Genomic DNA, 108,756 nt, shown 5'->3' with positions numbered 1-108,756 from the left:
GCCTGGAGATACGCACAGCGAAAAGGGACACGGCAAGCGCAATCGTGTCGGTCAGCATATGCGCAGCGTCGGAAATCAACGCAAGACTGTTGGTTAAAAAGCCACCTAGTACTTCGGCAACAAGAAATAGCGATGTGAGTCCGAGCGCCCACCATAGCGGCTTCTCGAAGCGGACTTCGGAGCCTGCGTGGTCGTGATTGCCACTCATGAATATTCTCCTGAACGCCTATGTGGCGTTTGCTTTGGGTATGGCAGAGCACCCATCGCGGGAATCGCGATGGGTTAGGACACCGCTGATTAGACTTCCGCTGCCTTTTCTCTTGTGGCGCGGCTGTGTACCCACCGATACAGAATAGGCAGGACGACCAGCGTTAGCAGCGTCGAAGATACGATTCCGCCGATCACCACAGTGGCAAGTGGTCGCTGAACTTCCGAACCGGCGCCGACGTTGAGTGCCATTGGCACAAATCCAAGTGATGCCACCAGCGCTGTCATCAATACGGGTCTTAGCCGACTCAGCGCCCCCTCGCGGACCGCAACGGGCAACGGATCGCCTTTTTCCCGCAGTCCTCGAATAAAACTGATGAGTACCAAGCCATTGAGAACCGCTACACCCGACAGTGCAATGAACCCGATGCCTGCGGAGATGGACAACGGAATTCCACGCAAACTGAGCGCAATGATTCCACCCGTAAGCGCTAGCGGAACACCGCTAAAGACGATTGCCGAGTCTTTGACCGAGCGAAATGCCCAGAAAAGCAAGGCAAAGATGATGACCAGTGTGACTGGGACAACGATCGCCAATCGCTTACTTGCCGAACTCAACTGCTCGAAACTACCTCCGTATTCGATCCAATAGCCCGTCGGCGTCTTGACTTGGGCATCAACCACATCTTGAAGCTCGGTGACAAACCCACCTAGATCACGGTCGCGGACATTGGCAGTGACCGCAATTCGCCGCTTACCGTTATACCGATTGATCTGGTTTGCGCCTTCGCTCCGAGTGACCTTGGCAACTGCCGCAAGTGGAATGGTCTGGGGTCCGCTAGATTCCGAACCTGACAGGACGTCCTTGGAGGCCTTGAGTGGAATGGGCAACGACTCGATGGCACTGGGGTCTTGCCGCAACGCTTCCGGCAAACGGACAACAATGTCGAATCGGCGATCGCCTTCGAAGAGTTGTCCGGCGACTTGGCCGCCTACTGCTGTCGCAACGGTTTTTTGAATATCGTCGGCACTGAGTCCATAGCTTGCCAGTGCCATGCGGTTAGGAACAATCGATAGCAGCGGCAGTCCGCTGGCTTGCTCCACACGAACATCTGCAGCACCTGGAACATTTTTTGCGACCGCTTCAACTTGTTGCCCGATCTTGAGCAGCGTGTCTAGGTCATCTCCATAGATGTTGATGGCCACGTCCGACCTGACTCCCGAAATGAGTTCATTCGTGCGCATCTGGATCGGTTGCGAGAACTCGTAATTATTGCCGGGGATGCTATCCACCAGTTGCTCGACCTGTGCAACGAGATCGGCCTTGGGCTTGTCCGGGTTAGGCCACTGGTCACGTGGCTTCACCATCACAAAGGTATCGGCGACCGAGGGCGGCATCGGGTCAGACGCCACTTCTGCAGTGCCAATCTTCGAGAACACCCGGTCGATTTCAGGCACTTTCAGGAGTCGTTGCTCCAGTTGTCGCTGCATGCCCACCGATTGCGTGAGGCTAGTCCCCGGGATGCGCATGGCTTGCAGAGCAAAGTCGCCCTCATCCAGGCTTGGGACGAACTCACTTCCTAGCCTGGTTATAAGTAAGCCGCTGCACACGAGCAGGACAATGGCTCCAACGGCCACCCACTTTCCACTGCGCAGGCTGAGATCAAGCAGGGGTTCGTATCCTTTGCGGAAGCGTGCCATCAGCCAGTTTTCTTTCTCCTCCACCTTACCGCCCAGTGCCAACGCAATGGCAGCAGGAACGAAAGTAAGCGCAAGGACCATGGCGCCCGTCAATGCCAACACCACCGTGATCGCCATGGGATGGAACATCTTTCCTTCCACACCTGTTAGCGCAAAGATCGGTAGATAGACGGCGGTGATGATGCCGAGCCCGAACAAGCTGGGCCTGATGACTTCTGCTGTGGCGCTGGCGGTAATCTCAAAACGCTCGGCGAGATCCATTTGCCGTCCGAGCTGGTGTTGACGCTCGCCAAAGCGGCTCAGGCAGTTCTCGATGATGATCACGGCGCCGTCAACGATCAAACCAAAGTCAAGCGCACCCAAACTCATGAGATTGGCCGAGATCCCGCCGCGCGCCATGCCCGTTAGGGTGAAGAGCATCGCCAATGGGATCACTAGAGCGGTGATCAACGCGGCGCGAAAATTTCCGAGCAATAGAAACAAGATGACGATGACCAACACAGCGCCTTCGGTCAAATTCTTGGTCACGGTTCCGATGGTGCGATCAACCAGGGCTGTGCGATCGTAGACGGGTGTCGCTTTGACGCCATCAGGCAAGCTTTTCTCGGCATCCTTGAGCTTGGCTGCCGCTGCTTGCGCGACGTCACGGCTGTTAGCACCGATCAGCATCACGGCGGTGCCAAGCACGACTTCATGGCCATTTTGCGTTGCCGCACCCGTGCGTAGTTCGGCGCCGTCTGCAACTTGCGCCACATCTCGCACACGGATGACCGCACCGTCTCTCTTTGCGACCGCGATCTGCTCGATGTCACGGATGTCCGCAACTTGGGCGGGAATACGCACCAAGAACTGCTCACCATTGCGCTCGATGTAGCCTGCGCCAACGTTTTGATTGTTGAGCTGCAGAGAGTTGACGACGTCGTCGAGCGTTAAACCAAGAGACCTGAGGCGAGCGGGGTCTGGCGTGATGTGAACTTCACGTTTGTATCCGCCAAGTGTATTGATCTCGGTTACACCGGGGATGTTGCGCAGTTGCGGGCGGATGATCCAGTCTTGGAGCGTCCGTAGATCGGTGGCGGTGTAGGGCTTCCCGTCAGGCTTTCTCGCCTTCGGGTCGGCGTCGACGGTGTAGGAGAAGATTTCTCCCATGCCGGTTGCGATCGGGCCTAGTGTTGGCTCGATGCCGGCTGGAATTTGCGACTTCACCTGTTGCAATCGTTCGGACACCTGTTGCCTGGCGAAATAGATGTCCGTGCCGTCTTTGAAGACCACTGTGATCTGAGACAGACCATAGCGGGAAATGGATCGAAAATGATCCATCTCAGGAAGGCCCGCCATTGCGGTCTCGATGGGGTAGGTCACCCGCTGTTCGGCTTCCAAAGGCGAGTAGCCAGGTGCAGCCGTATTGACTTGCACCTGGACGTTGGTGATGTCTGGTGTGGCATCAATCGGTAGTTGACTGAAACTCCACACACCGATGGCAATCAGCAGCACCGTCATGGCCATGACGAGCCAGCGCTGACTGATCGAGATTCGAATGATTCGTTCGAGCATGTCAGTTCTCCTCAATGCTCGTGCGATGCGCCGGACTTCTCGATGTCAGCCTTGACGAGATAGCTCTGTTCGACCACAACCTGATCGCCAGCCTTGAGCCCTTCAAGCACCTCCACCTGTTCGGTATCGCCTTCGCCGAGTCTGACCGCATGTGCCGTGTAGGTGTCCCCGGTTCGCACGAACACTGCCTCGCCACCATCCAGCGTTTGCATTGCCGAACGCGGCACCATCAACGCGACATTACGGTTGCTGATCGCGATTTTTGCAGTCACGGCAACGCCAGGCCGCCACTGCCCGTCCAGGTTCTGCAGCGTTGCACGGGCGGTGGAGCTTTGACTTGCAGCGCTTGCTCCCGGCAGCACCCCATCGATCGTTGCTTGTGCACTCGTGCCGTCATATAAGCGCGTAACTACGACGCTTGATCCAGGCACCACCGAAGCCATTTGCGCGCCGAACACGCTGAGATCTGCCCAGACCTTGCTCAGATCGGCAACATCGAACAATACCTGTCCTTCCGCTGCGCCACCGCCGACCTGCGCCTGGCGCGTCAGCACAACACCACTGATTGGTGCGGATACGGAATAGGTGGAAAGGCTGAGGTTGCTTTCGATGCTCGCCATGGACTGCCCCGCTCTGACACGGTCACCCACATTTGCGCGCAGTGATCTGATGCGCCCCGGATAGCTCGCCGTGACTTTCGCATCGCTGCCATCGATTGCGGCGATCTGACCCTGCACTTCGAGTTCGATCGCAATGGCACCTGGCCCGGCCGCGACAACTCTGATGCCGTTTGCATCAGCCTCTTTACGAGCAATGCGTGTGGACTTGGGCGCTTCGTCCTGACCTTCTTCTTCGCCATGCGCCTCTTTTGCTTGTGGCTTGCTGTCAGCGGCTTCTTTATCGTCCTTTGCCTGTGGTCCGCCGCAGCCGGTCAACTGGGCGGCGATTGCGAACAAGAGCATGAGCGTGAAGGTATTCTTTCTGACCGGTTTCATGGCTGCGAGGTTTCCTTGGCGTTGGCGCCTGCTGTCGCCACTAATGGCTGACCAGTCAGTCGCTGAATTTCGATGAGAGAGGATTGGGCGGAAATGGCTGCCTGCAGCTGACGTCTACGTGCTTCGATACGTCTGTCTTGCAGCATTCCCCACTCCATGTAGCTGATCGCTCCGGCCCGCCATGCGCGATCTGCCTCTTTCTCAGCTTCCGCAAGGCGAGGAAGAACATCGGTGTCGAGCCGATTGACCTCCAGGCGCGCGATTGAGTAGTCGCCATGGGCAGCGGACAATGTAGAGAGCAGGCGAACCAGTAGCGCTTCACGCTCGACACCATTGAGGGCCAGCTCTGCTTCAGCCGAGCGAATTGCTGGCTGTGCACGGCGACCGGTTCCAATGGGGATACTCAGCCCCGCAATGACACCCACCGCGCTATCGCCTCGGAGTGCGCGTGCACCGATTTGCCATTGCGCGTCAGGACTGGCCTCGGTTCGAGCCAGGCGCACCTGAGCTTCAAGAATCCGTTCTTCACCTGCTACTTGAGCAAGTTCGGGATTGGAGGTCAGATAGTCGCTCAGTTGCTTGAAGTCACTCAGGGCAGGCAGTCGCATTGGATCGCCGGATACCAGGCCGGCCGCCGCTTCTCGCTGATTCCACAGAGCCGCGAGATTTTGTCGCGCCGAGCGCTCGGCTTGCGCTGCCCGATCACGATCAAGCTCTGCTTCTGCAAGGGCCGCCTTTGCTGTCAACACGACCGACTCGGGCGATGCACCTGCCTCCAAACGACGGCGTGCCGCATCGACGGTTCGCCTGCGCTGCTCGATGTCCAGCTCAGCGATTTCTCGCTGTCGGATGGCTGCGGTGATCGCGAGGTAGCGGCGTGCCGTTTCTGCCAACAGGTCCAGGCGTGCGATTTCACGCTGAGGAGCTAGCGCATCAATGCGTGCCATTGCCAGGGTCCGGCGGGCATCGAGCTTGCCGCCACGCTCCAAGATGCCCGAAAGCGTAACGGTCAGCTCTGCTTGACCGAATGTCCGGTAGGGGCCGGTGCCCAAGACATTTTCAAGCGTTGCACCCAGCATCATTTGTGGGCGTTGGCCTGCGCGTTCGGCATCCGCAGTCAGGACATCACGTTGTCCATCGACCAGGCGTAGGTCGGGGTGGGTCTTGGCAACGCGCTGAACTGCCTCGTCCAGTGTCAAATCTTGGGACAGCGGTCGATCCTGCGCATATAGCGCAGGCACGACCGCGAAGGCGGCTACTGCCGCCAATCGCAACCACATAGGAACTCTCCGATAGCGAAATGTAACGAAACCGCCAAAGGGCGGTGCAGTCGTTACAGCGCTATCGGGGGACGAATATCCGAGGAGGCTGGAAACGACACAGCCAGAGTCTTAATGGTTTGAGGCTGAAGCGCAGGTGCTTGCGTGGCATGCAAAATTAGCAATGCCGGCGTCACAGCGGTCAAATGCCCACAGCAATGCGACGCATGCATGAGTGCATCAAGCAACTCGCCTGTGTGCGGATCGCTGACAGGGGATGTCTCACCTTCGTTGTCTTGAGTGCCCGGGCTGTGCGAGTGGTCCGCAGACGCCAGGTAAGCCTGGTGCAAGTCTGCAACCGCAGCGAACACCGGATTGGACAGCACAGCAATCAGCAGCACAGCCATGGCTGGGATACGGAGCAGGCGACCAAGTTGGCGGAGCACGCGGTTCATATTGCGCGGACCATACGTGTGATTCCTCGCGTTACACAATCTCAATCGAGCGACGCATACATCGTCGATTAAGAGCGGCTAACAAAACGGAGCGAGCGGTGGTCAGGTGAGTGCGGGCGGCGCGTTCAGAACCGGAGTGTACGCGGGGGCCATGCCGATTCGGAGCCGGTGATCGCCTTGCAGGCGGTCGCTGTTGAAGCCCCATGACAAAGCGCCGCATGGAGGCGGCGCTTTGTTGACTGAAGAGCTACTCCGAATATCACGGAACGCCGATGACACCGGCCGACGTCCTGAGCGTTGACCCGCTCGCCTCCATCCGGTGGGAGGTTGCGGCCGTGCCCCTCACTCGTCGGTTGGCGCCAGTTCCCACCCAGCGTTTTCACCGCCGGGTGAAAGCGGATTGTCGTCGCCGGCAGCGGTGGGCAGGTCGGCCGGGGCGAGGGAGTAGCTATACAGCTCGTGCAGCACCTGTTGCATTGGCGTGTAGTAGACGATGGAACGGCCGCCAGACTCGCCGGAGGAAATGATCCCGATCAGATGCTTGTCGTAGGTGACGACTGGTCCGCCGGAGTCGCCGTTGTCGATGCTATCGAGCTCGGACGAGTGGGCGGCATCGATGTGCTGATAACTCGGTCTGGGAATTCCCGGCACCAGAGACATGCCTTGCCACACGCAGCGGACGCCGGTGCGCCACCCGCTTGTGCAGAACTGTCCATCCGGCGCGCTCGACCAACCGGTTACAGCAAGTCGCGCCTCCCGCCCGGCGCGCGGCATGAACACCTGATTGTTTGCACGGGGAGTGTAGGACTGGATCGGATTGCAGAAGGCAGCGCTGCCGTGGGACGCGCAGTACAGCGATGACGGACCCGGCTGGGGCGAAACTCGCACGAGTTCAATGTCCGAGGTGGCCGACTGCCACACAACGGTGCCGATGGCAGCGGTACCCATGTGGATGCTCGAGTACATCGGCGCGCAGTGCTTGGCCAGCACGATCCATCGCGTGGCACGCTGGTACGGCGTCAGTCTGTGCAAGATGCTCGTGGGCACCAACACTGCCCCCACGGTGCATGATCCCGAAGGAACGCTGACCTTCGAGCCGGAGATGACCGGGAGGGCCGCACGATCGGGATTTCGTGGTGCCACCACGCCCGGGGTCTGCGCCGTGGCGAACGGGGATGCGAGGGTGGTGACAATGGCAATTGCGAGTGCTGCCACGTGCTTTTGCAGTGGTCGGATTTTCATCAGGGATCGAGTTCTCTCAGGGATGTCGGGGTCGGGGAAAGTGGTGGTTCGCGAGATTCATTCGCGCATTGATAAATAGGCGGTGTCACTGCGGTGGATGGGTTCGAGACGGTGAGCGATATCGCCATCCCTGTTGCACCAACGCACAGGACGATCGACGTCTCTTACCGTCACTTTCGAGGTGATATTGCGAGGTCGCCATCATCGGCGGTGGAGCTCGCGGCGCGCTGCTTGCCTACGAACTGCGGCGTCGTGTAACGAAGGCCGAAGGCGGCCCGACGCCGGCCTCGGCTTCGGCTTCGGCAGCACCTCGGCGAGTACCGCCCTGCCACGATCAGGGGTCGACACAGCGCCGGTCGACTTGGCGAGACGCTGCGGCACGCCTGCCGCGCTTTCCTACAGTGCCTGCGCGCAGGCAATCGTCGACCTCCAATGCTGCGGGAACATCTAGCTTGTCGATGAACCCGAAATGCGGGGTCGACTGCCAGAACCCGTTGTCCAGATCATGGTTCTGGCTGCGCTGGATCGGGCCAACCCAAGGCGTTCGGTGCGCTTGGACGTGCGCCAAGACGTCATGCCGGTGCAGCACTTGGTTTTGCTTGATGTGGTGAAGCACGGCCGCTGGCGCCGGCTGAGGGTTGGACACCAAGAAAAGCGCGATACGGTCAGTTACATGGAGTCCCCACGGTGTGCTGCCAGCGAGGAAGTCGCTGATCGCTGTATGCGCCTGGGTGAGCGCTTCGGTCCCGGCGTGCGGCCTGCACCAGCTGTCGCCCCGTTGGTCGTTGCTTGCCCTGCCGCGGTCAGACTGCGGCAAGTCAGCAAGACTGCTGCACACTAGGCCGCATCGCTGGCGCCTCCCGTGCGCCGGCACCCTGATCCGGCGGATCGCTGGTCTTCCATGCAGCCACTCCCTCACAACGCCACGCATGTCCCGCACCCGGCGGTCGCACCGTGGCGACGGCCGCTGGAGTGGTTGCGCAGGCAGTTGCGCGCCAACGATCTCTGGTTCATCGGGCTGGCGGCGGCGGTCGGGTTGATCGCCGCGGCACTGATGGTGGTGCAGGCTGGCATTGCGCACGCGCTGCAGGCCTGGCTGTACGGGCTTGCGCCGGGCGAGCGGCTCAGTACCGCCGAGTCGATCACTACGACCCAGTTGTTGGCGCTGCCGTTGGGCGGCCTGTTGGTGGGCCTGGTGGCATTGCTGGCGCGGCGGCGCAAGCGGCCGCTGGTGGATGCGGTGGAAGCCAATGCCTTGCACGGCGGGCGCCTGTCGATGCGCGACAACCTGATCGTGGCGGTGCAGACGTTGCTGTCCAATGGCTTTGGCGCATCGGTGGGGCTGGAGGCCGCCTATACGCAGATGGGCGCGGGCGCGGGGTCGCACCTGGGCCGTGTCCTGCGGGTACGCCGGGCCGACATGCGCACGCTGGTCGGTGCCGGCGCGGCAGGAGCGATCGCCGGTGCGTTCGGGGCGCCGCTGGCCGGTGCGTTCTACGCGTTCGAGATCGTGATCGGCGCCTATACGCCGTCGGCGCTTGCGCCGGTGGCTGCGGCGGCCCTGGCCGGCGCGTTCATGGCCAACGCGCTGGGTGCTGCGCCGTATTCGTTGCCGGCGGCGGTCGCCTATCAATTGCAGCCACGCGACTATGCGATCTACATTGCGCTGGGGCTGACCTGTGCGTTGATCGGCATCGCGGTGATGCGGCTGGTGGCCGGTATCGAGCGCGCTGTGGGGCGGATCGATCTACCGATCTGGGGCCGCCCGGTGGTGGGTGGATTGATGCTGATTCCGTTGGCGATGTATTCGCCGCAAGTGCTGTCGTCGGGACATGGCGCCCTGCATCTGGACATGACCGGCAGCAGCACGCTGCAGATGCTGGCCGGTTTGCTGGTGCTCAAATGCATCGCGTCGGGCATCTCGCTGGGTTTCGGCTTCCGTGGCGGCCTGTTCTTCGCCTCGTTGTTCATGGGCTCCCTGGTGGGCGGTCTGTTTGCAGTGTTCCTGAATCTGCTGGTCGGCGCTGCGGCGGTGGACATCACCAGCGCGTCGTTGGTGGGCATGGCCGCGTTGGCGGCGGCCATTGTCGGTGCGCCGATGACGATGGCCATGCTGATCCTGGAAGGCACGCATGATTTCGTGCTGGCGAGCGCGGTGATGGTGGCGGTGCTGGTGGCCAATACGGTGGTGCGTCAGGTGTTTGGCTATTCGTTCTCGACCTGGCGCCTGCATCTGCGTGGCGAAAACATCCGCAGCGCACGCGATGTGGGGTGGGTGCGCAATCTGTCGGCCGGCAAGATGATGCGCAAGGACGCCAACCACACCGCGCACGACACCACGGTCAGTGAGTTTCGCCGGCGGTTTCCGTTGGGGTCCACGCAGCGCGTGGTGCTGGAAGACGCCGCCGGCCATTACGCCGGTGTGGTGCCGTTGGCGGTGCCGTATGCGGACAATGTGCAGGCCGATGCGCCAGTGAGCGACTACGCCAAGCACCGCGATGCGGCGTTGCTGGCAGACACCGACATCGTGGCGGTGATGAAGGTCTTCGACGCGACGCAGGCCGACGAGTTGGCGGTGATCGACGCCCAACGCAGGGTGCTTGGCGTGCTGTCGGAAGGCTTCGTGCGCAAGCGCTATGCCGAAGAACTGGAAAAACGCGAGCGCGAACTGATGGGAGAGCGTGTGGTCGGCGATGACTGAGCGACGTGCTGCCAGTAGCGGCTGAAGCGACAGGGCACGTGGTGGCCCGGCACGGCCACTGCGTGCAGACGGCGTCTCCGGCACCTGCCGCCTGTGCGTTGCCCATCATCTATCTGCTACCGCGGTTCACCACGGCGATTCCCTCGCCGCTGGTCGCCATCGTGGTGCTGACGGCGCTGTCCTTTGCGCGCAAGGTCGGGCGCATGTTGCAGGTGCAGGCCAGCGAGCGTGACGACGGGGTGCGCGTGTATGCGGTGCGCGGCCAGGTGTTCTTTGCATCGGCCGGGCAGTTCGTGGCCAGCTTCGATTTTCCGGGCGCGCCGCCGACGGTGCTGATCGATCTGACCCACGCGCACTTGTGGGACATCAGCGCGGTGGCGGCGCTGGATCGGGTGGTGCTCAAGCTGCGCGCGCACGGCGCCGGGGTCGCGGTGGTCGGCGTGAATCAGGCCAGCGGCACGCTGATCGAAACCCTAGGAACCCATCGGCGCGATGGAGCGCGCCTGCAGCTGGGTCACCGAGTCTGCTGCTCGTGCGCAGCCAGCTCGGCCGTCAGTGCCGCCGTGTGGCGTGCATGTTCGTCCATCAACGCGGACAGACGACGATGGCAGTCGCGGAAGGCCAGCGCGGAGGCCGGCATGTCGCAGGCATCGAAGGTTCTGGCCTCGGCCTTCCAGGCGGCGAGCAGGTCTTCCAGGTCGCAGATCAGGCTCGGCATGCTGGTGACTCCATGGGCGTTCCCATCAGTACGGCCACAGGCGTCGGCCGGATGCAGTCGCGCTCGTTCGCCGCACGCGTGGCCGCTGGGGGGCATTGCGATCGTGCAGGACACACGTGCGCGTCACATCGGCGGGAGGAGGGTGGCTGTGCGGTCTTTTACTGCTGGAGCTGACCATGAGCAATGACGAAAGCGGCAACCGCGGCGTAGACGATCCCACCCCGCCCAATGGCGTCAAGGCGCCGGGCAGGGACACCGCGCCGATCCAGGAAGGGCCTGCGCAGGACAGCGAGATCGATGACGACGATGGCATCGAAGACCCGGTGGAGGACGATGACGACCTGGGCGAGGAAGACGACGAAGACGAAGACCAGTAAGCGCGTCGCAGCGTTGCACGCGGCTGTGCATCGTTGAGCCCGGCAACGCCGCCGGTTGTGCGGCAGGTGCTGGCTGCGGCCGGCCATGCTGCCTAGACTGGAGGCTTGCCCATCCTGTGACGTCCATGGATACCTCCCTGTCGCCCTTGCCCAGCATCGCGTTGGGCCAGTACCGCCACTTCAAGGGCGGCCTTTATGAAGTGCTCGGCGTCGTGCGGTGCAGCGAAACGCTGGCCCCGCTGGTGCTCTATCGTCCGTTGGACAGCGACATCGGTCTATGGGTGCGACCGTATGCGATGTTCGTCGCGCAGGTCGAGGTGGAGGGCATTGCCCGTCCCCGCTTCGCGCGGGTCGCGTAGGCGCGTCCTGGTCTGTCCGACGCTACGTGCTTACCGGCAGCCGGCGCGATGGCAATGACGGCCGCCGCTGCCGCGCCCGTCATCACGCCCGATGGCCGTTATCTGATCGTGCGTGGCCGGCTCTGGCGCACCGCCAACCCGCATCTGCACGAGCACGTCCGTGCCGGGCTGGTCAGCGCGTTGATGGACGCGCGACGCGCGGTCAAGGCGGCCAAGCGCGACGACGATGTCGGGCGGCTGGCCGCGGCGCGTGCAGCGGTCGATCGTGCCAAGACGGCCTTGGGAGAGCGCGGCCCGGTGTGGTGGAGCGATGGCGCAAAAGACTTCAATCGGCATCTGGTCAAGAACACGCCTTACGCCAACTGGTTTGCGTCGCTTGCTACGCCCGATACCTGAGGACTCGCTACAGCGTGCGACGCTTGCCGTTTGCAACGACAAGGCCCGGGAATCCCGGGCCTTGTCTGCTGGATCAAACGCCCGGCGATGTAGAGCGGCTAACAAACCTGCTGCGTGGCCGCCAGGCGGGCGCGGTCGGTGCTCGGCATCGGCATGTACCACTCGTACATGTCGGTTTTGAGCGCGTCGTTCGCACCCACCTGACGACCGCCCGCGACGTTTTGTCAGCCGCTCTCAATCAACGTGGCTAAAAGGAGTGGGCGGCCACTCTCAGCCCAGGTCGCAATCGCTCGGCTGCGGCCAGGTGGTGGCGGGTAGCATGGCCTTGACGGCGGCCGGTGCGGTGATGCCGATGGTGCTGGCACCGTAGAGGTCTTCCAGTTCGTCGATGCTGACGATGTAGCTGTCCAGCGAGCCGAGGCTGGCGCTGTTGGGAATCAGCCAGCTGATCGCACGGGTGCCGCCGCCGGGGTTGGCGGTGATGATCGTCTTCCAGAAGAAATCCGGGGTGCGGATGCCGTGGCTGCTCAGAAAGTAATCGTTGCTGGTGTCGCTGTAGATCACACCGCCGTAGACCTGCACGCTGGCGATATCGCGGTAACACTCGGCCACGTTTTCGGCACGCACCCAGATGCCTTGGTTGAAGCTGGCCACCTGCGGAACGATGTTGGACATCAGGTTGGCGCGACGGATGTAGGTCGCGTTGTAATCCATGTGGTTGGACGTCACCAGGTGGCCGCGATCGTAGCCGGAGCGCACGCTGGCATAGGAATTGGTGGAGGTCTGACCTGCGCAGCCGCTGGGCAGTTCGGTGTCCAGATTGAAGCTGGACGGGCGCGCGGCCGAGCCGGTATCGGCCTGCAGGACGTATTCGTAGCGCAGCGCGGTGTGGTTGGTGCAGTCGTAGCTCAGCGTGTAACCGCCCTTGTTGAGCGTGACGACCTGGGCTTGGGCTATGGCACTGAAAGCGGTGAGAAGAACAACGGCAAAGAAAGTCCGGAAGCGCATGGGAGTGAATCTCCTGGAAATCAATCGGACGCACGAAGCCACCGCCGGCTGCTGGTGAGCAGATCGACGCTCAGCGGAACGCGCGCTGGAAGGGGGACAGTTGGCTCGGTGTTCAGCGAGCGGGACAGCTATCGCATGCAAATGTTTCTTGGTGGTGACGCACGCGTTAGGAACGTGCGCTCGGCCCATTTTTTTCGGTGGAGGTGTGATGCGTTTCGCACATTATCGCGTCATGAGTTCTGCCCGATGTCCGTGTGCACGCCGCGCCGCCTTCTGCCGCACACGCTGCCCTTGCGCAGCGTGTTGAGTTGCGCGGGTGTCGGCCCCTTGCCTGCGCCACCAACCGATGCGCCGCTGCGCGATCTGCCGATCAGTGCGCGCGTGCTGGATCAGACCCTGCTCGAAGGATGCCGGCGTCACCGATCCGGCTGGTGCGCTGGAGATGGCCAGCGGCATCACCAAGGCCAGCAACCTGGGCGGTCTGTGGGACAGCGACTCGAGGCGCGGCTTCACCGGCGACCCGAATTTCGGCTCGGACTACATGGTCAACGGCTTCAACGCCAGCCGCGGCTACGGCCTGCGCGATGCGGCCAACACGCAGAGCATCGAGATGATCAAGGGCCCGGCCTGGGCGTTGTACGGACGCGGCGAGCCGGGCGGGGCGGGGCGGTCAATATCGTTACCAAGCAGCCCTTGTTTCAGCCGCAGCACAGCGTGGATCTGTCGGCAGGGCGCTTCGACAGTTATCGCGCTGCGGTCGACAGCACCGGCTCGCTGCGCGACAACCTGGCCTATCGGCTGAATGTCATGCACAAGAGCCCGATAACCTAGCTGCGCCGCGTGGACGGACGCTTGCTGCGCTTCTTGCCAGGCGCCACCGGTGCGGCATCCTCGCTGGCCAACGCGCCACCGTTGTGCAGCTGTTCCAGCCACGACAGCGCATCGACATAGCCGAGGAAGTGCTGCAGATAGCCCGGTGAGCACTCGCGCATCAGGCTGATGCAGCGATGCACCAGCACGCTGGAATTGAGCGGGCCGGCGTCCTTGGGGGCGTCCTGCAGCGACTGCCGCACCTGGCTGGCGGTGCGCACCGTGGTCCAGGTGCGACGGAAATCCTCCAGCGCCGGCAGCTCGGGAAACGACGTGGCGTCGGCAGTGGCGGTCTTTCTGCTGTCCACTTCCATCAATGCGGCATGGCCTGACATCCGGTCGGCCAGTGCGCCCAGCGCGCTGCGTTGCGACGGCTGTGCGTCATCGCAGGAGACACGACGGCGCGCCGCCTGCTTCACCGTTGCCGCATACGCATCGACCAGCGTGCCCAGCTTTTCTTCCAGCACCTGGCGCACTGCATCGGCCTGGGTGCCGGCACGCGCGGCCAGCGTTTCCATCAGGTGGAAACGCACCGGATCCAGCTGGTCGGCACCCTGGTTGCGCCAGCGCTGCAGGCGCGCATGCGCGGATGTCGCCTGCGTGCTCATCGCGTGCCTGCGGCCGCTGTGGGCTTGGCGGCAGAGGACGCACGCGACGTGGAAGGGCGCGCGATCGGCGCGATCTCCACGCGGCGGTTCCTGGCGCGGCGTGTTTCGTCCGCATTGGAATCCACCGGCTGCTGCGAGCCGAAGGCCGCGGCGAACACCGACGCGGCCGGCACGCCTTCGGCGATCAATGCACGCGTCACCGTGAGTGCGCGTTGCGCGGAGAGTTCCCAGTTGTCGGCGTAGCGACGGTTGCCGCCCAGCACCGGGCGGTCGTCGGTAAAGCCGCTGACCATCAGGATCTCCTCGCGCGCGGCCAGGTAGTCGGTCAACGGCGCGGCCAGTGTCTTCAGCACCTCACGGCCTTCCGGCTGCAACTGATCGGAATTGAAGGCGAACAGCACATTGCCGCGGATGCCGATGCGGCCATCGACCAGGGTCACGCGGCCGGCGGCCAGGGGCGCGGCGAGCGCCTGCTCCAGCGTCTTGCGGCGCTGCGCTTCGGCCTGGCGCTGCCTGACCTCTTCATCCAGGCGGCTGGACAGCTGCAGCTGCACGCCGATCACCCCGACCAGGATCAGCACGAACGTCCCCAGCAGCACCGACATCAGGTCGCCGAAGGCGGCCCAGATCGGTGTGCCCGAGTCGCCGTCGATGTCGATCTCGTCGCTCATGCCGCGCTGGCCTCGTCGGCAGCGGCCTCACCGGCATCGTTGCGGCCGCGATCGAGCTGACGCAGCTCTTCGATGATCTGCTTCTGCGACAGCATGCTGAGGTCGACCACCTCGCGCGCCTGCGCCACGTAATACGCCAGTTGGTCGTCGCTGCGGGCGAGCGAGGCGTCCAGTGCGGTGGCGACGTACTGCAGGCGTTCGTTGAGCTCGCTGGTGGAACCGCTGAACAGCTGCACCGCCACGCCGAACGCTTCGCCCAGGCTGGCCACTTCCACCGCGCTGCCGCTGACATGCGCGGCCACCGCGCCGAGCTTGCCGGTCTCGCTGCCGATCTGCTCGGTGAGCTGGGTGCCCACGCGCTGCAACAGGTCCGCCGAGGTGGTGACCAGCGCATCCACCGCTGCGCGTTGTTCGGTGGAGGCGTGATTGACCGCGTTGAGCAAGGTATCCAGGGTGGCGAGCAGCTTGCTGCGTTCTTCCAGCATGGCGGTGTCGCGCACCATGCTTTCGGACAGGTTCTGGCGCAGCTCGGCCACCACATCGGCGGCGGCCCTGGGCGCTTCGGAAGCGATCTGCATCAGGCGCGCCACCTCGCTGATGGTGGCGCTGGCCTGTGCCTGCGCCTGCGTGGACAGCTCGCTGGCGGTGCTGGCCAGGGTGTCGCAGATCGCCTGCTGTTGCTGGGTGACGCGCTCGCCGGTGCGTTCCCACTGCGTGCTCAGCTCCGCACTCATCGCGGTGAAGCGCTCGCTCCACAGCGCCAGGCGCTGGGAATCGCGCGCTTCCAGCGCGGCCTGCAGGTCGGTGTGCGATTGCTGCAGCGTGCCGACCAAGGCGGCGGCATGCGTGTCGAAGCTGGCGGTGGCGGCCGCCAGTGTGTTCTGGTGCTGGGTCGCCAAGGCGGCGCTGGCATCCTGTTGCTGCGCCAGCGCGGCGTTCCAGGCGCTGGCCGTCTCGCTGCTGGATTGATCCATGCGCCTGGACACCGCATCGACCAGGGCGCTGGCGCGTGCATCGAAGGTGCTGGCGAACTGTGTGAGCGTGCTCTGCAATTCCTGCGTCAGCGCCTGATTTGCGCGTTGCTGTTCGGCTACTGCCGCGGTCCAGGTGGCGGCTGTAGCCGCGGTGCTGGTTTCGAAGCCGCTGCTCAGGCCATCGAGTTGTTGCTGCACGGCCTGGTGCACGCCGTCCTGCAGCGCGGTGGTCTGCTGGGCGAGCTGGTCGAGCGTGGCGTGCAACTGCGCGGTCGCCGCTGCGCTTGCGCGCTGCTGCTCGGCGAGCACCGCTGCCCAGTGATCGGCAGTGGCGGCGTTGCTGCGGTCAAACCCGTCATTGAGCGCGTTCAACTGCTGCTGCACCGCGTGGGTCACGCCATCGCGCACCGCGATACTGCGCTGATCGATCTGCGCCAACGTGGCCTGCAGCTGCTCGGTCAGCGCATGCTGCGCACCTTCCTGCGCGGCCAACACGGCCTGCCAGTGCTCGGCGGCGGTCTGCGCACTGTGCTGGAAGCCGTCGTTGAGCGCGTGCAGTTGCTGCTGCACGGCGCTGCCGACGCCGTCCTGCACCGCAGCGGCCTGTTGTGCGAGCTGCTCCAGCGTGTTTTGCAGCTGCGTGTCGAGCGCTTGCTGCGCGCGCTCCTGCGCGGCGAGCGCGGTGGTCCAGTGCGCGGCTGCGGCACTGGCGCTGTGCTGGAAGCCGCTGGTGATGCCGTCCAGTTGCTGCTGCACGGCGTGGGTGAGTCGCTCGTGCAGGGCGGCGGTGTCGCGCGCGATGCTGGTCATGGTCGCTTCCATCGCCGGCTGCAAGGCCGCGCCCACCGCGCGTGCGCTTTCTGCCACGCCGGCCTGCAGCGAATGCTCCATCGACGTGGCCAGGCGCGCGTAGGCCGCTTCGCTGCTGGCGTGGAACTCGGCCTGCTGCGCGGCCAGGCGTTCATCGGCGGCGATGCTCTGCTGCTCGATGCCGCTCATCAGCGTCTGCAGGCGATCGATCAGCGTCGGCATCAGTGCGCTTTGCTGCTGCTGCAACTTGAACACTTCGCCACGCTGGTGCGCGTCCGAATGCGGATGCAGCTCGGAGGCGATCTTCAGATCCAGCCGCTGCACTGCCTGCAGCCGTTCGCGCCGGCACAGCGCCGACAACAGCCCCAGCATTGCGGAGCTCGCAACGCCGGCGATCGAGGTGCCGAACGCAAACGCCAGGCCTTCCACCGGTGCGGCCAGCGAGCCGCGAATGGCCTGCAGGTCGGTGGCGCTCTGCAATGCGAAGCCGGTGCCTTTGAGCGTGGCCATCATGCCGAGCAGGGTGCCGAGCATGCCCAGCAACACCAGCAGGCCAACCAGGTACGGTGTCAGCACCGGTGCCGGCAACGCCACGCGCTCGCCCTTGATGCGCAGGCGCACCGCGTTGCGCAGGCTCGGGTGCAGGCGCTCCAGCCATTCGCCCAATGCCGTTGGTGCGGTGGTCAGCGCGGCAACGGCATCGTCCAGCGTGGCGCTGGCCTGGCGATAGCGATACAGCTCCAGCGCGCCGGCCACATAGCAGGCACCGATCACCGCTGCGACACAGGCGCCCAGCGGATTGGAGCCCAGATAACCGATGCCGACCCAGCAAACCGCCAACAGGCCGACGACAAACACACACAGGTGAACGAGAGTTCTGAACATGAGGTCCCAGTTAGCGGGTACGAAGCGCTGCAAGCAGGCCTTCGATCGGGTGAAAACGGACATCCAGTTCGGCGAGCAACACGCTCTGCATGTCTTTGCGAAACACATCCAGCCAGCCGTCGGAGACCGCGCGTGGCGCGGCGTCGCCGTCGGGTGGCGGGTTTGGCGCCTGCGCGGCATCGCGCAGACGCTCGAAATGCGCACCGAGCAGGGTCGGCACATGATTCAGCAGGGTCTGCTCGCGCGGGCTCAAGGTCAGCTCCATCACCGCATCCACCTCGGCCAGCCGCGCCATCTGCCCGGACTCCAGGGCCAGCATGTCGCGCAGGCGGCCACGCAGGTCGCCAGTGGCGGTGCGCATCGCGCGTTGCATGGCCAGGTAGTGCTGGCGGAATGGGGCATAGTCGAGCACAGGCGCCGCTGTCGCTGCGTCGCTGTCGGCAGCGGCGGCGTTGCGGGCATCGCGACGTACGCGCGCGAGCACGGCATCCAGATCGACCACGCTGCTGGTCGCCAAGCCGGTACGCACGCGTGCACAGGCCTCGACGTCGAGGCGGCGCGTCTCGGGCAGCGGTTCGATCTCCGGCAGCTTGCCATCCAGCGCCTTGGACACGGCGACCGCACGCGTCCAGTCGATCCATTGGCTGAGCCGGTCGGCGAGCGCATGGTTGGACTGGGCAACGTGGGCATCGGTGAGGCGAGCGAGCAGGCGAATGAACGCCGGGCCCGACAGGGGCGCCCGTGGAGCAGCTTTCGCCATTGGTCCGGTCAAAGACCGCGCATTTTACACGGGAATGTGCGTGGTTCGGCGCTTGGGCGATGGCCTGGACGCATCTGGCAGCGGGCAGGGCCGGCGGCATTCAGCCGCGCTGCTGCGGGGGAGCCAGCCCTCCTCCGCAGCAGGTGCCGGCCACTCCGCGATGCCGTGGGGTGCCTACGATGTGCAGGCTCAACCAGCGCGACAGCCGCGGAAATTGCGCAGGCATGTCGCCTGGGGCACCCTCTCTGACCAATTCAGCTTCAAACCCCCGGCGCTTTGGTCGCGCCGGTTTCGCCACCTGAACGGGTATAAGCTGCGGGCCGGGGAACACCCCAACGAGGTAACACAATGGACCGCTCCGACATGCAGGTGTCCGATCTGCTGGTCCTGGAGCTGCAAGGGTTCCACGATGCCTATGGCCGTGGACCGGACTTCTGGGATGCGTATCAACGCATCATGGCCATCGCAGCACAGGCCGGCGGCAACATGATCAACCTGGCCAACGAAATGGCATCGCTGGCGCAAGGGCTCGGCGCGATCGATCGCGCGCAGCTGTTGTAGTGCGCAAGGTTGCGGCGGGCCGGCTGCACCGACAGACGCCGCGCGCTTACCCGGCGTCGGCAGCCGGTTTGCCCGCCGCAGCGGGGGCGGCCTCGGGCTCGCCGCGCTTTTTGTCGCGACGCAGCGGGGTATCGCCCAGACGTTCGATCGCGCCACCGGATTGCTGGAACGCTTCCAGATCGGCGGCCAGACGTTGCTCGGACAACCGCGGCTTGCCTGGCTGATTGCTCACGGTCATCGACTGACGGCGGGAGTTGTTCATGGCGAAATCCTCATGCGTTGTAAAGCGTCAAGGGAATGCCCCGCCGGCGTTGGTCGTCGTAGGTGGCACGCACGTCGCGGCAATACGGCCCGGACATGACGAAACGCCGGCAGATCGCCGGCCGCGTGTCGTAGATCGAACAACACATGCGCGCAGCGTCGATGGCCACGCACCAGCCTTCCTCGTCACGCGCCATCACGTGCCAGCCTTGCGGTGTCACGCTGGTCAAGTGGTTGGGGATGCGGTCGGATGGATCGACCATGACGGTGAGCCGGCAACAGACGGCGTCGCAGCGTTCGCAGAGAGTCTTGATGGAGAAGGCCAGATAGAGTGAAGGCGACACCGGAGTCCGGCCGCCCTTGCACCATACACCCTGGGCGTGCCGGGGTGTGAACCGGTCCCCGCCGTGGCTGCAACAGGCTGGTAATCGCGGCGGCGCAGAACCTTGATTGCCGCGTGGTCGGCGTTGCCATGCATGCGTTGCGTATGTGCCTGTGGACGCGGGTGTCGCGCGCATAGGCCTCTGCTCACTCACTTGTGGTGTCGATCATGTGCACGCGTGATCGACGCTGCGACGACGTCATCGACAAACAGGCGCGGCGCCATGCAGGCCATGGCGATGGGGTCGAACGGTGCGATGCGCAGACAAGCACTACGCACAGGTCGGTCTGATCCGCAGCGTGCTTCGTCGCATCACAGCCTGGATTGCCGAATCGGCATCGATCGTCAGCTGATCGCTCCCGACATCGCTCGCACTGGCCGCGTTGTGTCGATGCAGCGGACGCTTCCCTAAACGGTTGCCTTTGTCGTGCCGATGCGAAGACCTCTTTCACCTGTGCCGTCGGCAGGCCACCGTAGCGTTGGGTGCATCCACGCGACAGGAGATCCCATGAATACTGCCCATGACCACGCAGCTGCGCCCGACCCGGCCAGCGATCACGACGACCAACGCAGCGACAAGGAAAAACAGGACGCCTTGCAGGACGATGCGCTGGAAGAAACCTTCCCGGCCAGCGATCCGGTGTCGCCGTTCGTACCGGCCAAGCCGCTGGACTGACCAGGCCTCACATCGATAACAACGCAAACGGCGCGGTCATCGACCGCGCCGTTTGCATTTGCAGCGCTGCCGGCGGTTACGGCGTCAATACCACCTTGCGGCAATCGTCCTGCTTCTTGTCGAACAGCTCATAGCCACGCGCGGCATCGGCCAGCGGCATGCGATGCGAAATGATCGCGCTGGGCTTGAGTTCGCCGTTGCCGATGCATTCCAGCAAATGCGGCATATGTTTCTGCACGTGGGTCTGGCCCATCTTGAAGCTCAGGCCTTTGTCGAAGGCATCGCCGAACATGAAGGCATGGATGAAGCCGGCATACACGCCCGGCACGCTGACCACGCCGCAGCGGCGCGTGGCTGCAATGCACTGACGAATCGCCACACCGCTGCTGCCTTCCAGCTTCAGGTTGGTCAGTGCGGTTTCGATCGCGCTGCCTTCGGCCTCGAAGCCCACCGCTTCGATGCTGGCGTCCACGCCGCGGCCGTCGGTTTGCGACACGATGACATCGGCCGGGTCATCGACCTCGTCGAAATTGATCGGGATGATGCCGTAGGCCTTGGAAGCGAAGTCCAGCCGATACGCATGCCGGTCGACCATGAAGACGCGCTCGGCGCCCAGCATGCGGCAGCACGCCGCCGCCATCAGGCCCACCGGGCCGGCACCGAAGATCGCCACGGTCGAGCCCTGTTTGACTCCGGCATCGATGACGGCCTGATAGCCGGTCGGCAGGATGTCGGACAGGAACAGCACCTGCTCGTCGTGCAACGCATCGGGCACCACCAACGGCCCGACATTGGCCTTGGGCACGCGCACATATTCGGCCTGACCGCCGGACAGGCCGCCATACAGATGACTGAAACCGAACAGCGCCGCCGGTGGGCGCATATCCTTGTTATTCAGTGCTGCGCCCTTGCCGGTATTGGTGGTTTCGCAGGCAGAGAATTCCTGCAGCATGCAGTGGAAGCAGCGTCCGCAGGCGACCACGAACGGAATCACCACCCGGTCGCCGCGCTTGACCGCAGTGACGTCGGGACCGATGTCTTCGACGATGCCCATGAACTCATGGCCGAGAATGTCGCCATGCCGCAGATCCGGAATCTTGCCGCGATACAGATGCAGGTCCGAGCCGCAGATGGCCGTGGCGGTCACGCGCAGGATGAGATCGTCGCGTTCGACAAGGATCGGGTCCGGCACGGTTTCGACCCGGACATCGCGTGAGCCGTGGTAGTTGAGGGCAAGCATGGGTGTCTCCCGTAACGCCGTCGGTATGCGGCAACACCGTGCAGTGTTGGTGGAGCGCCGTTAAGTCCGTCAGCACGGCACGTGCGCACGGTGTGGACGCGTCCGATTGGCGACGCGGCGTTGATGCGCGTGTCACGTCTGGATAACCCGCGCACTCGCACTCTCGAATGCCACGCTGGATCGTCCGCAGCTGATGCGTGCAGCGACCATGCGACCCCGACAATCAACGACCGTGCCTTGCGCGATCAACAGGAGACAACGATGGGAATTTTCAAGATGCTGACCGCCGGCGCGGTGGGCTACGTGGCTTACAAGGCGTGGCAGCGTCGTCAGGGCCAAGCCGGTGAAACGGCCAGCCCGAAGAACAACGACCGCGACATTCAGCAGCAGGCACTGGGCACGTCGGCCACTGCCGGCAGCACGCCGCTGCATGGCGATCCACTGCGTACCGCCACCGACATTTCCGTCGATCGCAAGCAGGCCCTCGGTGCCTTGGTAGTGTTCAACGAGCAGGAGCGCACGCTCGCGCAGTTGGCGGTCGCGAAAGGGCTCGGTGGAGAAACGCTGCAGTTTGCCCGCAAGATGGACGAGGCGCACAGCGCGGCCTTGACCGATCTCAGCCGTTTCGCACCGGATCGCAGCAGCACGCCGGCGCAGGCCGCATCCAGCCGTGCCGACGGCACCCGCAAGCGCCTGGAAGGCTTGGACGGCAAGGAGTTCGAAACGCAGTACCTGCAGGCCAGCGTGACCAGCCACGAGCAGGCATTGACGTTGCTGGACGCCCAGCTGGCCAGCGAGCCGGGATCGAGCGATCTGGGCAAGGAATTGCAGCGTGCACGCGATACCATCGCCCAGCATCTTGAACATGCCAAGTCCCTGCGGGCCAAGTCGAACCAGCCGCACTGATAGCTGAAGTGCTGATCGCGCACCGTATGACGTGCGGTGTGATGTCACCAGACAGGCAGCTTCGGCTGCCTGTTGTCGTTATGAGGCTGCATGGCGCGTCGAGCATGTTTGACACGTGCATGCCGCATGCCCAGCCGGTGCAGGGCGATCTCATCGCAAGGCAGTCGTCGTGGCGCGTCACGCAAAGCCTGCTCGAATCCTGCGGGCTGGCGTTGCCACAGGCCATCGCAGGCGCCACAGTGTCCACGCAATTGTGCCGGGTTGCCGTCTTCGACCGCGCGACCTTCCTGCAGCACCACGATGCGATCGAGCCCGATCCCCGTGGACAGGCGATCCGCCACCGCCCGCAGCGTGCGATCGCGCATCAAGTGATCCAGCGAGGCTTGAATTTCCGCGTCCGGTTCGGGGTCGAGTGTCGAAATTGCAAGCGCACGCTGCAGCAACCAAAAAAGGCCGCCTCGTTAGTGAGCGAGGCGGGCCTGCGATGAGCCGCAGCGCTCTATGGCGTTATAGCGTGACGGCGCCGCCGGCAATGGTCAGTAACGTGCCCGAGGTGTAGCTGGCGGTATCGGCTGCCAGCATCACATACGCCGATGCCAGCTCGACCGGTTGCCCAGGGCGGCCCATCGGCGTCTGACCGCCGAAGTTTTCCACCGACTCTTCGTCCATGCCGGCCGGGATGAATGGCGTCCAGATCGGACCCGGCAGCACTGCGTTGACGCGGATGTGCCGGTCGGCCAATACGCCTGCCAGGCCAATCGTCAGGTTGGCCAGCGCGCCCTTGGTGGCGGCATACGGCAGGATGTTCGGCGTCGGTTTCTTGGACTGTACCGAGGCGGTATTGATGATGGAGCCGCCGTCGGTCATCAGTGGCACCGACAACTGCACCAGATGGAACACGGCATGCACATTGGTATCGAAGGTCTTGCGCCATTCGTCCAGGGTGATGTCTTCGAAGTTCTGAAAATATTTCTGATAGCCGGCGTTGTTGACCAGGATGTCCAGGCCGCCGAAGCTGCTGTCGACCTTTTCGATCAACGCAGCAGCCTGGGCTGGGTCGCTGATATCGCAACCCACCAGCAATGCCTTGACGCCGGCCTTTTCGATCAATGCGCCGATTCTGGCGGCGTCTTCCTGCTCATCGGGCAGGTAGGCGATCGCCACGTCTGCACCCTCGCGTGCATAGGCGATCGCCACGGCCGCACCGATGCCGCTGTCCCCGCCGGTGATCAACGCACGTTTGCCGGTGAGCTGCCCATGACCGATATAACTGTCTTCGCCGTGGTCCGGGCGCGGGTCCATCTTTTCGGTGCGTCCAGGAAAATTCTGCTGCTGCGGCTTGAACGGCGGGCGTGGGTAATTGGGTGCGGGCATTTCGGTCTCCTGACGGTGTGACGCATCACAGTGGGAAGCAGCATGCGTCCGCAGACGTAAAGGTGCGGGCTAGGCGATGTCGGCGGTTTGTGTGCTGACAACGTCGCTGCCACGCGTGCGGCGACGGCTTCACGCCACCGCGCAGCTTTGTTCACTGCTCTGCAATGCGCACCGGCCTAGCGTGGTGAAACGACCACAATGCAGGAGAACGACGATGGGTAGCGAACCGAAGAAACCGTGGGGGCCGGACGACGATCAGAAAAAGCCGTTCACGCCGCAGGAACAGCGCAACGAGGATGTGGAATGGAAAGTCCACGACATGCCTGACGAAGACCGCGATGTGAACAAGGCCGATCCCGAACACGATTACGAACGACCGGATGGGTCAGAGAAGCGCTGAGTCGCGGGCAACGCCACACTCCCGGCATTCGCTATGCGAGCATGCACAAGCTGGCCGCCGCGTCATGGCGCTGGCGTAGCAACGCCATGCACACTTTCTGCACGGCTGACGCGTAGGCTGTCTGTGACACACCGCATCCGCTGCCCTGTAGCGGTGGTTGCGCACCATCTCGGCCGCCATCGATTCGCATCAGTTCGACCTGGCATCCTGGTTAACGCATCACGGCGCAATCGAGCTGATCCATCAGCTCCCTACGAACGGTATCCGCGCCCGGCTGACCTCCATCTCCCGTCAACCTTGCGCTGCTTGGCGTTTCGACCAATTCGACGTGCCGACCGACCCCAACCGTGACGCTTGGCACTGGCGTAATCCAGCGTTGCGATGCGTACTTCGGTCAAATTCTTACGGCGAGCTCGACGTTGGGGGCGCGAGCGCCTGACGGCCGAACGGCCGTGACAGCAACATGCAATTTGTTAGTGGTGTGCAGGCGCGTTTTTCGCACCGCCGTCACAATTCTCAACTGAACATGTAGTAGTCATTGCGGACAGAAGCGCTCATGGACCGTCTTTCCTGCGCCATCATCGACGACGACGTGGAGTTCTGCGATCAGGTGGTTGAACTAGCCACCGATAGCGGCTTCCGTGCCAAGGGCATGCACACCCTTGGCGAAGCCAGCCGTTGGCTGGACAGCAACTTCCCCGACCTGTTGGTGGTGGACGTTGGCCTGCCCGACGGCAGTGGTTTCGATCTCATCGAACGGCTCGACCCGGATCACTCGCCGCAGATCGTGGTGGTCTCGGGCGATTACGCCTACGAAACCCAGGGCCGCGCGCAGCAGTTCGGCGTCAGCGAGTTCCTCACCAAGCCGTTCGCGCCCGAGCGGCTGGAACGCGTGCTCGGCGGCTTGCGGGAAGCGCAACAGGGCAACCTGGGCATCATCGGCAACAGCGACAGCATCGTGCTGTTGCGCAAGGACATCGTGCGTGTGGCGCCGACCGATCTGAATGTGCTGGTGACCGGCGAAACCGGCACGGGCAAGGACCTGGTCGCGCGCGCAATCCACCGGGTCTCCGGCCGGCGTGGTCGCTTCGTGCCGGTCAACTGCGGCGCCATTCCCGAGGAACTGCTGGCCAGCCAGCTGTTCGGCCACGAGCGCGGCAGCTTCACCGGTGCCGATCGTCGGCATGCCGGGTTCCTGGAGCAGGCGGCCGATGGCACGCTGTTCCTGGATGAGATCGGCGAGATGCCGACCCGTCTGCAGGTCTACCTGCTGCGCGCGATCGAGTCGCGCAGCTTCATGCGCGTGGGTGGCAGCGAGGAAATTCCGCTGGACGCGCGCGTGATCGCGGCAACGCACCAGCATGTGCAACGCGAGCACGGCGTGCTGCGCGAGGATCTGTTCTACCGGCTCAACGAATACCCGATCCAGGTACCGCCGCTGCGCGAGCGTCGCGGCGATGCGCGTCTGCTGGGCCTGCGCGTGATCGATGAGCTCAACGTCAAGTACGGCACGCGCAAGTTACCGACCAAATCCTTGCTGCGCTATCTGGCGTACCACACCTGGCCGGGCAACGTGCGCGAGTTGCGCTCGTTCATCCGCTATCTGTATCTGCGCTCTGACGGCGATCTGTTGAGCGCGCCGGACGTGGTGCAGACCGTGCCGCAGGCCGACGAAGACGGCTTGCTGATTCCGGCAGGGTGGACCATGCGCCAGGCCGAGGACGCCATGATCGAAGCGGCGTTGTCGCGCACGCGTTTTAACAGGAAAGCAGCGGCGCGCGAGTTGGGGATCAGTGTGCGCACGCTGCACAACCGGCTCAGCGACAAGGACGCGTAGTGGGCGACGCGTCCAATGGGCGGCGGCGCGAGCTGCTGCATCAGCTGCGCAACCGTCTCAACGTGATGGGCTTTGCGTTGTATGCCTTGCGCAACGAGACCTCCAAGCCCATGGAGACCTTGCGTACCACCCATCAGTCTGCCGTTGAGTTGCTCAATCAACTGGGCGAAGAAGAGCGCGCCCTGCGCCAGGACGATGCGATGTCGACCGACAGTGCCGATCAATAGTGCTCGGCAGGCTGGGTCTGGTCGCTGAGCAAGGCGGTAATCGTGCGCGGGTTGTACGGCTTCATGCAGTACGACAGGTGCGCGAACCGCGGCGGTAGCGTGTAGCGGTCGTAGCCAGAGCAGAACGCGAATGGCACGCCGCGCTCCAGCAGCGCATCGGCCACCGGAAACACCGGTTGACCACGCACATTGATGTCGAGCAATGCGCCATCGATGGCCTGGCCGGAGGTCACCAACGAGAGCGCCTCCGGCACATTGCCCACCGGCCCGAGCACACAGACGCCGTACTCCACCAACAGATCGTTGAGCGATTCGGCCAGCAGATAGTCGTCCTCGACCACGAGGATACGACGGCCGTTGAGTGGATTGTCCAGCATGGGGAACTCCTAGAGCGGTGGCGCTATCTGGCGACGCGCAAGCCATAGTGCGCGTCGCGTCGGTTAACCCTGCGCGTAAGCAGGCGCTTCCAGAACCGGGCTGTGCAAGGCAGCTGTATCGCTCAGCAGCCGCGTAGCAGGTGAGGCAGGTTTGTTGGAGCGCGGCTTCGGCGTGTTCCGGAAGATCGATGCCGGCAGCCGCCTGCATGCGACCCTCCCATCGTCTTCGCCCGGATTGGATGACCACGCGCCGGCGGCCACCCGCCAGCAGTGCAGTGTCAGTAATGCACTGGTGCGCGCCGGCGAGCGCATCGCCGATCGCCATGCACCGGCCCATGCGGTGCTGGACGAGCATTCCGATGCGCTGCAGGTGTCCTCGCAGGCCGGGCGTTTCATCCTTCCCGGCGGCGGCGCGCTCAGCCTCAACCTGCTCAACCCCGTTCTCCGCGACCTGCGTCTGGAATTGCGCAGCGCGCTCGGCCGTGCCGAAGAGGACATGGCGCCGGTGCACGTCAGGGGCATCCAGATGCACGAGAATGCGGCGACCTGGGCGGTGGACCTGTTCGTGGATCCGACCTCCGATTCGGAAGTGCCGCGCGGTTATGTGGTGGTGTTCCAGGAAGTGGGCGCGCGTGAACTGCCGAGCTGGCACCGCCGAAAGATACCGTGTCCGACAACGCACACGTGCAGGCGCTGGACAACGCGCTGCGCATGACCCGCGCGCGGCTGCCTGATCGAAAAATCCCTGCAGCACAGCCATGGCGCGCAGACGCGTTACGAGCTCAGCGATACTGACCTCGCTGCACGACCACTAGACACCTGCACGCTCGTGTGCAGCCCGTGCGCATTCTGGCAGTCGCTGCCATGCCGATGTGCGAAATGCTGTGCATCCCGACGCGCCGTTCACGGAAAATCCTGCGCGTGCGTGCACATGTTGCGACGGATTCGCACCTCGCAGCGGCGCCGATGCCACGGCCGTCATGCAAGACCATTACGGCACGCCGTTGTGCTGCGTCCAAAAACTTGGCGCGTATTGTGCGTAGCTCCTGCTGTCATCAGGACGCACAGTGGAGTAAACATGATTACGCGCATTCTTCAGTTGTCGGGCCGCATCGCGAGCAATGCCTGGGTCGAGATCGGGATCGGTGCCGATGCCGACATTCTGGTTGCCGACCGTGGCGGCAAACGCGAGGAGCGTGCAATCTTCGGTCGACGTGCTCCGGGACAGCAGCGCTCGATCAATACGCAGGAGCCGGAGTGGCTGGGGCGCGTCGACCTCGCCATCTGGGAAACCCAGCGCTGCCTGATCCCGCTGTGTGGATTTGTCTGCGCGGCATCGGCAGACGGCGTCACCTCGGCAACCTGGTTGAGTCAGGACGGTGGCGCGCTGTACGCTGCGGGCCTGCGCAATGTCATGGATATCGGCGGCCGCCTGCAGATTGGATTCTCGTTGCTGGTCGCCTCCTCGACCAGCCTGCCGACACAGCGTCCGTTATGCATCCAAGGCGATGCCACGCAATGGCTGCAGGTCAGTGGCGAGGAGGCGATGCGTCATCTCCTGCCATGGCGACTGGAGCGTTGCGCCACTGCAGCAGGCGTGCGACCCGAGTGGGCCACTGAAGCGCGCGCCAAGCAGGCCGCGCCGGTGTGAGGGGCGCTGGCACGCAGTGACACCAGCAGGCCCGTCTGGCCTCTTTTCTTTTCAGGTGTCCGGTAACACGTTGCGCACTCGCCGGCGTCTTGTATCGAGCCACCCGTGTTGCATGGTCGTCGCAAGTCATGCGCCGACATTGCCGCAATGGCCACCGCAACACGACCGACGGCATGCCGCATGCTGTCCACAGCATGGCGTGCATTAAAAAGCCCGGGTCGCGAACGACCCGGGCAAGTCTCAGCAACCGCTCTCGATGACGATCAGCGTTGGATATCGCCGGTGGTGGAGCCGGCACCCGGGCCTGCGCCAAGGTCTGCACCGGTGACCCGATCCAGTTCCGGGTTGGACAGCAGGCGCAGCGACATGGCATCCAGCGCGTCGGTCTGGATCGCATCCAGAGCGACCGTGGCCGAACCGTCGCCGCCATCGACCGCAGACTGCAGGTCACGGTCTGCCACCACGTCCCACTGCTCGCCGGTATTCCACGGGCCGACCGTATCGCCTTCGCCCTGCGACATGTTGTAGTAGATATCGGTGAAGCGCGGGTCGCCCGGAAGTTTACCCGGCGGGAAGTTCGGCTCGATCGAGTACAGCGCCTTCTCGAACGACTTCTGATGCGCCACTTCGCGCGTCATCAAGAAGCGTAGCGCATCCACGATGCCGGGATCATCTGTGACGGTGATCAGACGCTCATAGACCAGCTTGGCACGCGCTTCGGCAGCGATGTTGGAGCGCATGTCCGAGGTTGGGCAACCGATCGAATCGACATAGGCCGAGGTCCACGGCACACCACTGGAGTTGACCAGCGCAGGACCACCGCCGTACAGGATCTGCTGGGTGTGGCTGGTGCTGTTCTGGGTCATGGAGCGCATCTCCATGGCCTCTTCCATGCCTTCGGACAACACCGCCTTCGGGCCCTTGTTGAGCATGGCGATGATCGAGCCGATGATTTCCAGATGGCTCAGTTCTTCGGTAGCGATATCGAACAGCAGATCCTTGCGGCCCGGATCGTCTTCGCCCAATGCCTGGGTGAAATACTGCATCGCTGCCGCAAGCTCGCCCTGCGGCCCGCCGAACTGCTCGAGCATCAATGTGGCCAGATCCGGGTTGGGTTCGGCAACGCGCACGGTGTACATCAAACGCTTGTTATGCATGAACATGGATCGTGTTTCCTGGCTGGTGCCCGGCGACAACTGCAACGCGGCATGCGTGCAGAAACCTGAGGCTGGCTACGGATGCGGGCTGCCGCAGGATGCGGACAGACGCAGGCGGCAGCGCCGCCTGCGCACCGCATCAGGCCGCTTTGCTGGCCTTGGATGCCTTTTGATTACCGCCTTGCTCGGCGAGCAGGGTCAGCTTTTCATCGGTCGCTTTTTCTTCTTCCAGCGTGGAAAGCAGCAAGCTGACTGCATCGGTGTAGCCCAACTGCTTTGCGATCGCAGCGATGGTGCCGTACGAGGCGATCTCGTAATGTTCCACCTTCTGTGCGCCGCCGATCAGTGCTGCATCGCGTACCGGACCTTCTTCGATCTCATCGATCACCTCGCGGCTTTCCTCGATCAGACCTTCCATCGCGGCACACTTGATGCGCTTGAGCTTGATGCCGAGCAGTTCGACGATCTGGTCGATGCGTTCGATCTGGCCCTGGGTTTCTTCCAGATGCAGCTTGAACGCTTCCACCAGCTTGGGCTCGGTCGCCGCCCGTGCCAGACGCGGCAGCGATTTGGTCAACTGCTTCTCTGCACTGTAGATGTCCGACAACTCGTGGACGAAAAGCTCTTCAATTGTCTTGATCGCCATGGGCGGCTCCTTTGGATGGATAGATGGATAAACAGTGCGGTGCACCGTATGTGCGTCTTGCTCTCGAGTGCGTGCAAGCCAGCTGCGGCAGCCTCGGCATCGCAGTGCCTGCCGTCACGCCAAGCCTGCGATGCAGCGTTGTTGCCGTGGTTGCTCAACTGTCTCGCATGGTCGCTACGCTAGTCGTCGGCGTGTTAGCGCGATCGGTGGATGCGGTGATCCCGATGCGATGACGACCTGTGCCGTAAGCCGCGCGCTGACGTCTTACTGGCGGTCGATGCCGCAGCGCCGAGCCGTGGCGGTCGCACTGGAATTGACCGAGGCTGCTGCCGGCTTGTCGAGATGCGTGCGTGCAACGCGCATGGCCACCGCCAAGCACGCGGCATCACTGATGCGCTTGCACTAATGCCGATTCCGCTGCCCGGATGTCGATGCTGACGAGCAGCGATTGCACCGGCACCGTGCGGCATGCACGACGGGGAATGCACGCAGTTGCACACCGATGCGCTACAACCGGTGGCTCGTCCTTGTTCCGGAGCTGCCATGACGCCGTTGGACAAACCGCTACGCCGCGAGCTGCAGATCGGCGAGCAGGCCTATACCTTGATCATCGATCCGCAGGGATTGAAGCTGGTCGAAAAAGGCCGACGCAAAGGCGTGGCATTGCGGTGGGATGAGCTGGTCAGCGGCGATGCCGCATTGGCCCGCGCGCTGCAGGCCTCGCTTGGCGAGTCCTGATTGCAGCACGCAGGCAAGGCGACTCAGGTCTGAGGAAACAACCGTGCCAACTCGCGGACCGCTGCTGCAGACGCGGCGTGATCCGGCGTGGCATCGGGGTTGTTGAAATCGTTGGCGCCTTGCGCCTGCACCAGCACGCCATCGCGGCGTGGCACCACATTGAGATTGTGGCCGCGCCAGACCAGCCCGTAGGTCACTTCCGGTTGCGGAATCAGGCGTGCGGTCTGCCCGCGCACCGGGATGACGCTGTCGTCGCCAAGCAAGGCACGCGCGCCATAGCCGGTGGCATTGACCAGGATCTTTTCGCGCAACTGGGCGAACTGGCGCGGATGCTCGAAGCTGCGCGTGTACAGCTCGCCGCCGGCCTGCAGAAAGTCGTCCATCAACAGCCGCGAATATGCACTGAGGTTGAAGGTCAGCTGGCTGTAGCGGCGCACGAACGGCACCGGAAACGGATGATTGCCGGGGGCGACCGGCTGCGAGCGCGGGCCGAGATCATCGAGCAAGTCGCGCTCCAGCGGCGGGTAGTCCGGCTCGTGCGCTTCGGCCGATGCGCTCGGTTGATCGAACGGCACATCCGACAACGCATAGCCATCGCGCCATTCGATCGGCTCGCCCGGCAGGCCCAGCAGGGTCTGGTAGCGGCGGAACGAGATGCGCGCCATCTCTTCCCACCGGGTCTTGAACTCCGCGCTGGCGTGTTCGCTGGTGCACACGCGCGAGTCCGGCGACCACACGCCAGTGGCGTAGAACGAGCGCACGTCCGGCAGGCGCTCGCGCGCATAGATGCGCACGCGCAGGCCCGCGCGTTGCGCCACCAGCGCGGTGGTCAGCCCGATCGCGCCGCAGCCGATCACCGCCAGCTCGCGCGCATCCGCATCGGCCGCACGCACCAGCCGCAGCGCATGCTCGGCCGCGCCCCACGACAGCGACCATCCGCTGCCGCCATGTCCATAGTTGTGCACCACCGTCTTGCGGCCGATGCGCTCGGCCTCGATCCGCGGCCCCTGCGCACGGAACGGGCGGGTACAGCCGTTGATCGCAATGATGCGATCGACCGCCGCACGGATCGGCGCCAGCGGCAGCGATGCGGCGAACTGCTCGGGCAGGGCACCCGGCGGCATGGCGGGCAATGGCGAAGACGGCGCAGCGGCCGCCTTGCCGGTCGCGGCCCAGCTCCCGCTGGAAGCGGCCGCAAGCGCAAGGCCGGCGCTGTGCAGGAAATGACGACGGTGCATGCGACTCCTGAGCGGGGTGGAGAAGGTGATCGGGATAACGGCGCCTGCGCGACCGGCCACGCGCAGCGCGCGCCACGCAGCATCGTTAGAAGCCAGGCCCTGCGCTGCGTCGCCGCGAGCGACGCCCGGTGGCCGCCGCTTGCGGACCTGGAGCATACCGCGCGCGTCAGCGCCTGCCATCGCCGGCCGGGCCGGGTTTCGCACCGCGATCCGGGCAATTGGGGCCGCGCTGACGGCCATTCGTCGCCCGGGGCTTTCGTCCGATCGCTTGCCGGCTATGCTCGCCGCGTCCCAACCCGACGAGCTCCCACCCGTGTCTGCCAGCGTCTTCCTGATCGTGCGTATCGTGTTCGCCTGGGCGGCGGCGTTGGTGGTGGCCGGGATCATGTGGGCGCAGCTGTTCGGCTCCACCGGTGCGTTCTTCGGGCTGATCTGCGTGGTGCTGCTGACACTGGCCCTGATGAGTGCGATCACCCATGTGCGGCGGGTGCGCCTGATCGCCGGGCGGCTGGATCACGACACCTTGTCGACCCGCCAGCGGCGCCAGATCGAAGTGCCGCTGGACGTGCAGGCCAGCTTCGCCGTGGTCGAAGAGGCCGTGCGCGCGCTGCCACGCGTGCAGGACATCGAATGCGCGCCGGGCAGCCTGCTGATCCGTGCCAAGGTGCGCCGCATCGATCCTTACGAAGGACGCCAGCCCTCGCGCTGGAACCTGTTCGCGCGTTTTGCGATCAAGCGCAACCAGGTGCTGGTGACGATCACGCCAGGGCAGGGCACCAGCAGCGTCACCGTGCTGTGCGAGCCCGACGCCGGCGCCTGGGTGGATCTGTTCGCGGTGGACGAAGGCAGCAATTTCGAAAACGCCGAGGCGATCAACCGCGCGGTGGTGCGTCGGGTCGGCGAGCAGCGTCGCGACGAGCAGGCCGCGGCCGAGCAATCGGTGATGGAGAAGGAACTGGCCGTGGCCCGCCTAAACCTGCTGCATGCCCAGGTCGAGCCGCACTTCCTCTACAACACGCTGGCCAGCGCGCAAGTGCTGGCATGCACCGACCCGCCGCGCGCGGAGATCATGATCGGGCACCTGATCCAGTACCTGCGCAGCTCGCTGCCCAGTGCCGACGGGGCCATCTCCACCCTGGGCGAGGAGCTGGAACGCACCCAGGCCTATCTGGAGATCCTGCGCATCCGCATGGGCACGCGGCTGGCTCTGCAGGTGGAAGTGCCATACGAGCTGCGCGCGCTGCAACTGCCCTCGATGATGTTGCAGACCCTGGTGGAGAACGCGATCAAGCATGGGCTGGAACCCAAGCCCGGCGGCGGCACGATATGGATCCTGGCGCGCCGCGTCGACAGCCATGCCACGCTGACCGTGGCCGACGATGGCCAGGGCTTCGGCACGCACACGCAGGGCACCGGCATCGGCCTGAAGAACGTACGCGAGCGCCTGCAGCTGATCTACGCCGGCAAGGCCAGCTTTGCCATTGTGTCCAATTTCCCCAGCGGTGTGGCCGCCACCATCACCTTGCCGCTGCCCGCGTCCATCATGCCGCCGCAGGTGCCCGCTGCGCAGATTCATGCCACACAGGTGCAGGCATGAGCGCGCTGCGTGCGGTGATCGCCGAAGACGAGGCGCTGCTGCGGCAATCGTTGCTGACCCTGCTGGCCCAGGTGTGCCCGCAACTGCAGATCGTGGGCGAATGCGAGGACGGCGCCAGCGCGCTGGAGACCATCGCCGCGCAGCAGCCCGATGTGGTGTTCCTGGATATCCGCATGCCCGGGCTTACCGGCATCGAGGTGGCGCGTGCGCTGCGCGAGGTCAGCCCGCGTACCCAGGTGGTGTTCGTCACTGCCTACGACCAGTACGCCATCGATGCGTTCGAACACGGCGCGGTGGACTACCTGCTCAAGCCGATCAGCCGCGAGCGCCTGCAGGCCACCTGGCAGCGCGTGCAGCAGCGCGCCGCCGCCGCCGGCCAGCCGGAGGGTCAGCTGCTGGAGGCCTTGCTGCAGCGCCTGTCTGCGCGTCCTGCTGCTGCCAACACCGCGCCGCCGTTGGCCTGGCTCACCGCCAGCAGCGGCCGCGAGACGCGCCTGATCGCGCTGGACGAGGTGGCGTACTTCCAGGCCGACCAGAAATACACCACGGTGATGACCGCCGCCGGCGAGGCGATCTTGCGCACGCCGCTGCGCGAGTTGCTCGACGTGCTGGACCCGCAGGTGTTCAAGCAGATCCACCGCTCCACCATCGTCAACATGAAGGCGGTCGCCTCGGTAATGCGCGAGGACACCGGCAAGGGCCGGCTGGCGCTGCGCGGGCGCAGCGAAAGGCTCACCGTCAGCCAGCCCTTCATGAGCCTGTTCCGCGGCATGTAATTCCCCCGATCGCATCGACTGAAAGGATTGCTGATATGCGCCTGATCGCCTCCCTGGTGTATTGCCTGCTCGCGTTGGCCGGTTGCCACGACCGCAACGGCACCACCTCCATCACCCGTGCCACCAGCAATGGCCAGGACGTGATCTTCAGCAAGACCCTGGCTACCGCCACCGACATCCATGTGCACTGCCTGGCCAGCAGCAGTGGTCGCTGCCATTACCTGGTCTACGAGGACCACTGCGCCGCGCCTGCCGTCGGCGCGACGGCGCGCCCACCGGCCTGCGCACGCAGGACCCTGGACAGCTTTGCGCTGACACCCGGGCAGGTGCGCGAGCTGCGCGGCATCCCGCGTCAGGCGCACACCTGCGTGGACACCAGCGCGCCCGGCGCCGATTGCCGTGGCTGAGCGGCCATCTGACGCCTGACTTGGCGGAAATACGTTTCATCTATGTAGTCAGGCACGGACGCAACCGAGTACAAGCCTGAATACGCACTGACGGTCAGCGGCCGCTTCTGCGATCATTGCCGGCTTGTTGCCGGTTCACGGCGTCCTCACAGTCAGGCTCTCATGTCCGAACAATCGCTACGCCGCGACGTTGGCCCCTTCGCCCTCATGCTTACCGGCCTGGGCTCGATCATCGGTTCCGGCTGGCTGTTCGGGGCCTGGCGCGCCGCCGGCCTGGCCGGCCCCGGCGCGATCTGGGCCTGGATTCTGGGCGCGGCGATCATCACCACCATCGCGCTGTCCTACGCGGAACTGGGCGCGATGTTCCCCGAGTCCGGCGGCATGGTGCGCTACAGCCATTACTCGCACGGCTCGCTGGTGGGCTTCATCGCCGGCTGGGCCAACTGGATCGCGATCGTGTCGGTGATTCCGGTCGAGGCCGAGGCCTCGGTGCAGTACATGGCCTCCTGGCCATGGGCCTGGGCGCAGGGCCTGTATGTGCAGGCACCCGGCGGGGCGGGGGAGTTGTCGGTGCCCGGCCTGCTGATCTCGGCGGTGCTGGTGCTGGTGTATTTCTTCCTCAACTTCTGGAGCGTCAAGCTGTTCGCGCGCTCCAACACCTTGATCACCGTGTTCAAGCTGGTGGTGCCGGCGGCGACCGGCGTGGCCTTGATCGCCAGCGGCTTCCACAGCGAGAACTTCAGCGTCGGCATCCACGGCGATTCGCACGTGATCGACCTGGCTGCGGTGCTCACCGCGGTGGCTACCGCGGGCATCGTCTTCAGCTTCAACGGTTTCCAGAGCCCGGTGAACCTGGCCGGCGAAGCGCGTAACCCGGGCCGCAGCATTCCGTTCGCGGTGCTGGGCTCGATCGCGCTGGCCACGGTGGTCTATGTGATCCTGCAGGTGGCCTACATCGGCGCGGTGCCGCCGGACCTGCTGGCCAAGGCCGGCTGGCACGGCATCGATTTCCGCTCGCCGTTCGCCGAGCTGGCCATCATCGTCAACCTGCACTGGCTGGCGATGCTGCTGTACATCGATGCGTTCGTCAGCCCCAGCGGCACCGGCATCACCTATACCGCCACCACCGCGCGCATGGTCTACGGCATGGAAAAGAACGGCACCATGCCGTCGGTGCTGGGCAAGCTGCACCCGGTCTGGGGCGTGCCGCGCATGGCGATGTTCTTCAACCTGGCGGTGTCGTTCGTGTTCCTGTTCTTCTTCCGCGGTTGGGGCACGCTGGCGGCGGTGATCTCGGTGGCGACCATCATTTCCTATCTGACCGGCCCGATCAGCGCGATGGCGCTGCGTCGTCATGCGCCCGAACTGCACCGCCCGCTGCGCATCGCCGCGCTGCCGGTGCTGGCCGGCGTGGCCTTCGTGATGGCGACCGAACTGCTGTACTGGGCGCGTTGGCCGCTGACCGGCGAGATCATCCTGCTGATGGTCGTGGCGCTGCCGGTGTACTGCTACTACCAGGCCAAGCAGGGCTGGCCGGATCTTGGGCGCAACCTCAAGGGCGCAGCCTGGATGATCTGCTACCTGCCGACGATCGCGCTGCTGTCCTGGGCCGGCAGCAGCGACTTCGGCGGGCATGGCTACCTCAGCTACGGCACCGATCTAGCGGTGGTCGCCGCGGTCGGGGTGGTGTTCTACCTCTGGGGCGTGCGCAGCGGTTGGCGCACGCCGTCGGTGGAGAAGGCCGTCGCGCAGGCGTAAAGGGATGATTGCTGATTGCTGATGACGGATCGACCCGGCGCCTGTCTCCGGGTGCCGCAAACAGGAACGGCCGGTGCATTGCACCGGCCGTTTTCTGTTGGGAACCCTGCATCCATCGCTGGACCGCTACGCCAGCGTCCCTGCCGCGCTAGGGGTATTGGTAATGGTCACCAGGCGCGGCGCACCATCGAAGCGGTCCAGATCGCGCAACAGTTCGGTGTAGCGACGCAGCCGCCCCATCTCGCGCATGTTGACGATGTCTTCGTGGCGCAATTCGCGCCTGGAACTGACGTCCTGCTTGTAGCGCAGCACTTCCGGGTAGCGGCGCGTCATGTCCAGCGCATCGGCCACGCATTCGACCGAGTCGGCATCCGGGGTGAGCCGCGCGCGGCTGTTGAAGGCGCGTAGCCAGCGTTCGAAACCGGCGCTGTGGTCGAACAGATCGGCGATGTACCACATGACGAACAGGATCGAGGCCCACGAGGTAAAGATGATCACCACGCGGCTGAAGGTGAGGTGGTAGTCGTTCTGCCACAGCTGGTGGGTGATCACGCCGAGCAGCACCAGCGAGATCGCCTGCCAGCCGATGATCGAGGCGATCACCCATTGTTTCTTGGCCACCTTGAGCAGATTGAGCTCCCGGTCGAGCTGCTGGTCGGTCTTTTCGCGCCAGTGCGCGACCTGCTCGTCGAAGGAGAGCCGATGGAGTGCGTTGTCCTGCAATAGCAGGCCCAAACCCTGGAACAAAGCGATCATGACAAGCTCCTGACGGATGGCTGGTACGAACGACTTGCTGCACCCGGCAACGCGCCGGTGCCCTGGAGCGACCGGGCAGCGGCTCGCAGCGATGCAGGCCTGTGCGCGGACGGCCCTAGTTCTAGCACTTTCGCTGTGCATGGCAATGCCTGCTGCGACCCGAGGGCCGGCCAATCCCGCGCACCCGCGCACAAATCGCGGTATTCAGGCGCTTTGCAGCGTTTGCCGAATGACTGCAGCCGCCGGGCGTCGCCATTCTTGCTGCACTGCACACGCGCGCGTGCGTGCCTGAGTGCATCCGCGATCGAGGTGGTTGCGATGGGCGCAGTCGAGTCCGGCGTACAGATCGCGTGAGCGCCGCGCGAGCATCCATGCCGCTCAAGGTCCCGCGACGACCGGGCAAGGACCAGTCCAGATGGTCGGCGCACATGGGTGCGAGCAGCGCACGCGGCGCTGCCATTGACGAATCCCAATCTCCAATCCCCAATGCCAGCCCCTCAGGGCCACGACGCGGTCTTGCAGCCGCCTAGGTATCCTTGCGCGCATGTCAGCCGTCCTGCGTACCCTCACCGCCCCTGCCGCCAGGCAGATCCATCGCTGGGTGCTGGGCGCGTTTCCGCGTGGCCAGAGCACCATCGACTACGACCAGCCACTCGGAGATCCCGGCATCTTCGGGCCCGACAGCGTCACCTGGCGGGTGCATTCGGAATTTCCCGGCATGTTGTCCGGCGGGCTGTGCGCATTGATGCTGCAGCTGCTGCATCCACGCGCGCTGGCCGGGGTCTACGACCATTCCAACTTCCGCGCCGACCTGGTCGGGCGGCTGCGGCGCACCACCAATTTCGTCGCCGGCACCACCTACGCCCCGCGCGCCGAAGCCGAGCAATTGATCGCCCGCGTGCGCAGCATCCACTCGCATATCCACGGCCACACCGCCGACGGCCTGCCTTACGACGCCAACGATCCGCCGTTGCTGACCTGGGTGCACGTCACCGAGGCCTACGGTTTTCTGCAGGGTTGCCGACGTTATTGCCGCGACGTGCCGGCGCGCATCGCCGATCGTTACTACGACGAAGCGCGCCGTGTCGCCGAAGCGCTGGGCGCCACCGATGTGCCCGCCAGCGAAGCGCAGGTCGATGCCTATTTCGCCACCGTGCGCGGGCAGTTGCGCATGGACACGCGCTCGCGCGAGGTGCTCGACATCCTCACCAGCATCCAGTTGCCGGTGCCGGCGGCCGGTCTGTCGCGCGGCGTGTTCCTCGGTGCCGGTACCTCCTTGTTGCCGGGTTGGGCCAGCGACATGCTCGGCCGCACCACCACGCAGCGCGCGCAGGCGCATGCGTCGGCGCGGCTGCTGCGCAGCCTGTCGCCCTTGTTCCGCACCGCGCTACGCGACGGGCTGTCCGCACGCGCGTGCCGCCGCATGCAGCTGCCGCAGACGCTGTTGCTGGAGTGGCCCGGGGAACGGTGAGTGCGGGTGCTTGCTGGGTGCAGTGCGGTGGTGTGACGCGGGGGCTGGTGCGCTGTGTGGCCGTACCCTCACCCCAACCCCTCTCCCGGCGGGAGAGGGGCCAGCCTGCTGCGCGCTTTGAGACCCCGCTAAATCCTGCTCTCAAGCACCCTCCCGGCGGGAGAGGGCCAGCCTGCTGCGCGCGTTGAAATCAAGCTGAATCCTGCTCTCAAGCCCTTCTCCCACCGGGAGAGGGGTTGGGGTGAGGGTACGGTGGAGAGACGTACTCCAGCCCCATGGATCCGGCCTGCGTCACGCGCAATCGCCATCGCAGCGGAACACCACCTACCAGATCCGTACCCGCTGCTCGGGCGGCAGATACAACTGCTGGCCCGGCTGCACATCGAATGCCGGATACCAGGCATCGAGGTTGCGCACGGTCTGCGCGCGGAAGCGTCCTGGTGCGTGCACGTCGGTGAGCACGGCGTTGCGTAGCGCCGCGTCGCGGTACTTGCCGCGCCAGGCCTGCGCAAAGCCCAGGAAGAAGCGCTGGTCCGGGCTGAAGCCGTCGATGGTCTGCGGCTGCTTGCCCTGCAGCGACAGCTGATAGGCGTCGTAGGCAGTGGCCAGGCCGGCGACGTCGGCGATGTTCTCGCCCAGCGTCAGCTTGCCGTTGACGCTCAGGTCGTCGAACGGCTTGTACGCACTGAACTGCGCGGCGAGCGCATTGCCGGCGGCCTCGAATTTTTTCAGATCCTGCGGCGTCCACCAGTTGTGCAGCTCGCCATGTTCGTCGAACTGCGCGCCCATGTTGTCGAAGCTGTGGCTGATCTCGTGGCCGATCACTGCGCCGATGGCGCCGTAGTTCACCGCATCGTCTGCCGCCGGGTCGAAGAACGGCGGCTGCAGGATCGCGGCCGGAAACAGCAGGCGGTTTTCCAGCGGCACGTTCAGCGCGTTGACCTCCTGCGGCAGCATGTACCACTCGCGGTGATCCACGGCCTTGCCCAGCTTGGCCAGATTGCGCCGGTACTCGAACAGCTCGGCGCGCTGCACATTGCCCAGCGCGTCGTCGCGGCGCACATCCAGCGCGCTGTAGTCGCGCCAGGTGTCCGGATAGCCCACCGCCACCGTCAGCCCGGAAATCTTGGCCTTGGCATGCTGTTTGGTCTGCGGACTCATCCACTCCAGCGCGTCGATGCGTTTGCCGAAGGCGGTGACGATGTTCCTGACCATCTCCTCGGCACGCGTCTTGGTCTGGGCGCTGACGTACTTCTGCACATAGCGCTCGCCCACCGCTTCGCCCAGGGCCGCGTTGGTGGCGTCGATGCCGCGCTTCCAGCGCTGCCGTTGTTGCGGGGTGCCTTCCAGCGTGGTGCCGTAGAACGCAAAGCGCTCATCGGCAAAGGCCTTGGACAGATACGGCGAGGCGCGGTCCAGGGCGCGAAAGCTCAGGTAGTCCTTCCAGGTCTGCAGCGATTCGGAGCGCACCAGGGTCGACAACCCGGTCACCGCGCCGGGCTGCCAGACGATGAACTCCTGCTGCGCCTTCAAGCCGGCCGCATCGAAGAACGGCGCCCATTCCAGGCCAGGCGCGTGACGCGCAAAATCGGCCTGTCTCCAGGCATTGGCGCCGGCCTGCACGTTGTTGGTCTGTTCGGCGGTGGCGTGCACGCGCGCCATCGCGGTTTCCAGGGCCAGGATGCGCTCGGCCCTGGCCGCTGCGTCGGCGATGCCGGCCAGTTCCAGCAGTTTGACGATGTGCGCGCGGTAGGCATCGCGCATCTGCGTCATGCGGCCGTCGTCCAGATAGAAGCTGCGGTCCGGCATGCCCAGGCCGCCCTGCACCAGATACGGCGCGTAGCGGCCCGGGTGATGCAGATCCTGCGAGATCCACAGACCGAACAGCCGGTCGGTATGGAAATTGGTGGAGTTGAGCAAATCCACATCGGCGCGCAGCTGGCCGCCCAGGGTGCGCGCCAGGGCCTGTTTGTCGTCCAGCTGCGCAATGGCGTCCAATTCCGGTTGCACCGGGCGCACGCCCTTGGCCTCGATGCCGGCTTCATCCATGTAGGCCGCGTAGTAATCGCCAATCTGCTTGTCTTCGCCGGTGACACGGTCGTTGGCGGCAGCGCCTTCGATGATGTCGCGGCTGTGCTGCTCGGTCTCGATCGCGATGCTGACGAAGCTGTTGAAGCTGGAGCGGTCGTCAGGGATCTGGGTGGTCCTGACCCAGTTGCCGCTGGCGTAGCTGAAGAAGTCGTCGCCCGCTGCCACGCTGCGGTCCATGCCCGCCGCATCGAAACCGAAATCGCCCAGCTTGGGCGTGGTGGGCGTGGCTGTGGCGTGCGCCGTCGTTGCCGGTGAGGTGCCGTCGCGTTGGCACGCGGCGGTGCTCAGCAGGGCCGCCGACAGCGCAGCGATCAGGACAGGGCGGTGCAGAAGAGCCATGCGAGCGCAACTCGGAAACGTAAAAACAGACATACCAGTGTAAATTGCCGCCGTCGCCACGTCCCGACGCGAGTGCGGCGCGCAGCCGGCACAGCGGCCCTGCGGACACGCGCGGTTCAGCGCCGGCGCTGGTACCAGAATCCCAGGGCATCGCGGGTCTGCAGCATGCTTCGCCCACGCCACAGAAAGCGCAACAGCAACCTCAGGTGCTCGCGCTTGGAAAAGCTGCGCAGCTTGCGGTCGGAGGTGTGCACGGTCTGGCGCAGGATCACGAACCGCCCGCAGCGTGCCAGGGCGCGACTCAATGCCACATCTTCGCCGGCGTAGTAACGCGTATCGAAGCCGCCGGCGCTGACGAATGCGGCGCGCGTGCAGAACAGGAAGCAGCCCGGTGCGATGCCGCCGAGACGGAACAACCCGCCGAAGATCGCCTGCGCCATGCGCTCGACCCACATGCGCCTGCCTTGCAGATGCACCTGCGCGCCACCGCCGACCGCGCCGGCATCCAGCGCCGCCAGCGCGGCGCCGACCACCTGCGGGTTCACCAGCGTATCGGCATCCAGGAACAGCAGGCGATCGCCTTGCGCCTGCTGCGCGCCGGCATTGCGGGTGGCGGCGATATGGCGCAATTGCACGTCCAGCACCTGCGCACCGGCCGCGCGCGCGATGGCGGCGGTGGCGTCCTCGCAGGCATCGGCCACCACGATCACCTCGTAGTCCAGCTGCAGGGTCTGCGCACAGGCGTGCAGGCACTGCAGCGTCTGGCCGATCAGCACGGCCTCGTCATGGGCGGGGATCACGAAGGACAGCATGGCAGGACGTGTCACTCGGACGGTGGTGATGCCCAGTGTGCGAGCCATGCCGGTGCGATGGCGTGAGCGCACGCCATCGCCGGACCGTCGCGCCCGCGTGTGCTCCCACGCGCACCGCTCAGCGGCTGAGCGCGCCCATCATCGCTTCCGGATACCGCGTACCGGACGCGGCCTGCAGCGGGAAGATCGCATCGATGCGTGCGAGCTCGTCCGGCATCAGCGCCACATCGAGCGCGCCGAGGTTTTCTTCCAGGTAGGCCAGCCGCTTGGTGCCCGGGATCGGCACCAGGTCCTGGCCCTGCGCCAGTACCCAGGCCAGTGCCAGCTGCCCCGGCGTGATGCCCTTGTCGGCGGCGATCGCCTTGACCTGCTCCACCAGTTGCAGGTTGCGGGTGAAGTTCTCGCCCTGGAAACGCGGGGAATGGCGGCGGTAATCGTCGGCCTCGAAGTCGTCCGGGGAGGCGAATGCGCCGGTCAGAAACCCGCGGCCCAGCGGCGAATACGGAACGAACCCGATCCCGAGTTCGCGCACGGTGGCGAAGACGCCGTTGTCCTCGGGCTCGCGCGACCACAGCGAGTATTCGGTCTGCACCGCAGTGATGGGATGCACCGCATGCGCGCGGCGGATGGTGGTTGCAGCGGCTTCCGACAGCCCCAGGAAACGCACCTTGCCTTGCTCGACCAGACGCGACATCGCCCCGACGGTGTCTTCGATCGGCACGTTGGGGTCCACGCGGTGCTGGTAGTACAGATCGATGTGCTCCACGCCCAGGCGGCGCAGGCTGGCTTCGCAGGCCGATTGCACATAGTCCGGGCTGCCATCGATGCCGCGCACCGACGGGTCGTTGGGATCGAGTTTGATGCCGAACTTGGTGGCCAAAAACACCTCGTGCCGGCGCGCGGCGATGGCCTTGCCGACCAGGATTTCATTGGTATGCGGGCCGTACATGTCCGCGGTGTCGAGCAGACTGACGCCGTGATCGAGCGCGCGATGGATCACCGCGATCGAGCCGGCCTCGTCGCTGCGATCGCCGTAGAACGCGCTCATGCCCATACAGCCGAGGCCGAGCGCAGAGACGGTGGGGCCGGAACGGCCAAGCGTGCGGGTTTGCATGGTGCGTGAAACTCCGTGCGGCGAAGAAGGCAGGGGAAGGATGCGGCGGCGCGCGTTAGCGCGGTGTGGCCCGTGCGATGACGCGCTGTGGGTGGCTGGCGGGCTGCTGTGGCGTCCGGTGAGCTCACAGGCAAACGGCCGTCAGGCAAGCATCGGCGTTAGAGCGCGCAAACCAGGACGCGGGCTGCGAATCCACGCAAAACCCGCACATGTCAGCAGACCAGGGCCCACTGCCATGCACGGGTGTTCTTACGCGGGCGCTCCTATTCGCCGATTCAGCCCTTGAGCTTGCCGGCGAATTCGGCCACGCGCTTGCCGAGCAGCTTGGCGGTTTCCAGATCGCCGCTGCGCGGCGCTTCTTCCGGCGAGGCATCGGAGGGCGAGATCGCCAGCGCGCCTGCCGAGCCGGCGGTCCAGTTGATGTCCTGCGGACCGTTCGCCTTGGTGTTGGACGGCAGCAGGCCGGTACCCACCCAGACCTGGCCGTGCTGCTGCGACAGCGTCCAGAAATACTGGATGGTGGCGTACTTGTCGCCGTTCACCGAGGCCGAGTTGGTGAAGCCGGCCGCGATCTTGTCCTTCCAGGCCTGCGCAAACCACGGCTTGGAGCTGGCGTCGGCAAACTTCTTGAACTGCCACGCCGGCCCGCCCATGTAGGTGGGGCTGCCGTAGATGATGGCGTCGGCTGCGCCGATCGCCTCCCAGGCGTCGTCGGGCAGGTTGCCGTCCTGGTCGATGCGGTACAGCGTGGCCTCGCCGACACTGGCGGCGCCGGCATGCACGGCTTCGGCCAGTTTGACGGTGTGGCCGTAGCCGCTGAAATAGATGATGGCGATCTTGCTCATGCGCAGTCCTGTTGGTCTGGGGGGCCCCGATTGTGACCACACATGCGGCGCCAGGTTAATGACCATCGACGGGACGTACTGTTGCCGGGCTCATCAGCGCCCCGTATCGCCCATGCTGTCGACCAGGTAATCGATGAAGCTGCGGACCTTCGGGGCCAGATGGCTGCGGCTGGTATAGACGGCAAAGATGCCGATCTCCCCCAGCGCGTACTGCGGAAGGATGCGCACCAGCCGGCCGGCGGCCAGATGCTCGTCGGCCAGGAAGTCCGGCTGCATCGCGATGCCCAGGCCGGCCACCGCCGCCGCGCTCAGCACATGCCCGTTGTTGGCGCGCAGGCTGCCGTGGATGCGCACATCGCTATCGCCATCGGGCCCATGGAAGCGCACCTCGTCGCCGTTGGGCGAGTAGTGGTACAGCAGGCAGTCGTGGCCGGCCAGGTCGGCCGGGTGCATCGGGGTGCCCGCACGGGCCAGGTAGGCCGGCGCCGCGCAGGGCACCAGGCGGACCGTGCCCAGGCGCCGGGCGATCAGCGTCGGCGCCGGCTGACGGGTGATGCGGATGGCCACATCAAAGCCTTCTTCGACCATGTCGACCAGCCGGTCCGACAGCGACAGGTCCAGTTCCACCTGCGGGTAGCGCGCGCAAAAGCCCGGCAGCAGCGCGGCCAGGCGCTCGATTCCATAGCTCACCGGCGCATTGACGCGCAGTACCCCGGCCGGCTCGAGCGCCTGCGCGCCGACCGTGGCCTCCAGATCGTCCAGGTCGGCCAGCAGTTGCAGACAGCGCTGGTAATACGCGGTCCCGGCGCTGGTCAGGCTGACCCGCCGGGTGGTGCGGTTGAGCAGGCGGGTGCCCAGCCGTTGCTCGAGCGCGGCGACCTGCCGGGTCACGCTGGCGGTGGAGCGGTCCAGCGCATCGGCGGCGGCACTGAAGCCGCTGCGTTCGGCCACTGCTGCGAACACGCGCATCGCATCGAGAGTATCCATGGGTGTCCTATTATTGCTTTGATCGCAATAAATTATCCGAACTAGAACTATTTATCAGAATTTTGTAAGCAATAGGCTGTGCAGGTCCTCACCGGAGTCCGTCCAATGTCCACGTCCCTTGCTTCCCCGCGTACCGCTGCCTATGGCGTCGCCTTGCTGCGCATCAGTCTGGGCGCGCTGTTTCTGGCGCACGGCCTGACCAAGTTGCTGGTATTCACCCCGGCCGGCACCGTGGCCTATTTCCACTCGCTCGGCCTGCCGGGCGCGCTGGCCTACCTCACCATCGCGCTGGAACTGGGCCTGGGCCTGTCCTTGCTGCTGGGCATCTACGCGCGCTGGGTCGGGCTGCTGGGCGTGCCGCTGCTGCTGGGCACCATCGTCAGCGTGCACGGTGGCAACGGGTTCGGCTTCTCCAATCCGGGTGGCGGCTGGGAGTACCCGGCGCTCTGGGCGGTGTTGCTGATCGTGCAAGCCCTGCTCGGCGATGGCGCGTGGGCGCTGAAGCCGGCGCGTTGAGGCGGCCTGTCGTTCTTTTGAGGAGTGCCCCATGACCCGTTTGCCTTCCCTGTACATCTCGCACGGATCGCCGATGACTACCTTGCAGCCGGGGCAGGTCGGCGAGCGCCTGGCCGAGCTCGCGCAGACCTTGCCGCGGCCGCGCGCGATCGTGGTGGCGTCCGCGCACTGGCTGGGCCGTCGCCCGCTGGTCAGCGGCGCCGCGCAGCCGCCCACCATCCATGACTTCGGCGGCTTTCCGGCGCCGCTGTACGAGCTGGAATATCCCGCGTCCGGCGAGCCGGCGCTGGCGCAGCAGATCGTGCGCCGGCTGGAACAGGCCGGCCTGCATCCGTACCTGGACCCGCAGCGCGGCTTCGATCACGGCGTATGGGTGCCGCTGCGCCTGCTGTATCCGGCCGCCGACATCCCGGTGGTGTCGGTGTCGATCCAACCCGAGCTGGGGCCGGCGCACCAGTTTGCGGTCGGTCGCGCGCTGGCACCGCTGCGCGAGGAAGGCGTGCTGGTGATCGGCTCTGGCAGCATCACCCATAACCTGCACGACTTCCGCCACGGCTACAGCGCCGAGCGCGAGGCGCCGTATGTGCGGCCCTTCATCGAATGGACCGAGCGCAAGCTGGTCGAGGACGACATCGCCGCGTTGCTGGACTACCGCCGGCAGGCACCGCATGCCGCGCGGGCGCATCCCACCGACGAGCACCTGTTGCCGTTGTACGTGGCGATGGGCGCGGCCGGCGACGACCGGCTTGGCGCACAGCGCATTGATGCCGGCATCGATGCGGGGTTTCTGGCGATGGATATCTACCGGTTCGACGGCGATCCCAATGCTGATCGCGCGCTTGCGGGCCCGGTCGCCGCCTGAGCCATGGCGACTGCAGCACGCCTGCGCCGTAGCCGTCACCTACGGCGCAGGCAGCATGCCGGACCCGCAATCCCGAGGCACTGCCCAACCGCCTGCAAGCCAGAGCAAGTGGCCAGTTGGTGACGCTGCAAGCCGGCCTGGTGCGATGGCTGCAACACGCATGACCCGCAGCGACAAGGCTTGCTGCCTACGACAAACCGGCCCGCAGCCGTAAGGCAGGCTGCCCACACTAGCCGGCAGCGCAGCGCTCTGAAGCATTCACGATGAGGTTGCGTGCAGTCTCATGGGCTGAGACGCCATCGCGACATGCTGCTTGCGTGAAAATCCTCGACAAACTCGCAGTGCTGGCCGATGCGGCCAAATATGACGCGTCCTGCGCCTCCAGTGGTGCGAACAAGCGCAATTCGCTCGGCACCGGCGGGGTGGGCAGCACCGAGGGCATGGGGATCTGCCACTCGTATACGCCCGACGGCCGCTGCGTGTCGCTGTTGAAGATCCTGCTCACCAACTTCTGCGTGTTCGATTGCGCGTATTGCGTCAACCGCGTGTCCAGCAACGTGCGCCGCGCGCGCTTCACGCCGGAAGAGGTGGTCACGTTGACGCTGGACTTCTACAAGCGCAATTACATCGAAGGCCTGTTCCTGTCCAGCGGCATCATCCGCAACTCCGATTACACGATGGAGCAGCTGGTGGAAGTGGCCCGACAGCTGCGCGAGGTGCATCACTTCGCCGGTTACATCCACCTCAAGACCATCCCCGATGCCGCGCCCGACCTGCTGGCCGCCGCAGGCCGCTATGCCGACCGCCTGAGCATCAACGTGGAGCTGCCGACCGAGCAGGGATTGACGCTGCTGGCGCCGGAAAAAAGCGTCGGCGGCATCCGCTCGGCGATGGGCGAGTTGCGCTGGCGCATCGAAGAAAACCAGCTCGAGCGCAAGGCCGAAAAGGTGCGCCGTGCCAAGCCGCCTCGGTTTGCGCCGGCCGGGCAGAGCACGCAGATGATCGTCGGCGCCGACGACGCCAACGACCGCAGCATCCTGGACACCAGCCACAATCTCTACGGCAATTACCGGATGCGTCGGGTGTATTACTCGGCCTTCAGTCCGATCCCGGATGCCTCGTCCAAACTGCCGCTGCAGGCGCCGCCATTGCAGCGCGAGCACCGGCTGTATCAGGCCGACTGGCTGCTGCGCTTCTACGCGTTCAGCGTGGAGGAAATTGCGCCGGCGCAATCCAGCGGCATGCTCGATCTGGACGTGGATCCGAAGCTGGCCTGGGCGCTGCGCAATCCCGAGCGGTTTCCGGTGGATCTGAACGCGGCGCCGCGCGAGATGCTGCTGCGGGTGCCAGGTTTGGGCACGCGGAATGTGGAGCGCTTGTTGTTGTCGCGCCGGCATGCGCGGCTGCGGGTGGGCGACCTGGCGCGGTTGCGGGTGCCGATGAAGAAGCTGCTGCCGTTTGTGAGTGTGCTGGATCATCATCCGCGCCAGCGCTTGGACGATCCGATGCGGTTGCGCGCACAACTGGCGCCGGCGCCCAGGCAGGCGGGTCTGTTCGATTGAAACCGCAGCTCCCCGCCAGCGTCCGGCGCGCCGCCGCTTCCGCTCCCTTCTTCCGTGTTGCCGGCCAAGGTGCCCGAAGGGTGGATAAGAATGGCATCAGGCGCAAAGGCGCCACCGAGCGCCAGTGCTGACCCAGGAACATGACGCTGTTGCCAATCCCGAATCCCCAATCCCAACTCACCGGTCCCGACCACCGCGATGTTCAACGCTGACGTCGAGCCGGGTTGGAGCCTTGACGCATGGCGTGCGCTGGCGCGGGCGGGGTGGTGCGCGCAGGTGGAGCCCGACTCCATCGCGTGGAATGGCGGAGAGCAAGGCGGCTTGTTGATGGGGCAGGGGCTGCTGGATTTGCCGGCAGTGGTCGCCGCGCCGCGGGTGTCGGCGCAGTTCCTGCAGATGGCGGGGGCGGTGTTGTGTCATCGCGATCCACAGCGCTATGCGGTGCTGTACCGGTTGCTGTGGCGGGTGGCGTGCGGAGAGCGCGCGCTGCTGGAGCGGGCCACCGATGTCGATGTGCATCGGGTGACGCAGTGGCAAAAAACGGTGCAGCGCGACATCCACAAGATGAAGGCGTTCGTGCGCTTTCGGCGTTTGCCGGTGGAAGAGGAAGACTTCGTGGCGTGGTTCGAGCCCGAACATTGGATCGTGGATCGGGTGGCGCCGTTCTTTGCGCGCCGGTTCGCCGGGATGCGCTGGGCGATCCTCACCCCGTATCGCAGCGTGCGCTGGGATGGCGAGGCATTGACGTTCGGCGAGGGCGCCGTGCGCACCCAGGTGCCGGCCGACGATGCGCAGGAGACGCTCTGGCGCACCTATTACGCGCATATCTTCAATCCGGCGCGGCTCAACCCGACCATGATGCGGCAGGAAATGCCGCAGAAATACTGGAAGAACCTGCCCGAGGCGAGCTTGCTGCCGGAGCTGATCCGCGAGGCCGGCGTGCGCGTGCGCGAGATGGCCGAGCGTGCGCCCGAGCCGGTGCGGCGGCGCGTGCCGGTAGCGCCAACGCCGATCCCGGAAGTGGCCACGCAAAGCCTGGCGCAGTTGCGCGTGGCCGCGCGCGATTGCCGGCGCTGCGCATTATGGCAACCGGCAACGCAGACGGTGTTCGGCGAGGGGCCGAGCGACGCGTCGGTGATGGTGATCGGCGAGCAGCCCGGCGACGAAGAGGATCTGAGCGGGCGTCCGTTCGTCGGGCCGGCCGGGCGTTTGTTCAATAGGGCATTGGACGAGATCGGCATCGATCGCAACACGGTCTACGTGACCAATGCGGTCAAGCATTTCCGTTTCGAGCAACGTGGCAAGCGGCGTCTGCATCGCAACCCGGAACGCTCGCATGTGCAGGCCTGCAGTGGCTGGTTGCAGGCCGAGCGCGCGCAGCTGCGTCCGGCACAGATCGTGTGCCTGGGTGCGACCGCCGCACAGGCGGTGTTGGGAAACAGCTTCCGCCTGATGCAGCAGCGTGGCCAGTGGCTGCGGCTGGACGACGGCACGCCGGTGCTGACCACCGTGCATCCCTCATGGGTACTGCGGCAGGGCTCGGAGGCCGCACGCGAGGAAGGCTACCGCGGATTTGTCGCCGACCTGCGCCAGTTGCTGGATGCACCGATCGCTGCAGAGCGCATGGTGAGGACATAAAAAATGCGCGTGCAAATGCACGCGCACGGTGTCGGAGAACGAGACACCAAGTGGGACCACTGGCGAGCCAGTGGTTCCCTCACCGCCGCTTCGCGGTCTGGTGGCGCGGCCTGGAGCCTGTTTCCAGGCACGCGCGGATTCAATTCAGCAGTGTCTGCACCTCGTCATGGACAACTGAGGCGCTGGCGCTGGCGTGCAATGCCAGCGCATCCAACCACGTCAAGCAAAAGCGGGCGACAGGACTGCTGCATGCCCGTTACGGCATCAACACCTTGTCGACCACATGGATCACGCCATTGCTCTGCATGACATCGGCAATGGTGACGTTGGCGGTGTTGCCCTTGGCGTCGGTGATGGTCACCTTCTTGCCGTTGAGCTTTGCGGTCAGCGCCTCGCCCTGCACCGTGGTCAGCTTCGCGCTGCCGCCACCGGCCTTGATCTTGGCGATCAACGACGCAGCGTCGACCTTGCCCGGCACCACGTGATAGGTCAGCACCTTGGTCAGCGTTGGCTTGGATTCGGGCTTGAGCAAGGTTTCTACCGTACCGGCCGGCAGTGCGGCGAATGCGGCATTGGTCGGAGCGAACACGGTGAACGGGCCCGGCCCCTTCAGCGTGTCGACCAGGCCGGCGGCCTTGACTGCGGCGACCAGGGTGGTGTGGTCCTTGGAGTTGACGGCGTTGTCGACGATGTCCTTGGTGACCAGCATCGGCGCGCCGCCCACGGTCGGGTTCGATGCGGCATAGGCTGGAGCCATTGCGCTGGTCAGGGCAATGGCAGTGGCGACGGCAAGCGACTGGAATGAGGTCTTCATGAGGCATCGATCCTTTGGGTAGGCGACTGCCTGGATGGCAACCGTAGTGCTGGATACGCGGGTAGATGCAGCGCGGATGCATCACGCGGTTTTTACACCGGCGTGCTCGGCACAGCGTCGCTCGAGATCGTCATGCAGGAGGCGTCGATGCCGCCTGTGGAGATCGCTGGGCTCGGGCGGCAGCTGCAGCGCAATCACCTGTCGGTGGTCGGAACCCAAGTGATGCAGGTCCAGGTGCGATTGCAGACAGGACACGATCGACCCGCTGCTGTCCAGGCACTGCGCAGCCAGTGCAGGCGTGCTCAACGCGTTGCGAACGACGGTTGCCGGCAAGCGCGATAAGGGTAGGTCGGATTATCTTTCGCGCTGCGACGCGATGATCGAATGCGTGAAATTCAAGTTGTTTTTGCTACATAAGTTCGTGAGTGAAGCCGGACTAAATAATCCTGGCTGAAGCGCGATTCCGCCGATGATCTGCCGCGCGCGTCATGTAACCTCGCGCCAATGGCTGCAGTCTTCGTTGCTGGCGAGAAGCGCAGATAATGACGTTGAACGTCGCAGGCTGACATCCGCATTCGCGGGCAACATAAATCGCCGAATCACGCAGAAAGGTTGTAGATACATGACGCAGAAAAAAATCGAAGTCACTCGGCTGGCGCTGGGCGCATGGTTGGCTGCAAGCGCGCTGACGCTGTGCGGCATCGCGCAGGCCTCGGCCGCAGCGCCGGCTTCCACGCCAACGCCGTCAAAGGCAGTTGTGCCGTCCAGTGAAACCTATCGGCCTGGGCAGCAATGGATTGTTCCGGGCGAGTGGGAGTTCACCGTCAACGCGGTGCGCCCGGCCAAGGTGAAAATCCACGATGATGGTGGCGGTTCCTGGCAGCCTACGCAGGTGCTGCTGGTAAGTTACAGCTACAAGAACATCGGGTTCGATGACAGCGCCAACTACAGGGACGGCGGGCCCTCGACGCTGGCGTTCTCGAAAGCCCATATCGAGGTGGTCGATGCCAACGATGCCGACAATGGCGGCGCAGGCAATTACCCGGTGCACCTCAAGCTCGTGGCAGACGCCAACGGCCAGAAGATCGGCCAGCGGATGGTCGGCGCGCAGTGGCCGTATGCCTTCAAGAAAAAACCCAAGGCAGTCAAGGTGATGGTGAGTCACTACGATTCCAGGCTGCAACTGCACGAAGCGATCTTCATCGTCCCGGTCGAGACCACGCGGCAATCGCCGCCTGCGAACAGGCACGTTCCCCACGCCTGATTGCGTTTTGTCGGTGAGCTGCCTGGAAAGCGGCTAGTGCAGCAACTGCGCCCCTCCGCAGGCGGTGTGCGCTGTGGGCAGCTTTCCCGTTCTGGCGTTCCAGCGGCCGACCATCGTGGCAGGCCGTGGGATTGGGAGGCACTCCCGCAACATCGGCTCCGCGTCCATGCGCTGGCGTATCGAACGGCGCCGGGTCGATGCCGACCGGCAACGATGTGGCATCGGCAGGCCCTCATGGCAGCTCTGCCGCGACGTACGGCAAGCCGGGCGAGGGGGGGGCAACGGTTTCATCGCCGGGTGCAAACCGGTATGTTCCCGTAGGCGCGTGATGGTGCGTTGCACTCTGCGATGCCGCGCGCGCACCGTTTCTTCTTCCGGGTTTTCCATGCATTCGATCGATGTCGTCCTCGCCATGTTGCTGGCGGTCGCGGCCAGCGGTTATCTGATCCGCATCCTGCCGTTCTCCTTGCCCCTGCCGTTGGTCCAGATTGCGCTTGGCGCGGTGGTTTCGGGTGTGTTCGATGCCGGGCATGAGCTGGAACCGGAGCTGTTCTTCCTGCTGTTCCTGCCGCCGCTGCTGTTTCTGGATGGCTGGCGCATTCCCAAACAAGGCCTGTTCCGCGACAAGGCCGCCATCCTCGAGCTGGCGCTGGGGCTGGTGGTGTTCACCGTGGTCGGCGCGGGCCTGCTGATCCATTGGCTGATTCCGGCGATGCCGCTGGCGGTGGCCTTCGCGCTGGCGGCGATCATCTCGCCGACCGATCCGGTGGCGGTGTCCTCGATCGCCTCCAAGGTGCCGATCCCCAAGCGGCTGATGCACATCCTGGAAGGCGAGTCCCTGCTCAACGATGCCTCCGGGCTGGTGTGCTTCCAGTTCGCGGTGGCCGCGGTGCTGACCGGCAGCTTCTCGCTCGCCACCGCCTCGCTGACCTTCCTATGGGTGGCATTGGCCGGGCTTGCCCTGGGCGTGGCCACCACGTTCGGCCTGAGCCGCATCCAGGCCTGGATCTGGCGTCACTTCGGCGAGGAGCCGGGTTCGGCGATCCTGGTCAATCTGCTGACCCCGTTCGCGGCCTATCTGCTGGCCGAGGCCTTCCATGCCTCCGGCATCCTGGCCGCAGTGGCCGCCGGCGTCACCATGAGCTACGTGGAAATGGCCGGCAACGCGCCGGGCAACATGCGGCTGCAGCGCTCGGCGGTGTGGGACACGGTGCAGTTCACCTTCAACGGCATCATCTTCGTGCTGCTGGGCGAGCAGTTGCCGGGCATCCTGGACGGGGCGGTGCGCAGCGTGCAGGAAGCCGGGCACCTCAATCCGTGGTGGCTGGCGGTGTACGTGGCCACCATCAGCGCCAGCCTGATGGCGTTGCGCTTCGTGTGGGTGTTCCTGTCGCTGCGCTGGAACATCTTCAAGGCGCAGTGGCGCGGCGAGCAGCATGTCAGCCCGCCGTGGCGGATCGTGGTGGCGGTCTCGCTGGCCGGCGTACGCGGTGCGATCACCCTGGCCGGCGTGCTGACGCTGCCGTTGATGCTGGAAGACGGCTCGCCGTTTCCGGCCCGCCAGCTGGCGATCTTCCTGGCCGCCTCGGTGATCCTGGTGTCGTTGCTGGTGGCCAGCGTGGCCTTGCCGCGGCTGCTGCGCGGGCTGGAGCTGCCCGAAGAAGAAGACGAGCAGCTCAAGGAAGATCTGGCGGTGAAGGCGGCCTCGCAGGCGGCGCTGGAAGCGGTGGAAAAACTGCGTCAGCGGCTGGTGGACGGCAGCAAGCATGCCGAGCGCTACAACGCCGCCGCCAACCAGGTCAGCCAGCGCTATCAGCGCAAACTCGGTGCGGTGGACATGGCCGAGACCGACCCGGAAGAGGCCGGCGCCTACGAACAGGCGCTGCGCCAGTTCCGTCATGCCGCGCTGGTGGCCGAGCGCAACGAGTTGTTCAAGCTTGCTAGGCGCCGCGAGATATCCGACGACCTGTCGCGCCGGCTGGTGCGCAATCTGGACCTGATCGAGTCGCGCAAGCGCGCGTAGCGCGCTGGGAATGGGGATTCGGGAATAGGGAATCGCAAAAGCCAGGGCAATGGCCACGGCCATCGTAGGAGCGCACCAGGGCGCGACCGGGCTGTCCCGACACACGTCCAGGCGTGCCGGCTCGGGAATCGGAAATCGCAGCGGCCAGGGCGATGACTACCGCTGCGCTAGGAGCGCACCAGGGCGCGAGAGGCGTTCTCTGGACAGCCCCCGTCGCGCCCAGGTGCGCTCCTACGACACTGCGCGCGCCACAAGGATGTAAGCATCGCAGCCCTTGAGCCGACGCAACGCGCAACCTGCCGGTCTTGTCCGTGTGCAGCGGGCACCAGGCACCAGGCACCAGACAAATCATGGGTCGGGAGACACCATCCCACCAGACCCCCTCCCATCGTCACGGCACGCGGCCTACCCTGTGGCGCTTATCGTTGCCGTGCACAGCCCATGACGCCCATCGTTTCCATCCAGGGATTGAGCAAGACCTACGCTGGCGGTTTTCAGGCGCTCAGGCAGGTGGACCTGCAGATCCGGCGCGGTGAGATCTTCGCGCTGCTCGGTCCCAACGGCGCCGGCAAGACCACGTTGATCAGCATCATCTGCGGGCTGATCAACCCCAGCACCGGCACCGTGCTGGCCGACGGCCACGACATCGTGCGCGACTACCGCGCCGCGCGTGCCAGCATCGGCCTGGTGCCGCAGGAGCTGGCCACCGACGCGTTCGAAACCGTGTGGGCCACCGTGCGCTTCAGTCGCGGCCTGTTCGGCAAGCCGGCCAATGCGGCGTATCTGGAAACGGTGCTGCGCGAGCTCTCGCTGTGGGACAAGCGCCACAACAAGATTTCCACGCTGTCCGGCGGCATGAAGCGGCGCGTGCTGATCGCCAAGGCGCTGGCGCACGAGCCGCGCATCCTGTTTCTGGACGAGCCCACCGCCGGCGTGGACGTGGAGCTGCGTCACGACATGTGGCAGATGGTGCGCAGGCTGCGCGAGCAGGGCACCACGGTGATCCTGACCACCCATTACATCGAGGAAGCCGAAGACATGGCCGACCGGGTCGGGGTGATCAATCGCGGCGAGCTGGTGCTGGTGGAGGACAAGCACACGCTGATGCGCAAGCTCGGCAAGAAGCAGCTCACGTTGAGCCTGCAGGCGCCGCTGCAGTCCATCCCGGCCGCGCTGGGCGATCTGCCGCTGGAACTGTCGGCCGACGGCAACAGCCTGATCTACACCTTCGACACCCAGGCCGAGCAGACCGGCATCGGTGCGTTGCTGCGCCGGCTCAATGAGCAGGGCATCGACTTCAAGGATCTGCATTCCAGCGAAAGTTCGCTGGAGGAGATCTTCGTCAACCTGGTGCATGGCGCCCGCAACGTGGAGGTGCGCGCATGAACCGGCATGCGATCGCGGCGATCTACCGCTTCGAGATGGCGCGCGCCTTCCGCACGCTGACCCAGTCGATCGCCTCGCCGGTGTTGTCGACATCGCTGTATTTTGTGGTGTTCGGTGCGGCGATCGGCTCGCGCATGGGCGACATCGACGGCATCAGCTATGGCGCCTTCATCATTCCCGGGCTGGTGATGCTGTCCTTGCTCAACGAGAGCATTTCCAACGCCTCGTTCGGCATCTACATGCCGCGCTGGGCCGGCACCATCTACGAGGTGCTGTCGGCGCCGGTGGCGTGGTGGGAGATCGTGATCGGCTATGTGGGCGCGGCGGCGACCAAGTCGGTGTTGCTGGGGTTGCTGATCCTGCTCACCGCGCGGTTGTTCGTGCCTTACCAGATCGCCCATCCGTTGTGGATGCTGGGCTTTCTGGTGCTCACCGCGCTGACCTTCAGCCTGTTCGGTTTCATCATCGGCATCTGGGCCGACGGCTTCGAGAAACTGCAGGTGATCCCGCTGATGGTGGTGACGCCACTGACCTTCCTGGGCGGCAGTTTCTACTCGATCAACATGCTGCCGCCGCTATGGCAGAAGGTCACCTTGTTCAATCCGGTGGTGTACCTGATCAGCGGGTTCCGCTGGAGTTTCTACGGCAAGGCCGACGTGCACATCGCGGTGAGCACCGGCATGACGTTCCTGTTCCTGCTGGTGTGCCTGGGCGTGGTGGCGGCGATCTTCCGCAGCGGTTACCGGCTCAAGGCCTGAGGAGTGAACGCAGTGGGTTTGTCGGCCGCATCCTGGTGGATGCCGTCGGGCGTCCAGGTCAAACGCGTCGGAAGTCCAGATCAAACGCTGAGTGGGTCGAGTGCGCGGTGCCCTCGCCGCTCGCGGGACACGCCGTAGACCCATCCCTGGGGGCTCGGTGGCGGCATCCATGCCGCCACACGGTCCCGCAACCGGCGAGGACACCGCACCAGACAGTTGGTCGGCGCTCAGTTGAAAAGCCGTCTGTCCTGCGGCGTGCATCTGACGTGGAGCCGATGCTCCATGACCGAACGAGGCGCATCCAGCACGGCTCTTCCATGCACACCGACCATCTCGATTAGTCCTTGCCTGCCCACCGTCGCGGGACCTTACGCGGCATGGATGCCGCGTAAGGGCTTACAAGGACGTCCTTGCAGTGTGTCCTGCGAGGGTGGGCGGGCAAGAGTCCTGCAGCCAACTCGCCGCTCAGCAGCTCTGCAATAGGTAGGACAGCGTGAGGTAGTTTGGTCAGCCGCGCTTACTCGGCAGCAGCCTTGGCGTCGCCCTTGGTGTCCAGGAAGTAGGCCACCACCTCGCCCTTGATCTTCATTGTCATCGGGTTGCCGCGACGGTCGCGGGCCTTGCCGACCTGCACCTTGATCCAGCCTTCGCTGACCGAATACTCCTCCACGTTGTCGCGCTCGACACCGTTGAAGCGCACGCCGACGCCGCGGCCGAGCGCATCGGCATTGTGGAACGGGCTGCGTGCATCGATGGCCAGATGATCGGGAGGGGTATCGCTCATGGGAAAGGCGTCATGGCGGCCGGGATGGCCGTCTTCGGCCGCACAGGATACGGGCCTGCGCCGCGAAGATCAGCCCCGGCGCTGCATGCGCATGCGCCGGGCGGTTTGCGTGCGCGCCGCCAGGCCTCCACACTTCACGCCTGCATTCCTAAGAACCCAGACCGCCATGCCCGATAACAGCGCCGACTACGAAGACGACGAAGGCCTGCAGCCGGAGGGTGACGAAGACGATGTCGACGACCACCCGGCGCGGGTGTGGAATCTGCTGGTGCTGATCAACCCCGGCGACGAAGACACCGCGTTGGGCCAGTTCGATACCTGGCGCGAGGGGCAGGCCGACCTGGACGACGACGAGGGCGACGATGCCTGGTTGTGGGCCTTGAAGGATGCGATCGACTGGCGCTCGGGCTTCTTCGTGGACTGGAAGGACACCGATGCGTTCATTGCCGCCATCGACGAACTCAGCGCGCGCTGGAACCTGCGCATCGACTGGGGCGGCGACCTGGATGACGAGGAGTTTTCCAGCGATCTCAGTGTGCCCGACCTGATGGCGGTGGCCTTCGATCGTCTGCGCGAGCACGGCTACTCGCTGTGGAACTGGAACACCGGCGGCGACGCCTATGCCGGTTGGATCGCGCTCAGCCGCGACGACGACGCCATGCTGGCGCTGACCTCGCTGCTGGATGTCGAGGTGCGGCTGGGGAATGAGGCGTTCTGAGGGGGGATTGGGGAGTCGGGATTCGGGATTCGCGAGAGCGGTCTCCGGGTGTGTGGGTCTGGCTGGCATTGTCCGCGGCCAGGCGACTGCCCCGTAGGAGCGCGCTGGCGCGCGATCGGGCGTTACCGGGACAGCTCCTCGCGCTCAGGCGCGCTCCTACAAAGGCGTGGCGTCATGGTGTAGAGGCGTGCCGTCATCGTGGGGCGCTGGAGTTGCGGGCCTCCAGGCCAGTGCGCATACACGGTTCACCGACTGCCCCGTAGGAGCGCGCTGGCGCGCGAACGGGCGTTGCCGGGACAGCCCCTCGCGCTCAGGAGCGCTCCTACAAAGGCGTGGCGTCATGGTGTAGAGGGGGATGCCGCCGTCGTGAAGTTGCAGGCCTCTTTACCAGGAGGCTTACACGGCCCAGCGATTGCCACGTAGGAGCGTGCCTGCGCGCGACGGGCGTTACCGGGACAGCTCCATGCGCGCGGGCGCGCTCCTACAAAGGCGCTCCTACAAAGGCGCGCCGCCAATCAGGTTGCGGCCACTGCCGTTGCGAATCCCCAATCCCCAGCCCCGAATCCCGAATCCCAATCCCGGCCTCAAGGCACCTCGCCCCGCGCCTGTGCACGTGCGTTGGCGATCAAGGCCTTGAGCAAGGCACGGTCGGTGTGACGGGAGATCGCAATGGCACCGAGCGCGATCGCTTCGATGCGTAGCGGAGCGGGCACGTCGTAGTGCGCGCCGCTGAGTTTGTTCTGGAAGGCGCGGCGGGGAATGCCCAGCCGCGCCGCCATCGCATGCAGCTCGTCCAGCGTATCGCCGAGCAGGTGCGCCCAGCGCTGCTCGCGCCACAGATGCACCGCATCGTCGACGTAGACGGCCACCGGCAGGCCCTTAGGCCTTCTTGCCCTTTTTTTCCTTGCTGCCGTCGGTTGCCTCGTCGGCCTCGTCCTGCGACGCGTCGCCTGCAGTCTCGGCAGCGGCATCTTCGGCGGCGGTATCGACAGCGGCGTCCGCATCGGCATCTGCCTCGGCGTCGTCGCCTTCAGCGTCGCTGTTCTCGAACTCGGACACCAGCGTGGTCAGGTATTCCTCGGCGGTCTTGCCGTCTTCGGCGGCCAGGTCGTCGATCATCTGCTGCAGCTGGGTGGAGTATTCCAGCGAGATGGTCTTGCCTTCCTTCTCCTGCAGATTGGCCAGGTGCTTGAGCATGGCCAGCATCGGCACCGGATTGTCGGCGCTGCCCATGGTCTGGCCGCCGATCGACAGCAGCCATTCGCTGCCGTTCTGCAAACCGATCGCGGCGACCACGCGGCCGTCGGCATCCTGCAGCACGGCATGATTGGCGATCTGCGGTGCCTGGCCCAGACGGACGATCGGGCGCTTGGGTTGGGACTTCTTGCGCTTGTCGCGCTTGGCCTTGGAATTGCGGGACACGGTGTTCTCGACGCTGGGAATGGCCGACCATTCTAGGCGCTTGCGCGCGACCCGGCTCGGGTGCCGCCACCGTGCCGGTGAACGCCAGCCGTGCCGGGGGATGCTCCTGTCGGCTCTTCCGGCGTTCCAAAGGCCGCTGACGCGACATTTCGGACAGGCTGCAGCGGCTGGCACCGCGCGTCTGCCGGAGCGCCAACGCGCGATTGCTGGTCAGAATCGGCATGCAGCCCGACAAGCACCCCGACAAGCAGCCCGCAGGGTGGCCAGATCCGACATACACATCAAGTTCGGCATGCACGTCAGATTCGACATGCACGACAACGTGCCGTCTGCAGCCTGCAGCCGTCCGCGACCACCTGCAACCGCCAGGCAAGGTCTGGCCAGCTGACCTCAGTCGCCGTCAGCGCCGCTCGGGTGCTTCGCTGACGGCAGTGCGCGGCGCAGCCACAGCGGCTTCGGCAGCCTTGGCCAGCGCAGTGGCCGAGGCCACCTGGCTGCGCGTGGACACACGCGGTGCGGCCGGTGCGGCACCGGTGGCCGTGGTCGCTGCCTCAGGCGGCTTGGCGCTCGCCGCAGCCGCAGATCCGCCCGCCGGCGCAGCTGCGGTGGGTCCTGCCGCAGGCAGCGCGGCGGGTGTCCCCACCGCCGTGGTGGCGGTGGTCGCTGCGGCACTCAGATCCGGCACATGGGTGTCGGCATCGTGGGTAGGCTTGCCCAGCGCAATGCCTTGGCTGGCGCCGGCCAGTGCGGCCTGTTCGGCATCCTGGGTCATCACCACGATGCTGATGCGGCGGTTGATCGGGTTCTGCGGGTCGATCTTGTCGAACAGCACCGACGAGGACAGCCCCACCACGCGGGTGACCTTGGCATCGTCCATGCCGCCGCCCACCAGCGCGCGGCGCGCGGCGTTGGCGCGGTCGGCGCTGAGTTCCCAGTTGGTGTAACCGGTATCGCTGCTGTAGGCGGTGGTGTCGGTGTGGCCGGTGATGCTGATGTGGTTGGGCACCTGGTTGATGAAGCTGGATAGCTCGCGCAGGATCGCCACGGTATACGGCTTGAGCTGGTCGCGGCCCATGTCGAACATCGGCCGGTTCTGCTTGTCCACGATCTGGATGCGCAGGCCGTCCGGGGTGAGGTCGAGCAGCAACTGGTCCTTGAACGGCTCCAGCGCCTGGCTCTTGTCGATGGCTTCTTTCAGGTCCTGCATCAGCGCTTCCAGGCGCTTTTTGTCCTTGGCGCGGCTGTCCTGGCTGGTATCGGCGGCGTTGTCGCGCTTGCGGCCCATCTCGTCCTTCTGCCCCTTGGCCATGTCGGCGGTGCCGCCGAGCTTGATCATCGAGGTGCTGGCGCCGCCGGGGCCGTTCATGCCCGGCGAGGGGGCCGGCGATTTGCCCGACAGCGGGCTGGGATTGCGGAAGTATTCCGAGATCGCCGCGCGCTGTTCCTTGGTGGTGGCGGCCATCAGCCACAGCACCAGGAAGAACGCCATCATCGCGGTCACGAAGTCGGCAAATGCCACTTTCCAGGCGCCGCCATGATGGCCGCCGCCCTGCACCTTCTTGACCCGTCGGATGACGACGGTGGATTTGCCCTCGGCCATGACGGCGACCCTACTTGATCGTCTTCAGGTGCGTTTCGAAATCCGCAAAGCTCGGACGCACGTTGGAGGGCAGCGTCTTGCGCGCGAATTCCAGCGCAATCTTCGGGTTGTAGCCACGCAGGCAGGCCAGCAGCGCGGTCTTGACCGCCTCGTACATGCGCCCATCCTGATCGGCACGCGCTTCCATCGCCGCGGCCAGCGGCGCAACGAAGCCATAGGCAAGCAGAATGCCCAGGAAGGTGCCGACCAGGGCGGCGCCGACGTGATGGCCGATCTCTTCGATCGGGCCGCCGATCGCGCCCATGGTGATCACGATGCCGAGCACGGCCGCGACGATGCCGAAACCGGGCAGGCCGTCGGACACCTTGCTCAAGGCATGCGACGGCGCCATCGCTTCGTGGTGGTGCTTTTCCAGTTCCAGTTCGAGCAGCGGCTCCAGCTCGTGCGGCTCGATGTTGCTGCCGATCATCAGGCGCAGGCAGTCAGTGATGAAGTCCAGCAGGTGATGGTCGGCGACCACCTTGGGATAGTTGCCGAAGATGGTGCTGTCCTGCGGTTTTTCCACGTGATCTTCCAGCGCCATGAAGCCGTCTCGACGTGCCTTGTTGAGCAGCTCGTAGATCAGGCTCAGCGTGTCCTTGTAGTCGTCGGACTTGTACTGCGGGCCCTTGAACACGCCCAGGATGCTGCTGAAGGTCTCCTTGACGATCTTGCCGGGGGTGCTGACCAGAAACGCGCCCAGTGCCGCGCCACCGATGATCATCAGCTCGTACGGCTGCCAGAGCGCGCCCAGCTTGCCATGCGACAGCACATAGCCGCCGAGGACACTGACGATGACGACGATGAAGCCGATGATGATGAGCATGGCGCAGCCAGAAGCAAACAGGGTTGCTGTTGTTTCGGCTTGCGCGGCGGATTCTTGAAGCGCACGGCGTGAAGGTGTGCGATGTAACTGAACGATCAGCTGGTGCGGCAGATCTTCACGCGGGAGGTTTGCGGCGATATCGGTGGTTGCGCCAGGTCGCGCTTCGGCCGTTCCAGCGTTTGATCACCGGGATTTTGCAGTGCAGCTGCCTACTGCAAGCAGTCTCTGCAACGCTCGTGGTGACGCAGTCCGGCTCAGGTGACGCGCGCCTGGTGCAGGGTTGGTTCGATGCCTTGTCGTGTCGTCGCGTTGCGTCGGCAGTGCGGCAGCGCCTGACCGCTGGGCGCTGCTGCACGGGTGCATGCGTTGCACGACGGCGTCCGGCACGAATCGCTCCGAGCCGATGCCCGCGCCAGATCAGGCCGGTTGCGCTTCGGCGCCCTCGCGCTGCAACGGGTTGGGCAGGGCCTGACCGTGTTCGGTGAAACCCAGCGAGACCGAGTTCAGGCAATGGCGTTCGCCGGTCGGTGGCGGACCGTCGGGGAAAACGTGGCCCAGGTGGCTGTCGCATCGCGCGCAGACGATCTCGGTGCGGATCATGCCGTAGCTGATATCGCGGATTTCGCGCACATGGGCGGCATCGTATGGGGCGAAGAAGCTCGGCCAGCCGGTGCCGGATTCGAACTTGGCGCTGGAGCGGAACAACGGCAACCCGCACAGGCGGCAGGTGTAGACGCCGTCGAGCTTGTTGTCCAGGAACACCCCGCAGAACGGTGCTTCGGTGCCATGCTGCAGCAGCACGCGCTGTTCCTCGTCGCTGAGCCCGGCGATCAGGGCATCGCGTTGGGCGGGGGAGGGAGGGGTCAGATCGAACTGGCTCATGGGGCTCTCGCATGCGCGCGCTGGCAGGGTGCCGCGCCTGCACCCGTGATGTGGGCGTTGTCGGCATGGTTCAAGCTTGCGGGGGGGACCACGCCCCTCTCCCGCCGGGGCGCCACGGCACAGCTTGCGCGCCACTGGCGCGCATGCCTTGGTGCGCCTGCGCCGCTGGCGCAGGCCGGGGCGCGGAGCGGGGGTTGGGGTGAGGGTACGGCGGCGAAGCCATGACTCAGTACTGATTGCCAGGCTTCGCACGCACGCACGCACGTCCGGCGCTGCGCGCCACCTTTTCCCGATGGGAGAAGGAAGTGCTCTTCGCGCCGCGATCATCTGGCGAACGCGTTCATCCCGCAGCCGATCGCCTGCATTGCCGCCGCCCACCCACGCCCCCATCCAGGGAGTACTCCTCGATCAAGCACGGTGTCCGTCATGGCGATCCCTTCTTCAATGCGCGGCCTGCTGCTGTTTGGCCTGTTGGCCGCCGCCGGCGCAGCGGCGGCGCAATCGGCCACCAGTACACGCTCGTCCAATACCCTGCAGCCGATCACCACGCCGGCTCCCGCGCAGCCCATGCCGACAGCGCCGCGCGCCGTGCAACCTGCGCCGGCCACGGCTCCGGTGCCCTCGCAACTCGGCCAACGCCCGTCAGCGCCCACCATCCCGACCCGTGGCCCGGCCCAGACGCCGGTGGCACCGGCCGGCAGCCAGGTTGCGCCGGCCAGCGCGCCAATGGTCTACGACCGCAATGGCCGCTTGCTGCAGGGCATGCAGCCGGCCGGCGCCAATCGGGTGCTGGATACCAAGACCGGGCGTTATTACGACGCGGTGCCGGCCGGCGATGGCATGCGCGTGGTGCGCTGACCCATGTCGTGACCAATCCCCAATCCCGCCTCCCGACTCCCCAACATCAGCCCTCGATCGGCAGCGCCAGGGTCTCCTTGACCTCTTCCATCACGATATAGCTCTTGGATTCGCGCACATGCGGCATGGTCAGCAAGGTGCTGCCGAGCAGCTTGCGATACGACGCCATCTCGCTGATGCGCGCCTTGAGCAGGTAGTCGAAATCGCCCGAGACCAGATGGCATTCCAGCACGTTGGGCAGCTTGAGCGCGGCGCGCCGGAACTCCTCGAAGATGTCGCCGGACTTGTAGGCCAGGCTGATCTCCACAAATACCAGCAGGCTGGCCTTGAGATAGTGCGGGTCCAGCCGCGCGTAGTAACCGGTAATGGCGCCATCGCGCTCCAGCCGGCGCACGCGCTCGGTGCAGGGGGTGGTCGACAGGCCCACCCGCTCGCCCAGCTCGGTAAAGGAAATCCGCCCCTCCTGCTGCAGGATGCGCAGGATCTTGCGGTCGATCTTGTCCAGCTCGCGGGTACGGGTCGTCATCGGGTCTGTTTCCACAAGTTTTGACAGGAGGATTCACTGCCACATTGCGCTGATTCCAGAAATGGCACTGCCTGGCTCGCAATATACTGCGTCTAACTGTCCCCCTCGGCGCCTGGTTGTGGGGGAATACCCTTTCCAGGAGAACGACATGCGGGTGCTCATTCTCGGTAGCGGCGTCATCGGCACCACCACGGCCTGGTATCTGGCGCAGGCCGGTTGCGAGGTCACCGTGGTCGACCGCCAGCCGGCGGCGGCGCTGGAAACCAGCTACGCCAACGCCGGCCAGCTGTCGTTCGGCTACACCTCGCCATGGGCCGCGCCCGGTGTGCCCGGCAAGGCGGTGAAGTGGCTGTTCGCCCAGCATGCACCGCTGTCGATCCGGCCCACCCGCGACCTGCGTCAACTGGCCTGGCTCAGCCAGATGCTGCGCAACTGCACCGCCGAGCGCTATGCGGTGAACAAGGCGCGCATGGTGCGCATGTCCGACTACAGCCGCGATTGCCTGAACGCATTGCGTGCCAGCACCGGCATCGCATTCGAAGGCCGCCAGCTCGGCACCACCCAGCTGTTCCGCACCCAGCAACAACTGGACGCCGCCGCGCAGGACATCGAGGTGCTGGCCCAGTACGGCGTGCCCTACGAGCTGCTGACCCCGGCGCAGATCGCGCAGTTCGAACCGGGCCTGGCAGGCGGTGGCGCGCAGATGGCCGGTGCCTTGCGCCTGCCCGAGGACCAGACCGGCGACTGCCGGCTGTTCACCCAGCGCCTGGCCGCACTGGCCGCGCAGGCGGGGGTGGAGTTCCGCTACGGGCAGCAGATCGAACATCTGCAGCACGCAGGCGGGCGCATCACCGGCGTGCAGATCGACGGCCGCATCGAAACCGCCGACCGCTACGTGCTGGCGCTGGGCAGCTATTCGGCCGACCTGCTGCTCTCGCTCGGCCTGCACCTGCCGGTGTATCCGCTCAAGGGCTACTCGCTGACCATTCCGATCGTGGATGCACAGCGCGCGCCGACCTCCACGGTGCTGGACGAAAGCTACAAGATCGCGCTGACCCGCTTCGACGACCGGATTCGCGTCGGCGGCATGGCCGAGGTGGCCGGCTTCGACCTGTCGTTGAATCCGCGCCGCCGTGCCACGCTGGAGATGGTGGTCAACGACCTGTTCCCCGGCGCCGGCGATCTGGCCCAGGCCGAGTTCTGGACCGGCCTGCGCCCGGCCACGCCGGACGGCACGCCGGTGGTCGGCGCGACGCCGTATGCCAACCTGTTCCTCAATACCGGCCACGGCACTCTGGGCTGGACCATGGCCTGCGGCTCGGGCCGCTATCTGGCCGACCTGATGCAGGGCCGTACGCCCGACATCGACAGCGAAGGCCTGGACATCTTCCGTTACCTGTCGCCACGCAGCGCCCGCGCGCAGCAGGAGGCCGCGTAGTGCGTCCTGCGCAAGCGTTGATCGACCTGGATGCATTGCGTCACAACTACCGCCTGGCCAGGCGCCTGGGCGGCAGCAAGGCCCTGGCGGTGGTCAAGGCCGATGCTTACGGCCACGGCGCGGTGCGCTGCGCGCAGGCGCTGGACGGCGAGGCCGACGGCTTTGCGGTGGCCTGCATCGAAGAGGCGCTGGAGCTGCGTCAGGCCGGCATCCGTGCGCCGATCCTGCTGCTGGAAGGGTTCTTCGAACACGACGAACTGCGCCTGATTGCCGAGCACGATCTGTGGACAGTGGTGGCCACGCCGCAGCAGGTGCGCGCGCTGGCCGAGTTCCAGAGCCCGCGTCTGCTGCGGGTGTGGCTGAAACTGGACAGCGGCATGCACCGGCTGGGCCTGTCGCCGGAAGATTTCCGTGCGGCGTGGTTGCGCCTGCGCGGCTTGCCGCAGATTGCCTCGCTGGTGCTGATGACCCATCTGGCGCGCGCCGACGAGCTGGAATGCAGCCGCACCGACGAACAGGCGGTGGCGTTCGCGCTGACCGCTGGCGGCATGCGCGCGGAAACCAGCCTGCGCAATTCGCCCGGCCTGCTCGGCTGGCCGGCGTTGCGCAACGACTGGTCGCGTCCGGGGCTGATGCTGTACGGCGCAAACCCGTTTGCGCAGGATACCGACACCACCGCGCAGCTGCGCCCGGTGATGACGCTGCGTTCGCGCATCATCTCCGTGCGCGAACTGCCGGCCGGCGAGCCGGTGGGTTACGGCGCCCGCTTCGTCGCCGAGCATCCGACTCGCGTCGGCGTGGTGGCGATCGGCTATGCCGACGGCTATCCGCAGTTTGCCCCCAACGGCACGCCGGTGCTGGTGGATGGACAGGTCTGCCCGCTGATCGGGCGCGTGTCGATGGACATGCTGACCGTGGATCTCACCGATCACCCGCAGGCCGACATCGGTGCGCCGGTGCAACTGTGGGGCGATGCGCCGCGCGTGAGCCCGCTGGCGAGCCAGTGCAATGTCAGTGCGTACCAACTGCTGTGCGGACTCAAGCGCGTACCGCGGCTGTATGTGGGTGAGGCGGCAGTGGGCGAGGGAGTCACGCGGTGAGGTGTCCCTTCTCCCATCGGGAGAAGGTGCCCCGAAGGGGCGGATGAGGGTACGTGCAAAGCCACATGCACTTGGAACAATACGTGGGCTTCGCCCCGTACCCTCACCCCAACCCCCGCTCCGCGCCCCGGCCTGCGCCAGCGGCGCAGGCGCACCAAGGCACGCGCGCCAGTGGCGCGCAAGCTGTGCCGTGGCGCCCCGACGGGAGAGGGGCTTTAACGGCAGCTCACACCCCGGCGGTACTCCGATCGCCGCGGAACTGCTTGCGCACCCAGTCGTCGATCATCGCCTTCTCGAAGCGCAGCGGGTCGCTGTCGGTCAGGCGTGGTCCGCTCATCAGAAAGGCCGAATCCACTAGCTTGCGTTCGCCCTGGTCGATCACCTGGCCATCGGCACCGGTCAGCGTGTAGTCGAAGCTCAGACGCGGCGGGTAGATGTCCTTGACGATGCGCACGTCCTGCATGCGCGGCCCGTGCCAGGGTTCGTACTGGCCGGCGCGACGGATGTCGGTGATGGTCACGCTCAGGCGCTGGCCGTCGGGGAGTTTGCGCGCGGCGCTCTGCTGGAAATAGGTCGCCAGCTGGGTCACCCAGTCGCCGCGCTGCGCTTCCCAGCGGTTGCCGCTGAAGCGCACTTCGGAAAATTGCGCCGGATCGGTCCAGCGCACATCGACCTTGCCGTCGCCGCTCACCGCGCGCGGCGCCTGCGGGTCGGTGACGTTACGTACACGTGCCTGCGCGCCGGTTGCCGCGAGCAGTCCTGCCAGCATCAGGCTGGCGCCGCAAAGGCTGGAACGTTTCATGGAAAGTCTCCAAGCGGAAGGTACGTGGAAGTACTGGGCGTCTGTGCAGTGTGGGGGCGCGTCTGTTCGCCGGCAACGCTGGCCGCGCAGGGGCTGGCAGGCCATTGCTACGCGGTTAATCCACGGCATTGGCACCATGACGGCGGGTTCACTGCGCCTGCGCCTGCGCTTCACGGCACAGCCGGGAAGATCGCCAGCATGGACACCCATTCTTTCCGCACAAAGTCAGCTTCTTCGGCGCCGACACACATGCCGTCGGACGTGCGCCTGCAGTTCATCGACTGGGCGAAACAGCACGGCCATAACCCCGCCACCGGGGCCGCCGCCTTCGTCGCCCTGCAAAGCGATGTGGACCTGGACCTGGCGACGCGCACACTGCGCCTGGAGCCGGGAGCCTCACCGCGCGACGCCTTGCGCGAGCACCTGGCCGCATTGGCGCGCCAGGGCGATGTGGCGGTGCAGTTTCCGCCAGTCTACGCCTACACCGCTGCCAACGGGCTGGAGTATCGCTACTCGCTGATGCTGGTGATTGCCGAGGATTGCGTGGAGTGGACCGGGCGGGTCTGGCAGGACCTGGATTACCAGGGAATGCTCACCGGCCGGGGCCAGGGCCCGCGTGCCAACTACACCCAACTGGCGCGGATGGCGCTGGAACACGAGCTTGATCAGGAGCGTCCCCGTTATGTCCAGGCATGAACTCGAATTGCAGCTGCCGCTGGGCGCGCAGGTCGCCACCGGCGAAGATGGTTTCAGCGAGCGCTGCCGCGACGAATGCGCCAAGCTCGGCTTGTCGCGGGTGCGGCTGTTGTTGCTGGACGCCGAGTACGCGCGTTCCACTGCCTGGCGCGAAGAGGCGCAGCGCTGGATGGACGAGCAATTGCGCCGCGAAGGCGAGTGGGTGTTTCGCGGTGTGATCGCCGGGATCGCGGTGCTGGTGGCCTGCATCGCGCTGTGCGCTGCGTTGCTGTGGTGATCGCCGGGGAGGCGGTGGCACATGCGTGAACCGGGTCGGCCGGCTGTGCACCCTCCGACGACACCGGGCATGGTTTCATCTGCTCGTCATCCGCCGTGGCATCACCCCTGGATCCCGATTTGAGCACCTCGACCACCAGCCCCGATCTGGCCACCAGCCTCCCGGCCGCACTCGCCGAGCCCCTCCTCGACCCGGGGATGTACCACGAGATCTTCCATAATCTGGACGCGGGATTCTGCGTCATCGATATGGTCTTCGAGGGCGAGCAGGCCGTCGATTACGTGTTCCGCATGACCAATGGCGCGTTCGAGCGCTACACCGGCCTGTCCAATGTGTTGAACGTCTCCATTCGCGGCATGCTGGCAGATCACGAACAGGAATGGTTCGACCGTTACGGCTATGTCGCCCGCACCGGCAACCGGATCCATTTCGAAATGCAGGCCAAGGCGCTGCGCCGCTGGTATTCGGTGGATGCGTTCCGGGTGGGGCGGCCGGAGCAGGCGCGCGTGGCGGTGTTGTTCATGGACATCACCGAGCGCAAGCGGGTGGAGCGCGAGCTGGCCGAGAGCGAGGCCCGTTTCAGCGCCCTGGCCGACGGCCTGCCGATGCCGGTCTGGGTGCTGGACGCGCAAGGCGTGGTGCGCTTCGTCAACAGCGCCTATGGCGAATTTTTCGGCATCGATATTTCCAGCGGTACGGTGTCGGCCTGGAGCGAGTTGCTGCATCCGGACGACCTGTCGATCTTCCAGTTCGAACTCGCCACCGCATTGGAAAAACAGCGCGGCCTGCACGCATTGGTGCGTGCGCGCCGCCACGACGGACAGTGGCGCTGGATCGAAATGACCGCCACGCCGCGCTACTCGGCCGACGGGCGTTTCATCGGCCTGGCCGGCAGCAGCCCGGATGTGACCGAACAGCGCGAGATCGAACTGGCGCGCGAGCAGCTGCTCGAATCCGAACGCAGCGCACGCAACGAAGCCGAGAGCATGGCGCGGCTGAAGGACGAGTTCCTGGCCACCCTGTCGCACGAGCTGCGCACGCCGCTGACCACCATCCTGGGCTGGAGCGAGCTGCTGCTGCAGCGGGTCGAGGAAGGCCATCCCAACTACAAGGGCCTGTCGGTGATCGCCAGCAGCGCCCGTGCGCAGAAACGCCTGATCTCGGACATGCTCGATCTCAGCAGCATGTTGCTGGGCAAGGTGCAGCTGGAGGTCGAATCGCTGGATCTGTCCGAACAGGTGCGCGAGGCCTTGAACACCCAGGAGCTGGCAGCCGAGGGCAAGGACCAGGTGCTGCAGGTGCATGCCCCGCCGACGCCGTGTCTGGTGCTCGGCGATGCCACGCGGCTGCAGCAGGTGTTGTGGAATCTGCTGTCCAACGCGATCAAGTTCACTCCGGCACATGGCCGCATCGACGTCACCATCGAGCGCGACGACGGCCACTTGCTGGTATCGGTACGCGATTCGGGCGACGGCATTGCAGCGGAATTCCTGCCGCATCTGTTCGGCCGGTTTCGTCAGGCCGACGGCACCACCACGCGCCAGCATGGCGGCCTGGGCCTGGGCCTGGCGATCGTGCAGCAACTGGTGGAAATGCATGGCGGCCAGGTCAGCGCCACCAGCGGTGGCCGCGGCAAGGGCGCCACGTTCACGGTGCGCCTGCCCGAGCATATTCCCGATCAGGCCAGGCGTCCGCGGCGCGAGCTGCGTCGGCGCTTGATGTCCGAACAGATCATCGAGGCGCGCGCGCTCAATGGCTTGCGCTTGCTGGCGGTGGAAGATCAGCCGGACATGCTCGATTACCTGCGCCGGCTGCTGGAAGAGCAGGGCGCCGAAGTGGTCACCGCCGGCAGCGCCACCGATGCGCTGGCATTGATCGATCATCGCGGCCACGCGCGCTTCGATCTGATGCTGACCGACATCGGTATGCCGGGCATGGACGGCTACGGGCTGATCCGCACCGTACGCGACAACCTGGGGCTGGACGCGGCGGCACTGCCGGCGGTGGCAGTGACCGCACTGGCGCGCGACGACGATCGCAAGCGCGCGCTGGACTCCGGTTTTCAGGAGCACTTGGCCAAACCCTACAGCGTTGCCCAACTGGTCACTGCGGTGCGTGCCGCGCGCGAATCGGTGGAATGAGACTGAAGGCGGCGATTCCGCGCCGCTGCGTCGTCAGGCCTGCAGCCAGGCGAAAGAGGCTGTTTGCTGCCGCTTTCACAGCGTGTGGCCTAGCGTGATGCACTCCCTCGATGGAGATGACGCCATGTCCAGATACGCCCCGCATGTCTATTCGGAACAAGTGCAGATCGCCACGCTCGAACATTGGGTGTCGCTGCTCGGCGGCCAGGAGCGCGTACGCGTCGAACTCGACGACGGCAGCATGATCAGCGGCACGGTCGCGGTGCGCCCGAGCATCCAGACCTATCTGGACGACCAGCAGCGCGAAGGGCTCAACGGCCAGTTGCGTATCGACCAGCTGGACGCCGCGCAGGAGCCGCACTGGATCTGGATGGATCGCATCGTGGCGGTGCACCCCTTGCCGTTGGGCAGTGATCCGCAAGCCGCTCCCTGAGCGGCGCATTGACGATGTGTTTACTTCTCGTCGTGGCGTTGACGGCATGATGGCCGATTGTCGTAACTGTTCAGGATCGATCGCGCAATGAATGCTCCCGCGTTGAAGCTCGCTCGCTGGCCGCTGTCGTTATTGACCGTCGCCACCCTCGCCGCCTGCGGCGACACCGCCACGCTTGCCATCGAACAGGGGACCGGGCCGACCCCGCAATTGCCCGAGCCCGTCAAACGCCTGATCCCCACCGTCAAGGTGGCGCCGGTCAAGCGCTGGACCGAGAACGCCAAGCCGATCGCCGCCGACGACCTGCAGGTTGCCGCGTTTGCACGCGACCTGGATCACCCGCGCTGGGTCTATGTGCTGCCGAACGGCGACGTGCTGGTGGCCGAGACCGCCGAGCCGCCCAAGCCGGAAGAGGCCGAAGGCGGTGGCATTCGCAAGAAGGTGCAGGGCGCGATGATGAGCAAGGCCGGCGCCGTGGTGCCCAGTGCCAACCGCATCACCTTGCTGCGCGATGTCGATGGCGACGGTGTGGCCGAAGTGCGCACCCAATTCATCAGCGGCCTGTTTTCGCCGTTCGGCATGGCCTTGATCGGCGATCGTTTCTACGTCGCCAATGCCGATGCGCTGGTCAGCTTTCCGTACAAGCCTGGCGAGACGCATATCACCGCCAAGCCGACCTTCGTGGCCAATCTGCCTGGCGGGCTGAATCACCATTGGACCAAGTCGCTGCTGGCCAGCGCCGACGGCAGCAAGCTGTACGTCGGCGTCGGTTCCAACAGCAATGTGGCCGAAAACGGCATGGAGGCCGAACTCAACCGCGCGGCGATCCTGGAGATCGATCCCGCCACCGGCAGCAGCCGCGTGTTCGCCAGCGGCCTGCGCAATCCGGTCGGCACCGCCTGGGAACCGCAGAGCAAGTCGCTGTGGGTCGTGGTCAACGAGCGCGACGAGATCGGCAGCGATCTGGTGCCCGACTACCTGACCTCGGTGCGCGACGGCGGCTTTTATGGCTGGCCCTACAGCTATTACGGCCAGCATGTGGACGAGCGGGTCAAACCGCAAAACCCCGAACTGGTGGCCAAGGCGATCAAGCCCGATTACGCGTTGGGCCCGCATACCGCCTCGCTCGGTCTGAGCTTTGCCAGCGGAAGCCTGCTGCCGGAGCGCTTCCGGCAGGGCGCCTTCATCGGCCAGCACGGCTCGTGGAATCGCGATCCGCCCAGCGGCTACAAGGTGCTGTTCGTGCCGTTTGTCGACGGCAAGCCCAGCGGCACGCCGATCACCGTGCTGGATGGTTTTCTGGATGCCGAAGGCAATGCGCAGGGGCGCCCGGTGGGCGTGAGCCCCGACAATACCGGGGCGCTGCTGGTGGCCGACGACGTCGGCAATGTGATCTGGCGCGTGACACCGAAGACGCGCTGATCAAGACGACGCGCTGGTCCAGGCGTTCAAACAAAAAAGACCGGGCCCAGGCCCGGTCTTTTCATGCGCATGCCGCGGTCGTGCATGGTGTCACACCAGTGCGTTCAGCGCGGCGATTCCGGGGATGCGCTGAAACGCCGCGCATAGCCGCGTTCTTCGGTGATCCGGCTGATGTCGTCGTCGGCCATCTCCGGGGCACCATACACCGCATACGCCACGCTGCCGTCGTCGCGCTCGCCGACCTGGTGCAGGCGATAACGCGGCCGGCCCGCACCGGTGTTTTCGGGGTAATGCATCGGCGGCGGGGTGTCATCCAGATCCATTTCGCTGTTGTCGACCACTCCACCTACGAACAGGGCTCGCATCGCGTCTCTCCGGTATTGGTGTGATTCCAGCCTAGGCCGGCGGATGTTGCGTGCGCATCAATAGTCCGTATAGACATTGGAAGGGGGTGCCGTCTGCAGGTCACGCAGTCGAACGCCCACCCAAGCGAGCGCCGGGCCGGGCGGCAGGCAGCGCTCCCTTACAATGGCGGCCTGTTCCCGACCCGATGATCCGATGGCTGGCCCGCACGATGCCCCGCTTCAAGCTCTGTTTCTGCCCTTCTCCCAGGGCGTGCTGCCATGGCCCAGCGGCCCGGTGTTGTTCCTGCGCGCGCGCGACGGGTTCCCGCTGCGCGAGCACGCGGCCGCCGATGCGCTGACCTGCGAGCAGAGCTTTCGCCCCTTCGCCGAGGCGCTGGAGCGCAACGGCTGGAGCGTGCGCGAAGAGAGCGAGATCGAGGCCGACAGCACCCGCTACGCCCTGGTGCTGGTGCTGCCGCCGCGGCAACGCGAGGAGGCGCGTGCCTTGTTTGCGCGTGCGGTGGCGCTGGCCGCGCCGGGCGGCCGCGTGGTGGCCTGCCAGTCCAACAACGAGGGCGCGCGCTCGGGCGAAGCCGATCTGCGTCAGCTCACCGGCCTGGCCGGCAGCCTGACCAAGCACCATTGCCGCACCTACTGGAGCGCCCCGTTGCCTGCCGACACCGATGCGGCGCTGCAGGCGCGCTGGGCCGCGCTGGATGCGCCGCGCACCATTCTGGACGGGCGCTTCGTCAGCCGCCCAGGCGTGTTTGCCTGGGACCGCATCGATCCCGCCTCCGCGCTATTGGTCGAGCATCTGCCGAGCACACTGGCCGGGCACGGCGCCGATCTGGGTGCGGGCTTCGGCTATCTGTCGGCCGAAGTGCTGGCGCGTTGCCCCAAGGTCACCGGACTGGATCTGTACGAGGCCGAGGCGCGTGCGCTGACCCTGGCGCGGCGCAACCTGCAGGCCATCGCGCATCCGGCGCAGCTGCAGTACCACTGGTGCGACGTCACCGCCGGCCTGGGGGCGCAGTACGATTTCATCGTCAGCAACCCGCCGTTCCACACGCCCTCGCGTGCCGATCGCCCGGATATCGGTCAGCGCTTCATCGCCGTGGCCGCGCAGGCCTTGCGCCCGGGTGGGCAGCTGCTGCTGGTCGCAAACCGGCATCTGCCCTACGAGTACGTGCTCAACGAAAGCTTCGGGCAGGTGCGCGTGGCCGCCGAACGTGACGGGTTCAAGCTGATTTCCGCCATCCGTGGCCGCGGAGCGCGCGCATGAAGCTGGTCAAGCACATCGCCAACCTCGGCTACGGCAGCCGCAAGCAGGTGACCCAGCTGTTTCGCCAGGGCGCGGTCACCGACGCCGCCGGCGAGGTGCTGTATGCCGACGACCAGGTGGAGCACGATACGATCCGCATCGATGGCGAACCGCTGGATCCGCCACCGGGTTTGAGCCTGTTGCTGCACAAGCCCGGCGGCTACACCTGCTCGACCAAGGACAGCGGCCGGCTGATCTACGAACTGCTGCCGCCGCGCTTCCGTTCGCGCGCACCGGTGCTGGCGCCGGTGGGACGGCTGGATCGCGAGACCAGCGGCCTGTTGCTGATGACCGACGACGGCGCGCTGCTGCACCGGATCATTTCGCCCAAGTCGGCGCTGGACAAGGTCTACGACGTCACCCTGGCCGACGACCTGCGCGGCGACGAGGCGACGCTGTTTGCCAGCGGCACGCTGTTGCTGGACGGCGAAACCAAGCCGCTGCTGCCGGCCGAGCTGGAGGTGCTCGGCCCACGCGAGGCACGCCTGACCTTGCACGAAGGCCGCTACCACCAGGTGCGGCGCATGTTCGCCGCCGCCGGCAATCACGTGGTGGCCTTGCACCGCAGCCGCATCGGTGGCTTGTCGCTGGACGGTCTGCCGTCCGGGCAATGGCGCGCGCTGGGAGCGGGAGATCTTGAGGTGTTGTTCGGCCGCGGCGAGCAAGTCTGATCCGCGTTGCCGCTGATCACCGATGCGGTGATCCCGGCATGCGCGGTCTGCTGCAAGCCACTTGCGCTGCAACGCCTCAGACGTACTGCATCCTGCGCGACATGCCGCCATCGACGATGAAGTCCTGCCCGGTCACAAAGCCCGACAGCTGCGGCGACAGCAGATAGACCGCCAGTTGCGCGATGTCTTCCGGCGTGCCGACCCGTCCGGCCGGATGCTGGGCATGGTCGCGCCGTGACAACTTGGGTGTGCGCCGGCGCTGCGGTGCGCGCCAGGCGTCGGTGCTGATCCAGCCCGGACTGATGCTGTTGACGCGCACCTGCGGGCCTTCGCTCAGCGCCAATGCGTGGGTGAAGGCCACCAGGCCGCCCTTGGCGGCGGCATAGGCCTCGCTATGCGGCTCCGATTGCCAGGCGCGGGTGGAGGCGATGTTGACGATCGCGCCGCCGCCCTGGGCCTGCGCCAATGCGGGCAGGGCCTGCTTGCTGCACAGGAATGCGCCATGCAGGCTGGCCAGCCGGCGATTCCATTCGTCCCAGTCCAGTTGCGGCAATGGCGGCACATGCGGATCGGCCACGCCTGCGTTGTTGACCAGGCCATCGAGTCGCCCGAAGCGTTTGAGCGTGGTGGCGATCAGGCGCGCTGCCTGCGGCTCGCGTGCGGCATCGCAACTGCGTCGCGGCAATGCCCACTCCTGCAGGCAGGCGTTGCCGGCATCGGCATCCAGGTCGCCGATCACCACGCTGCCGCCGGCGCCCAGCACCGCCTGCGCGATGCCACGGCCGATGCCTTGGGCGCCGCCGGTGATCACCACCACGCGGTCCTGCAATGGGGAGGGATTCCAGGCGGAGACGGCGGGGGTCAGTGGCATCGGGCGCACCATGGCAGTGAGGTCGCGCGCACTGTAACGCGGGCGCCGTGGCGGCCGTAGCGACGCGATCGCCAAGCGCGGCGCAGGCCTGTTGGCTTTTGGTGCCTTGCCGCGCCGTCATCGGCTTGCCGAGCTATGGCGCGCCGCACAGCGGTAAGCGTTTCCGACACGGCCGCATCGCGCGCCGCCGCCGCGCGCGATGCGGCCGTCAGTGCTGCGATGCGCTCAACAACCGCTCCCAGCCGTCCTGGCCCAGGCGTTCCAGCGTCTGGATATTGCGTTCGACGATCGCGTCCGGGTCCGGAAACGCGGCCACCGCACGCTCCACGCTGTCTTCGCGCAGCAGGTGCAGGGTGGGGAAGGGCGAGCGGTTGGTGAAGTTGGCCACATCATCCACCGCCGCGCCTGCGAACTGATAATCCGGATGGAAGCTGGCCACCTGCAACACGCCGTCCAGATCAAGCGCTTCCACCGCCGCATCGGCGTTGTCGAGGAAGTCGTTGTAGTCCAGGAAATCGGTGAGCACGTCCGGATGCACGATCAAGGTGGTGTCGATCTGCTCGGCCGGCGTGTCGCGCAGCAACACCAGTTCCTCGGCCAGTTGTTCGAGCAGCGCTTCGGGCGTGCTGGCATCGCTGAGCACCAGACGCACCTGCTCCTTGACGTAGACCGCCTTGGCGAACGGGCACAGGTTCAAACCGATCACCGCGCGCTCGATCCACTGGCGGGTGGCGGTCAACGGGTCGAGCGTGGCAGGCGTAGGCGTCATCGTGGCGGCGGCGTGATGGTGGGCCAGTGTATGCGATCGCTGCCGGCGCGGCCGGCTGCGCCACTGTGGTGCCGCGAGTAGCAGGTGCGAAGGAAGCGGTGGACGGAGTGCGAGAAAACCCGCAGCAGTTGCAGCCCTCACGCGGACCTGGGCGTTATCGGCGTGCGCCATTGGCGCCGACATGCGCACGCAAAAACGCAATCGATGCCTGCGCAACCGCATCGGCGTGCGGGGTCTTGTGCGGCGAGCCGATCGCATGCGCGCCGGTGTCGAAGGCCATCGCGCAGGTGTGCTCCGGCGCAGTGCCGAGCGCAGCGAACATCGCCAGCATCGCCGGCACCGAAGCGGTTGGATCCTCGTCGCCGTTGGCAGCGCGGTAATAGCCCAGAAACACCGGGCATTGCACGCGTGGCCACGGTGGATCGGCCGCAATCGCGTCGAACAGGCTGCGCAGCGCGCGGAATCCATCCGGGTGGATGATGTTCGACCAGAACGCCAGGGACGCGGCGGTGCGCGGGCGTGGGTCGGTCAATGGCGTTTGTGCGGTGCAGACCTGATCCAGCAGCGCCGGGTCGGCCGGCCGGATGCCCGGTGACCAGGCAATCATCGCAGCCACCGCGTCGGGACGCTGCGCCGCCAGCCACAGGCCCAGCGTGGCGCCCATGGACGAGCCGACGATCGCCACGCGCGCGCCCATGCGCTGCGCCTGCGCCAGGGCATCCATGGCCGAGACCTGCAATGCCGCCGGCGTCAGCCCCTGCATCGCATCGGCGGCACTGCGGCCATGCCCGGGCCAACGGTGCACGTACAGGTTGGCAGCCAGCGCATCGGCCATCTGCTCGGGCAGTTCGCCGGCTTCTCCCGGGCTGGCGGTGAACCCGTGCAGGTACAACAGCGCCAGCGGCGTACGCGTCTGCGCAGCGGCGTGCCAGTGCCGGCGTGCCGCGTTGCCCGGTTTCAGGTCAGCCGGTTGCATGGGTGGCCTGCGCGGCGAGGATGGCCAGCAATTCGTGCGCGTTGATCGGTTTGGACAGATAGCCGGCCACGCCGGCAGCGGTGGCCTCGCGCATCGAATCGGTGCGGGTGTCGGCGGTCAGCACGATGATCGGCGGCAGGGCGGCGATCGTATCGCGCGCCGCACGCAGCGCGTCCCAGCCGGAGGTGCCTGGCATGTGCAGGTCGAGAAACACCAGATCCGGCGCCGCCTCGCGGATGCGCTGCACCGCGTTGCTACCATCGCTGTGAAAGCTCACCCGATGCCCGGCGCGGGTGAGCAGATTGCCGATCACCAGCCGATTGGTGTCCATGTCCTCGAACACCAGGCAATGCAGCGGCGGCACCGTCGCGGCGTGCTGTTGCAGCGCCTCGCGCAGCGCCGGCGGCCGGCGGCCTTGCGCCGCGGCGGCGGCCAGTTCGAAGGTCCAGCGAAAGACGCTGCCGCCGCCGGGGTTGTCGCGCACGCTCAGGCTGCCGCCCATCGCGTCGGACACCGACAGCGCAATGAACAGACCCAGCCCGACCCCGCCCTCGGCGCGACTGAAACCGGTGCTGAGCTGGGTGAAGGGCGTGAAGATGTAGGCCTTCTGGTCGTCGGCAATGCCGATGCCGGTGTCGGTCACCGTCACTGCGATCGCCCAGCGCTGCTGCACCTGCGTGGCGGCGATCAGCACGTCGACCGCGCCACCGGCCGGGGTGAACTTGATCGCATTGATGACCAGATTGGTGATGACCTGTTCGATACGCCCCTCATCGCCGATGACGTAGGGCGTCTGCGCCGCCTCGCTACGCAGTTCCAGCGCCACGCCCTTGGTGGACGCTGCGCTCGCACACACCGCTTTGACCGTGGTCAGCACGTCGAGCAGGCTCAGCGGCTTGCTGTGCAGCTGCAGCCGGCCACCGTCGATGCTGGCGACGTCGATCACTTCGTTCACGCGGTGGCGCAGCGCGATCGCATTGACCGTCATCGCCTGCATCAGTTCGCGTTGTTGCGCCGACAAGGTGTCGCTATCGATCAGTTGCGCGCAGTTGATGACCGCGTTCAACGGCGTGCGCAGTTCGTGATTCATGGTGCTGATGAAGCGGCTTTGCGCATCGCGCGAGGCCAGCGCCTGCAAGGCGATCTCCTGCATCGCGCTGACGATGCGCGCCACCAGCAGCGGCAGCACCACGCTCAGCGCCACCGCATACACGAAGTACGCAGGGCGCGAGAGCCAGTAGCCGGCCGGCGCGGTCAACAGCATCAGCACGAAGGTGCTGAGCAGCACCGGCAGCGTCGCCTTCTGCCCATAGCGCGCTACCGCGGCGATGGTGATGAAGGGCAGGAAGGCATTCAGCGACATCAGCAGGATGAAGGCCAGATAGGTCTGGATGCCGATGAACAGCAGGTTCATCGCAAACCCGATCGCATCCAGCCACTCGCCCGGCGGGATGAGCCTGCGTCGCACCAGCGCCATCCAGACCACCGCCACCCCCCACAGCATCGCCGCGGTGGGGAAGACCGCCTGCGCATCCCTGACCAGCACCGGCTGCGGCCCGTACAGCCAGCCGAAGCACCACAGGGCCACGATGGTCTGCACGATCACCCGGCCGACGCAGGCGCGATATTCCAGGAACGATTCGAACAGCCGCACGAGCCGGTCGTTGCGCAACTGCCGGGCGGCCAGAATCAGGCCGGGCGCTGCACGGTTGGATCCACTACGCATGGGGGCCGGTGTCGTCGTTGGGGAGGGTGCGGCGGTAATTCTTGACCAGCAGGCCTGCCGCGGTCGCAATCGCGGTGTAGCGCTGCGCAAGCGCGCACCCGAGTTCGCCGCCGTCGACATCGCCGCGCAACTGGTCGCAGGCGTTCAGCAGTTCGGGTGAGCCGGTCAGCGAGAGCGTGTTCTTGAGCGAATGGATCTGCTCCAGTGCCTGCGCCTGGGTGGTGCCGGCCTGGCCGAGCGTGCAGCTGGCGATGGCGCGCTGCACTTCCGCCGCAAAGGCATCGGCAAACGTTGCAGCCGCCACCGGGTCCAGCCCGGCCAGGGTGTGCAGCGTCGAGCCGGTTTCGATGCGCGGCTGTGCGTGCGTCACGGCGCACGCCGTCCCGGCGGCGGACGGCGCCTGGGGCGCTGTGGCCGGGCGCGCGCGTTGCAACAAGCTGGAGAGCAGGCCGCGCATCGACACATCAGATCCGTAACGCGCCGGCGCGACCGTGACCGATGCCCGGGTGTCGGATGGCCGACACGCCGCGCTGCGCGGTCTGCGCGCCCAGCGCGGCAACACAAGGCGTCGTGTCAGCCACCACGCGCGCTCAGTCGCGGAAGTTGTCGAACTGCAGCGGCAGCCCGAAATCGGCCTTCTTCAGCAGCGCCATCGCGTCCTGCAGATCGTCGCGCTTCTTGCCGCTCACGCGCAGCTTGTCGCCATTGATCTGCGCTTGGGCCTTGAGCTTGGCTTTCTTCAACTTGGCGACCAACTGCTTGGCCTGTGTCTGCTCGATGCCCTGCTTGACGGTGACCTTCTGGCGCGCACCGGCCAGATTGGTTTCCATGTCGCCGAACTCCAGGCAACGCACGTCGATGCCGCGCGCCAGCGGCCAGCACCGCCTGCGCGATGCCGCGGCCGATGCCCTGGGCGCCGCCGGTGACCAGGAGCACGCGGTCCTGCAGCGGGGCGGTGGGCCAGGGGGCGATTTCCGGGACGAGGGGCATGGCGGACGCGGGCAGCGGGGAGAGCACCACTGTAGCGGCCACTTCGCGCCGATGTGTAGGCGGCAGTGCCCGCGCGGCTCAGGCCGCGGGCGGCGGGGGGGGCTGCAGCAGCGAGCGCCAGCCGTCCGCGCCCAGGCGCTCGAGCGTGGCCAGGGTGCGCTTCCACCGCGGCGTCGGCGTTCTGCAGGAAGTCGGTCAACACCTCCGGGTGCACGATCAGCGTGGTGTCGATCTCCTCGGCGGGCGTGTCGCGCAGCCGCACCAGCTCCTCGGCCAGTTCCTCCAGCAGCGCCTCGGGGGTACTGGCGTCGCTCAGCACCAGCCGGACCTGCTGCTTGACGTAGACCGCCTTGGCGAAAGGGCACAGGTTCAGGCCGATCATCGCGTGCTCGATCCAGCGGCGGGTGGTGGCGAGGTAATCGCGCGGGGATGCGTCTTGGAGCATCGGGCGTGGAAGCGGGCTAAGGCGAGAGCAGCCGATTGTAGGCCGTGTCCAGCCACGGCGGCCGTTCGGCGTACATCTCGCGGATCAACCGCCGGGTCAGCGGGATCAGTTCGGAGTCGTCGTTGCGGCGATAGCTCATGATGATCGGCGAGGTGGCGCGCTCGTCGTCGAGCAGGCGGTAGTGCAGGTCCTGGCGCAGCGCCTGCACCGAGGCTGGAATCACGCACACCCCCGTCTCGGCAGCGACCAGACCCAGCGCGGTCTGCAGCTCGCGTACCTCCTGAACCGCCAGCGGGCGCACGCCACGGTCCTGCAGCAGGGACAGCACTTGGTCGGCGAAGCTCGGGCGCGGTTCGCTCGGGTAGACGACCAGGTGCTGGGCAGTCAGCGCCGCCGGTGCCAGCGCGGCGCCACTGCATGCCAGCGGATGGTCGGCCGGCAGCGCCACGACCAGCCGTTCCTCGCGCAGCACAAGGCGTTCCACCGCCGCGTCGTCGCTGCGGATGCGCCCGAAGCCCAGGTCGATGCGCCCGGCCTTCAACGCTTCGATCTGCTGGCCGGACATCAGTTCGACCAACCGGATGTCCAGGTCCGGTCGATGCTGGCGCAATCGCCGTACCACCATCGGCAGGCCGCCGTAGAGCGTGGAGGCGACGAAGCCGATCGACAGCACCCGCTGCTCGCTGCGACCGATCCGGCGCGCGGCGTCCTTCATCTGCTCGACCCGTCCGAGTACCTGCAGCGCCTCCTCGTAGAACAGCCGGCCGGCGTCGGTCAATCGCAGGGGGCGGCTGCTGCGCAACAGGAGGCGCGTGCCCAACTCCTCCTCCAGCTGCTGGATCTGCCGGCTCAGCGGGGGCTGGGCGATGTGCAGCATCGCGGCGGCACGGGTGAAGTTGCGTTCGCGCGCGACGGTGACGAAGTACTTGAGCTGGCGCAGGTCCATAAAGAATGAGGTCGGAATCTTGGTATTTAATTTCGGTATGTTGCGGTGCAATAAAATCTTATGTGCTGGGTTTATCGAGGCAATAATACCTTGAGGGTATTGATGTAGACAAAAATGGTCTTGGACGTGCTGACCGGGGTGTCCCAACAATCCGCGCCATGGAACGCACTCACACCCCCGCCGCCATGTCCGTGCCTGCCGTGACCATCGAGCGGATCGAGGCGGTACTGGTGGATCTGCCCACGATCCGCCCGCACAAGCTCTCGGTGGCGACGATGAATGGCCAGACCCTGATGCTGGTGCGGGTGCATTGCGCCGACGGCGTGGTCGGTATCGGCGAAGGCACCACCATCGGCGGGCTGGCCTACGGCGCCGAGAGCCCGGAGGGCATGAAGCAGGCCATCGAGGTCTACTTCGCGCCGGTCATGATCGGTCAGGACGCCACCCGCGTACAGGCGCTGATGGCGCGCGTGGGCAAGATGGTCAAGGACAACCGGTTCGCCAAGAGCGCGGTCGAGACGGCGCTGCTGGATGCGCAGGGCAAGCGGACCGGCCTGCCAGCCTCCGAGCTGCTGGGAGGCCGCCGCCGTGATCGCTTGGCCGTCGCCTGGACGCTGGCGTCCGGCGACACCGCTCGCGACATCGCCGAAGCCGAGCAGATGCTCGACCTGCGTCGGCACAACGTGTTCAAGCTCAAGATCGGCGCGCGCGCGCTGGCAGACGACGTGGCCCACGTCGCCGCGATCAAGAAGGCGCTGGGCGACCGCGCCGCGGTGCGCGTGGACGTGAACATGGCCTGGAGCGAGAGCGAGGCCGCGCGCGGCATGGCGGCGCTGGCCGACGCCGGCTGCGAACTGGTCGAGCAGCCCGTGGCAACTGCCGCCGGCCTGGCCCGCTTGGTGCGTCGCTTCCCGTTGGCGTTGATGGCCGATGAGTCGCTGAGCGGGCCCGGTTCGGCGTTCGAGATCGCTCGGGTCGGCGGAGCCGACGTGTTCGCGGTCAAGCTCGAGCAGGCCGGCGGTCCGTGGGCGGCGCTACGGGTGGCGCACATCGCCGACGCGGCCGGGATCGAGCTGTACGGCGGCACGATGCTCGAGGGGGCCGTCGGCACGATCGTATCCGCCCATGTGTTCGCCACCTTCGAGCGCCTGCAGTGGGGCACCGAGTTGTTCGGCCCGTTGCTGCTGACCGAGGAGATCCTCGAACGCCCGCTGGACTACAGCGACTTCCACCTGACCGTGCCGGACGGCCCGGGGCTGGGCATCGCCCTGGACGATGACCGCGTGCGCTTCTTCCAGCGCGGCGCCGCGCGCTGGTTATCCATGGCCGCTGCCGCAGAAGGAGGCTGAATCATGCTTTTCCAGGTTCGCATGGACGTCAACATCCCGCTGGACATGCCGGCCGAGGTGGCCGATGGCATCAAAGCCCGCGAGAAGGCCTATTCGCAGGAGCTGCAGCGCAGCGGGAAGTGGCGTCACATCTGGCGCATCGCCGGCGAATACGCCAACTACAGCATCTTCGACGTGGAGAGCGTGCAGGAACTGCACGAGGTTCTGACCGGCCTGCCGCTGTTCCCGTACATGAAGATCGCAGTGACGCCGTTGCTGCGCCATCCCTCGTCGATACGCACCGACGACACCTGAGCAAAACCCATCCGCAGCGTTCCTCGATCGGGAGGGGACCGCGCTGGCAGCCATCTCTACGAGAGCAACCAAGAGGAATCGAGCCCATGAGCGTCATGATCTTCGACGGCAAGCAGGTGCAGGATTTCCTGCGCACGGTCGCCAACCTTGACGGGGAAGGCGGGAACACGCGGCTCAAGCAGCTGGTTCACCGGATCGTGTCCGACCTGTTCAGGACCATCGAGGACTTCGACCTCACCCCGAACGAGATCTGGGCGGGCGTGAACTACCTCGACAAGCTGGGCCGCGACGGCGAGGCGGCGCTACTGGCCGCAGGCATCGGCCTGGAGCACTACATCGACCTGCGCCTGGACGAGGAGGATCGCCTGGCCGGGATCGCCGGGGGCACCCCGCGCACCATCGAGGGCCCGCTGTACGTGGCGGGTGCCCCGGTGGAGGGCGGCAAAGCCCGGCTGGACAAGGATGCGGACGCCGATGCAGGCCCGCTGCACATCCGAGGCACGGTCACCGGACCGGACGGCACGCCGGTGGCCGGCGCGGTGGTCGAGGTCTGGCATGCCAACTCCAAAGGGTTCTACTCCCACTTCGACCCCACCGGCGCGCAGAGCGAGTTCAACCTGCGTGGCGCGGTGCGTACCGGTGCCGATGGCCGCTACGAGGTCCTGACCAGGATGCCGGTCGGCTATGGCTGCCCGCCGCAGGGCGCGACCCAGCAACTGCTCGACCAGCTGGCTCGCCATGGCAACCGGCCGGCGCACGTGCACTACTTCGTCACCAGCGACAGCCACCGCAAGCTAACCACCCAGTTCAACATCGAGGGCGATCCGCTGACCTGGGACGATTTCGCCTACGCCACCCGCGAGGGCCTGGTGCCACACGTGGTCGGCAAGACCGGCGGCAGGTCGCTGGGCTTCGATCAGGACGACTACCAGGAAATCACCTTCGATCTGGAGCTGACCACGCTGGTCGCCGGCCAGGACAACCAGAAGGTCGAGCGCCTGCGCGCCCACCTCTGACCGCCCGGCGCGGCGATGCGCCGCCCGCAGGCACCACCATCCGCGCAAGGCCGGGCAGCGCATCCGCTGTCGGCATCGACGCCCACCACGCCATCCCGGCGCTACCTGTCCCTGGAGACTCCATCATGTCCGTTATCCTCGATCGTGCCGACGACCTGGACGACCTGCTGGCCACCGCCCTGGTGGACAACCAGGCGACCGGCGAATTCAAGTGTCGCCGCGACATCTTCACCAACGAGGCGCTTTTCGATCTCGAGATGAAGCACATCTTCGAGAGCAACTGGGTGTACCTGGCCCACGAGAGCCAGATCCCCGACAACAACGACTACTACACCGCCCACATCGGCCGCCAGCCGGTGGTCATCACCCGCGACAAGACCGGCGAACTGCACGCGGTTATCAATGCCTGCGCCCATCGCGGTGCGATGCTGTGCCGGCGCAAGCACGGCAACAAGGGCAGCTTCACCTGTCCGTTCCATGGCTGGACCTTCTCCAACACCGGCAAGCTGCTCAAGGTCAAGGACGAGAAGACCACCCAGTACCCACCGCAGTTCGGCCAGAACGGTTCGCACGACCTCAAGCGGGTGGCGCGCTTCGAGAACTACCGCGGCTTCCTGTTCGGCAGCCTGAGCGACGACGTGGCGCCGCTGGAGGAGTTCCTCGGCCAGGCACGGGTGATCATCGACCAGATCGTGGACCAGGCACCCAACGGCCTGGAGGTGCTGCGCGGCAATTCCTCGTACGTCTACGACGGCAACTGGAAGCTGCAGATGGAGAACGGATGCGACGGCTACCACGTCAGCACCGTGCACTGGAACTACCTCGCCACCATGGGCCGGCGCAAGGAGGAAGGCACCAAGGCGGTGGACGCCAGCGGTTGGAGCAAGAGCGTGGCCGGCGTATACGGGTTCGAGAACGGGCACATCCTGCTGTGGACCAACTCGCTGAACCCGGAGGTGCGCCCGGTCTGGGCGCGCCGCGAGGAGATCGCCCAGCGGGTCGGCCAGGAGCGCGCGGAGTTCATCACCCGCCAGACCCGCAACCTGTGCCTGTACCCGAACGTGTTCCTGATGGACCAGTTCTCCACCCAGATCCGGGTCACCCGCCCGATCAGCGTGGACAGGACCGAGATCAGCATCTTCTGCTTCGCGCCCAAGGGCGAAAGCGCGCAGGACCGCGCGCTGCGCATCCGCCAGTACGAGGACTTCTTCAACGTCTCCGGGATGGGGACCGCCGACGACCTGGAGGAATTCCGTGCGTGCCAGGCCGGCTATGCGGCCACCGCGGCGCTGTGGAACGACCTGAGCCGCGGCGCGCCGCTGTGGATCGACGGGCCGGACGAGAACGCCAGGCGGATGGGTCTCACGCCGCTGTTGTCCGGCGAACGCAGCGAGGATGAAGGCTTGTTCGTGCGCCAGCACGAGTACTGGGCGCACACCATGCGCGAGGCGCTGCGCAAGGAACGCGGCGAGAGTGCGGTTTGATGAGCAGTCAGTACGAATCTATCCGCGCCTTCCTGTACCGCGAGGCGCGCCTGCTCGACGACCGCGAGTGGGACCGGTGGCTGGCGATGTACGCCGAGGACGTCACCTACTGGATGCCGGCCTGGGACGACGACGATGCGCTCACCGAGGACCCGCAATCGCAGATCTCGCTGATCTACTACCCGGATCGCTCGGGCCTGGAGGACCGTATGTTCCGCATCAAGACCGAGCGCTCCGGCGCGTCAACCCCGGAGCCGCGGACCAGCCATGCCGTGCTCAATGTCGAGGTGCTGGACGAGCGCGAGGACGCGGTGGACGTGCGCTACAACTTCCACACGCTGTGTCACCGCTACAAGGCCACCGACCAGTTCTTCGGGACCATGTTCGTCTCCCTGCGCAAGGCGGGCGAGGGCTGGCTGATCGCGCGCAAGAAGATCGTGCTGAAGAACGACTACATCCGCCAGGTCATCGACGTCTACCACGTCTGAGCGATGGCCCCGCCACCGGGAGGTTCCCCATGACATACCGCATCGCATTGAACTTCGAGGACGGGGTGACCCGCTTCATCGAATGCAAGGACGGGGAGAAGGTCCTCGATGCCGCCTATCGCAGCAAGATCAACCTGCCGATGGACTGCTCCGACGGTGTCTGCGGCACCTGCAAGTGCCGCGCCGAGAGCGGGCGTTACGACCTGGGCGACGATTACATCGAGGAGGCCCTGAGCGAGGACGAGAAGAACGCGGGCATGGTTCTGACCTGCCAGATGGTGCCGTCCAGCGACTGCGTGATCGCCGTGCCGGCCGCCTCGTCCGTATGCAAGACCGGGCAGTCGACCTTCTCTGCGACCGTGGCGTCGGTACAGCCGCATCAGGACGCAGCGGTCGTGCTGGAACTGGACGTGGCCGGCGACACGCCGGTGTTCCTGCCGGGGCAGTACGTCAATCTGGACATCCCGGGCAGCGGCCAGGCCCGCGCCTACAGCTTCAGCAGCGCACCGGGAGAGCGGCGCATCGGCTTTCTGATCAAGCGCATACCCGGCGGGGTGATGAGCGGCTGGCTGGGGACGGCCGCACCGGGCCAGACCCTGCAGCTGACCGGGCCGCTGGGCAGCTTCTACCTGCGGCCGTTGCGGCGGCCGTTGCTGCTGCTGGCCGGCGGCACCGGGCTGGCGCCGTTCCTGTCGATGCTGGAGGTGCTGGCGCGCAGCGGTGCCGCCCAGCCGGTGCACCTGGTCTACGGCGTGACCCGCGACAGCGACCTGGTCCTGGTCGAGCGCTTGCAGCACTATGCCGACACGCTACCGGATTTCGGCTTCACCACGGTGGTGGCCGACCCGGACAGCCGCCATCCGCGCAAGGGCTGGGTCACCGGGCACCTGCCGGCCGAGGCGCTGCATGGCGGCGACGTGGACGTGTACCTGTGCGGCCCGCCGCCGATGGTCGATGCGGTGCGCCGCCACTTCGAGCAGGCCGGCATCACCCCGGCCAGCTTCCACTACGAAAAGTTCACCCCCAACGCGCCGGCGCAGGACGAGGCCGCATGAGCCGCGGACGCTTCGCCGGCAAGGTGCTGGTGGTGACGGGGGCGGCACAGGGCATTGGCCGGTCGGTGGCGCTGCGCGCAGCCGCCGAAGGCGGACGCGTGCTGCTGGTGGATCGCGCCGAGTTCGTGGCCGAGGTGGCGGCCCAGGCGCAGGGCGAGGCGGCAGCCTTCAACGCCGACCTGGAGCGCCACGCCGGCGCGGTGGCGGCGATGGCCCACGCCGCCGAGACCTTCGGCGGCATCGACATCCTGATCAACAACGTCGGCGGCGCGATCCGCATGCGTCCCTACGCCGCGTTCGAGCCGGCGCAGATCGACGCGGAAATCCGCCGCTCGCTGATGCCGACGCTCTACGCCTGCCATGCGGTGCTGCCGCACCTGCTCGAGCGCGGCGGCGGCACCATCGTCAACGTCTCCTCCAACGCCACCCGCGGCATCCACCGGGCGCCCTACTCGGCGGCCAAGGGCGGCGTCAACGCGCTCACCCAGTCGCTGGCGATGGAATACGCCGACCGCAACATCCGCGTGGTCGCGACCGCGCCCGGCGGCACCGAGGCGCCGCCGCGCCGGGTGCCGCGGAACGCGCAGGGCGAAACGCCGGAAGAACAGACATGGATGGCGCAGGTGGTCGAGCAGGTCACGCAGTCCAGCCTGCTCAAGCGCTACGGGACTATCGACGAGCAGGTCGCACCGATTCTGTTCCTCGCCTCCGACGAGGCGTCCTACATCACCGGTTCGGTGCTGCCGGTGGCGGGAGGCGACACCGGCTGAACCTGCACTGCACCCAGCATGTTTCGACGAAATTCATTCGGCGGAGGGGCCGGACATGCACTTCAAGAAGAAGCGACGAGTCACGGCTCACCATGCCTGTTCACGATTGCGGCCTGCGTGGCTGCTGGCCGTCGGCGTGGGCCTGTGCCGCTGGGCACGACGTCCTTCGACAAGCGCGGTCGGCGTGGAGCAGGGGGGCGAAGGCGCACGCGTGCATTTCGCCGATGGCAGCGATTCCCAGGCCGATCTGCTGATCGCCTCCGGCGGGATCAAGTCGACCCTGCGTGGAGCGGTGCTGCGGCAACGGGGCCATGCGCCGGTCGCGCCGCGCTTCACCGGCCCCTATGCCTAGCGTGGCATGATCGAGAGCGAGCGCCTGCGCCGTGCGTTCGCCGCCGCCGGCGTGGACACGCATTTGGTCGAGGCGCCGCAGATGATCCTGGGCCTGGATGCCCACATCCTGACCTTCCCGGTCAAGCAGTGGCGTCTGATCAACGTGGTCGCCTTCGTCTCCGATCGCAGCGATCCCGATCCGCGCTGGCCCCACGGCCAGGGCGAGCCCCCGCCCGTGCCGGGCCCGTGTGCGGTTACGGCGTCCCGCGATGGCTGCCGGCGCCGAACGGTCTTAGGCACGTCGATGACGACACTACACAGCACTACAGATGGAGCACGCGAACATGCAGATCACCCCTTTCGATCCTGGCCGCCTGAGCCCGCAGGTTCAGGCCGTGCTGGCACGGATCGCCGCCGGCGGCGATCCGCCCCTGGCATCGTTGCCGATCCCGGCCCTGCGCCAGGCCTACAAGCAGATCGGCGCGATGCTGGGCGGCGATCCACTGCCGGTCGGCAGCGTGCGCGAGCTGGCCGCCGCCGGCCCGGCCGGCCCGATCCCGTTGCGCCTGTACCTGCCCGAGGGCGGGCAGGCGCCGCATGCGGCCACCGTGTACCTGCACGGCGGCGGCTGGACGGTGGGCGACCTGGATAGCCATGACAAGGTCTGCCGGCGACTGCTGCACGCGGCGGGCTGCGCGGTGGTGGCGGTGGACTACCGGCTGGCGCCGGAGCATCCGGCGCCAGCCGGCCCGGACGACGTGGTTGCCGCGATCGCGTGGCTGGCCGCGCAGGCCGGCGCGCTGGGGCTGGACCCGGCGCGGCTGGCGGTGGCCGGCGACAGCGCCGGCGGCAGCCTGAGCGCGGTGGCGACCCAGCAGTTGCGCGGCAAGGTCGCCTTGCGCGCGCAGGTGCTGTTCTATCCGTCCACCGACCTGTCCCCGGCCTCCGCGCAGTTCCCATCGCGGCGCGAGAACGGCGCGGTGCCGCCGCTCACGCTCGAGCTGATGCACGCGCTGTCCGATCCGTTCGTCCCGGCCGGCTGCGACACCCTGGACCCGCGGGTTTCACCGCTGCGCGCGGCCGATCTCCAGGGACTGCCGCCGGCGCTGGTGTTCGCCGGGCAATGCGATGTACTGCGCGACGACGCGTACCTGTATGCCGCGGCGCTGCGCCAGGCCGGCGTGCCGGTGGAGTACATCGAGGTGCCGGGCATGGTGCATGGCTTCCTCGAGATGGCCGGCGTGCTGCAGGCCGCTCGCGAGGCGTTCACCCACGCCGGTGCGTTCCTGCGCGGCCATCTCGCCTGATCCGCGCGCCGCCGGCCTGGCGGCGCGCCACCCACTGAATCCGAAAGGAGAAAACACGATGAGCGACAACGTAGACGTATTTCTGCAGGGCGACTTCTGGCATGGTCAGGTGTTCACCGGCCACTGGCAAGCCGGTCAGGCGGGCGCCGACGTGGTCGAGCCGGCCACCGGACAGGTCCTGGGTCGGCTCGGCCTGGCCAACGCGGCCCAGATCGGCGTCAGTGCCGCCGCCGCGCGTGCCGCGCAGCAGGCCTGGGCCGCGGCGCCGTACGAGGCGCGCGCGCTGGTGCTGCGCAAGGCCGCGCAGCTGGCCGAGCAGTACACCCCGCAGATCGTCGAGTGGCTCGTGCGCGAAAGCGGCTCGACCCAGCCCAAGGCCGGCTTCGAAACGACGATCACCGTCAAGTCCCTGCACGAGGCCGCAGCGCTGCCCTCGCGCGCCACCGGCGAGGTGCTGCCGTCCACGCCGGGCCGGCTGAGCTTGGCCCGGCGCAAGCCGCTCGGCGTGGTCGGCGTGATCTCGCCGTTCAATTTCCCGCTGTACCTGGCCATGCGCGCGGTCGCCCCGGCGTTGGCGCTGGGCAATGCGGTGGTGCTCAAGCCCGATCCGCGCACCGCGGTGTGCGGGGGCCTGGTGATCGCGCGCTTGTTCGAGCTCGCCGGACTGCCGGCCGGCGTACTGCATGTGCTGCCCGGCGATGGCGCGGCCGGCGCGGCGCTTACCGCCGACCCGAACGTGGCGATGATCCAGTTCACCGGCTCGACCGCGGCCGGGCGCAAGGTGGGCGAGGCCGCCGGCAAGCACCTGAAGAAGGTCTCGCTCGAGCTGGGCGGAAAGAACTCGCTGATCGTGCTGGACGATGCCGACCTGGATCTTGCGATCGCCAACACCACCTGGGGCGTGTACCTGCATCAGGGCCAGATCTGCATGTCCTCCGGGCGCGTGCTGGTCCAGCGCGGCATCTACGACGCGTTCCTGGCCAGGCTCGTGGCCAAGGCCAAGTCGATGGTGGTCGGCGATCCGGCCACCGCGCAGGTGCATCTGGGACCGCTCATCAACGCGGCCCAGCGCGACCATGTTGCCAGGGCCGTGGCCGATGCCCGTGCGGCCGGGGCCACTGTCGAGGCCGGCGGCGACTATGAGGGCCTGTTCTTCAAGCCCACCGTGCTCAGCGGCGTGGACCGAGGCAATCCGGCCTTCAACGAGGAGATCTTCGGGCCGGTGGCGGTCGTGGTGCCGTTCGACACCGACGAAGACGCCATCGCGCTCGCCAACGACACCGAGTACGGCCTGTCGATGGCCGTGCTGTCCTCCGACGTCGGCCGGGCGCTGAAGCTGGGTGAGCAACTGCGCACCGGCCTGCTGCACATCAACGACCAGACCGTCAACGACGAGGTCATCAATCCGTTCGGCGGCGTCGGCGCCTCCGGCAACGGCACCAGCATCGGCGGACCGGCCAACTGGGAGGAGTTCACCCAGTGGCAGTGGTTGACCGTCAAGGGCCAGGCACCTGCCTATCCGCTTTGAAAACCTTCTACCAGGGAGTCTATCTATGAATGCACCGCTGCGTGACATCACCGTGGCCGTCGCACGCGCCCCCGAGCAGCCCTTCACCATCGAGCAGGCCCGCCTACGCGAGCCCCGGGGTGACGAGGTACTGGTCAAGATCGTGGCCACGGGCCTGTGTCATACCGACCTAATCGTGCGCGACCAGTACTACCCGGTGCCGCTGCCGGCGGTCCTGGGCCATGAAGGCGCCGGCGTGGTCGAGGCGCTCGGCCCCGGCGTCAAGGCCCTGAAGGTCGGCGATCACGTGGTGCTGACTTATGGCGCCTGCGGGCATTGCAATCCCTGCAGCAGCGGCCACGAGGCCTACTGCAAGGACTTCTATCCGCTCAACTTCGGTGGCGGCGATGCGCACGGCGACACCGCGATTCAGGATGCCCAGGGCCAGCCGCTGCACGACCACTTCTTCGCCCAGTCCTCGTTCGCCACCTACGCGATCAGCCGCGAGAACAATGCGATCAAGGTGCCGGCCGACGCGCCGCTGGAACTGCTAGGCCCGCTGGGCTGCGGTATCCAGACCGGCGCCGGCGCGGTGATCAATTCGCTCAAGGTCCGCCCCGGCAGCAGCTTCGCCAGCTACGGCGCGGGCGCGGTCGGCCTAAGCGCGGTGATGGCCGCGCGCATCGTCGGCGCCACGACCATCGTCGCCATCGACGTGGTGCCTTCGCGACTGGAGCTGGCCAAGGAACTCGGTGCCACCCACACCATCAACAGCCGCGAAGTGGATGTCATCGAAACGGTCCGCCAAATCACCGGCGGCGGCGCCGACTTCGCCCTGGAATCCACCGGCCGTCCCGAGGTTCTGGGGCAGGGCATCGAGGCCCTGGGGGGACTGGGCACGATCGGCGTGGTCGGCGCGCCCAAGCTGGGCACCAAGGCCGAATTCGACGTCAACAACCTGCTGCTGGGCGGGCGCAGCATCCGCGGCATCGTCGAAGGCGACAGCGTGCCGCAGGTGTTCATCCCGCAGTTGGTGCAGCTCTACCAGCAGGGGCGCTTCCCGTTCGACCGGCTGGTCAGGTTCTACCCGCTGGATCAGATCAACCAGGCCGCCGAGGACAGCATCCGGGGCATTACTCTCAAGCCGATCCTGCGCATCGGCCAATGAGCCCGCGCTGCGCGCGCCGCCGTCGCCTTGACGCCAAGCTGCGCGCGCTGGCGCCGCCCGCCGGGGCGGGCAAACCCGGCTCAGTCGCGGAAGTTGTCGAACTGCAGCGGCAGCTCGAAATCGGCCTTCTTCAGCAGCGCCATCGCGTCCTGCAGATCGTCGCGCTTCTTGCCGCTCACGCGCAGCTTGTCGCCATTGATCTGCGCTTCGACCTTGAGCTTGGCTTCCTTCAACTTGGCGACCAACTGCTTGGCCTGTTTCTGCTCGATGCCCTGCTTGACGGTGACCTTCTGGCGCGCACCGGCCAGGTTGGTCTCCATGTCGCCGAACTCCAGGCAGCGCACGTCGATGCCGCGTGCCAGCAGGCGCGCGCGCAGGATGTCGGTCATCTGCTTGACCTGGAAATCGCTGGGTGCGGACTGGTTGATCGCCTTGCCGTCCTCCAGCTCGAACCTGGCCTCCACGCCCTTGAAATCGAAGCGTGTATCCAGCTCGCGATTGGCCTGGTCCACCGCATTGGTCAGTTCGTGCTTGTCGACTTCGGACACCACGTCGAAGGAAGGCATGCAAAGCTCCTGCTCTCTATAAACAGCCGCCATTCTAGGGCATCGCGTCCTCGCCCCTGTCGACACACGGCTGGCAGTCTGCGCGCAAGCGCAGCGATAATGGTCCATGCCCACCACCCGCTCTCCGCTTCCCGCCATCGCCTGGATGGTGGCCGCCGTGGCCTGCTTCTCGCTGATGGATGCGGGAATGAAGCTGCTGTCGGCGCATTACCCGCCGCTACAGGTCACCTTGCTGCGTGGCGCCGCGTCGCTGCCGTTCGTGCTGGTGTGGGTGCTGGCCACCGCCGGCCCGCGCTCGATCGTGCCGGTGCGCTGGGGCCTGCACCTGCTGCGCGGGGCGCTGGGCATGGTGATGATCGGCTGCTTCGTCTACGGCCTGAAGCGCATGCCGTTATCCACCGCCTACACGTTGTATTTCGTCGCCCCGTTGCTGGTGGCGGCGCTGTCGGTACCGTTGCTGGGCGAGCGGGTCGGGCCACGGCGCTGGACGGCGATTGGTATTGGCCTGGTGGGGGTGATCGTGGTGCTGCGCCCGGGCGTGGACGGGCTGATCTCGCTGCCCGGGTTGATGGTGCTGCTGGCGGCCACCGCCTATGCCATCGCGGCCATCAGCGTGAGTCTGCTGACCCGCACCGACACCCCGCAGGCGATGGTGGTGTGGTTTCTGCTGTTCATGGCGATCGGTGCCGGCGTGCTGGCCATTTCCGACTGGGTGTCGCTGCGGGGCGAGCACGCCTGGCTGATCGCCGGCATGGGCCTGGCCGGGGCGCTGGGGCAGATCGCGCTGACCCAGGCCTTCCTGCGCGGCGAGGCGTCGATGATCGCGCCGCTGGAATACACCGGCCTGGTCTGGGTGATCGGCTGGGACTGGCTGCTGTGGCGGACCCTGCCCGATGGCTGGACCTGGACCGGCGCCGGCATCATCGTCGCCAGCGGGCTGTATTTGCTGCGGCGGGAGCGGAGACGGCAGGCGGATCGCCCGCCGGCGTTGGATAAGCCGTGATTAGAGAGTCGGGATTGGAGATTCGGGATTCGCAAAAGTCAGGGCGCCTTGCCGTTGCTCTAACGAATCCCCAATCCCCACTCCCAAATCCCCACCTTAGAACTCAATGGAATATCGTCCACAAACATTGACTGGTAGGCTTCACGGCCCCCCAATCGGCCACGCGCGGTGATCCAGTTTCAGCGCCTGCACAAGTCTTATTCCGTTGACGGTCGCCAGATCGTGGCGCTGCATCCACTCGATCTGCGGATCCGCCCCGGCGAGGTGTTCGGCATCATCGGCCATTCCGGCGCCGGCAAATCGACGCTGATCCGGCTGATCAACCGGCTGGAAGAACCCAGCGGCGGGCGGCTGCTGATCGGCGATGAGGACGTCACCGCGCTGGACAGCCACGGTCTGCGCGCGCTGCGCCGGCGTGTCGGGATGATCTTCCAGCACTTCAACCTGCTGTCCTCGCGCACCGTGGCCGGCAATGTGGCGTTCCCGCTGGAACTGGCCGGCACTCCGCGCGTCGAAGTCGATGCGCGCGTGGCCGAGCTGCTGGCACGGGTCGGGCTGGAGCAGCACGCCAGCAAGTATCCGGCGCAGTTGTCCGGCGGGCAGAAGCAGCGCGTGGGCATTGCGCGCGCGCTGGCCACCCGGCCGCAGATCCTGCTGTGCGACGAGGCCACCAGCGCGCTGGACCCGCAGACCACCGCCTCGGTGCTGCAGCTGCTGGCGCAGATCAACCGCGAGCTGGGCCTGACCATCGTGCTGATCACCCACGAGATGGAGGTGATCCGCCGGGTCTGCGACCGCGTCGCGGTGCTGGATGCCGGCAAGCTGGTGGAAACCGGCCCGGTGACCGAGGTGTTCCTGCACCCGCAGCACGCCACCACCCGGCGCTTCGTGTCCGAGGCCGAACACATGGACGAAGCCGAGCTGCATCGCGACTTCGCTGCGGTGGGCGGGCGCATCGTGCGGCTGACCTTTCTGGGCGACGGCACCTACGAACCGGTGCTTGGCCGCATCGCCCGCGAGACCGGGGTGGACTACAACATCCTGTCCGGGCGCGTGGACCGCATCAAGGACACCCCGTATGGCCAGCTCATCGTCGCACTGACCGGCGGCGACCATAACGCGGCACGCGCCGGCTTCGTCGCCGCTGGCGTGCAAGTGGAGGATCTGCGCGTATGAATCTGTCGATCGCCACGACGAGCGGTTTTTTCCGCAATCTCGATGCCGCCAAGTGGGGCGACATCGGCCAGGCCACGCTCGATACCTTGCTGATGCTCGCCGGCGCGCTGCCGCTGACGCTGCTGATCGGCCTGCCGCTGGGCGTTGCGCTGTTCCTGTGCGGTGCCCCGCAGCTGCGCCGCCGCCCGGTGCTGTACGGCGCGCTCGCGGCACTGATCAACCTGCTGCGCTCGGTGCCCTTCATCATCCTGATGATCGCGATGATTCCGCTCACGCTGATGCTGATGGGCACCTCGCTGGGCGTGCGCGGCGCGATCCTGCCGCTGGTGGTCGGCGCCGCGCCGTTCTACGCGCGGCTGGTGGAAACCGCCTTGCGCGAAGTGGACCGCGGGATCATCGAAGCCAGCCAGGCGATGGGCGCCACCACCCGCCAGCTGGTGGTGCGCGTGCTGCTGCCAGAAGCGCGCCCTGGCCTGATCGCCGGCGCCACCGTGACCACCATCGCGCTGATCGGTTTCACCGCGATGGGCGGTGCGATCGGCTCCGGTGGGCTGGGCGATGTCGCGTATCGCGAGGGCTATCTGCGCTCGCATTCGGATGTCGCGCTGATCACCGTGATCGCCCTGCTGGTGCTGGTGCAGCTGCTGCAGATGCTGGGTGACTGGCTGGTGGCGCGCTACAGCCGGCGCTGAGGTCGACTGCGGCCGGGTGCCGGGTGGTGCGCAGGGCCACGCACGCCACATGGGCTTGCGAATCGCCGCTGCACCCGCGGTCTGCTAGGTTTACCTCTTGCGGCGGTGCCGCATTCCTCCTCCCACGGACCCCTACATGAGCACATTCGCGTTTCGTTCCCTCCTGGCTGCGGCCACGCTGGCGTTGGCCTCCTGTGGCGGTAGCGGTGGCAGTAGCGGCGGCGACACGCTGACGGTGGCCGCCACTGCGGTGCCGCATGCCGAGATCCTGGAGGTGGTCGAACCGCTGCTGGCCAAGCAGGGCGTCAAGCTGGACGTGCGCGTGTTCAACGACTACGTACAGCCCAACGACCAGGTCGTGCAGAAGCAGATCGACGTCAATTATTTCCAGACCGAGCCGTATCTGGACGCCTACAACCGCGACCGCAAGAGCCAGCTGGTGACCGTGGTCGGCGTGCATATCGAACCGTTCGGCGCGTACTCGCGCCGGTTCAAGGCATTGGCCGAACTGCCCAACGGCGCCGATGTGGTGCTTCCCAACGACCCGAGCAACAACAGCCGCGCGCTGATCCTGCTCGACAAGGCGGGCGTGATCAAACTCAAGGACCCGAGCAATGCGCTGTCCAGCCAGCGCGACATCGTCGAGAACCCCAGGCAGTTGAAGTTCCGCGAGCTCGACTCGGCGATGCTGCCGCGCGTGCTCGACCAGGTCGATCTGGCGCTGATCAACACCAACTACGCGCTCGACGCCGGCCTCAACCCGACCCGCGACGCGCTGGCGATCGAAAGCAAGGACTCGCCGTACGTGAACTTCCTGGTCTCGCGCCCGGACAACAAGGACGATCCGCGCGTGCAGAAGCTGGCCAAGGTCTTGACCAGCCCGGAAGTGAAGGCGTTTATCGAGCAGAAGTACAAAGGCGCGGTGTTGCCGGCGTTCTAAGAGCGGCTAGCAAAACCACTGCGCTCACCGCCAGGCGGGCGCGGTCGGTGCTCGGAATCGGCATGTACCACCACTCGTGCACTCCGGTTCTGAGCGTGTCGTTCGCACCCACCTGACGACTGCCCGCTACGTGTTGTTAGCCGCTTTACGAGCGGTCGTCAAAACGACTGCGCTCACCGGCAGGGGTGCGGGCGGCGCTCGGCATCGACGTGTACCACGCGAACACGCCGGTTGGGGGGCGCCGTCCACGCCCACCCGACGACCGCGCGCTACGTTGTGCTGATCATTCTTCGCCGCCACCGAGCATTCGATGCCACTTCTCCTCGCCATTCCGCTGGCCGTGATCATCGCCCTGGCGGTATTTGCGGTGCTGTTGCCGTTGTCGCTGGTGCAGCGCTTTCGTGTCGGCACCGCGCGGCGGCAGGCACGCGGCTGGCTGTTGATGATCAATCTGGTCTCGGCCGGCCTCTCCACCGTGGTGTTCGTGATCTTCGTATTGATCGCCGCCGCGTTCTGGCCGGGCGCGATCAGCCATGCCGCCTTCGGCTGGGCCTGCGGGCTGGCCCTGGGTCTGCTGGCATTGCGCCTGACCCGCTTCGAGCGCACCCAGCAGGGCCTGTTCTACCGGCCCAATCTGTGGCTGGTGCTGGCCCTGACCGCGCTGGTGGTGGTGCGCGTGGTCGCGGGCATGGTGCAGGGGTGGCGCAGCACCTGGCACGGGGCGGCCTGGCCCACGGAAGGGTGGCTCAGCCACGCCAGTCTGTTGGGCGCGGCCGGCGTACTGCTCGGATACGCGCTGGCCTATGCCACCTTGCTGTGGTGGCGCTGGCGCAGTGCGCGCCTGCGCGGCAGCGTCTACTGGCGTTGAGCTGGCGCTCGTACGTCAGCGAATGTCGATGCTTCACCGGCACCGGCACCGGCACCGGCAATCGCAATCGCACTGGTATGGAATGGGCACGGACGCAGGTGGGCTACCCATCACACGCAGCGCTCGCACATAGATCGCGCGCGCGATTCAGCGCTCCGAAATCGATGCGGCGCCGCGATTTACACGCATAAAAAAACGGGCCTTGCGGCCCGTTTTTGTTCGACTGCAACGTCGCTTGCCAGCGTGTGCTTAGAAGCGCGCGCCGACACCGAAGCCGACGGTCCACGGATCCAGTTCCAGCTCGCTGCCGGTGCCCTGGCCGCCCACGCGCAGTTCCGGACGCGAACGCATGTAGCGGGCGTCGGCACGTGCGAACCAGGTGGAGTTGATGTTCATGTCCACGCCGACGGTGCCGATGACACCCTTGGCGGTGTCCAGGCCCACGTGCTGGCCGGTGGCCGACGCCGCGTCGATCTTCTCGTTGCTGAAGTTCGACTCGTAGTAGCCCACGCCCACGAACGGACGGAACACGTTATCGGCCTGGCCGAAGTGGTACTGGCCGCTGATGGCGATCGGCTGCTGCTCGACGGTGCCAATCTTGCCCACACCATCGGCGTTGACACGGTGATTGAACTTGTCGGCGGCGCCCCACAGCTCAACGGCCCAGTTGTCGTTGATGTAGTAGCTGGCGCTCAGCGTCGGTGCCGGGCCGCCGTCGACGTCCAGGCCGGGAGCCGGATCGTTCTTCGGCTTGATCAGAGCAACACCGCCGACCACTGCCCAATGCTTTCCGGAAGCGCTATCGGCGCTGCTGGAAGCCGAGGAGGTGTCGCCGGTGTAGGTGGTGTCTTGTGCAAATGCAGACGGCGCAAACGCAAGTGCGGATACGGCAGCGAGGCTCAGGATGGAAATGGCACGCATTGGGGGTCTCCTCAGTGTTCTTGTTAGGCCCGTGGAGTGGGCCGCGCCAAAGCTATTCCTGAAAATCTGAATCCACGCCCACCCGTGACTCGCTAAAATTTCGTTTGTTCAGCAAGTTTCCGGAGAAGGCCGTGGCTGCGACATCCAAGCTGAAAAAGACATTCACGCAGATGCGATCGCCGTGACGAAAACCGACCTGTTGCAGGGCCTTCCAGCGCACATTCCTGACGATTGCCGTGTCCTGGTGCTCGGCTCCATGCCGGGCAACGCCTCCTTACATGCGGCGATGTACTACGCCCACCCGCGCAACCGTTTCTGGCCGCTGATGCAGGCGCTGCTGGGTATCGAGGCCGGGTTGGCGTATCCGGCGCGCCTGCAGGCGCTGGCCGACTGCGGGGTCGGCCTGTGGGACGTGATCGGCCAATGCGAGCGGCGCGGTAGCCTGGACACCGCCATCGTCGCCAGCAGCATCGTGGTCAACCCGCTGGCGGCGCGGCTGGCCTCGCTGCCGCAGCTGCGCGCGGTCGCCTGCAACGGTGCTGCCGCTGCGCAGGCATGGCGCCGCCACGTGCAGCCGCTGCTGCCAGTCGCGCTGCACATAGTGCCGGTGTGGGCGTTGCCGTCCACCAGCCCGGCCAATGCGGCGTGGTCGCTGCCACGGCTGTGCGCAGCCTGGCAGCCGCTGCGCACAGCGCTGGACTAGATCGTGGTGCGCCGTGCGCGCAGTGCCAGCAAACGCCCGCCCGCCGGGATCGCTGTCGGCCACGCCAGCGGCGCCACGGTGGCCGGGCTGCCGCTGCAGCGGACCGGCGCTGTTATCGCCTGTGCGGTGCAGTCGGCAGCGAGCGCAGACGTTTTGCAGCTGCGCTCGTCATCGCAGGGTGGAAACGCGCATCGAGCGCCTGAGCGAGCCGCAGGCGCCTGCATTGCGGCCACGCGCACGGCAACGGTGCACGCGGGTCGAAGCGCTCGACGGCCTGGACAATGCGCTGGCGTATCGTTTGCCCTTGGGCGAGCCACTGCAACTGTTGCGGGTCGATCCACGCGCGTGGAAATGATCCGGCGCATGCATCTGCGAACGCTGCATCCCGCCCGGTGCGCGACTTTTTCCACGGCAATGGTTGGCGCTGCGGCCCGCAGCCGGCCACAATAGGGGTTTCCCCATTCTGTTGCCGGAGTTCCCCGTATGGCCGAAATCAAGGAAGCACTTGTCCCCGATATCGGTGACTACAGCGATGTCCCGGTAATCGAGGTGCTGGTGTCGGTCGGCGATACGGTCAGCAAGGACCAGAGTCTGGTCACGCTGGAATCGGACAAGGCCACGATGGAAGTGCCCTCGTCGGTATCCGGCGTGGTCAAGGAGATCAAGGTCAAGGTCGGCGATTCGCTGTCGCAGGGCGCGCTGGTCGCGCTGATCGAAGTAGCCGACGCCGGTGCCGAAACCGCCGCCGCACCTGCTCCTGCCGCCCCGGCCAAGGCTGCGCCCGCTGCCGCGCCGGCGCCCGCCGCCAAGGCCGAACCGGCCGCGCCTGCCGCGTCCTCGGAAGGCGGCCTGATCGAGGCCCGCGTGCCCGATATCGGCGATTACACCGACATCCCGGTGATCGAGGTGCTGGTCGCCGTCGGCGATACCGTCGCCAAGGACCAGAGCCTGGTCACGCTGGAATCGGACAAGGCCACGATGGAAGTGCCGTCCTCGGCCGCCGGGGTGGTCAAGGAACTCAAGGTCAAGGTCGGCGACACGCTCTCGCAGGGCAATGTGGTGGCGATCATCGCTGCCAGCGATGGCGGCGCCGGTGCGGCGCAGTCCCCGGCCAAGCCCACCACCGACACCGCCGAAACCGCCGGCAAGGTCGAGCCGGTCGCTGTGTCCGCAGTGCCGGACAAACTGGCCCAGCGCGAGATCGCGCAGGTGCAGGGCGCGCGGTCCAGCGAGGCCGCGCAGCCTGCGCAGGGCGGCCAGCTGTCCGCCGGCAGCCCGTCCAGCCCGCCGGTGACCTTCGACGCCGACAGCGTGCTGCCGTCCAAGGTGGCCTACGCCAGCCCGGTGGTGCGCGTGTTCGCGCGCGAGCTCGGCGTGGATCTGAACCAGCTCAAGGGCAGCGAAAAGGGCGGCCGCATCACCCGTGAGGACGTGCAGCGCTTCGTCAAGGCCGCACTCAGCGGCGGCGCGCCCGCCGCCGGTGCTGCGCCGGCCGGTGGCGGCAATGGCCTGAACCTGCTGGCCTGGCCGAAGGTGGATTTCAGCAAGTTCGGCGAGACCGAGACCCAGCCGCTGTCGCGCATCAAGAAGATTTCCGGTGCCAATCTGGCGCGCAACTGGGCGATGATTCCGCACGTCACCCAGTTCGAATCGGCCGACATCACCGACCTGGAAGCGCTGCGCGTGGCGCTGAATAAGGAAAACGAGAAGGCGGGCATCAAGCTGACCATGCTCGCCTTCCTGGTCAAGGCCAGCGCTGCCGCGTTGAAGAAGTTCCCCGAGTTCAATGCCTCGCTGGATGCGGCCGGCGAAAACCTGACGTTGAAGAAGTACATCAACATCGGTTTCGCCGCCGACACCCCGAACGGCCTGGTCGTGCCGGTGATCCGCGACGTCGACAAGAAGGGCGTGCTGCAGATCGCGCAGGAAAGCGGCGAGCTGGCCAAGAAGGCGCGCGACGGCAAGCTCGGCCCGGCCGACATGAGCGGCGGCTGCTTCTCGATCAGCTCGCTCGGCGGTATCGGCGGTACGGCGTTCACGCCGATCATCAATGCGCCGGAAGTTGCCATCCTGGGCGTGTCCAAGTCGGCGATGCAGCCGGTGTGGAATGGCAAGGAGTTCGCACCCAAGCTGCTGCTGCCGCTGTCGTTGAGCTACGACCACCGCGTCATCGACGGCGCGCTGGCTGCACGCTTCACCACTTACCTCAGCCAAGTGCTGGCCGACATGCGCCGCGTCCTGCTGTGAGAGCGGTGCTGCTGACGTTCGCCCTGCTGGGCGTGCTGCCGTGGACATCCGCGGCAGCACGCGAGTGCGAGAGCACGCTCGGACGCGGCTGGCCGCCGGCGGTGGGCAACGACGGCACCGCGGTGACCACGCTGCTCGACGCCAGCACCCGCCCGAGCTGCTGCGCCGGCGAGCTGCTGCAGCAGGCCGCGTTGCTGATCGAAGCCGGCGAAGGCAAGGAAAACAAGCGCGACAAGCGCTGGACCCAAATCGAATCGTCGCTGGATGAACTCCAGCAGACGCTTGCCGGCACGGCCGGTTGAGCCACAGGAGAAGCAAATGGCGGTCATTGAAATCAAGGTTCCCGACATCGGCGATTACAGCGATGTCCCCGTCATCGAAGTGCTGGTCGCTGTCGGCGACAGCGTGGTCAAGGATCAGGGCCTGGTGACGCTGGAGTCGGACAAGGCCACGCTGGAAGTGCCTTCCTCGGCCGCCGGCGTGGTCAAGGAGCTCAAGGTCAAGGTGGGCGATACCCTGTCCGAAGGTGCGCTGGTGCTGCTGCTGGAAGCCGAAGGCGAGGCCGCCGCACCGGCTGCGCCCGCCAAGGCCGATACCAAGGCCGCGCCGGCTGCTGCAGCGGCCGCCGCCGCACCTGGCAGCAAGCCGCCGGTGACGCCGTCGCATCGCGCCCCGGCGGAACCGGCGCCGTCCAAGCCGGCGCTGGCCAGCGGCAAGCCGGCCGATATCGAATGCAAGATGGTGGTGCTCGGCGCCGGCCCCGGCGGCTACACTGCCGCGTTCCGCGCCGCCGACCTGGGCCTGGACACGGTGCTGATCGAGCGCTATGCCAGCCTGGGCGGGGTCTGCCTCAACGTCGGCTGCATCCCGTCCAAGGCGCTGCTGCATGCCGCCGCGGTGATCGACGAAGTGGCGCATGCCGGCGATTTCGGCGTGGACTTCGGCCAGCCCAAGATCACCCTGGACAAGCTGCGCGAGTACAAGGAAAAAGTGGTCGGCAAGCTCACCGGTGGCCTGGCCAGCATGGCCAAGCAGCGCAAGGTGCGCACCGTCACCGGCGTGGCCAGCTTCGTCTCGCCCAACGAGCTGGAGATCGTCGGCGACGACGGCAAGACCCAGCTGCTGCGCTTCGAGCACTGCATCATCGCCGCCGGTTCGCAGGCGGTGAAGCTGCCGAACTTCCCGTGGGACGACAAGCGCGTGATGGACTCCACCGACGCGCTGGAACTGCACGACATCCCCAAGACCCTGCTGGTGGTCGGCGGCGGCATCATCGGCCTGGAAATGGCCACGGTGTACAGCGCGCTCGGCAGCAAGGTCACCGTGGTCGAGTTCATGGACCAGCTGATGCCGGGCGCCGACAAGGACCTGGTCAAGCCGCTGGCCGATCGCCTGAAGAAGCAGGGCGTGGAGGTCTATCTCAAGACCAAGGCCACCGACGTCAAGGCCGACGCCAGCGGCATCACGGTGTCGTTCGAAGCGGCCAGCGAAGGCGAGAAGCCGGGTTTGCAGGCCACCGCCTACGACCGCGTGCTGGTGGCGGTAGGCCGTACCCCCAACGGCAAGAAGATCGGTGCCGACAAGGCCGGCGTCACCGTCACCGAGCGCGGCTTCATCCCGGTCGATCGGCAGATGCGCACCAACGTGCCGCATATCTTCGCCATCGGCGACATCGTCGGTAACCCGATGCTGGCGCACAAGGCCACGCACGAAGGCAAGCTGGCCGCCGAAGTGGCTGCCGGCGAGAAGAAGGAATGGGTGGCGCGGGTGATTCCGTCGGTCGCCTACACCAACCCGGAAATCGCCTGGGTCGGCGTGACCGAGACCGAGGCCAAGGCCAAGGGCCTGAAGGTCGGCGTGGCCAAGTTCCCGTGGGCGGCCAGTGGCCGTGCGATCGGTATCGGCCGTACCGAGGGCTTCACCAAGCTGATCTTCGACGAACAGACCCATCGCGTGATCGGTGGCGCCATCGTCGGCGTGCATGCCGGCGACCTGCTGGCCGAGATCGGCCTTGCGATCGAGATGGGCGCCGAAGCCGAAGACATCGGCCACACCATCCACGCGCATCCGACCCTGAGCGAATCGGTCGGCATGGCCGCCGAGGTCTACGACGGCACCATTACCGACCTGTATATCCCGAAGAAGAAGTAAGCGCCGGCATCTGCTGCATGACCAACAACGCCCCGCCTTGCGCGGGGCGTTGTCGTTTCGGCATGCTGCCGGAAGCGGCTGCAGGGTGCGGCCGCTCCCACGGTGAGGCACTGCATGCGCTACGGAATGCTGGGAGTGTTGATGGTCTGCACTGTCGTCCCATGGCACACCGCGGATGCGCAGGAGGGCGAGGATCCAGCCATGACGGCGGCGTTGGCGCAGTGTCCGGATGCAGCGCAGTTCGTGCGCACGCAACAAGCAGCCAGAGCGCGTGCCGCGGCGGCGCAGTCAGCGACGAACGCCACGCCCAGTGCGCTGGAGTTGCGCGCGCATCTGCTGGCGATGGAGCGGGCCGATCAGCAGGTTCGTGGGCGCCACAAAAAGACAAAAGGCCCGCAAAACGCGGGCCTTTCGGTGTAACGCTGCGTGCAGATCAGAACGCGAGCGTTACGCCTGCAACCGGGCCCTTGAACTCCTGCTTCAGGCCGATCAGGCCGTCGCTGCCGCGCTGGTCGACGTCGAGCTTGAACCAGTCGTAGCCGGCGAAGAGGCCGAAGTTCTTGGTGAAGCGGTATTCGGCAATCGCGTTGGCGCGGCTCAGGTCGCCGTCGTAATCGTCGAAGTTGCCCCAGCTGGTGTTGAGGTACTGGCCCTGCACGTTGAACAGCCAATGCTCGCTCGGACGCGCGGTGAAACGGATACCGACCACCGGCGCAACGCCGTCTTCGCTTTCGTCCAGCACGTCGCCACTGAAGACGCTGCCCAGATCTGCGTATGCGTTGGCTTCGACCTTGGCGTACTCGGCACCGAGCTGCAGGCCCAGGCTGAATTCCGGCGAGTCGATGACCGAGTAGTCGTACACCAGGGTGGCGACCTGATACTTCAGCTCACCCTTGATGAAGCTGCCGGTCGGCACGGTGACGCCACCGCCGCTGATGTCCTGAGTCAGCGTCTCGCGGCGATCCTTGTCGTACTTGAAGTAATCGAAGATCAGGCGCTGACGGGTGCTGATGCGGAACACGCCATCGACGCGCGGCTCCCATTCCTTGCCGCCGAGCTTGAAATCTTCGTTGACCGACACGTTGTTGCCTGCCACCAGCGTGTTGCCACGGATGGTGTTGTCGTTGTCGACGTTCATCGCGCCGAGACGGAGCTGGAAGCGGTCGTCGGTATCTTCGGCGTGCGCCGGCGCAGCGTAGGCGGCAGCCAATACGCACGGGATGGCCAGTGCAAGGAGGTGTTTCATGGGGAGCTCCGAATTCTTGGAATGGTCAGGCGGTTCGGCCTGTGCCGCGCATATTCGATAAGACGGCGTCTTCCATAAGTGAAGAAGCTGTCGCAAACCTGTGAAGGCCGAGATAGCAATCGGACAAAACGGTCCGCCGCTGCAGGCAGTCCGACTTTAGTCGTACGCCGCGCAATTTGGGCGCCAATTGCGAAGCACTATGGCGAGTGTCGCACCACGATGGGGCCGATTGGACCGCCGATGGGAAGGTCGCAGGGTGCGACAAAATGCGTAAAAAGCAGGAGCCCCGGTGCTCCGGGGCTCCCATACGCGACCTGCGGCAGGACCTTTCGACGAGGATGTGCAGGCCTCGCGGGTTATGACCGCCGGTTTGTGGCAAAGTTCCCACCCGCTGCGGCAACCCCTGTATGGTGCGACGCAGCAACTGATGACCTCTGCCGGTTGTCTCGCAATTTGTCCCATTGCTATACTTTCGCGGCTCGACGAGGCGCATCTGCGCTTCCCACCCATTACACGTAAGGTAACCGTAGTGCTGAACTCCGTTGACGCGGGTCGGCGGTTGATGCTGCGCGCCGCGGTATATCCGCTTGCTGCGGTAGCTATAACCAGTCTGGGGTTGCTGTTGGTCGGTCCCGGTTACTCTGCCGGTCTGGCATTGACCGGGTTTGCAACGGTGCTGGGCGGTTGGGTGGCAGCACGTACCGCGCTAGGTGGCGGTATTCAGGCAGCCGGCATTGCCATGGTCCGGCTGATTCTGGCGATGGTGTTGAAGTGGGTGTTGGTTTTCGTGGCGCTGGCGCTTGGCTTCGGCCTGTGGCGGCTGCCTCCTCTGGCCTTGCTGGCGGGTATCGCCATCGGGCTGATTTTTCAGGTTCTGGCTCTGGCCAGGCGTTGATTCGAACTTAAAGGGCTCCGGACACATGGCGGGCGAGGCAGCAACACCTACCTCCTACATCCAGCATCACTTGCAGAACCTGATCTATCCGGTTCGCGAGGGTGGCGGCACGTTTTGGACCATCCACGTCGACACCCTGGTCATGGCGGTGTTGATGGGCCTGGTGATGGTCTTCGCGTTCTGGACGGCGACCCGCAATGCCACCGCCGGCGTGCCGGGCAAGTGGCAGGCGTTCGTCGAGATCTGCCTGGAGTTCGTCGACCGCCAGGCCAAGGACACCTATCACGGCAGCAGCAAGCTGGTGACGCCGATCGCGATCACCATCTTCTTCTGGATCCTGTTGATGAACCTCATCAAGATGATCCCGGCCGATTTCATCGCCATCCCGCTGGGCTGGGCCGGCATCCACGCCTGGAAGCCGGTGCCCACCGCCGACGTCAATGCCACCCTGGGCATGTCGATCAGCGTGTTCTTCCTGATGATCGTCTTCTCCCTGCGCTCCAAGGGCGTGGGCGGCATGACCAAGGAATTCCTCACGGCGCCGTTCGGCAAGTGGATGATGCCGTTCAACCTGCTCTTGAACATCGTCGAGTGGCTGAGCAAGCCGATTTCGCTGGCGATGCGACTGTTCGGCAACATGTTCGGCGGCGAGATCGTCTTCCTGCTGATCTGGGTGCTGGGCGGTGCGGGCATCGCCGGCATGGTCGCTGGCGGCGTATTCGGCCTCGGCTGGATGCTGTTCCACCTGTTGGTGATTCCGCTGCAGGCCTTCATTTTCATGATGCTGTCGATCGTGTATCTGAGCCTTGCCGAAGACAGTCACTGAGTTTGCTGCACCCTTCATCTGCTTCATCCCGATTCATCCATCACCCTTAGAAACTTTCGTTCGGAGATCACCATGTACCTCGCCGTCCTGACCAACCTCGCTCAAGTCCAGAGCTCCACCGTCCTCGCCGTCGGCATCATGATCGGCCTGGCCGCGCTGGGTGCCGGCCTCGGTCTGGCCATCATGGCTGGCAAGTTCCTGGAATCGGCCGCACGCCAGCCGGAACTGATCCCGGTGCTGCAGGTCCGCATGTTCATCACCGCCGGCCTGATCGACGCCGCGTTCATCATCAGCGTCGCGGTCGGCCTGCTGTTCGCCTTTGCCAACCCGCTGGCCCAGGTGTTCATCGAACGTCTGTCGCAGGCTGCCGGCTGATCCAGCGGTAGCAGGATGTGGAGGCAACCGCGTGCGGTTGCCTCCGCGGATGAAGGTCGGAAAGCGTCGCCCTGCGGTGGCGCTTTCACCCCTAAACAGCGATTGAGCGACCCATGGATATCACCCTTACCATCTTTGCCCAGGCGCTGGCCTTCGCCGGTCTGATCTGGATCGTCGCGACCAAGATCTGGCCGCCGCTGCTGCAGGCGATCGAAGAGCGTCAGCAAAAGATCGCTGAAGGTCTGGCTGCGGCCGATCGCAGTCAGAAGGATCTGGCGCAGGCGCAGGAAAAGGTCAACGAAGCACTGAAGGACGCACGCACCAAGGCCAACGAGATCATCGATCAGGCCCATGCGCGCGCCAACCAGATCATCGAAGCGGCCAAGCACGAGGCAATTGCCGAAGCCAACCGCCAGAAGGATCTGGCACAGACCGAGATCGACGCGTCCGCCACGCGTGCCCGCGAGGAACTGCGCAAGCAGGTGTCCGTGCTGGCCGTCAGCGGTGCCGAGAAGCTGCTCAAGCGCGAAATCGATGCCAACGCCCACAAGGCGCTGCTCGACGAGCTGGCGGCGGAGATTTAATCGATGAGTCAGGCCCTCACACTTGCCCGTCCGTACGGCCGCGCCGCGTTTGCGATCGCGCGTGAGGGCGGCAACTTCGCGCCCTGGTCCGATGCGCTGGCGTTTTCGGCGCAGGTGGCCGGCGACCCGCGCGTGGCCACGCTGCTGCTCAACCCGGCCCTGCGCCAGGATCAGGCAGTGACGTTGCTGGCACCGCCGCAGGCGAGCGAAGACTATCTGCGTTTCCTCGGCCTGCTGGCCGACGCGCAGCGGCTGTCGCTGCTGCCGGAAGTGGCAGGACTGTACGAACAACTGCGGGCCGACGCCGAACACGTCGTCAAGGCGACGGTGACCTCGGCGGCTGCAATGAGCCAGGCGGAACTGGACACGATCGCTGCTGCGCTGAAGAAGCGTTTCGGCCGCGAGGTGGACATCACCACCGCGGTGGATGCCTCGTTGATCGGCGGCGCGGTGATCGACACCGGCGACGTGGTCATCGACGGCTCGCTGAAGGGCAAGCTTGCACGTCTGCAAAGCTCGCTCGCCCACTGAATTCACATAAACGCATGGCCCCCGCGGCCGGCACCTAGGACTGAACGATGGCAACCACGCTCAACCCCTCCGAAATCAGCGACCTGATCAAGACCCGCATCGAGGCGGTCAAGCTGTCCGCAGAGTCGCGCAACGAAGGCTCCGTGACCAGCGTGTCCGACGGCATCGTGCGCATCTTCGGCCTGGCCGACGTGATGCAGGGCGAAATGATCGAACTGCCGAACAACACCTTCGCGCTCGCGCTGAACCTGGAGCGCGATTCGGTCGGCGCCGTGGTGCTGGGCGATTACGAGAACCTGCGCGAAGGCGACGTGGCCAAGACCACCGGCCGCATCCTGGAAGTGCCGGTCGGTCCGGAGCTGCTCGGTCGCGTGGTCAACGCGCTCGGCGAGCCGATCGATGGCAAGGGCCCGCTGGGCGCCACCCAGACCGCACCGGTGGAGCGCGTTGCGCCGGGCGTGATCTGGCGCAAGTCGGTCGACCAGCCGGTGCAGACCGGTTACAAGTCGGTCGATGCGATGATCCCGATCGGCCGCGGCCAGCGCGAGCTGGTCATCGGCGACCGTCAGACCGGCAAGACCGCGCTGGCGATCGATGCGGTGATCAACCAGAAGGGCACCGGCATCAAGTGCGTGTACGTGGCGATCGGCCAGAAGGCCTCGACCGTTGCCAACATCGTGCGCAAGCTCGAGGAGAACGGCGCGCTGGCGCACACCGTGGTGGTGGCTGCGACCGCGTCCGAATCGGCCGCGATGCAGTACATCAGCCCGTACGCCGGCTGCACCATGGGCGAGTACTTCATGGACCGCGGCGAAGACGCGCTGATCGTGTATGACGATCTGTCCAAGCAGGCCGTGGCCTACCGCCAGATCTCGCTGCTGCTCAAGCGCCCGCCGGGCCGCGAAGCCTATCCGGGCGACGTGTTCTATCTGCACTCCCGCCTGCTCGAGCGCGCTGCGCGCGTGTCCGAGGAGTATGTGGAGAAGTTCACCAACGGTGCGGTGACCGGCAAGACCGGTTCGCTGACCGCGCTGCCGATCATCGAAACGCAGGCCGGCGACGTGTCCGCGTTCGTGCCGACCAACGTGATCTCGATCACCGACGGCCAGATCTTCCTGGAAACCGACCTGTTCAATGCCGGTATCCGTCCGGCCGTGAATGCCGGTATCTCGGTGTCGCGCGTCGGTGGTGCGGCCCAGACCAAGATCATCAAGAAGCTGTCCGGCGGCATCCGTATCTCG

At 66.0% G+C, this 108,756-nt stretch carries 107 protein-coding genes, 4 other RNA genes and 10 pseudogenes (2 of these 121 only partly in view); 70 read left to right on the top strand and 51 right to left on the bottom strand.

What is annotated here, in order from left to right:
* The 8 genes from XaplCFBP3123_RS17755 to XaplCFBP3123_RS21915 form a co-directional block, all read right to left on the bottom strand.
* Window positions 1–208 carry the beginning of a cation diffusion facilitator family transporter gene (locus XaplCFBP3123_RS17755; RefSeq protein WP_104535213.1) on the bottom strand. 701 nt of this gene lie to the left of the window's left edge, so the window shows 208 of its 909 coding nt (coding positions 1–208); the start codon lies at window positions 206–208; the stop codon falls past the left edge of the window.
* An 89-nt stretch (window positions 209–297) separates the two neighbouring features.
* A complete protein-coding gene (locus XaplCFBP3123_RS17750) occupies window positions 298–3,462 on the bottom strand; it encodes an efflux RND transporter permease subunit (RefSeq protein ID WP_104535212.1) in 3,165 nt (1,054 codons plus the stop codon).
* Between the two features lie 11 nt (window positions 3,463–3,473).
* Window positions 3,474–4,457: an efflux RND transporter periplasmic adaptor subunit gene (locus tag XaplCFBP3123_RS17745; RefSeq protein ID WP_104535211.1), complete on the bottom strand. Its 984-nt coding sequence runs from the start codon at window positions 4,455–4,457 to the stop codon at window positions 3,474–3,476.
* A complete protein-coding gene (locus tag XaplCFBP3123_RS17740; RefSeq protein ID WP_104535210.1) occupies window positions 4,454–5,737 on the bottom strand; it encodes a TolC family protein in 1,284 nt (427 codons plus the stop codon). Before XaplCFBP3123_RS17740 ends, XaplCFBP3123_RS17745 begins: the two co-directional genes overlap by 4 nt.
* A 53-nt stretch (window positions 5,738–5,790) precedes the next feature.
* On the bottom strand, window positions 5,791–6,171 hold the full coding sequence (locus tag XaplCFBP3123_RS21295; RefSeq protein ID WP_216361737.1) for a hypothetical protein: 381 nt from the start codon (window positions 6,169–6,171) through the stop codon (window positions 5,791–5,793).
* A 76-nt stretch (window positions 6,172–6,247) separates the two neighbouring features.
* Window positions 6,248–6,324, bottom strand: a non-coding RNA gene (locus XaplCFBP3123_RS17730) — sX9 sRNA.
* 189 nt (window positions 6,325–6,513) lie between these two features.
* Window positions 6,514–7,413 carry a trypsin-like serine protease gene (locus XaplCFBP3123_RS17725; protein WP_104535208.1) on the bottom strand — a complete coding sequence of 300 codons (900 nt, stop codon included), beginning with the start codon at window positions 7,411–7,413 and terminating at the stop codon, window positions 6,514–6,516.
* Between the two features lie 334 nt (window positions 7,414–7,747).
* On the bottom strand, window positions 7,748–8,344 hold the full coding sequence (locus XaplCFBP3123_RS21915; protein WP_429001638.1) for a KUP/HAK/KT family potassium transporter: 597 nt from the start codon (window positions 8,342–8,344) through the stop codon (window positions 7,748–7,750).
* On the opposite strand from XaplCFBP3123_RS21915, the gene XaplCFBP3123_RS17715 reads away from it, so the two are divergent.
* Together XaplCFBP3123_RS17715 and XaplCFBP3123_RS17710 are read left to right on the top strand one after the other, a co-directional pair.
* A complete protein-coding gene (locus XaplCFBP3123_RS17715; RefSeq protein ID WP_104535206.1) occupies window positions 8,315–10,114 on the top strand; it encodes a chloride channel protein in 1,800 nt (599 codons plus the stop codon). The genes XaplCFBP3123_RS21915 and XaplCFBP3123_RS17715 overlap by 30 nt on opposite strands.
* A gap of 155 nt (window positions 10,115–10,269) precedes the next feature.
* Window positions 10,270–10,632, top strand: a pseudogene (locus XaplCFBP3123_RS17710) (STAS domain-containing protein); the annotation flags it as partial.
* On the opposite strand, the pseudogene XaplCFBP3123_RS17705 reads toward XaplCFBP3123_RS17710, so the two are convergent.
* Window positions 10,588–10,832 (bottom strand): annotated as a pseudogene (locus tag XaplCFBP3123_RS17705) (hypothetical protein). The pseudogenes XaplCFBP3123_RS17710 and XaplCFBP3123_RS17705 sit on opposite strands and share 45 nt — an antisense overlap.
* Before the next feature lie 176 nt (window positions 10,833–11,008).
* Between XaplCFBP3123_RS17705 and XaplCFBP3123_RS17700 the strand changes: the two are divergent.
* The 4 genes from XaplCFBP3123_RS17700 (at window position 11,009) to XaplCFBP3123_RS17685 (ending at window position 12,194) form a co-directional block, all read left to right on the top strand.
* A complete protein-coding gene (locus XaplCFBP3123_RS17700) occupies window positions 11,009–11,209 on the top strand; it encodes a hypothetical protein (protein ID WP_104535204.1) in 201 nt (66 codons plus the stop codon).
* 125 nt (window positions 11,210–11,334) lie between these two features.
* Window positions 11,335–11,568 carry a DUF1653 domain-containing protein gene (locus XaplCFBP3123_RS17695; protein WP_104535203.1) on the top strand — a complete coding sequence of 78 codons (234 nt, stop codon included), beginning with the start codon at window positions 11,335–11,337 and terminating at the stop codon, window positions 11,566–11,568.
* A 54-nt stretch (window positions 11,569–11,622) separates the two neighbouring features.
* Window positions 11,623–11,964 carry a hypothetical protein gene (locus XaplCFBP3123_RS17690; protein ID WP_104535202.1) on the top strand — a complete coding sequence of 114 codons (342 nt, stop codon included), beginning with the start codon at window positions 11,623–11,625 and terminating at the stop codon, window positions 11,962–11,964.
* A 153-nt stretch (window positions 11,965–12,117) separates the two neighbouring features.
* A non-coding RNA gene (locus XaplCFBP3123_RS17685) (sX9 sRNA) lies at window positions 12,118–12,194 on the top strand.
* Between the two features lie 40 nt (window positions 12,195–12,234).
* On the opposite strand, the gene XaplCFBP3123_RS17680 is transcribed toward XaplCFBP3123_RS17685, so the two are convergent.
* Window positions 12,235–12,972 carry a DNA/RNA non-specific endonuclease gene (locus XaplCFBP3123_RS17680; protein WP_104535201.1) on the bottom strand — a complete coding sequence of 246 codons (738 nt, stop codon included), beginning with the start codon at window positions 12,970–12,972 and terminating at the stop codon, window positions 12,235–12,237.
* Between the two features lie 246 nt (window positions 12,973–13,218).
* Between XaplCFBP3123_RS17680 and XaplCFBP3123_RS21865 the strand changes: the two are divergent.
* Window positions 13,219–13,788, top strand: a pseudogene (locus XaplCFBP3123_RS21865) (TonB-dependent receptor plug domain-containing protein); the annotation flags it as partial.
* 11 nt (window positions 13,789–13,799) lie between these two features.
* On the opposite strand, the gene XaplCFBP3123_RS17670 reads toward XaplCFBP3123_RS21865, so the two are convergent.
* The 4 genes from XaplCFBP3123_RS17670 to XaplCFBP3123_RS17655 are packed head-to-tail and all read right to left on the bottom strand — an operon-like array spanning window position 13,800 to window position 18,550.
* Entirely contained in the window at window positions 13,800–14,450 is a 651-nt protein-coding gene (locus XaplCFBP3123_RS17670) for a DUF2894 domain-containing protein (protein ID WP_104535200.1), read from the bottom strand.
* Window positions 14,447–15,121 carry an OmpA family protein gene (locus XaplCFBP3123_RS17665; RefSeq protein ID WP_104535199.1) on the bottom strand — a complete coding sequence of 225 codons (675 nt, stop codon included), beginning with the start codon at window positions 15,119–15,121 and terminating at the stop codon, window positions 14,447–14,449. The genes XaplCFBP3123_RS17670 and XaplCFBP3123_RS17665 overlap by 4 nt, the downstream gene beginning before the upstream one ends.
* Window positions 15,118–17,790 carry a DUF802 domain-containing protein gene (locus tag XaplCFBP3123_RS17660; protein WP_172453346.1) on the bottom strand — a complete coding sequence of 891 codons (2,673 nt, stop codon included), beginning with the start codon at window positions 17,788–17,790 and terminating at the stop codon, window positions 15,118–15,120. The genes XaplCFBP3123_RS17665 and XaplCFBP3123_RS17660 overlap by 4 nt, the downstream gene beginning before the upstream one ends.
* 10 nt (window positions 17,791–17,800) lie before the next feature.
* Window positions 17,801–18,550 (bottom strand): DUF3348 domain-containing protein, encoded by a 750-nt coding sequence (locus tag XaplCFBP3123_RS17655; protein WP_172453345.1) that lies wholly within the window; start codon window positions 18,548–18,550, stop codon window positions 17,801–17,803.
* 348 nt (window positions 18,551–18,898) lie between these two features.
* On the opposite strand from XaplCFBP3123_RS17655, the gene XaplCFBP3123_RS17650 reads away from it, so the two are divergent.
* A complete protein-coding gene (locus tag XaplCFBP3123_RS17650) occupies window positions 18,899–19,111 on the top strand; it encodes a hypothetical protein (protein WP_104535196.1) in 213 nt (70 codons plus the stop codon).
* Between the two features lie 46 nt (window positions 19,112–19,157).
* Here XaplCFBP3123_RS17650 and XaplCFBP3123_RS17645 read toward each other — a convergent pair whose 3' ends face one another.
* Both XaplCFBP3123_RS17645 and XaplCFBP3123_RS17640 read right to left on the bottom strand, forming a co-directional pair.
* The gene (locus tag XaplCFBP3123_RS17645; RefSeq protein ID WP_104535195.1) at window positions 19,158–19,373 is read right to left on the bottom strand and encodes a hypothetical protein; all 216 of its coding nucleotides are present in this window, start codon (window positions 19,371–19,373) and stop codon (window positions 19,158–19,160) included.
* Window positions 19,374–19,383: 10 nt separating this feature from the next.
* Window positions 19,384–19,716 carry a YkgJ family cysteine cluster protein gene (locus XaplCFBP3123_RS17640; protein WP_104535194.1) on the bottom strand — a complete coding sequence of 111 codons (333 nt, stop codon included), beginning with the start codon at window positions 19,714–19,716 and terminating at the stop codon, window positions 19,384–19,386.
* A 546-nt stretch (window positions 19,717–20,262) separates the two neighbouring features.
* Here XaplCFBP3123_RS17640 and XaplCFBP3123_RS21550 point away from each other — a divergent pair.
* Window positions 20,263–20,430 carry a hypothetical protein gene (locus XaplCFBP3123_RS21550; RefSeq protein ID WP_172453344.1) on the top strand — a complete coding sequence of 56 codons (168 nt, stop codon included), beginning with the start codon at window positions 20,263–20,265 and terminating at the stop codon, window positions 20,428–20,430.
* Between the two features lie 76 nt (window positions 20,431–20,506).
* Here the strand turns inward: XaplCFBP3123_RS21550 and XaplCFBP3123_RS17635 are convergent, their stop codons facing one another.
* Window positions 20,507–21,670: a zinc-dependent alcohol dehydrogenase gene (locus XaplCFBP3123_RS17635; protein WP_104535193.1), complete on the bottom strand. Its 1,164-nt coding sequence runs from the start codon at window positions 21,668–21,670 to the stop codon at window positions 20,507–20,509.
* Window positions 21,671–21,931: 261 nt separating this feature from the next.
* On the opposite strand from XaplCFBP3123_RS17635, the gene XaplCFBP3123_RS17630 reads away from it, so the two are divergent.
* Window positions 21,932–22,576 (top strand): DUF4142 domain-containing protein, encoded by a 645-nt coding sequence (locus tag XaplCFBP3123_RS17630; protein ID WP_104535192.1) that lies wholly within the window; start codon window positions 21,932–21,934, stop codon window positions 22,574–22,576.
* A 185-nt stretch (window positions 22,577–22,761) separates the two neighbouring features.
* Here XaplCFBP3123_RS17630 and XaplCFBP3123_RS21740 read toward each other — a convergent pair.
* Window positions 22,762–23,001 (bottom strand): annotated as a pseudogene (locus XaplCFBP3123_RS21740) (ABC transporter ATP-binding protein); the annotation flags it as partial.
* Between the two features lie 82 nt (window positions 23,002–23,083).
* On the bottom strand, window positions 23,084–23,950 hold the full coding sequence (locus tag XaplCFBP3123_RS17620; protein ID WP_104535191.1) for a glucose 1-dehydrogenase: 867 nt from the start codon (window positions 23,948–23,950) through the stop codon (window positions 23,084–23,086).
* 214 nt (window positions 23,951–24,164) lie between these two features.
* On the opposite strand from XaplCFBP3123_RS17620, the gene XaplCFBP3123_RS17615 reads away from it, so the two are divergent.
* From XaplCFBP3123_RS17615 to XaplCFBP3123_RS17605, 3 genes are all read left to right on the top strand, one after another.
* Window positions 24,165–24,350 carry a hypothetical protein gene (locus XaplCFBP3123_RS17615; protein ID WP_104535190.1) on the top strand — a complete coding sequence of 62 codons (186 nt, stop codon included), beginning with the start codon at window positions 24,165–24,167 and terminating at the stop codon, window positions 24,348–24,350.
* Window positions 24,351–24,906: 556 nt separating this feature from the next.
* Entirely contained in the window at window positions 24,907–26,187 is a 1,281-nt protein-coding gene (locus XaplCFBP3123_RS17610; RefSeq protein ID WP_104535189.1) for a sigma-54-dependent transcriptional regulator, read from the top strand.
* Complete coding sequence (locus XaplCFBP3123_RS17605) at window positions 26,187–26,414, top strand: hypothetical protein (RefSeq protein ID WP_172453342.1); 228 nt, start codon at window positions 26,187–26,189, stop codon at window positions 26,412–26,414. Before XaplCFBP3123_RS17610 ends, XaplCFBP3123_RS17605 begins: the two co-directional genes overlap by 1 nt.
* Here the strand turns inward: XaplCFBP3123_RS17605 and XaplCFBP3123_RS17600 are convergent.
* Window positions 26,408–26,791: a response regulator gene (locus tag XaplCFBP3123_RS17600; RefSeq protein WP_104535188.1), complete on the bottom strand. Its 384-nt coding sequence runs from the start codon at window positions 26,789–26,791 to the stop codon at window positions 26,408–26,410. The two genes, XaplCFBP3123_RS17605 and XaplCFBP3123_RS17600, sit on opposite strands and share 7 nt — an antisense overlap.
* A gap of 154 nt (window positions 26,792–26,945) precedes the next feature.
* Between XaplCFBP3123_RS17600 and XaplCFBP3123_RS17595 the strand changes: the two are divergent.
* Together XaplCFBP3123_RS17595 and XaplCFBP3123_RS17590 are read left to right on the top strand one after the other, a co-directional pair.
* A pseudogene (locus tag XaplCFBP3123_RS17595) lies at window positions 26,946–27,520 on the top strand (CheR family methyltransferase); the annotation flags it as partial.
* 349 nt (window positions 27,521–27,869) lie between these two features.
* Window positions 27,870–28,442: a hypothetical protein gene (locus tag XaplCFBP3123_RS17590; protein WP_104535187.1), complete on the top strand. Its 573-nt coding sequence runs from the start codon at window positions 27,870–27,872 to the stop codon at window positions 28,440–28,442.
* Window positions 28,443–28,705: 263 nt separating this feature from the next.
* Here XaplCFBP3123_RS17590 and XaplCFBP3123_RS17585 read toward each other — a convergent pair whose 3' ends face one another.
* Window positions 28,706–29,605: a manganese catalase family protein gene (locus XaplCFBP3123_RS17585; protein ID WP_104535286.1), complete on the bottom strand. Its 900-nt coding sequence runs from the start codon at window positions 29,603–29,605 to the stop codon at window positions 28,706–28,708.
* Between the two features lie 133 nt (window positions 29,606–29,738).
* Complete coding sequence (locus XaplCFBP3123_RS17580) at window positions 29,739–30,245, bottom strand: ferritin-like domain-containing protein (protein ID WP_104535186.1); 507 nt, start codon at window positions 30,243–30,245, stop codon at window positions 29,739–29,741.
* A gap of 543 nt (window positions 30,246–30,788) precedes the next feature.
* On the opposite strand from XaplCFBP3123_RS17580, the gene XaplCFBP3123_RS17575 reads away from it, so the two are divergent.
* Window positions 30,789–30,983 carry a hypothetical protein gene (locus XaplCFBP3123_RS17575; RefSeq protein WP_039816086.1) on the top strand — a complete coding sequence of 65 codons (195 nt, stop codon included), beginning with the start codon at window positions 30,789–30,791 and terminating at the stop codon, window positions 30,981–30,983.
* 23 nt (window positions 30,984–31,006) lie between these two features.
* Here the strand turns inward: XaplCFBP3123_RS17575 and XaplCFBP3123_RS17570 are convergent, their stop codons facing one another.
* A complete protein-coding gene (locus tag XaplCFBP3123_RS17570) occupies window positions 31,007–32,221 on the bottom strand; it encodes an FAD-dependent oxidoreductase (protein WP_104535285.1) in 1,215 nt (404 codons plus the stop codon).
* Window positions 32,222–32,534: 313 nt separating this feature from the next.
* Here XaplCFBP3123_RS17570 and XaplCFBP3123_RS17565 point away from each other — a divergent pair, with 313 nt between their 5' ends.
* The 4 genes from XaplCFBP3123_RS17565 to XaplCFBP3123_RS17550 all read left to right on the top strand — a co-directional run bounded on the left by XaplCFBP3123_RS17565 (window position 32,535) and on the right by XaplCFBP3123_RS17550 (window position 36,759).
* Window positions 32,535–33,818, top strand: a complete 1,284-nt coding sequence (locus XaplCFBP3123_RS17565) for a sensor histidine kinase (RefSeq protein WP_104535284.1) — start codon at window positions 32,535–32,537, stop codon at window positions 33,816–33,818.
* The gene (locus XaplCFBP3123_RS17560; protein ID WP_104535185.1) at window positions 33,815–34,594 is read left to right on the top strand and encodes a LytR/AlgR family response regulator transcription factor; all 780 of its coding nucleotides are present in this window, start codon (window positions 33,815–33,817) and stop codon (window positions 34,592–34,594) included. Before XaplCFBP3123_RS17565 ends, XaplCFBP3123_RS17560 begins: the two co-directional genes overlap by 4 nt.
* A gap of 35 nt (window positions 34,595–34,629) precedes the next feature.
* The gene (locus XaplCFBP3123_RS17555; RefSeq protein ID WP_104535184.1) at window positions 34,630–35,001 is read left to right on the top strand and encodes a hypothetical protein; all 372 of its coding nucleotides are present in this window, start codon (window positions 34,630–34,632) and stop codon (window positions 34,999–35,001) included.
* A 162-nt stretch (window positions 35,002–35,163) separates the two neighbouring features.
* Complete coding sequence (locus tag XaplCFBP3123_RS17550; protein WP_104535183.1) at window positions 35,164–36,759, top strand: APC family permease; 1,596 nt, start codon at window positions 35,164–35,166, stop codon at window positions 36,757–36,759.
* A 126-nt stretch (window positions 36,760–36,885) separates the two neighbouring features.
* Here XaplCFBP3123_RS17550 and XaplCFBP3123_RS17545 read toward each other — a convergent pair.
* Window positions 36,886–37,604: pseudogene (locus XaplCFBP3123_RS17545) on the bottom strand (hypothetical protein).
* Window positions 37,605–38,059: 455 nt separating this feature from the next.
* On the opposite strand from XaplCFBP3123_RS17545, the gene XaplCFBP3123_RS17540 reads away from it, so the two are divergent.
* Window positions 38,060–38,986 (top strand): oxygenase MpaB family protein, encoded by a 927-nt coding sequence (locus XaplCFBP3123_RS17540; RefSeq protein ID WP_104535182.1) that lies wholly within the window; start codon window positions 38,060–38,062, stop codon window positions 38,984–38,986.
* A 324-nt stretch (window positions 38,987–39,310) separates the two neighbouring features.
* On the opposite strand, the gene XaplCFBP3123_RS17535 is transcribed toward XaplCFBP3123_RS17540, so the two are convergent.
* The 5 genes from XaplCFBP3123_RS17535 to XaplCFBP3123_RS17515 form a co-directional block, all read right to left on the bottom strand.
* On the bottom strand, window positions 39,311–41,380 hold the full coding sequence (locus tag XaplCFBP3123_RS17535) for a M13 family metallopeptidase (RefSeq protein WP_104535282.1): 2,070 nt from the start codon (window positions 41,378–41,380) through the stop codon (window positions 39,311–39,313).
* A 152-nt stretch (window positions 41,381–41,532) separates the two neighbouring features.
* Window positions 41,533–42,228: a glycosyltransferase gene (locus XaplCFBP3123_RS17530; protein ID WP_104535181.1), complete on the bottom strand. Its 696-nt coding sequence runs from the start codon at window positions 42,226–42,228 to the stop codon at window positions 41,533–41,535.
* Between the two features lie 118 nt (window positions 42,229–42,346).
* Window positions 42,347–43,342, bottom strand: coding sequence for an aldo/keto reductase (locus XaplCFBP3123_RS17525; protein ID WP_104535180.1), 996 nt, complete (start codon window positions 43,340–43,342; stop codon window positions 42,347–42,349).
* Window positions 43,343–43,617: 275 nt separating this feature from the next.
* Window positions 43,618–44,187, bottom strand: coding sequence for a flavodoxin family protein (locus XaplCFBP3123_RS17520; protein ID WP_104535179.1), 570 nt, complete (start codon window positions 44,185–44,187; stop codon window positions 43,618–43,620).
* Between the two features lie 93 nt (window positions 44,188–44,280).
* A complete protein-coding gene (locus XaplCFBP3123_RS17515; protein ID WP_104535178.1) occupies window positions 44,281–45,174 on the bottom strand; it encodes a LysR family transcriptional regulator in 894 nt (297 codons plus the stop codon).
* Between the two features lie 105 nt (window positions 45,175–45,279).
* On the opposite strand from XaplCFBP3123_RS17515, the gene XaplCFBP3123_RS17510 reads away from it, so the two are divergent.
* From XaplCFBP3123_RS17510 to XaplCFBP3123_RS17495, 4 genes are all read left to right on the top strand, one after another.
* A complete protein-coding gene (locus XaplCFBP3123_RS17510; RefSeq protein WP_104535177.1) occupies window positions 45,280–45,690 on the top strand; it encodes a DoxX family protein in 411 nt (136 codons plus the stop codon).
* Window positions 45,691–45,721: 31 nt separating this feature from the next.
* A complete protein-coding gene (locus XaplCFBP3123_RS17505) occupies window positions 45,722–46,552 on the top strand; it encodes a dioxygenase family protein (protein WP_104535176.1) in 831 nt (276 codons plus the stop codon).
* A 317-nt stretch (window positions 46,553–46,869) separates the two neighbouring features.
* Complete coding sequence (locus tag XaplCFBP3123_RS17500) at window positions 46,870–48,114, top strand: putative DNA modification/repair radical SAM protein (RefSeq protein WP_104535175.1); 1,245 nt, start codon at window positions 46,870–46,872, stop codon at window positions 48,112–48,114.
* Window positions 48,115–48,312: 198 nt separating this feature from the next.
* Window positions 48,313–49,752: a UdgX family uracil-DNA binding protein gene (locus XaplCFBP3123_RS17495; protein WP_104535174.1), complete on the top strand. Its 1,440-nt coding sequence runs from the start codon at window positions 48,313–48,315 to the stop codon at window positions 49,750–49,752.
* Between the two features lie 256 nt (window positions 49,753–50,008).
* On the opposite strand, the gene XaplCFBP3123_RS17490 is transcribed toward XaplCFBP3123_RS17495, so the two are convergent.
* Window positions 50,009–50,566, bottom strand: coding sequence for a fasciclin domain-containing protein (locus XaplCFBP3123_RS17490; RefSeq protein WP_172453341.1), 558 nt, complete (start codon window positions 50,564–50,566; stop codon window positions 50,009–50,011).
* 469 nt (window positions 50,567–51,035) lie between these two features.
* On the opposite strand from XaplCFBP3123_RS17490, the gene XaplCFBP3123_RS21735 reads away from it, so the two are divergent.
* The 4 genes from XaplCFBP3123_RS21735 to XaplCFBP3123_RS17465 all read left to right on the top strand — a co-directional run bounded on the left by XaplCFBP3123_RS21735 (window position 51,036) and on the right by XaplCFBP3123_RS17465 (window position 55,997).
* The gene (locus tag XaplCFBP3123_RS21735) at window positions 51,036–51,830 is read left to right on the top strand and encodes a hypothetical protein (protein ID WP_253254236.1); all 795 of its coding nucleotides are present in this window, start codon (window positions 51,036–51,038) and stop codon (window positions 51,828–51,830) included.
* Window positions 51,831–52,215: 385 nt separating this feature from the next.
* Entirely contained in the window at window positions 52,216–53,853 is a 1,638-nt protein-coding gene (locus tag XaplCFBP3123_RS17475; protein WP_104535172.1) for a Na+/H+ antiporter, read from the top strand.
* Window positions 53,854–54,294: 441 nt separating this feature from the next.
* Window positions 54,295–55,239 (top strand): ABC transporter ATP-binding protein, encoded by a 945-nt coding sequence (locus XaplCFBP3123_RS17470; protein ID WP_104535171.1) that lies wholly within the window; start codon window positions 54,295–54,297, stop codon window positions 55,237–55,239.
* Window positions 55,236–55,997, top strand: coding sequence for an ABC transporter permease (locus XaplCFBP3123_RS17465; RefSeq protein WP_104535170.1), 762 nt, complete (start codon window positions 55,236–55,238; stop codon window positions 55,995–55,997). The genes XaplCFBP3123_RS17470 and XaplCFBP3123_RS17465 overlap by 4 nt, the downstream gene beginning before the upstream one ends.
* 517 nt (window positions 55,998–56,514) lie before the next feature.
* Here XaplCFBP3123_RS17465 and XaplCFBP3123_RS17460 read toward each other — a convergent pair.
* On the bottom strand, window positions 56,515–56,781 hold the full coding sequence (locus XaplCFBP3123_RS17460; RefSeq protein ID WP_104535169.1) for a DUF3297 family protein: 267 nt from the start codon (window positions 56,779–56,781) through the stop codon (window positions 56,515–56,517).
* A 166-nt stretch (window positions 56,782–56,947) separates the two neighbouring features.
* On the opposite strand from XaplCFBP3123_RS17460, the gene XaplCFBP3123_RS17455 reads away from it, so the two are divergent.
* Window positions 56,948–57,499, top strand: coding sequence for a DUF6630 family protein (locus XaplCFBP3123_RS17455; protein ID WP_104535168.1), 552 nt, complete (start codon window positions 56,948–56,950; stop codon window positions 57,497–57,499).
* 584 nt (window positions 57,500–58,083) lie between these two features.
* Here the strand turns inward: XaplCFBP3123_RS17455 and XaplCFBP3123_RS17450 are convergent.
* The 5 genes from XaplCFBP3123_RS17450 to msrB form a co-directional block, all read right to left on the bottom strand.
* On the bottom strand, window positions 58,084–58,368 hold the full coding sequence (locus tag XaplCFBP3123_RS17450; protein WP_104535167.1) for a DUF4031 domain-containing protein: 285 nt from the start codon (window positions 58,366–58,368) through the stop codon (window positions 58,084–58,086).
* A 10-nt stretch (window positions 58,369–58,378) separates the two neighbouring features.
* Complete coding sequence (locus tag XaplCFBP3123_RS17445; RefSeq protein WP_253254248.1) at window positions 58,379–59,023, bottom strand: hypothetical protein; 645 nt, start codon at window positions 59,021–59,023, stop codon at window positions 58,379–58,381.
* A 298-nt stretch (window positions 59,024–59,321) separates the two neighbouring features.
* Window positions 59,322–60,521: a flagellar motor protein MotB gene (gene motB / locus XaplCFBP3123_RS17440; protein WP_104535165.1), complete on the bottom strand. Its 1,200-nt coding sequence runs from the start codon at window positions 60,519–60,521 to the stop codon at window positions 59,322–59,324.
* Between the two features lie 10 nt (window positions 60,522–60,531).
* A complete protein-coding gene (gene motA / locus XaplCFBP3123_RS17435; RefSeq protein WP_104535164.1) occupies window positions 60,532–61,386 on the bottom strand; it encodes a flagellar motor stator protein MotA in 855 nt (284 codons plus the stop codon).
* 417 nt (window positions 61,387–61,803) lie between these two features.
* A complete protein-coding gene (gene msrB / locus XaplCFBP3123_RS17430; protein WP_104535163.1) occupies window positions 61,804–62,268 on the bottom strand; it encodes a peptide-methionine (R)-S-oxide reductase MsrB in 465 nt (154 codons plus the stop codon).
* Between the two features lie 426 nt (window positions 62,269–62,694).
* Here msrB and XaplCFBP3123_RS17425 point away from each other — a divergent pair, with 426 nt between their 5' ends.
* Window positions 62,695–63,126: a hypothetical protein gene (locus tag XaplCFBP3123_RS17425; RefSeq protein WP_104535162.1), complete on the top strand. Its 432-nt coding sequence runs from the start codon at window positions 62,695–62,697 to the stop codon at window positions 63,124–63,126.
* Between the two features lie 46 nt (window positions 63,127–63,172).
* Here XaplCFBP3123_RS17425 and XaplCFBP3123_RS17420 read toward each other — a convergent pair whose 3' ends face one another.
* Window positions 63,173–63,652, bottom strand: a complete 480-nt coding sequence (locus XaplCFBP3123_RS17420) for an Lrp/AsnC ligand binding domain-containing protein (RefSeq protein WP_024940284.1) — start codon at window positions 63,650–63,652, stop codon at window positions 63,173–63,175.
* A gap of 148 nt (window positions 63,653–63,800) precedes the next feature.
* Here XaplCFBP3123_RS17420 and XaplCFBP3123_RS17415 point away from each other — a divergent pair, with 148 nt between their 5' ends.
* Window positions 63,801–65,090 (top strand): D-amino acid dehydrogenase, encoded by a 1,290-nt coding sequence (locus XaplCFBP3123_RS17415; protein ID WP_104535161.1) that lies wholly within the window; start codon window positions 63,801–63,803, stop codon window positions 65,088–65,090.
* Window positions 65,090–66,190 (top strand): alanine racemase, encoded by a 1,101-nt coding sequence (gene alr, locus XaplCFBP3123_RS17410; protein WP_104535160.1) that lies wholly within the window; start codon window positions 65,090–65,092, stop codon window positions 66,188–66,190. The genes XaplCFBP3123_RS17415 and alr overlap by 1 nt, the downstream gene beginning before the upstream one ends.
* Window positions 66,191–66,416: 226 nt before the next feature.
* Here the strand turns inward: alr and XaplCFBP3123_RS17405 are convergent, their stop codons facing one another.
* On the bottom strand, window positions 66,417–66,992 hold the full coding sequence (locus tag XaplCFBP3123_RS17405) for a DUF3016 domain-containing protein (protein ID WP_104535159.1): 576 nt from the start codon (window positions 66,990–66,992) through the stop codon (window positions 66,417–66,419).
* Window positions 66,993–67,241: 249 nt separating this feature from the next.
* Between XaplCFBP3123_RS17405 and XaplCFBP3123_RS17400 the strand changes: the two genes are divergently transcribed.
* The 5 genes from XaplCFBP3123_RS17400 to XaplCFBP3123_RS17380 all read left to right on the top strand — a co-directional run bounded on the left by XaplCFBP3123_RS17400 (window position 67,242) and on the right by XaplCFBP3123_RS17380 (window position 71,961).
* Window positions 67,242–67,688 carry a hypothetical protein gene (locus XaplCFBP3123_RS17400; RefSeq protein ID WP_024940280.1) on the top strand — a complete coding sequence of 149 codons (447 nt, stop codon included), beginning with the start codon at window positions 67,242–67,244 and terminating at the stop codon, window positions 67,686–67,688.
* The gene (locus XaplCFBP3123_RS17395) at window positions 67,675–67,965 is read left to right on the top strand and encodes a hypothetical protein (RefSeq protein WP_104535157.1); all 291 of its coding nucleotides are present in this window, start codon (window positions 67,675–67,677) and stop codon (window positions 67,963–67,965) included. Before XaplCFBP3123_RS17400 ends, XaplCFBP3123_RS17395 begins: the two co-directional genes overlap by 14 nt.
* A 107-nt stretch (window positions 67,966–68,072) precedes the next feature.
* Window positions 68,073–70,106, top strand: coding sequence for a PAS domain-containing hybrid sensor histidine kinase/response regulator (locus XaplCFBP3123_RS17390; protein WP_104535279.1), 2,034 nt, complete (start codon window positions 68,073–68,075; stop codon window positions 70,104–70,106).
* 124 nt (window positions 70,107–70,230) lie between these two features.
* Window positions 70,231–70,539 carry a DUF3247 family protein gene (locus XaplCFBP3123_RS17385; RefSeq protein ID WP_016903450.1) on the top strand — a complete coding sequence of 103 codons (309 nt, stop codon included), beginning with the start codon at window positions 70,231–70,233 and terminating at the stop codon, window positions 70,537–70,539.
* Between the two features lie 87 nt (window positions 70,540–70,626).
* The gene (locus XaplCFBP3123_RS17380) at window positions 70,627–71,961 is read left to right on the top strand and encodes a PQQ-dependent sugar dehydrogenase (RefSeq protein WP_104535156.1); all 1,335 of its coding nucleotides are present in this window, start codon (window positions 70,627–70,629) and stop codon (window positions 71,959–71,961) included.
* Window positions 71,962–72,065: 104 nt separating this feature from the next.
* Here the strand turns inward: XaplCFBP3123_RS17380 and XaplCFBP3123_RS17375 are convergent, their stop codons facing one another.
* Complete coding sequence (locus tag XaplCFBP3123_RS17375; protein WP_104535155.1) at window positions 72,066–72,326, bottom strand: hypothetical protein; 261 nt, start codon at window positions 72,324–72,326, stop codon at window positions 72,066–72,068.
* Between the two features lie 193 nt (window positions 72,327–72,519).
* Between XaplCFBP3123_RS17375 and XaplCFBP3123_RS17370 the strand changes: the two genes are divergently transcribed.
* Together XaplCFBP3123_RS17370 and XaplCFBP3123_RS17365 are read left to right on the top strand one after the other, a co-directional pair.
* Entirely contained in the window at window positions 72,520–73,587 is a 1,068-nt protein-coding gene (locus tag XaplCFBP3123_RS17370; protein WP_104535154.1) for a class I SAM-dependent methyltransferase, read from the top strand.
* A complete protein-coding gene (locus XaplCFBP3123_RS17365) occupies window positions 73,584–74,297 on the top strand; it encodes a pseudouridine synthase (protein WP_104535153.1) in 714 nt (237 codons plus the stop codon). The genes XaplCFBP3123_RS17370 and XaplCFBP3123_RS17365 overlap by 4 nt, the downstream gene beginning before the upstream one ends.
* A gap of 76 nt (window positions 74,298–74,373) precedes the next feature.
* Here XaplCFBP3123_RS17365 and XaplCFBP3123_RS17360 read toward each other — a convergent pair whose 3' ends face one another.
* The 9 genes and pseudogenes from XaplCFBP3123_RS17360 to XaplCFBP3123_RS17320 all read right to left on the bottom strand — a co-directional run bounded on the left by XaplCFBP3123_RS17360 (window position 74,374) and on the right by XaplCFBP3123_RS17320 (window position 81,170).
* Complete coding sequence (locus tag XaplCFBP3123_RS17360; protein ID WP_104535152.1) at window positions 74,374–75,168, bottom strand: SDR family oxidoreductase; 795 nt, start codon at window positions 75,166–75,168, stop codon at window positions 74,374–74,376.
* A gap of 208 nt (window positions 75,169–75,376) precedes the next feature.
* Window positions 75,377–75,937 carry a DUF1415 domain-containing protein gene (locus tag XaplCFBP3123_RS17355; protein ID WP_104535151.1) on the bottom strand — a complete coding sequence of 187 codons (561 nt, stop codon included), beginning with the start codon at window positions 75,935–75,937 and terminating at the stop codon, window positions 75,377–75,379.
* 154 nt (window positions 75,938–76,091) lie between these two features.
* The gene (locus XaplCFBP3123_RS17350; protein WP_104535150.1) at window positions 76,092–76,913 is read right to left on the bottom strand and encodes an alpha/beta hydrolase; all 822 of its coding nucleotides are present in this window, start codon (window positions 76,911–76,913) and stop codon (window positions 76,092–76,094) included.
* Window positions 76,900–78,639, bottom strand: coding sequence for an ATP-binding response regulator (locus tag XaplCFBP3123_RS17345; RefSeq protein WP_104535149.1), 1,740 nt, complete (start codon window positions 78,637–78,639; stop codon window positions 76,900–76,902). The genes XaplCFBP3123_RS17350 and XaplCFBP3123_RS17345 overlap by 14 nt, the downstream gene beginning before the upstream one ends.
* Window positions 78,632–79,096: a hypothetical protein gene (locus XaplCFBP3123_RS17340; protein WP_104535278.1), complete on the bottom strand. Its 465-nt coding sequence runs from the start codon at window positions 79,094–79,096 to the stop codon at window positions 78,632–78,634. Before XaplCFBP3123_RS17340 ends, XaplCFBP3123_RS17345 begins: the two co-directional genes overlap by 8 nt.
* 133 nt (window positions 79,097–79,229) lie before the next feature.
* Window positions 79,230–79,511, bottom strand: a pseudogene (locus XaplCFBP3123_RS17335) (DUF520 family protein); the annotation flags it as partial.
* Window positions 79,507–79,629, bottom strand: a pseudogene (locus XaplCFBP3123_RS21730) (oxidoreductase); the annotation flags it as partial. The pseudogenes XaplCFBP3123_RS21730 and XaplCFBP3123_RS17335, both read right to left, overlap by 5 nt.
* 157 nt (window positions 79,630–79,786) lie before the next feature.
* Window positions 79,787–80,074: pseudogene (locus XaplCFBP3123_RS17325) on the bottom strand (DUF1415 family protein); the annotation flags it as partial.
* Window positions 80,075–80,090: 16 nt separating this feature from the next.
* Window positions 80,091–81,170 carry a LysR family transcriptional regulator gene (locus tag XaplCFBP3123_RS17320; protein WP_253254235.1) on the bottom strand — a complete coding sequence of 360 codons (1,080 nt, stop codon included), beginning with the start codon at window positions 81,168–81,170 and terminating at the stop codon, window positions 80,091–80,093.
* Between the two features lie 8 nt (window positions 81,171–81,178).
* Here XaplCFBP3123_RS17320 and XaplCFBP3123_RS17315 point away from each other — a divergent pair, with 8 nt between their 5' ends.
* From XaplCFBP3123_RS17315 to XaplCFBP3123_RS17265, 11 genes are all read left to right on the top strand, one after another.
* Window positions 81,179–82,369, top strand: a complete 1,191-nt coding sequence (locus tag XaplCFBP3123_RS17315) for a muconate/chloromuconate family cycloisomerase (RefSeq protein ID WP_301182407.1) — start codon at window positions 81,179–81,181, stop codon at window positions 82,367–82,369.
* Between the two features lie 3 nt (window positions 82,370–82,372).
* Window positions 82,373–82,663, top strand: coding sequence for a muconolactone Delta-isomerase (gene catC, locus XaplCFBP3123_RS17310; RefSeq protein ID WP_104535147.1), 291 nt, complete (start codon window positions 82,373–82,375; stop codon window positions 82,661–82,663).
* An 86-nt stretch (window positions 82,664–82,749) separates the two neighbouring features.
* On the top strand, window positions 82,750–83,679 hold the full coding sequence (gene catA / locus XaplCFBP3123_RS17305; RefSeq protein WP_104535146.1) for a catechol 1,2-dioxygenase: 930 nt from the start codon (window positions 82,750–82,752) through the stop codon (window positions 83,677–83,679).
* Between the two features lie 125 nt (window positions 83,680–83,804).
* Entirely contained in the window at window positions 83,805–85,163 is a 1,359-nt protein-coding gene (locus XaplCFBP3123_RS17300; RefSeq protein ID WP_104535145.1) for a Rieske 2Fe-2S domain-containing protein, read from the top strand.
* Window positions 85,163–85,651, top strand: a complete 489-nt coding sequence (benB, locus tag XaplCFBP3123_RS17295; RefSeq protein ID WP_104535144.1) for a benzoate 1,2-dioxygenase small subunit — start codon at window positions 85,163–85,165, stop codon at window positions 85,649–85,651. Before XaplCFBP3123_RS17300 ends, benB begins: the two co-directional genes overlap by 1 nt.
* 29 nt (window positions 85,652–85,680) lie before the next feature.
* The gene (gene benC / locus XaplCFBP3123_RS17290; RefSeq protein ID WP_104535143.1) at window positions 85,681–86,706 is read left to right on the top strand and encodes a benzoate 1,2-dioxygenase electron transfer component BenC; all 1,026 of its coding nucleotides are present in this window, start codon (window positions 85,681–85,683) and stop codon (window positions 86,704–86,706) included.
* Entirely contained in the window at window positions 86,703–87,476 is a 774-nt protein-coding gene (gene benD / locus XaplCFBP3123_RS17285) for a benzoate diol dehydrogenase BenD (protein WP_104535142.1), read from the top strand. The genes benC and benD overlap by 4 nt, the downstream gene beginning before the upstream one ends.
* Before the next feature lie 55 nt (window positions 87,477–87,531).
* Window positions 87,532–87,828, top strand: coding sequence for a hypothetical protein (locus tag XaplCFBP3123_RS17280; protein ID WP_146091374.1), 297 nt, complete (start codon window positions 87,532–87,534; stop codon window positions 87,826–87,828).
* A 325-nt stretch (window positions 87,829–88,153) separates the two neighbouring features.
* On the top strand, window positions 88,154–89,116 hold the full coding sequence (locus tag XaplCFBP3123_RS17275; protein WP_104535276.1) for an alpha/beta hydrolase: 963 nt from the start codon (window positions 88,154–88,156) through the stop codon (window positions 89,114–89,116).
* Window positions 89,117–89,174: 58 nt separating this feature from the next.
* The gene (locus XaplCFBP3123_RS17270; RefSeq protein ID WP_104535140.1) at window positions 89,175–90,644 is read left to right on the top strand and encodes a benzaldehyde dehydrogenase; all 1,470 of its coding nucleotides are present in this window, start codon (window positions 89,175–89,177) and stop codon (window positions 90,642–90,644) included.
* Window positions 90,645–90,669: 25 nt separating this feature from the next.
* Window positions 90,670–91,791: an NAD(P)-dependent alcohol dehydrogenase gene (locus XaplCFBP3123_RS17265; protein ID WP_104535139.1), complete on the top strand. Its 1,122-nt coding sequence runs from the start codon at window positions 90,670–90,672 to the stop codon at window positions 91,789–91,791.
* Window positions 91,792–91,871: 80 nt separating this feature from the next.
* On the opposite strand, the gene XaplCFBP3123_RS17260 is transcribed toward XaplCFBP3123_RS17265, so the two are convergent.
* Complete coding sequence (locus tag XaplCFBP3123_RS17260) at window positions 91,872–92,357, bottom strand: YajQ family cyclic di-GMP-binding protein (protein WP_016903460.1); 486 nt, start codon at window positions 92,355–92,357, stop codon at window positions 91,872–91,874.
* 106 nt (window positions 92,358–92,463) lie between these two features.
* On the opposite strand from XaplCFBP3123_RS17260, the gene XaplCFBP3123_RS17255 reads away from it, so the two are divergent.
* The 7 genes from XaplCFBP3123_RS17255 (at window position 92,464) to XaplCFBP3123_RS17225 (ending at window position 97,036) form a co-directional block, all read left to right on the top strand.
* A complete protein-coding gene (locus XaplCFBP3123_RS17255; protein WP_104535138.1) occupies window positions 92,464–93,360 on the top strand; it encodes a DMT family transporter in 897 nt (298 codons plus the stop codon).
* A 168-nt stretch (window positions 93,361–93,528) separates the two neighbouring features.
* Entirely contained in the window at window positions 93,529–94,536 is a 1,008-nt protein-coding gene (locus XaplCFBP3123_RS17250) for a methionine ABC transporter ATP-binding protein (RefSeq protein WP_104535137.1), read from the top strand.
* Window positions 94,533–95,228 (top strand): methionine ABC transporter permease, encoded by a 696-nt coding sequence (locus XaplCFBP3123_RS17245; RefSeq protein ID WP_104535136.1) that lies wholly within the window; start codon window positions 94,533–94,535, stop codon window positions 95,226–95,228. The genes XaplCFBP3123_RS17250 and XaplCFBP3123_RS17245 overlap by 4 nt, the downstream gene beginning before the upstream one ends.
* Window positions 95,229–95,364: 136 nt before the next feature.
* The gene (locus XaplCFBP3123_RS17240) at window positions 95,365–96,168 is read left to right on the top strand and encodes a MetQ/NlpA family ABC transporter substrate-binding protein (RefSeq protein ID WP_104535135.1); all 804 of its coding nucleotides are present in this window, start codon (window positions 95,365–95,367) and stop codon (window positions 96,166–96,168) included.
* A 62-nt stretch (window positions 96,169–96,230) separates the two neighbouring features.
* Window positions 96,231–96,310, top strand: a non-coding RNA gene (locus XaplCFBP3123_RS17235) — sX9 sRNA.
* Between the two features lie 67 nt (window positions 96,311–96,377).
* Window positions 96,378–96,453, top strand: a non-coding RNA gene (locus XaplCFBP3123_RS17230) — sX9 sRNA.
* A gap of 25 nt (window positions 96,454–96,478) precedes the next feature.
* Window positions 96,479–97,036 carry a DUF1453 family protein gene (locus XaplCFBP3123_RS17225; protein WP_104535134.1) on the top strand — a complete coding sequence of 186 codons (558 nt, stop codon included), beginning with the start codon at window positions 96,479–96,481 and terminating at the stop codon, window positions 97,034–97,036.
* Between the two features lie 249 nt (window positions 97,037–97,285).
* On the opposite strand, the gene XaplCFBP3123_RS17220 is transcribed toward XaplCFBP3123_RS17225, so the two are convergent.
* Entirely contained in the window at window positions 97,286–97,957 is a 672-nt protein-coding gene (locus tag XaplCFBP3123_RS17220; protein WP_104535133.1) for an OmpW/AlkL family protein, read from the bottom strand.
* A gap of 142 nt (window positions 97,958–98,099) precedes the next feature.
* Between XaplCFBP3123_RS17220 and XaplCFBP3123_RS17215 the strand changes: the two genes are divergently transcribed.
* From XaplCFBP3123_RS17215 to XaplCFBP3123_RS17190, 6 genes and pseudogenes are all read left to right on the top strand, one after another.
* On the top strand, window positions 98,100–98,660 hold the full coding sequence (locus XaplCFBP3123_RS17215; protein ID WP_104535132.1) for a DNA-deoxyinosine glycosylase: 561 nt from the start codon (window positions 98,100–98,102) through the stop codon (window positions 98,658–98,660).
* Window positions 98,661–99,015, top strand: a pseudogene (locus XaplCFBP3123_RS17210) (hypothetical protein); the annotation flags it as partial.
* 128 nt (window positions 99,016–99,143) lie between these two features.
* Window positions 99,144–100,907, top strand: coding sequence for a dihydrolipoyllysine-residue acetyltransferase (locus XaplCFBP3123_RS17205; RefSeq protein ID WP_104535131.1), 1,764 nt, complete (start codon window positions 99,144–99,146; stop codon window positions 100,905–100,907).
* On the top strand, window positions 100,904–101,209 hold the full coding sequence (locus tag XaplCFBP3123_RS17200; protein WP_104535130.1) for a hypothetical protein: 306 nt from the start codon (window positions 100,904–100,906) through the stop codon (window positions 101,207–101,209). Before XaplCFBP3123_RS17205 ends, XaplCFBP3123_RS17200 begins: the two co-directional genes overlap by 4 nt.
* Before the next feature lie 16 nt (window positions 101,210–101,225).
* Window positions 101,226–103,058 (top strand): dihydrolipoyl dehydrogenase, encoded by a 1,833-nt coding sequence (lpdA, locus tag XaplCFBP3123_RS17195; protein ID WP_104535129.1) that lies wholly within the window; start codon window positions 101,226–101,228, stop codon window positions 103,056–103,058.
* 114 nt (window positions 103,059–103,172) lie between these two features.
* The gene (locus tag XaplCFBP3123_RS17190) at window positions 103,173–103,478 is read left to right on the top strand and encodes a hypothetical protein (RefSeq protein ID WP_146091373.1); all 306 of its coding nucleotides are present in this window, start codon (window positions 103,173–103,175) and stop codon (window positions 103,476–103,478) included.
* Between the two features lie 13 nt (window positions 103,479–103,491).
* Here the strand turns inward: XaplCFBP3123_RS17190 and XaplCFBP3123_RS17185 are convergent, their stop codons facing one another.
* Window positions 103,492–104,304: a hypothetical protein gene (locus XaplCFBP3123_RS17185; protein WP_172453340.1), complete on the bottom strand. Its 813-nt coding sequence runs from the start codon at window positions 104,302–104,304 to the stop codon at window positions 103,492–103,494.
* A gap of 529 nt (window positions 104,305–104,833) precedes the next feature.
* On the opposite strand from XaplCFBP3123_RS17185, the gene XaplCFBP3123_RS17180 reads away from it, so the two are divergent.
* The 6 genes from XaplCFBP3123_RS17180 to atpA form a co-directional block, all read left to right on the top strand.
* Window positions 104,834–105,199 (top strand): hypothetical protein, encoded by a 366-nt coding sequence (locus XaplCFBP3123_RS17180; protein ID WP_104535274.1) that lies wholly within the window; start codon window positions 104,834–104,836, stop codon window positions 105,197–105,199.
* A gap of 25 nt (window positions 105,200–105,224) precedes the next feature.
* Window positions 105,225–106,025, top strand: coding sequence for a F0F1 ATP synthase subunit A (gene atpB / locus XaplCFBP3123_RS17175; RefSeq protein ID WP_016901015.1), 801 nt, complete (start codon window positions 105,225–105,227; stop codon window positions 106,023–106,025).
* Between the two features lie 72 nt (window positions 106,026–106,097).
* Window positions 106,098–106,400 carry a F0F1 ATP synthase subunit C gene (gene atpE / locus XaplCFBP3123_RS17170; RefSeq protein ID WP_002814105.1) on the top strand — a complete coding sequence of 101 codons (303 nt, stop codon included), beginning with the start codon at window positions 106,098–106,100 and terminating at the stop codon, window positions 106,398–106,400.
* 113 nt (window positions 106,401–106,513) lie between these two features.
* The gene (locus XaplCFBP3123_RS17165) at window positions 106,514–106,984 is read left to right on the top strand and encodes a F0F1 ATP synthase subunit B (RefSeq protein ID WP_016901014.1); all 471 of its coding nucleotides are present in this window, start codon (window positions 106,514–106,516) and stop codon (window positions 106,982–106,984) included.
* A 3-nt stretch (window positions 106,985–106,987) separates the two neighbouring features.
* Entirely contained in the window at window positions 106,988–107,515 is a 528-nt protein-coding gene (locus XaplCFBP3123_RS17160) for a F0F1 ATP synthase subunit delta (protein ID WP_104535127.1), read from the top strand.
* Between the two features lie 47 nt (window positions 107,516–107,562).
* Window positions 107,563–108,756, top strand: partial view of a F0F1 ATP synthase subunit alpha gene (gene atpA, locus XaplCFBP3123_RS17155; RefSeq protein ID WP_104535126.1) — the 5' portion only. Its footprint extends 354 nt past the window's final position; only the first 1,194 of its 1,548 coding nucleotides appear in the window; it begins with the start codon at window positions 107,563–107,565; the stop codon falls past the right edge of the window.

The organism is Xanthomonas arboricola pv. populi, assembly GCF_002939945.1.
Classification (GTDB): Bacteria; Pseudomonadota; Gammaproteobacteria; order Xanthomonadales; family Xanthomonadaceae; genus Xanthomonas; species Xanthomonas arboricola_A.
This window is presented reverse-complemented; position numbering and strand designations above follow the sequence as displayed.

Excerpts from the sequence above, each read along its gene's own strand:
- XaplCFBP3123_RS17750 (WP_104535212.1), bottom strand. The coding sequence starts at position 3,462 with ATGCTCGAACGAATCATTCGAATCTCGATCAGTCAGCGCTGGCTCGTC.
- XaplCFBP3123_RS17745 (WP_104535211.1), bottom strand. The coding sequence starts at position 4,457 with ATGAAACCGGTCAGAAAGAATACCTTCACGCTCATGCTCTTGTTCGCA.
- XaplCFBP3123_RS17740 (WP_104535210.1), bottom strand. The coding sequence starts at position 5,737 with ATGTGGTTGCGATTGGCGGCAGTAGCCGCCTTCGCGGTCGTGCCTGCG.
- XaplCFBP3123_RS21295 (WP_216361737.1), bottom strand. The coding sequence starts at position 6,171 with ATGAACCGCGTGCTCCGCCAACTTGGTCGCCTGCTCCGTATCCCAGCC.
- XaplCFBP3123_RS17725 (WP_104535208.1), bottom strand. The coding sequence starts at position 7,413 with ATGAAAATCCGACCACTGCAAAAGCACGTGGCAGCACTCGCAATTGCC.
- XaplCFBP3123_RS17715 (WP_104535206.1), top strand. The coding sequence starts at position 8,315 with ATGCAGCCACTCCCTCACAACGCCACGCATGTCCCGCACCCGGCGGTC.
- XaplCFBP3123_RS21915 (WP_429001638.1), bottom strand. The coding sequence starts at position 8,344 with ATGCGTGGCGTTGTGAGGGAGTGGCTGCATGGAAGACCAGCGATCCGC.
- XaplCFBP3123_RS17700 (WP_104535204.1), top strand. The coding sequence starts at position 11,009 with ATGAGCAATGACGAAAGCGGCAACCGCGGCGTAGACGATCCCACCCCG.
- XaplCFBP3123_RS17695 (WP_104535203.1), top strand. The coding sequence starts at position 11,335 with ATGGATACCTCCCTGTCGCCCTTGCCCAGCATCGCGTTGGGCCAGTAC.
- XaplCFBP3123_RS17690 (WP_104535202.1), top strand. The coding sequence starts at position 11,623 with ATGACGGCCGCCGCTGCCGCGCCCGTCATCACGCCCGATGGCCGTTAT.
- XaplCFBP3123_RS17680 (WP_104535201.1), bottom strand. The coding sequence starts at position 12,972 with ATGCGCTTCCGGACTTTCTTTGCCGTTGTTCTTCTCACCGCTTTCAGT.
- XaplCFBP3123_RS17670 (WP_104535200.1), bottom strand. The coding sequence starts at position 14,450 with ATGAGCACGCAGGCGACATCCGCGCATGCGCGCCTGCAGCGCTGGCGC.
- XaplCFBP3123_RS17665 (WP_104535199.1), bottom strand. The coding sequence starts at position 15,121 with ATGAGCGACGAGATCGACATCGACGGCGACTCGGGCACACCGATCTGG.
- XaplCFBP3123_RS17660 (WP_172453346.1), bottom strand. The coding sequence starts at position 17,790 with ATGTTCAGAACTCTCGTTCACCTGTGTGTGTTTGTCGTCGGCCTGTTG.
- XaplCFBP3123_RS17655 (WP_172453345.1), bottom strand. The coding sequence starts at position 18,550 with ATGGCGAAAGCTGCTCCACGGGCGCCCCTGTCGGGCCCGGCGTTCATT.
- XaplCFBP3123_RS17650 (WP_104535196.1), top strand. The coding sequence starts at position 18,899 with ATGGACCGCTCCGACATGCAGGTGTCCGATCTGCTGGTCCTGGAGCTG.
- XaplCFBP3123_RS17645 (WP_104535195.1), bottom strand. The coding sequence starts at position 19,373 with ATGAACAACTCCCGCCGTCAGTCGATGACCGTGAGCAATCAGCCAGGC.
- XaplCFBP3123_RS21550 (WP_172453344.1), top strand. The coding sequence starts at position 20,263 with ATGAATACTGCCCATGACCACGCAGCTGCGCCCGACCCGGCCAGCGAT.
- XaplCFBP3123_RS17635 (WP_104535193.1), bottom strand. The coding sequence starts at position 21,670 with ATGCTTGCCCTCAACTACCACGGCTCACGCGATGTCCGGGTCGAAACC.
- XaplCFBP3123_RS17630 (WP_104535192.1), top strand. The coding sequence starts at position 21,932 with ATGGGAATTTTCAAGATGCTGACCGCCGGCGCGGTGGGCTACGTGGCT.
- XaplCFBP3123_RS17620 (WP_104535191.1), bottom strand. The coding sequence starts at position 23,950 with ATGCCCGCACCCAATTACCCACGCCCGCCGTTCAAGCCGCAGCAGCAG.
- XaplCFBP3123_RS17615 (WP_104535190.1), top strand. The coding sequence starts at position 24,165 with ATGGGTAGCGAACCGAAGAAACCGTGGGGGCCGGACGACGATCAGAAA.
- XaplCFBP3123_RS17610 (WP_104535189.1), top strand. The coding sequence starts at position 24,907 with ATGGACCGTCTTTCCTGCGCCATCATCGACGACGACGTGGAGTTCTGC.
- XaplCFBP3123_RS17600 (WP_104535188.1), bottom strand. The coding sequence starts at position 26,791 with ATGCTGGACAATCCACTCAACGGCCGTCGTATCCTCGTGGTCGAGGAC.
- XaplCFBP3123_RS17590 (WP_104535187.1), top strand. The coding sequence starts at position 27,870 with ATGATTACGCGCATTCTTCAGTTGTCGGGCCGCATCGCGAGCAATGCC.
- XaplCFBP3123_RS17585 (WP_104535286.1), bottom strand. The coding sequence starts at position 29,605 with ATGTTCATGCATAACAAGCGTTTGATGTACACCGTGCGCGTTGCCGAA.
- XaplCFBP3123_RS17580 (WP_104535186.1), bottom strand. The coding sequence starts at position 30,245 with ATGGCGATCAAGACAATTGAAGAGCTTTTCGTCCACGAGTTGTCGGAC.
- XaplCFBP3123_RS17575 (WP_039816086.1), top strand. The coding sequence starts at position 30,789 with ATGACGCCGTTGGACAAACCGCTACGCCGCGAGCTGCAGATCGGCGAG.
- XaplCFBP3123_RS17570 (WP_104535285.1), bottom strand. The coding sequence starts at position 32,221 with ATGCACCGTCGTCATTTCCTGCACAGCGCCGGCCTTGCGCTTGCGGCC.
- XaplCFBP3123_RS17560 (WP_104535185.1), top strand. The coding sequence starts at position 33,815 with ATGAGCGCGCTGCGTGCGGTGATCGCCGAAGACGAGGCGCTGCTGCGG.
- XaplCFBP3123_RS17555 (WP_104535184.1), top strand. The coding sequence starts at position 34,630 with ATGCGCCTGATCGCCTCCCTGGTGTATTGCCTGCTCGCGTTGGCCGGT.
- XaplCFBP3123_RS17550 (WP_104535183.1), top strand. The coding sequence starts at position 35,164 with ATGTCCGAACAATCGCTACGCCGCGACGTTGGCCCCTTCGCCCTCATG.
- XaplCFBP3123_RS17540 (WP_104535182.1), top strand. The coding sequence starts at position 38,060 with ATGTCAGCCGTCCTGCGTACCCTCACCGCCCCTGCCGCCAGGCAGATC.
- XaplCFBP3123_RS17530 (WP_104535181.1), bottom strand. The coding sequence starts at position 42,228 with ATGCTGTCCTTCGTGATCCCCGCCCATGACGAGGCCGTGCTGATCGGC.
- XaplCFBP3123_RS17525 (WP_104535180.1), bottom strand. The coding sequence starts at position 43,342 with ATGCAAACCCGCACGCTTGGCCGTTCCGGCCCCACCGTCTCTGCGCTC.
- XaplCFBP3123_RS17520 (WP_104535179.1), bottom strand. The coding sequence starts at position 44,187 with ATGAGCAAGATCGCCATCATCTATTTCAGCGGCTACGGCCACACCGTC.
- XaplCFBP3123_RS17515 (WP_104535178.1), bottom strand. The coding sequence starts at position 45,174 with ATGGATACTCTCGATGCGATGCGCGTGTTCGCAGCAGTGGCCGAACGC.
- XaplCFBP3123_RS17510 (WP_104535177.1), top strand. The coding sequence starts at position 45,280 with ATGTCCACGTCCCTTGCTTCCCCGCGTACCGCTGCCTATGGCGTCGCC.
- XaplCFBP3123_RS17505 (WP_104535176.1), top strand. The coding sequence starts at position 45,722 with ATGACCCGTTTGCCTTCCCTGTACATCTCGCACGGATCGCCGATGACT.
- XaplCFBP3123_RS17495 (WP_104535174.1), top strand. The coding sequence starts at position 48,313 with ATGTTCAACGCTGACGTCGAGCCGGGTTGGAGCCTTGACGCATGGCGT.
- XaplCFBP3123_RS17490 (WP_172453341.1), bottom strand. The coding sequence starts at position 50,566 with ATGAAGACCTCATTCCAGTCGCTTGCCGTCGCCACTGCCATTGCCCTG.
- XaplCFBP3123_RS21735 (WP_253254236.1), top strand. The coding sequence starts at position 51,036 with ATGATCTGCCGCGCGCGTCATGTAACCTCGCGCCAATGGCTGCAGTCT.
- XaplCFBP3123_RS17475 (WP_104535172.1), top strand. The coding sequence starts at position 52,216 with ATGCATTCGATCGATGTCGTCCTCGCCATGTTGCTGGCGGTCGCGGCC.
- XaplCFBP3123_RS17470 (WP_104535171.1), top strand. The coding sequence starts at position 54,295 with ATGACGCCCATCGTTTCCATCCAGGGATTGAGCAAGACCTACGCTGGC.
- XaplCFBP3123_RS17465 (WP_104535170.1), top strand. The coding sequence starts at position 55,236 with ATGAACCGGCATGCGATCGCGGCGATCTACCGCTTCGAGATGGCGCGC.
- XaplCFBP3123_RS17460 (WP_104535169.1), bottom strand. The coding sequence starts at position 56,781 with ATGAGCGATACCCCTCCCGATCATCTGGCCATCGATGCACGCAGCCCG.
- XaplCFBP3123_RS17455 (WP_104535168.1), top strand. The coding sequence starts at position 56,948 with ATGCCCGATAACAGCGCCGACTACGAAGACGACGAAGGCCTGCAGCCG.
- motB (WP_104535165.1), bottom strand. The coding sequence starts at position 60,521 with ATGGCCGAGGGCAAATCCACCGTCGTCATCCGACGGGTCAAGAAGGTG.
- motA (WP_104535164.1), bottom strand. The coding sequence starts at position 61,386 with ATGCTCATCATCATCGGCTTCATCGTCGTCATCGTCAGTGTCCTCGGC.
- msrB (WP_104535163.1), bottom strand. The coding sequence starts at position 62,268 with ATGAGCCAGTTCGATCTGACCCCTCCCTCCCCCGCCCAACGCGATGCC.
- XaplCFBP3123_RS17425 (WP_104535162.1), top strand. The coding sequence starts at position 62,695 with ATGGCGATCCCTTCTTCAATGCGCGGCCTGCTGCTGTTTGGCCTGTTG.
- XaplCFBP3123_RS17420 (WP_024940284.1), bottom strand. The coding sequence starts at position 63,652 with ATGACGACCCGTACCCGCGAGCTGGACAAGATCGACCGCAAGATCCTG.
- XaplCFBP3123_RS17415 (WP_104535161.1), top strand. The coding sequence starts at position 63,801 with ATGCGGGTGCTCATTCTCGGTAGCGGCGTCATCGGCACCACCACGGCC.
- XaplCFBP3123_RS17405 (WP_104535159.1), bottom strand. The coding sequence starts at position 66,992 with ATGAAACGTTCCAGCCTTTGCGGCGCCAGCCTGATGCTGGCAGGACTG.
- XaplCFBP3123_RS17400 (WP_024940280.1), top strand. The coding sequence starts at position 67,242 with ATGCCGTCGGACGTGCGCCTGCAGTTCATCGACTGGGCGAAACAGCAC.
- XaplCFBP3123_RS17395 (WP_104535157.1), top strand. The coding sequence starts at position 67,675 with ATGTCCAGGCATGAACTCGAATTGCAGCTGCCGCTGGGCGCGCAGGTC.
- XaplCFBP3123_RS17385 (WP_016903450.1), top strand. The coding sequence starts at position 70,231 with ATGTCCAGATACGCCCCGCATGTCTATTCGGAACAAGTGCAGATCGCC.
- XaplCFBP3123_RS17380 (WP_104535156.1), top strand. The coding sequence starts at position 70,627 with ATGAATGCTCCCGCGTTGAAGCTCGCTCGCTGGCCGCTGTCGTTATTG.
- XaplCFBP3123_RS17375 (WP_104535155.1), bottom strand. The coding sequence starts at position 72,326 with ATGCGAGCCCTGTTCGTAGGTGGAGTGGTCGACAACAGCGAAATGGAT.
- XaplCFBP3123_RS17370 (WP_104535154.1), top strand. The coding sequence starts at position 72,520 with ATGGCTGGCCCGCACGATGCCCCGCTTCAAGCTCTGTTTCTGCCCTTC.
- XaplCFBP3123_RS17365 (WP_104535153.1), top strand. The coding sequence starts at position 73,584 with ATGAAGCTGGTCAAGCACATCGCCAACCTCGGCTACGGCAGCCGCAAG.
- XaplCFBP3123_RS17360 (WP_104535152.1), bottom strand. The coding sequence starts at position 75,168 with ATGCCACTGACCCCCGCCGTCTCCGCCTGGAATCCCTCCCCATTGCAG.
- XaplCFBP3123_RS17355 (WP_104535151.1), bottom strand. The coding sequence starts at position 75,937 with ATGACGCCTACGCCTGCCACGCTCGACCCGTTGACCGCCACCCGCCAG.
- XaplCFBP3123_RS17350 (WP_104535150.1), bottom strand. The coding sequence starts at position 76,913 with ATGCAACCGGCTGACCTGAAACCGGGCAACGCGGCACGCCGGCACTGG.
- XaplCFBP3123_RS17345 (WP_104535149.1), bottom strand. The coding sequence starts at position 78,639 with ATGCGTAGTGGATCCAACCGTGCAGCGCCCGGCCTGATTCTGGCCGCC.
- XaplCFBP3123_RS17340 (WP_104535278.1), bottom strand. The coding sequence starts at position 79,096 with ATGCGCGGCCTGCTCTCCAGCTTGTTGCAACGCGCGCGCCCGGCCACA.
- XaplCFBP3123_RS17315 (WP_301182407.1), top strand. The coding sequence starts at position 81,179 with ATGGAACGCACTCACACCCCCGCCGCCATGTCCGTGCCTGCCGTGACC.
- catC (WP_104535147.1), top strand. The coding sequence starts at position 82,373 with ATGCTTTTCCAGGTTCGCATGGACGTCAACATCCCGCTGGACATGCCG.
- catA (WP_104535146.1), top strand. The coding sequence starts at position 82,750 with ATGAGCGTCATGATCTTCGACGGCAAGCAGGTGCAGGATTTCCTGCGC.
- XaplCFBP3123_RS17300 (WP_104535145.1), top strand. The coding sequence starts at position 83,805 with ATGTCCGTTATCCTCGATCGTGCCGACGACCTGGACGACCTGCTGGCC.
- benB (WP_104535144.1), top strand. The coding sequence starts at position 85,163 with ATGAGCAGTCAGTACGAATCTATCCGCGCCTTCCTGTACCGCGAGGCG.
- benC (WP_104535143.1), top strand. The coding sequence starts at position 85,681 with ATGACATACCGCATCGCATTGAACTTCGAGGACGGGGTGACCCGCTTC.
- benD (WP_104535142.1), top strand. The coding sequence starts at position 86,703 with ATGAGCCGCGGACGCTTCGCCGGCAAGGTGCTGGTGGTGACGGGGGCG.
- XaplCFBP3123_RS17280 (WP_146091374.1), top strand. The coding sequence starts at position 87,532 with ATGCACTTCAAGAAGAAGCGACGAGTCACGGCTCACCATGCCTGTTCA.
- XaplCFBP3123_RS17275 (WP_104535276.1), top strand. The coding sequence starts at position 88,154 with ATGCAGATCACCCCTTTCGATCCTGGCCGCCTGAGCCCGCAGGTTCAG.
- XaplCFBP3123_RS17270 (WP_104535140.1), top strand. The coding sequence starts at position 89,175 with ATGAGCGACAACGTAGACGTATTTCTGCAGGGCGACTTCTGGCATGGT.
- XaplCFBP3123_RS17265 (WP_104535139.1), top strand. The coding sequence starts at position 90,670 with ATGAATGCACCGCTGCGTGACATCACCGTGGCCGTCGCACGCGCCCCC.
- XaplCFBP3123_RS17260 (WP_016903460.1), bottom strand. The coding sequence starts at position 92,357 with ATGCCTTCCTTCGACGTGGTGTCCGAAGTCGACAAGCACGAACTGACC.
- XaplCFBP3123_RS17255 (WP_104535138.1), top strand. The coding sequence starts at position 92,464 with ATGCCCACCACCCGCTCTCCGCTTCCCGCCATCGCCTGGATGGTGGCC.
- XaplCFBP3123_RS17245 (WP_104535136.1), top strand. The coding sequence starts at position 94,533 with ATGAATCTGTCGATCGCCACGACGAGCGGTTTTTTCCGCAATCTCGAT.
- XaplCFBP3123_RS17240 (WP_104535135.1), top strand. The coding sequence starts at position 95,365 with ATGAGCACATTCGCGTTTCGTTCCCTCCTGGCTGCGGCCACGCTGGCG.
- XaplCFBP3123_RS17225 (WP_104535134.1), top strand. The coding sequence starts at position 96,479 with ATGCCACTTCTCCTCGCCATTCCGCTGGCCGTGATCATCGCCCTGGCG.
- XaplCFBP3123_RS17220 (WP_104535133.1), bottom strand. The coding sequence starts at position 97,957 with ATGCGTGCCATTTCCATCCTGAGCCTCGCTGCCGTATCCGCACTTGCG.
- XaplCFBP3123_RS17205 (WP_104535131.1), top strand. The coding sequence starts at position 99,144 with ATGGCCGAAATCAAGGAAGCACTTGTCCCCGATATCGGTGACTACAGC.
- lpdA (WP_104535129.1), top strand. The coding sequence starts at position 101,226 with ATGGCGGTCATTGAAATCAAGGTTCCCGACATCGGCGATTACAGCGAT.
- XaplCFBP3123_RS17190 (WP_146091373.1), top strand. The coding sequence starts at position 103,173 with ATGCGCTACGGAATGCTGGGAGTGTTGATGGTCTGCACTGTCGTCCCA.
- XaplCFBP3123_RS17185 (WP_172453340.1), bottom strand. The coding sequence starts at position 104,304 with ATGAAACACCTCCTTGCACTGGCCATCCCGTGCGTATTGGCTGCCGCC.
- atpB (WP_016901015.1), top strand. The coding sequence starts at position 105,225 with ATGGCGGGCGAGGCAGCAACACCTACCTCCTACATCCAGCATCACTTG.
- atpE (WP_002814105.1), top strand. The coding sequence starts at position 106,098 with ATGTACCTCGCCGTCCTGACCAACCTCGCTCAAGTCCAGAGCTCCACC.
- XaplCFBP3123_RS17165 (WP_016901014.1), top strand. The coding sequence starts at position 106,514 with ATGGATATCACCCTTACCATCTTTGCCCAGGCGCTGGCCTTCGCCGGT.
- XaplCFBP3123_RS17160 (WP_104535127.1), top strand. The coding sequence starts at position 106,988 with ATGAGTCAGGCCCTCACACTTGCCCGTCCGTACGGCCGCGCCGCGTTT.